The organism is Solibacillus sp. (assembly GCF_040273735.1).
Taxonomy (GTDB): domain Bacteria; phylum Bacillota; class Bacilli; order Bacillales_A; family Planococcaceae; genus Solibacillus.
Genome location: NZ_JBELZM010000013.1, coordinates 1 through 115,343 on the forward strand (window position 1 = coordinate 1; position 115,343 = coordinate 115,343).

At 39.8% G+C, this 115,343-nt stretch carries 98 protein-coding genes, 3 pseudogenes and 1 riboswitch (1 of these 102 running past the window's edge); of the genes and pseudogenes, 59 read left to right on the plus strand and 42 right to left on the minus strand.

Going from position 1 to position 115,343, the window contains the following annotated elements; genetic code table 11:
- Positions 1–202 precede the first annotated feature (202 nt).
- From tnpA to ABS917_RS13095, 7 genes are all read left to right on the plus strand, one after another.
- A complete protein-coding gene (gene tnpA, locus ABS917_RS13065; protein ID WP_350479390.1) occupies positions 203–676 on the plus strand; it encodes an IS200/IS605 family transposase in 474 nt (157 codons plus the stop codon).
- A 276-nt stretch (positions 677–952) separates the two neighbouring features.
- On the plus strand, positions 953–1,753 hold the full coding sequence (locus ABS917_RS13070) for a transporter substrate-binding domain-containing protein (protein WP_350479391.1): 801 nt from the start codon (positions 953–955) through the stop codon (positions 1,751–1,753).
- 62 nt (positions 1,754–1,815) lie between these two features.
- Positions 1,816–2,475 (plus strand): amino acid ABC transporter permease, encoded by a 660-nt coding sequence (locus ABS917_RS13075; RefSeq protein WP_350479392.1) that lies wholly within the window; start codon positions 1,816–1,818, stop codon positions 2,473–2,475.
- Between the two features lie 35 nt (positions 2,476–2,510).
- Positions 2,511–3,251, plus strand: a complete 741-nt coding sequence (locus ABS917_RS13080; protein WP_483316066.1) for an amino acid ABC transporter ATP-binding protein — start codon at positions 2,511–2,513, stop codon at positions 3,249–3,251.
- A 15-nt stretch (positions 3,252–3,266) separates the two neighbouring features.
- Complete coding sequence (locus ABS917_RS13085) at positions 3,267–3,737, plus strand: S-ribosylhomocysteine lyase (protein ID WP_350479394.1); 471 nt, start codon at positions 3,267–3,269, stop codon at positions 3,735–3,737.
- A 121-nt stretch (positions 3,738–3,858) separates the two neighbouring features.
- A complete protein-coding gene (locus tag ABS917_RS13090) occupies positions 3,859–4,356 on the plus strand; it encodes an SRPBCC family protein (RefSeq protein WP_350479395.1) in 498 nt (165 codons plus the stop codon).
- 600 nt (positions 4,357–4,956) lie between these two features.
- Complete coding sequence (locus tag ABS917_RS13095; protein ID WP_350479396.1) at positions 4,957–5,352, plus strand: VOC family protein; 396 nt, start codon at positions 4,957–4,959, stop codon at positions 5,350–5,352.
- Between the two features lie 448 nt (positions 5,353–5,800).
- Here the strand turns inward: ABS917_RS13095 and thiW are convergent, their stop codons facing one another.
- The 6 genes and pseudogenes from thiW to ABS917_RS13125 all read right to left on the minus strand — a co-directional run.
- Entirely contained in the window at positions 5,801–6,307 is a 507-nt protein-coding gene (thiW, locus tag ABS917_RS13100) for an energy coupling factor transporter S component ThiW (RefSeq protein WP_350479397.1), read from the minus strand.
- An 89-nt stretch (positions 6,308–6,396) separates the two neighbouring features.
- Positions 6,397–6,486, minus strand: a riboswitch (TPP riboswitch).
- A 109-nt stretch (positions 6,487–6,595) separates the two neighbouring features.
- Positions 6,596–7,162, minus strand: coding sequence for a cupin domain-containing protein (locus tag ABS917_RS13105; RefSeq protein ID WP_350479398.1), 567 nt, complete (start codon positions 7,160–7,162; stop codon positions 6,596–6,598).
- A gap of 78 nt (positions 7,163–7,240) precedes the next feature.
- Positions 7,241–8,041 (minus strand): nucleotidyltransferase, encoded by an 801-nt coding sequence (locus ABS917_RS13110; protein ID WP_350479399.1) that lies wholly within the window; start codon positions 8,039–8,041, stop codon positions 7,241–7,243.
- A 295-nt stretch (positions 8,042–8,336) separates the two neighbouring features.
- Positions 8,337–9,092 (minus strand): 3'-5' exonuclease, encoded by a 756-nt coding sequence (locus tag ABS917_RS13115; protein ID WP_350479400.1) that lies wholly within the window; start codon positions 9,090–9,092, stop codon positions 8,337–8,339.
- Between the two features lie 227 nt (positions 9,093–9,319).
- Positions 9,320–9,526: pseudogene (locus tag ABS917_RS13120) on the minus strand (alanine:cation symporter family protein); the annotation flags it as partial.
- Between the two features lie 58 nt (positions 9,527–9,584).
- Positions 9,585–9,701: pseudogene (locus ABS917_RS13125) on the minus strand (hypothetical protein); the annotation flags it as partial.
- 448 nt (positions 9,702–10,149) lie between these two features.
- Here ABS917_RS13125 and ABS917_RS13130 point away from each other — a divergent pair.
- The 4 genes and pseudogenes from ABS917_RS13130 (at position 10,150) to cypC (ending at position 14,282) form a co-directional block, all read left to right on the plus strand.
- Positions 10,150–10,938, plus strand: coding sequence for a 2,3-dihydro-2,3-dihydroxybenzoate dehydrogenase (locus ABS917_RS13130; RefSeq protein WP_350479401.1), 789 nt, complete (start codon positions 10,150–10,152; stop codon positions 10,936–10,938).
- Between the two features lie 46 nt (positions 10,939–10,984).
- On the plus strand, positions 10,985–12,187 hold the full coding sequence (gene dhbC, locus ABS917_RS13135; protein ID WP_350479402.1) for an isochorismate synthase DhbC: 1,203 nt from the start codon (positions 10,985–10,987) through the stop codon (positions 12,185–12,187).
- A 54-nt stretch (positions 12,188–12,241) separates the two neighbouring features.
- Positions 12,242–12,874 (plus strand): annotated as a pseudogene (locus ABS917_RS13140) (isochorismatase family protein); the annotation flags it as partial.
- Positions 12,875–13,031: 157 nt separating this feature from the next.
- Positions 13,032–14,282, plus strand: a complete 1,251-nt coding sequence (gene cypC, locus ABS917_RS13145) for a CYP152 family fatty-acid peroxygenase CypC (RefSeq protein ID WP_350479404.1) — start codon at positions 13,032–13,034, stop codon at positions 14,280–14,282.
- 52 nt (positions 14,283–14,334) lie between these two features.
- Here the strand turns inward: cypC and ABS917_RS13150 are convergent, their stop codons facing one another.
- From ABS917_RS13150 to ABS917_RS13175, 6 genes are read right to left on the minus strand one after another with little or no spacing between them, the layout of a single operon-like run.
- Positions 14,335–15,021, minus strand: coding sequence for a 4'-phosphopantetheinyl transferase family protein (locus ABS917_RS13150; protein ID WP_350479405.1), 687 nt, complete (start codon positions 15,019–15,021; stop codon positions 14,335–14,337).
- A complete protein-coding gene (locus ABS917_RS13155) occupies positions 15,018–16,385 on the minus strand; it encodes a DHA2 family efflux MFS transporter permease subunit (protein WP_350479406.1) in 1,368 nt (455 codons plus the stop codon). The genes ABS917_RS13150 and ABS917_RS13155 overlap by 4 nt, the downstream gene beginning before the upstream one ends.
- Entirely contained in the window at positions 16,382–16,588 is a 207-nt protein-coding gene (locus ABS917_RS13160) for an MbtH family protein (RefSeq protein ID WP_350479407.1), read from the minus strand. The genes ABS917_RS13155 and ABS917_RS13160 overlap by 4 nt, the downstream gene beginning before the upstream one ends.
- On the minus strand, positions 16,581–23,519 hold the full coding sequence (locus tag ABS917_RS13165) for an amino acid adenylation domain-containing protein (RefSeq protein WP_350479408.1): 6,939 nt from the start codon (positions 23,517–23,519) through the stop codon (positions 16,581–16,583). Before ABS917_RS13165 ends, ABS917_RS13160 begins: the two co-directional genes overlap by 8 nt.
- Positions 23,520–23,524: 5 nt before the next feature.
- Positions 23,525–23,779 (minus strand): phosphopantetheine-binding protein, encoded by a 255-nt coding sequence (locus ABS917_RS13170; RefSeq protein ID WP_350479409.1) that lies wholly within the window; start codon positions 23,777–23,779, stop codon positions 23,525–23,527.
- A gap of 33 nt (positions 23,780–23,812) precedes the next feature.
- Positions 23,813–25,423, minus strand: coding sequence for a (2,3-dihydroxybenzoyl)adenylate synthase (locus ABS917_RS13175; RefSeq protein ID WP_350479410.1), 1,611 nt, complete (start codon positions 25,421–25,423; stop codon positions 23,813–23,815).
- Between the two features lie 289 nt (positions 25,424–25,712).
- Between ABS917_RS13175 and ABS917_RS13180 the strand changes: the two genes are divergently transcribed.
- The 3 genes from ABS917_RS13180 (at position 25,713) to ABS917_RS13190 (ending at position 28,634) form a co-directional block, all read left to right on the plus strand.
- Positions 25,713–26,459, plus strand: coding sequence for an amidohydrolase family protein (locus ABS917_RS13180; RefSeq protein ID WP_350479411.1), 747 nt, complete (start codon positions 25,713–25,715; stop codon positions 26,457–26,459).
- Positions 26,460–26,590: 131 nt separating this feature from the next.
- Positions 26,591–28,153, plus strand: coding sequence for a BCCT family transporter (locus ABS917_RS13185; protein ID WP_350479412.1), 1,563 nt, complete (start codon positions 26,591–26,593; stop codon positions 28,151–28,153).
- A gap of 175 nt (positions 28,154–28,328) precedes the next feature.
- The gene (locus ABS917_RS13190) at positions 28,329–28,634 is read left to right on the plus strand and encodes a DUF3243 domain-containing protein (protein WP_350479413.1); all 306 of its coding nucleotides are present in this window, start codon (positions 28,329–28,331) and stop codon (positions 28,632–28,634) included.
- Between the two features lie 97 nt (positions 28,635–28,731).
- Here the strand turns inward: ABS917_RS13190 and ABS917_RS13195 are convergent, their stop codons facing one another.
- The 5 genes from ABS917_RS13195 to ABS917_RS13215 form a co-directional block, all read right to left on the minus strand.
- Positions 28,732–29,964, minus strand: coding sequence for an AAA family ATPase (locus ABS917_RS13195; protein ID WP_350479414.1), 1,233 nt, complete (start codon positions 29,962–29,964; stop codon positions 28,732–28,734).
- Positions 29,964–30,842 (minus strand): tetratricopeptide repeat protein, encoded by an 879-nt coding sequence (locus ABS917_RS13200; RefSeq protein WP_350479415.1) that lies wholly within the window; start codon positions 30,840–30,842, stop codon positions 29,964–29,966. The genes ABS917_RS13195 and ABS917_RS13200 overlap by 1 nt, the downstream gene beginning before the upstream one ends.
- A gap of 23 nt (positions 30,843–30,865) precedes the next feature.
- Entirely contained in the window at positions 30,866–31,318 is a 453-nt protein-coding gene (locus ABS917_RS13205) for a hypothetical protein (RefSeq protein ID WP_350479416.1), read from the minus strand.
- A 530-nt stretch (positions 31,319–31,848) separates the two neighbouring features.
- Complete coding sequence (locus tag ABS917_RS13210; RefSeq protein ID WP_350479417.1) at positions 31,849–33,498, minus strand: methyl-accepting chemotaxis protein; 1,650 nt, start codon at positions 33,496–33,498, stop codon at positions 31,849–31,851.
- Between the two features lie 19 nt (positions 33,499–33,517).
- Entirely contained in the window at positions 33,518–34,492 is a 975-nt protein-coding gene (locus tag ABS917_RS13215) for a BMP family lipoprotein (protein ID WP_350479418.1), read from the minus strand.
- Positions 34,493–35,095: 603 nt separating this feature from the next.
- Between ABS917_RS13215 and ABS917_RS13220 the strand changes: the two genes are divergently transcribed.
- From ABS917_RS13220 to ABS917_RS13235, 4 genes are all read left to right on the plus strand, one after another.
- Positions 35,096–36,364 carry a histidine--tRNA ligase gene (locus ABS917_RS13220; protein WP_350479419.1) on the plus strand — a complete coding sequence of 423 codons (1,269 nt, stop codon included), beginning with the start codon at positions 35,096–35,098 and terminating at the stop codon, positions 36,362–36,364.
- A 20-nt stretch (positions 36,365–36,384) separates the two neighbouring features.
- The gene (locus tag ABS917_RS13225) at positions 36,385–36,906 is read left to right on the plus strand and encodes a GNAT family N-acetyltransferase (RefSeq protein ID WP_350479420.1); all 522 of its coding nucleotides are present in this window, start codon (positions 36,385–36,387) and stop codon (positions 36,904–36,906) included.
- A 217-nt stretch (positions 36,907–37,123) separates the two neighbouring features.
- Entirely contained in the window at positions 37,124–38,827 is a 1,704-nt protein-coding gene (locus ABS917_RS13230) for a sensor domain-containing diguanylate cyclase (RefSeq protein WP_350479421.1), read from the plus strand.
- Positions 38,828–39,001: 174 nt separating this feature from the next.
- Positions 39,002–39,958, plus strand: a complete 957-nt coding sequence (locus ABS917_RS13235) for an ATP-grasp domain-containing protein (protein ID WP_350479422.1) — start codon at positions 39,002–39,004, stop codon at positions 39,956–39,958.
- A 55-nt stretch (positions 39,959–40,013) separates the two neighbouring features.
- Here ABS917_RS13235 and ABS917_RS13240 read toward each other — a convergent pair whose 3' ends face one another.
- The gene (locus ABS917_RS13240) at positions 40,014–40,541 is read right to left on the minus strand and encodes a DUF2179 domain-containing protein (RefSeq protein WP_350479423.1); all 528 of its coding nucleotides are present in this window, start codon (positions 40,539–40,541) and stop codon (positions 40,014–40,016) included.
- 454 nt (positions 40,542–40,995) lie between these two features.
- Between ABS917_RS13240 and ABS917_RS13245 the strand changes: the two genes are divergently transcribed.
- Positions 40,996–42,132, plus strand: a complete 1,137-nt coding sequence (locus ABS917_RS13245; RefSeq protein WP_350479424.1) for a SpoIIE family protein phosphatase — start codon at positions 40,996–40,998, stop codon at positions 42,130–42,132.
- Between the two features lie 147 nt (positions 42,133–42,279).
- Here the strand turns inward: ABS917_RS13245 and ABS917_RS13250 are convergent, their stop codons facing one another.
- From ABS917_RS13250 to ABS917_RS13275, 6 genes are all read right to left on the minus strand, one after another.
- Positions 42,280–43,095, minus strand: coding sequence for a CheR family methyltransferase (locus ABS917_RS13250; protein ID WP_350479425.1), 816 nt, complete (start codon positions 43,093–43,095; stop codon positions 42,280–42,282).
- Positions 43,088–45,793 carry an ATP-binding protein gene (locus tag ABS917_RS13255; RefSeq protein ID WP_350479426.1) on the minus strand — a complete coding sequence of 902 codons (2,706 nt, stop codon included), beginning with the start codon at positions 45,791–45,793 and terminating at the stop codon, positions 43,088–43,090. The genes ABS917_RS13250 and ABS917_RS13255 overlap by 8 nt, the downstream gene beginning before the upstream one ends.
- A 122-nt stretch (positions 45,794–45,915) precedes the next feature.
- Complete coding sequence (locus ABS917_RS13260; protein ID WP_350479427.1) at positions 45,916–47,088, minus strand: endonuclease Q family protein; 1,173 nt, start codon at positions 47,086–47,088, stop codon at positions 45,916–45,918.
- 141 nt (positions 47,089–47,229) lie between these two features.
- A complete protein-coding gene (locus ABS917_RS13265) occupies positions 47,230–48,603 on the minus strand; it encodes an MFS transporter (RefSeq protein WP_350479428.1) in 1,374 nt (457 codons plus the stop codon).
- A 345-nt stretch (positions 48,604–48,948) separates the two neighbouring features.
- Positions 48,949–49,404 carry a helix-turn-helix transcriptional regulator gene (locus tag ABS917_RS13270; RefSeq protein ID WP_350479429.1) on the minus strand — a complete coding sequence of 152 codons (456 nt, stop codon included), beginning with the start codon at positions 49,402–49,404 and terminating at the stop codon, positions 48,949–48,951.
- Between the two features lie 116 nt (positions 49,405–49,520).
- Positions 49,521–51,602 carry a DUF2339 domain-containing protein gene (locus tag ABS917_RS13275; protein ID WP_350479430.1) on the minus strand — a complete coding sequence of 694 codons (2,082 nt, stop codon included), beginning with the start codon at positions 51,600–51,602 and terminating at the stop codon, positions 49,521–49,523.
- A gap of 229 nt (positions 51,603–51,831) precedes the next feature.
- Between ABS917_RS13275 and ABS917_RS13280 the strand changes: the two genes are divergently transcribed.
- The 5 genes from ABS917_RS13280 (at position 51,832) to ABS917_RS13300 (ending at position 56,371) form a co-directional block, all read left to right on the plus strand.
- Positions 51,832–53,127, plus strand: coding sequence for a transglutaminase domain-containing protein (locus tag ABS917_RS13280; RefSeq protein WP_350479431.1), 1,296 nt, complete (start codon positions 51,832–51,834; stop codon positions 53,125–53,127).
- A 176-nt stretch (positions 53,128–53,303) separates the two neighbouring features.
- Complete coding sequence (locus ABS917_RS13285) at positions 53,304–53,681, plus strand: GntR family transcriptional regulator (protein WP_350479432.1); 378 nt, start codon at positions 53,304–53,306, stop codon at positions 53,679–53,681.
- Complete coding sequence (locus tag ABS917_RS13290) at positions 53,674–54,363, plus strand: ABC transporter ATP-binding protein (protein WP_350479433.1); 690 nt, start codon at positions 53,674–53,676, stop codon at positions 54,361–54,363. The genes ABS917_RS13285 and ABS917_RS13290 overlap by 8 nt, the downstream gene beginning before the upstream one ends.
- A complete protein-coding gene (locus tag ABS917_RS13295; RefSeq protein WP_350479434.1) occupies positions 54,360–55,184 on the plus strand; it encodes a hypothetical protein in 825 nt (274 codons plus the stop codon). The genes ABS917_RS13290 and ABS917_RS13295 overlap by 4 nt, the downstream gene beginning before the upstream one ends.
- 14 nt (positions 55,185–55,198) lie before the next feature.
- Positions 55,199–56,371 (plus strand): hypothetical protein, encoded by a 1,173-nt coding sequence (locus ABS917_RS13300; RefSeq protein WP_350479435.1) that lies wholly within the window; start codon positions 55,199–55,201, stop codon positions 56,369–56,371.
- A 125-nt stretch (positions 56,372–56,496) separates the two neighbouring features.
- Here the strand turns inward: ABS917_RS13300 and ABS917_RS13305 are convergent, their stop codons facing one another.
- Positions 56,497–57,384, minus strand: a complete 888-nt coding sequence (locus ABS917_RS13305) for a LysR family transcriptional regulator (RefSeq protein ID WP_350479436.1) — start codon at positions 57,382–57,384, stop codon at positions 56,497–56,499.
- A 322-nt stretch (positions 57,385–57,706) separates the two neighbouring features.
- On the opposite strand from ABS917_RS13305, the gene ABS917_RS13310 reads away from it, so the two are divergent.
- The 4 genes from ABS917_RS13310 (at position 57,707) to ABS917_RS13325 (ending at position 62,299) form a co-directional block, all read left to right on the plus strand.
- Entirely contained in the window at positions 57,707–59,026 is a 1,320-nt protein-coding gene (locus ABS917_RS13310; protein WP_350479437.1) for a GntP family permease, read from the plus strand.
- Between the two features lie 139 nt (positions 59,027–59,165).
- Complete coding sequence (locus ABS917_RS13315) at positions 59,166–59,996, plus strand: NAD(P)-dependent oxidoreductase (protein WP_350479438.1); 831 nt, start codon at positions 59,166–59,168, stop codon at positions 59,994–59,996.
- Between the two features lie 223 nt (positions 59,997–60,219).
- On the plus strand, positions 60,220–61,866 hold the full coding sequence (locus tag ABS917_RS13320; protein WP_350479439.1) for a M20/M25/M40 family metallo-hydrolase: 1,647 nt from the start codon (positions 60,220–60,222) through the stop codon (positions 61,864–61,866).
- A gap of 82 nt (positions 61,867–61,948) precedes the next feature.
- Entirely contained in the window at positions 61,949–62,299 is a 351-nt protein-coding gene (locus ABS917_RS13325; RefSeq protein ID WP_350479440.1) for a hypothetical protein, read from the plus strand.
- Positions 62,300–62,361: 62 nt separating this feature from the next.
- Here the strand turns inward: ABS917_RS13325 and ABS917_RS13330 are convergent, their stop codons facing one another.
- The 4 genes from ABS917_RS13330 to ABS917_RS13345 all read right to left on the minus strand — a co-directional run bounded on the left by ABS917_RS13330 (position 62,362) and on the right by ABS917_RS13345 (position 66,746).
- A complete protein-coding gene (locus ABS917_RS13330; RefSeq protein WP_350479441.1) occupies positions 62,362–62,892 on the minus strand; it encodes a hypothetical protein in 531 nt (176 codons plus the stop codon).
- Positions 62,893–63,218: 326 nt separating this feature from the next.
- A complete protein-coding gene (locus ABS917_RS13335; RefSeq protein ID WP_350479442.1) occupies positions 63,219–64,871 on the minus strand; it encodes an acyl-CoA dehydrogenase family protein in 1,653 nt (550 codons plus the stop codon).
- Entirely contained in the window at positions 64,852–66,366 is a 1,515-nt protein-coding gene (locus ABS917_RS13340; protein WP_350479443.1) for a class I adenylate-forming enzyme family protein, read from the minus strand. Before ABS917_RS13340 ends, ABS917_RS13335 begins: the two co-directional genes overlap by 20 nt.
- On the minus strand, positions 66,363–66,746 hold the full coding sequence (locus ABS917_RS13345; protein ID WP_350479444.1) for a MerR family transcriptional regulator: 384 nt from the start codon (positions 66,744–66,746) through the stop codon (positions 66,363–66,365). The genes ABS917_RS13340 and ABS917_RS13345 overlap by 4 nt, the downstream gene beginning before the upstream one ends.
- A gap of 248 nt (positions 66,747–66,994) precedes the next feature.
- Between ABS917_RS13345 and ABS917_RS13350 the strand changes: the two genes are divergently transcribed.
- From ABS917_RS13350 to ABS917_RS13410, 13 genes are all read left to right on the plus strand, one after another.
- Complete coding sequence (locus ABS917_RS13350) at positions 66,995–67,999, plus strand: TAXI family TRAP transporter solute-binding subunit (RefSeq protein ID WP_350479445.1); 1,005 nt, start codon at positions 66,995–66,997, stop codon at positions 67,997–67,999.
- 22 nt (positions 68,000–68,021) lie between these two features.
- Positions 68,022–70,007 (plus strand): TRAP transporter permease, encoded by a 1,986-nt coding sequence (locus ABS917_RS13355; RefSeq protein WP_350479446.1) that lies wholly within the window; start codon positions 68,022–68,024, stop codon positions 70,005–70,007.
- A 10-nt stretch (positions 70,008–70,017) separates the two neighbouring features.
- On the plus strand, positions 70,018–70,719 hold the full coding sequence (locus ABS917_RS13360; protein ID WP_350479447.1) for a FadR/GntR family transcriptional regulator: 702 nt from the start codon (positions 70,018–70,020) through the stop codon (positions 70,717–70,719).
- A 54-nt stretch (positions 70,720–70,773) separates the two neighbouring features.
- Complete coding sequence (locus tag ABS917_RS13365) at positions 70,774–72,180, plus strand: FAD-binding oxidoreductase (RefSeq protein ID WP_350479448.1); 1,407 nt, start codon at positions 70,774–70,776, stop codon at positions 72,178–72,180.
- The gene (locus ABS917_RS13370; protein ID WP_350479449.1) at positions 72,173–73,462 is read left to right on the plus strand and encodes a (Fe-S)-binding protein; all 1,290 of its coding nucleotides are present in this window, start codon (positions 72,173–72,175) and stop codon (positions 73,460–73,462) included. The genes ABS917_RS13365 and ABS917_RS13370 overlap by 8 nt, the downstream gene beginning before the upstream one ends.
- Before the next feature lie 12 nt (positions 73,463–73,474).
- A complete protein-coding gene (lhgO, locus tag ABS917_RS13375) occupies positions 73,475–74,680 on the plus strand; it encodes an L-2-hydroxyglutarate oxidase (protein WP_350479450.1) in 1,206 nt (401 codons plus the stop codon).
- Between the two features lie 207 nt (positions 74,681–74,887).
- The gene (locus ABS917_RS13380; RefSeq protein WP_350479451.1) at positions 74,888–75,949 is read left to right on the plus strand and encodes an iron-siderophore ABC transporter substrate-binding protein; all 1,062 of its coding nucleotides are present in this window, start codon (positions 74,888–74,890) and stop codon (positions 75,947–75,949) included.
- A gap of 1 nt (position 75,950) precedes the next feature.
- Entirely contained in the window at positions 75,951–76,985 is a 1,035-nt protein-coding gene (locus ABS917_RS13385; RefSeq protein ID WP_350479452.1) for a FecCD family ABC transporter permease, read from the plus strand.
- Positions 76,982–78,013 (plus strand): FecCD family ABC transporter permease, encoded by a 1,032-nt coding sequence (locus ABS917_RS13390; RefSeq protein ID WP_350479453.1) that lies wholly within the window; start codon positions 76,982–76,984, stop codon positions 78,011–78,013. The genes ABS917_RS13385 and ABS917_RS13390 overlap by 4 nt, the downstream gene beginning before the upstream one ends.
- Positions 78,013–78,828: an ABC transporter ATP-binding protein gene (locus ABS917_RS13395; protein ID WP_350479454.1), complete on the plus strand. Its 816-nt coding sequence runs from the start codon at positions 78,013–78,015 to the stop codon at positions 78,826–78,828. Before ABS917_RS13390 ends, ABS917_RS13395 begins: the two co-directional genes overlap by 1 nt.
- A gap of 81 nt (positions 78,829–78,909) precedes the next feature.
- A complete protein-coding gene (locus tag ABS917_RS13400) occupies positions 78,910–79,962 on the plus strand; it encodes an NAD(P)/FAD-dependent oxidoreductase (protein ID WP_350479455.1) in 1,053 nt (350 codons plus the stop codon).
- A 144-nt stretch (positions 79,963–80,106) separates the two neighbouring features.
- A complete protein-coding gene (locus ABS917_RS13405; protein WP_350479456.1) occupies positions 80,107–81,123 on the plus strand; it encodes a hypothetical protein in 1,017 nt (338 codons plus the stop codon).
- A 58-nt stretch (positions 81,124–81,181) separates the two neighbouring features.
- Complete coding sequence (locus ABS917_RS13410) at positions 81,182–81,682, plus strand: GNAT family N-acetyltransferase (RefSeq protein ID WP_350479457.1); 501 nt, start codon at positions 81,182–81,184, stop codon at positions 81,680–81,682.
- A 46-nt stretch (positions 81,683–81,728) separates the two neighbouring features.
- Here the strand turns inward: ABS917_RS13410 and ABS917_RS13415 are convergent, their stop codons facing one another.
- From ABS917_RS13415 to ABS917_RS13425, 3 genes are all read right to left on the minus strand, one after another.
- Positions 81,729–83,450 carry an ABC transporter permease gene (locus ABS917_RS13415; protein WP_350479458.1) on the minus strand — a complete coding sequence of 574 codons (1,722 nt, stop codon included), beginning with the start codon at positions 83,448–83,450 and terminating at the stop codon, positions 81,729–81,731.
- A gap of 15 nt (positions 83,451–83,465) precedes the next feature.
- Entirely contained in the window at positions 83,466–84,536 is a 1,071-nt protein-coding gene (locus ABS917_RS13420; protein WP_350479459.1) for an ABC transporter ATP-binding protein, read from the minus strand.
- A gap of 74 nt (positions 84,537–84,610) precedes the next feature.
- Positions 84,611–85,702, minus strand: a complete 1,092-nt coding sequence (locus ABS917_RS13425) for an extracellular solute-binding protein (protein ID WP_350479460.1) — start codon at positions 85,700–85,702, stop codon at positions 84,611–84,613.
- A 360-nt stretch (positions 85,703–86,062) separates the two neighbouring features.
- On the opposite strand from ABS917_RS13425, the gene ABS917_RS13430 reads away from it, so the two are divergent.
- Together ABS917_RS13430 and ABS917_RS13435 are read left to right on the plus strand one after the other, a co-directional pair.
- On the plus strand, positions 86,063–86,470 hold the full coding sequence (locus ABS917_RS13430; protein WP_350479461.1) for a pyridoxamine 5'-phosphate oxidase family protein: 408 nt from the start codon (positions 86,063–86,065) through the stop codon (positions 86,468–86,470).
- Between the two features lie 13 nt (positions 86,471–86,483).
- Complete coding sequence (locus ABS917_RS13435; RefSeq protein WP_350479462.1) at positions 86,484–86,888, plus strand: pyridoxamine 5'-phosphate oxidase family protein; 405 nt, start codon at positions 86,484–86,486, stop codon at positions 86,886–86,888.
- A gap of 84 nt (positions 86,889–86,972) precedes the next feature.
- On the opposite strand, the gene ABS917_RS13440 is transcribed toward ABS917_RS13435, so the two are convergent.
- Positions 86,973–87,515, minus strand: coding sequence for a hypothetical protein (locus ABS917_RS13440; RefSeq protein ID WP_350479463.1), 543 nt, complete (start codon positions 87,513–87,515; stop codon positions 86,973–86,975).
- Positions 87,516–87,776: 261 nt separating this feature from the next.
- On the opposite strand from ABS917_RS13440, the gene ABS917_RS13445 reads away from it, so the two are divergent.
- The 4 genes from ABS917_RS13445 to ABS917_RS13460 all read left to right on the plus strand — a co-directional run bounded on the left by ABS917_RS13445 (position 87,777) and on the right by ABS917_RS13460 (position 91,259).
- Positions 87,777–88,247: a Fe-S oxidoreductase gene (locus ABS917_RS13445; protein ID WP_350479464.1), complete on the plus strand. Its 471-nt coding sequence runs from the start codon at positions 87,777–87,779 to the stop codon at positions 88,245–88,247.
- 276 nt (positions 88,248–88,523) lie between these two features.
- Positions 88,524–89,852 (plus strand): hemolysin family protein, encoded by a 1,329-nt coding sequence (locus tag ABS917_RS13450; RefSeq protein WP_350479465.1) that lies wholly within the window; start codon positions 88,524–88,526, stop codon positions 89,850–89,852.
- Between the two features lie 56 nt (positions 89,853–89,908).
- Positions 89,909–90,973 (plus strand): hemolysin family protein, encoded by a 1,065-nt coding sequence (locus ABS917_RS13455; protein ID WP_350479466.1) that lies wholly within the window; start codon positions 89,909–89,911, stop codon positions 90,971–90,973.
- Positions 90,974–91,100: 127 nt separating this feature from the next.
- Positions 91,101–91,259, plus strand: a complete 159-nt coding sequence (locus tag ABS917_RS13460; RefSeq protein ID WP_350479467.1) for a hypothetical protein — start codon at positions 91,101–91,103, stop codon at positions 91,257–91,259.
- Positions 91,260–91,302: 43 nt separating this feature from the next.
- Here ABS917_RS13460 and ABS917_RS13465 read toward each other — a convergent pair whose 3' ends face one another.
- Positions 91,303–91,503, minus strand: a complete 201-nt coding sequence (locus tag ABS917_RS13465) for a hypothetical protein (RefSeq protein WP_350479468.1) — start codon at positions 91,501–91,503, stop codon at positions 91,303–91,305.
- A gap of 171 nt (positions 91,504–91,674) precedes the next feature.
- On the opposite strand from ABS917_RS13465, the gene ABS917_RS13470 reads away from it, so the two are divergent.
- Both ABS917_RS13470 and sstT read left to right on the plus strand, forming a co-directional pair.
- The gene (locus tag ABS917_RS13470) at positions 91,675–92,613 is read left to right on the plus strand and encodes a bile acid:sodium symporter family protein (RefSeq protein WP_350479469.1); all 939 of its coding nucleotides are present in this window, start codon (positions 91,675–91,677) and stop codon (positions 92,611–92,613) included.
- Between the two features lie 209 nt (positions 92,614–92,822).
- Complete coding sequence (gene sstT / locus ABS917_RS13475; protein WP_350479470.1) at positions 92,823–94,034, plus strand: serine/threonine transporter SstT; 1,212 nt, start codon at positions 92,823–92,825, stop codon at positions 94,032–94,034.
- A gap of 53 nt (positions 94,035–94,087) precedes the next feature.
- Here sstT and ABS917_RS13480 read toward each other — a convergent pair whose 3' ends face one another.
- Positions 94,088–95,014, minus strand: a complete 927-nt coding sequence (locus ABS917_RS13480) for a DUF4003 family protein (RefSeq protein WP_350479471.1) — start codon at positions 95,012–95,014, stop codon at positions 94,088–94,090.
- Positions 95,015–95,190: 176 nt separating this feature from the next.
- Here ABS917_RS13480 and ABS917_RS13485 point away from each other — a divergent pair, with 176 nt between their 5' ends.
- The 5 genes from ABS917_RS13485 (at position 95,191) to ABS917_RS13505 (ending at position 101,644) form a co-directional block, all read left to right on the plus strand.
- The gene (locus ABS917_RS13485) at positions 95,191–96,405 is read left to right on the plus strand and encodes a carboxylate--amine ligase (RefSeq protein ID WP_350479472.1); all 1,215 of its coding nucleotides are present in this window, start codon (positions 95,191–95,193) and stop codon (positions 96,403–96,405) included.
- A 105-nt stretch (positions 96,406–96,510) separates the two neighbouring features.
- On the plus strand, positions 96,511–96,948 hold the full coding sequence (locus ABS917_RS13490; RefSeq protein WP_350479473.1) for an SACOL1771 family peroxiredoxin: 438 nt from the start codon (positions 96,511–96,513) through the stop codon (positions 96,946–96,948).
- A gap of 13 nt (positions 96,949–96,961) precedes the next feature.
- Positions 96,962–98,959 carry an ABC1 kinase family protein gene (locus tag ABS917_RS13495; protein WP_350479474.1) on the plus strand — a complete coding sequence of 666 codons (1,998 nt, stop codon included), beginning with the start codon at positions 96,962–96,964 and terminating at the stop codon, positions 98,957–98,959.
- Between the two features lie 250 nt (positions 98,960–99,209).
- Positions 99,210–100,694, plus strand: a complete 1,485-nt coding sequence (gene hutH, locus ABS917_RS13500) for a histidine ammonia-lyase (protein ID WP_350479475.1) — start codon at positions 99,210–99,212, stop codon at positions 100,692–100,694.
- Positions 100,695–100,762: 68 nt separating this feature from the next.
- Positions 100,763–101,644 (plus strand): 5'-3' exonuclease, encoded by an 882-nt coding sequence (locus ABS917_RS13505; protein WP_350479476.1) that lies wholly within the window; start codon positions 100,763–100,765, stop codon positions 101,642–101,644.
- Positions 101,645–101,680: 36 nt separating this feature from the next.
- Here ABS917_RS13505 and ABS917_RS13510 read toward each other — a convergent pair whose 3' ends face one another.
- The 4 genes from ABS917_RS13510 to ABS917_RS13525 all read right to left on the minus strand — a co-directional run bounded on the left by ABS917_RS13510 (position 101,681) and on the right by ABS917_RS13525 (position 105,932).
- Positions 101,681–102,814 carry a Ger(x)C family spore germination protein gene (locus tag ABS917_RS13510; RefSeq protein WP_350479477.1) on the minus strand — a complete coding sequence of 378 codons (1,134 nt, stop codon included), beginning with the start codon at positions 102,812–102,814 and terminating at the stop codon, positions 101,681–101,683.
- Positions 102,811–104,238 carry a spore germination protein gene (locus ABS917_RS13515; RefSeq protein WP_350479478.1) on the minus strand — a complete coding sequence of 476 codons (1,428 nt, stop codon included), beginning with the start codon at positions 104,236–104,238 and terminating at the stop codon, positions 102,811–102,813. The genes ABS917_RS13510 and ABS917_RS13515 overlap by 4 nt, the downstream gene beginning before the upstream one ends.
- Positions 104,231–105,322: an endospore germination permease gene (locus ABS917_RS13520; RefSeq protein ID WP_350479479.1), complete on the minus strand. Its 1,092-nt coding sequence runs from the start codon at positions 105,320–105,322 to the stop codon at positions 104,231–104,233. Before ABS917_RS13520 ends, ABS917_RS13515 begins: the two co-directional genes overlap by 8 nt.
- 82 nt (positions 105,323–105,404) lie before the next feature.
- Positions 105,405–105,932 (minus strand): C39 family peptidase, encoded by a 528-nt coding sequence (locus ABS917_RS13525; protein WP_350479480.1) that lies wholly within the window; start codon positions 105,930–105,932, stop codon positions 105,405–105,407.
- A gap of 129 nt (positions 105,933–106,061) precedes the next feature.
- Between ABS917_RS13525 and ABS917_RS13530 the strand changes: the two genes are divergently transcribed.
- A complete protein-coding gene (locus ABS917_RS13530; RefSeq protein ID WP_350479481.1) occupies positions 106,062–106,586 on the plus strand; it encodes a sigma-70 family RNA polymerase sigma factor in 525 nt (174 codons plus the stop codon).
- Complete coding sequence (locus ABS917_RS13535) at positions 106,555–107,976, plus strand: hypothetical protein (RefSeq protein WP_350479482.1); 1,422 nt, start codon at positions 106,555–106,557, stop codon at positions 107,974–107,976. Before ABS917_RS13530 ends, ABS917_RS13535 begins: the two co-directional genes overlap by 32 nt.
- Before the next feature lie 68 nt (positions 107,977–108,044).
- Here the strand turns inward: ABS917_RS13535 and ABS917_RS13540 are convergent, their stop codons facing one another.
- The 3 genes from ABS917_RS13540 to ABS917_RS13550 all read right to left on the minus strand — a co-directional run bounded on the left by ABS917_RS13540 (position 108,045) and on the right by ABS917_RS13550 (position 110,309).
- Positions 108,045–108,656 carry an NAD(P)-dependent oxidoreductase gene (locus tag ABS917_RS13540; RefSeq protein ID WP_350479483.1) on the minus strand — a complete coding sequence of 204 codons (612 nt, stop codon included), beginning with the start codon at positions 108,654–108,656 and terminating at the stop codon, positions 108,045–108,047.
- Positions 108,657–108,658: 2 nt separating this feature from the next.
- Positions 108,659–109,852, minus strand: a complete 1,194-nt coding sequence (locus ABS917_RS13545; protein ID WP_350479484.1) for an MFS transporter — start codon at positions 109,850–109,852, stop codon at positions 108,659–108,661.
- A gap of 139 nt (positions 109,853–109,991) precedes the next feature.
- The gene (locus ABS917_RS13550; protein ID WP_008408698.1) at positions 109,992–110,309 is read right to left on the minus strand and encodes a thioredoxin family protein; all 318 of its coding nucleotides are present in this window, start codon (positions 110,307–110,309) and stop codon (positions 109,992–109,994) included.
- Positions 110,310–110,550: 241 nt separating this feature from the next.
- On the opposite strand from ABS917_RS13550, the gene ABS917_RS13555 reads away from it, so the two are divergent.
- From ABS917_RS13555 to ABS917_RS13565, 3 genes are all read left to right on the plus strand, one after another.
- On the plus strand, positions 110,551–112,935 hold the full coding sequence (locus ABS917_RS13555; RefSeq protein ID WP_350479485.1) for a 3-hydroxyacyl-CoA dehydrogenase/enoyl-CoA hydratase family protein: 2,385 nt from the start codon (positions 110,551–110,553) through the stop codon (positions 112,933–112,935).
- A gap of 123 nt (positions 112,936–113,058) precedes the next feature.
- Positions 113,059–114,231, plus strand: a complete 1,173-nt coding sequence (locus tag ABS917_RS13560; RefSeq protein ID WP_350479486.1) for an acetyl-CoA C-acetyltransferase — start codon at positions 113,059–113,061, stop codon at positions 114,229–114,231.
- Positions 114,232–114,280: 49 nt separating this feature from the next.
- Positions 114,281–115,343, plus strand: partial view of an acyl-CoA dehydrogenase family protein gene (locus ABS917_RS13565; RefSeq protein ID WP_350479487.1) — the 5' portion only. Its footprint extends 722 nt past the window's final position; the window shows 1,063 of its 1,785 coding nt (coding positions 1–1,063); the start codon lies at positions 114,281–114,283; its stop codon lies beyond the right edge, outside the window.

The following is a 115,343-nucleotide window of genomic DNA, read 5'->3' on the forward strand; positions in this document are numbered from 1 at the left end:
CGAGATGGAAGGTTCTATCGGATAATTTTTATCCAGGCACTTGTCTCCAATTTATTGGAGACAGGTGCTTTTTTATGGAAACGAAAACCCCCTGCTATGCGGGGGGTTCTAAAGAGCTTTTAGCTATGGACAAAAAAAATACTCCAGTCGTACAATAAAATCAGGTCTGGTCAACCGATTACGTACGAAAGGAGCTCCAAAAATGGATAATAAAAGTTTAGCACATACAACATGGAATTGTAAGTATCACATCGTGTTTGCGCCAAAATACAGAAGAAGAATGATCTATGGAAAAATAAAAGCGGATATTGGTAAAATATTACGTCAACTGTGTGATAGAAAAGGCGTAGAAATTATTGAAGCCACGGCTTGTCCTGATCATATACATATGTTAGTGAGTATTCCGCCGAAGCTTAGTGTATCTGCGTTTGTTGGGTACCTCAAAGGAAAAAGTAGCCTAATGATATTCGATCGACATGCAAATTTGAAATATAAATATGGAAACAGGAAATTTTGGTGTCGAGGATATTATGTAGACACAGTAGGACGAAACAGAAAAGTCATTCAGGAATATATAAAAAATCAATTACAGGAAGATCTCCTGGAGGATCAAATGACGATGAAAGAATTCATTGACCCATTCACAGGTGAAGAATTAAATCGAAGAAAAAAATAAGTACACCGCTTTAGCGGTAGTCGGAAACGTAGTGCGGTTGGCAGACCTTTCAAAGCGTCTTTAGACGTGGGCCAGTAACCCAGCGTTTCACGCGCAGAGAAAACCACCAGTTCAACTGGTGGTTTTTATTATGTATTTAACCTATTTTCCTTGTCAATATTAATTAAAAGTTTTAAATTTAATCATTGTTCAGAAAATAAAGATTGTTTTTGCTGTTACTCTGTTATAATATAAAACTTATAAAAAAACTAGGAATTAATAGTGGAGGCATTTAGAATGAAAAAATTATTATCGATCGTTACATTATCAGCGCTCGTTTTAGCAGCATGTGGTGGCGACAAATCAGAGGAAAACGCAAGCGAGGCAAAGAATAAATTAGAGGAAATCCAGGCAGACGGAAAAATTCAAATCGGTCTTGAAGGAACATTCCCTCCATTCAGCTTCCATGATGAATCAGGTGCATTAACAGGCTTTGAATATGAAATTGCCGATCAAATCGCAAAAGATCTAGGTGTTGAAGCAGAATATGTTGAAACAAAATGGGATTCATTGATCGCAGGATTGGATACAGATAAATACGATTTTGTTATTAACAACGTATCGATTACAGATGAACGTAAAGAAAAGTACGACTTCTCGATTCCATATATGAAATCAGAAGCGGTAGTTGCAGTTCATACAGATAATACAGAAATTAAAGAGCCGGCTGACATGGACGGTAAAAAGTCATCTCAAACAATTACAAGTAACTTTGCCCGCGATGCAGAAGCGCTTGGTGCAGAAGTTGTTGCAACAAATGATCTGATGAGTTCAATCGAGCTTGTTGTACAAGGCCGCGCAGATGGAACAATCCATGACCGCGTGACATTCCTGACATACTTGCAGGAACAGCCGGACACGAAGTTGAAAGTGCTGGACGGTGCAATCAATTCAACTGATATCGCATTAATTTTAAATAAAGAAAACGATGAGTTCCGTGAGAAGTTAAATGAAATTATTAAAGAACGTACAGAAGACGGTACATTCGAAGCAATTTCAGAAAAATATTTCGGCGAAAATGTTATTTCAAACAACTAATGGAAAGGTCGTTTCGACGGCCTTTTTTACTTGGATTTAACGATAGAAAGGAGTGTTAGTGGATGAGTAGAGAAATGGATATTTTACTTAACTCGATTTGGCCGATTTTAAAAGCGGGACTTCTTGTTACCATTCCGCTATCGCTCATTGCCTTTGCCATTGCCTTAGTCATCGCGGTCTTGACGGCACTGGCTAGAATCTCAAACTACAAAGTATTACGCTGGATTTTCGGTACTTACGTCTGGGTATTTCGAGGAACACCCTTATTGGTGACATTGTTTATCGTATTCTTCGGTTTGCCGAAGCTGGGGATTACCCTCGATGCATGGACAGCGGCGATTATTACATTCTCACTGAATACGGGCGCCTATGCATCCGAATCGATTCGAGCTTCGATTTTGGCCATTCCAAAAGGACAATGGGAAGCAGCAGAATCTCTCGGTATGACGTATTGGCAAATGATGCGACGAGTTATCGCACCGCAGACTGTCCGAATTTCATTGCCGTCAGTGGCCAATGATTTTATCGATTTAGTGAAAGGCACATCTTTAGTAGCGAGTATCACACTGGCGGACTTATTCATGGTCGGGCAGCAAATTACAGCAAGAACATATGAGCCGCTTATGATTTATTCACTTTGTGCGGTCATCTATTTAATCTTCATTAGTATACTGATGGTCATTCAAAGCCGCCTGGAAAAATACGCATCGAAGTATGTATAAGAGTGTCAGGTGGAGCGCCAGAGGGAGGGCTTATTATCGTACAATTTCAGCAGATGTCGAAGTTCTTTGGTGAGAACGAGGCATTAAAGAATATCAATTTAACATTTCATGAAGGCGAAACAACGGTTATTTTAGGTCCATCCGGTTCAGGGAAATCGACGCTGCTGCGCTGTATCAATCTATTGGAGCGACCTGAAAAAGGAGTTTTGACAGTCGGCAACCAGACAGTTGAACTGAACAAACCGATCTCTCAGAAGAACCTGCTTTCGATTCGCCAAAATACGGCGATGGTATTCCAAAGCTTCAATCTGTTCCCGCATATGAAAGTGCTTGAAAATGTGATGGAAGGGCCGGTTACCGTCTTAAGGAAAGACAAAGGGGCTGCAAGACAAAAGGCGCAGCAATTATTGGAGAAGGTTGGCCTGAGTCATAAAACAGATCAGTACCCATCGCAATTATCCGGAGGGCAACAGCAGCGTGTCGCCATCGCAAGAGCATTGGCAATGGAGCCGCAGTTTTTACTGTTCGATGAGCCGACGAGTGCACTGGATCCCGAGCTTGAAGGGGAAGTGCTGAAGGTGCTGAAAAATTTGGCAGAAGAAGGCAAGTCGATGATTATCGTGACGCACAACTTGAATTTTGCGCGCGAAGTGGCAGACCGGATTTTATTTCTGGAAAACGGTGAAATCGGCTATGACGGCGTAACCGAAAACTTCTTTACAGCAAACAACAACGAACGGATTCAACAATTTATAAAATCTATGCAATTTATCTGACTAGGGGGATTCAACATGACAACAGAGAAAACAAATGTAGAGAGCTTTGATTTAGACCATACGAAAGTAGTGGCGCCTTATGTACGACTTGCCGGTACGAAAACAGGCGCGAAAGGCGACGTCGTAACAAAATACGATATCCGTTTCAAACAGCCGAACAAGGCACATATGGAAATGCCGTCATTACACTCTTTAGAGCATTTAATGGCAGACCGTATCCGCAATCATAGTGGAGATGTCGTTGATTTATCGCCAATGGGCTGTCAAACAGGCTTCTACTTGGCATTACTCAACTACAATGACTATGACGGCGTATTAACGATTATTGAAAATACGTTGAAAGATGTGCTGAAGGCAGAATCCGTACCAGCATGTAATGAAGTACAATGCGGCTGGGCAGCAAGCCATAGCTTAGAAGGCGCAAAAGCATTAGCTGAAGAATTTTTAGCAGGCCGCGCTGAGTGGCATGTCGTTTTCGGAGAATAATAGATGAAGTTAGTCTTCTGTGAGGGGATTCTCGCAGAAGGCTTTTTTATTGGAGCAATTGTTTTAAAAGTTCCTGTAATTAGGTTATTAATTAACTAAAGTAACTAAAAGGAGAATTTGAATGAACAATATCTCAACGACGACATTAACGATGAAAAGAGAATTTACTGTAAAGCCTGAAAAAGTGTTTGACGCATGGCTGAATCCTTTGATGATGAAAAAGTGGTTCTTTACATTGGAAGGGACGAACAAGGTCGCACAAAATGACTCGAAAGTAGGGGGCAGCTGGGAGATTGTCGACCACCGTGGTGGAAAAGACTACCGGGCAATCGGCGAGTACAGTGAAATCGATTCACCTGAAAAAATCGTGTTCACTTTTAAGATGCCGCAATTCAGCGAACTGGAAGATACGATCACAGTGGAGCTGAAAGAGTTGGGACAAGGCAGTGAAATGACGTTCACCCAACTGATTCATGTTGAAAATGAAGAACAATGGACAGATGCTGACATCGCAAAAGCTCTCGATGACATGCGAGAAGGTACGGAACAAGGCTGGAATTTAATGTTCATGGGTCTGAAGGAATTAGTCGAGATCGGAAAAGTAAGCTATCAAGGTTAAGTAGAATTAGACACCGGGTGGGGGCATGATCATCCATTCGGTGTTTTTGATGTTCTAATAAAGTAGTGAATTGTTCTAATATATCTTTAAAAGTTCTAATAAAAGTGTGATCTTCTAATATAAGTAATAGGTGTGCTAATAAGTCCTGAACTTGTTCTAATATCGCTCTCAGAAGTTCTAATAACCTCCCCAAATGTTCTAATATGTGTTCCAACTCTTCTAATAAGATCTCACATCGTCACGAAACAACTTAAAATACAATGCTTCCACTCAAAAAAGCGTCCGCCTATCCAAGTTATTCTAATAAACCCCGTCAATGTTCTAATAACAAAGGTAACTCTTCTAATATCTCTACTAAATCTTCTAATAAAAATTAGTCACTCATGCAGAAAGTCCAAAAAGTAGTAACCCCTCCAACCTATGAATTTCAGGAATGTAACGTATTCTTTTTCACTATTTTATTTAGTAAAGGGAAAAAAACGAAAGGCTCTTCGAATTAGGAGATGCCTTTTTATAGGTAGAAAAATTCGCGAAAAAGGTTAAAATAGGCTAAATTGAAGTGGTGCAAATTTAATTTGATTTGAGAAGGGGAAGGGTACGATGAAAAGTGCAAAACCATTTTTAATGTTTCAAGGCGGCGTTGCTGAAGAAGCAATGAACTTCTATACATCAGTTATAGAGGACGCGGAAATTACGAGCATTATCCGCTATGGGGCAAATGAAGGCGGAGACGAAGGAAAAGTCATGCAAGCTACTTTTTCGATAAAAGGTCAGGAATTTATGTGCATTGACAGTAATATAAAACATGAATTTGACTTCACACCGTCATTCTCTATTTTTATTACATGTGATACGGAAGAGGAAGCCGACCATCTGTATGAAAAACTGCTTGAAGGCGGACATCCGTTAATGCCAATCGGGGATTACGGTTTCAGCAAGAAATTCGGCTGGCTAAATGACCGCTACGGCGTGTCATGGCAGATCAATTTAGCTTAATAAAAGGTGCCGGGTGTCTGGACCGATACCCGGCGCTTCATTTTCTAATAAAGGGTTGAATTGTTCTAATATATTTTAATATCTTCTAATAAAAGTGAAATTTTCTAATATAAGTGTCGGTTGTTCTAATAAGTATGCGAATTGTTCTAATATCATCCGCAGTTCTTCAAATATCTTACCTAGAAGTTCTAATAACCGCTCCAACTCTTCTAATAAAATCGATAAGCCGGTGGAAAAAATTCTCCATTATTAATTTGTTCTAATAAAGTCCTCAAAAGTTCTAATATCTGCTCCAGCTCTTCTAATAAAATCAATATATCTGTATAAAAAATCTTCTAGCAATAAGTTGTTCTAATAAAGTACGCGGAAGTTCTAATATCCCGCCCCGAAGTTCTAATAACCACCCGAACTTTTCTAAAAAAAAACCTCTGCACACGCCGCCAGCTACTCAACCGGCATTCTGATAAAGCATCCCGCCAAACGCCCTGTTTCTCACCATAATCTTCAGTAAGCCATAGCCCAAAAGCGCACCGGCAAACGAACTCATCATAAATGCCGGGACAAAACCGAACAGCGCCGCTTCCTGTCCTAAAAATAAAATCGCAATCGGGTAAGTAGCCATCGCACCAAATAGCCCTGTCCCGATTACTTCACCTACCGCTGCAAACGCCAGTTTCTTCGTTTTCGCAAACAAAAATGCAGCTAAAAGTGCGCCAATCATACTGCCCGGATAAGCAAATATACTGCCTGTCCCCATCAAGTTTCTCAATGTCGACGTAAGAAATGCCTGTAACACCGCATACCATGGACCGAGCAATACCGCCGATACGACATTGGCAAAGTGCTGAATCGGAAATATTTTCGCAAAACCTAATGGGATATACACCATACTGCTGAGAATCGTTGTAATTGCTGCGATAATCGCGGAGTATGTAAGCTTTCTCGTTTTATTCATTTCTACCATCCTTTACAATAATTTTTGCAACAAAAAAAACCACTTTCAATTAAGAAAGTGGTATCGTAGCCTATACAAAAATATAAAATAGGGGGTCGACACTACTTTCCTACGCTAGTATTACCTAGATCAGGTGCAAAGGGTACTTCTCAGCCAAACAGGCGCCCCTAGTAGTTTTACGAGCAGATTATCTGCTTCCAGTATTAGGTTAATTTCACAATAATCATAACATGGCCGTTTCATTATGCAAACGCTTTTTTGAAATTTAATCCCTTTGACCGAGAAAAATTACTGCTCATACCCGCCGCCATAATTGCCGGGCTGGACCTGTTGCCAAGGGTTTGGCGGACCGATGAAAGTATTGGGTCTGACAGGAGCAACTGCCTGCGTCCATAAAGTTTCGTTCATTCCATAAGTGTGGGCCATAATATTCGCTGGTGTCAGCTTGAGCAGGTCGGAACCTAAAATGACTTCAGGAGTCGGAGCATTGAAAATGGCAAGCAGATGCGTGTTGTTTTGCGTAGCGACTTCGTAATGCCACCACCCTTGAGGAACGTTCGCCACTTGACCGGGGCTAATCGGAAAATGCATCAGCTGTTTCGTAAACGGATTCAAAATCGAAACAACTGCACTCCCCGTAATACAGTAAACAAGTTCCGCCGCATTTTGATGGTAGTGCGGTTCTATAACATTATTGGCGCTAAGATATATATCAAGCAACGATATATTATCAAGCGTATTTAACTGGTTGACACCAAGCAGATTGATAAAATTATGCTGGTCTTTAACGAACAGCGGGTTTTTATTAACATCGAATGTAAACTGCGGTTGCGCTGAAACATGATTCGAATTCAATCGTTCACCTCTTTTATTATTGTTGCTAAAATATGCAAAAATTTATCGGTGTGTGCCTATTGGATATGAACCATCCATCTAAAAATACACATATAACGCATTGATTAATGTGAAAATTAGAATAAACAGGGTAGCACCACATACAATAATTTCTGCAAAGTGGATGAACATAACTCTTTCATAACTCAATTCGGCTTTACGAAAACCAAAGAAATCCCCATGACTGATAATATAAATAAACGTACTCACGACCATTAAGGAAGACATTAAAAACGAAATCGTTGGTAAAGAAGTAACGTAGCGCGGGTTGCCTCCTGTTTCCATATAGAGCGGAATATCCAATCCCTTGCTCAACACAAAACTGACAATGACCATGATGTAGATAATAAGCGAAATATTAAAAGGGTGTTTGCGGTAATCGATCAGATCAAGCATCATTTTTGTCTTCCCTTTATACTCCCAGTCCTTATTGTCTTCTACTCTGTCACCTTTCAGCATGTAAATAATACCGGCTAATACAAGCCCTGAAAATAAATACCATTCCAACATTGTAAAAAACAGCATCCAGCTATAAAACGGTGCGATCACAAGCGGTAGAACAACGAGTCCGCTCAACCATTTATTAACTGGCTGATTGGCAATAAGCCATTCGTTTAAAGCATGCCGTTTATCTTTTGTATGTCCTTCTTCCGGTTCCCGGTAACTGAAGAATTGATTCATTACAAAAGTGCATCCTACCAGTACCAACCCGATTCCGAAAGAAAGATAAGAAGCTCTCGGATAAATTGTGACGCTATCATAATTAAGAATAATCCAGTTCCCGCTTAAGGCAGTGATCAATATCCCGGTAAGCATCATACACGAAGATAAGTTTCTCATCCGTACACCTCCAATTGTTCTATTCTACGTCGATAAGCTGGAAATAGTTTCAAAACGAAACAGGGGGAATATAAAAGCTTCTAATAACGACCTGCATCGTTCTAATAAACAAAAAAATGTTCTAATAAAAGTGGCGATGTTCCAATAAATCAGTGAGTTGTTCTAATAAACAGCCGACATCTTCAAATAAAGGACACCGATGATCTAATCACCCGTCAACATTTTCTAATAATCGTCCCAACTATTCTAATAAAATCACAAAACAAAAAAGCGATTGCACAAATAGAACCGTTTACTACTGTGCAGTCGCTTTTTTCATAATAAGCTGCAGTATTTCATTGGCGCAAATCGCATCCGCATCGGCTGTATGGTGCTTGAGAAGCGGGATGTTATACGTTTCGGCAATGACATTTAAATTATTTCTCGGACTGTCCAAATATTTCCGAGCAAGCAGCACAGTACAAGCAGCCGGATTCGTTGGGCGAATGCCATTTCGAAAAAACTCCAGCGCGAGAAAACTGTACCAGTCAAACCCGATATGGTGACTCACAATCGGCAAATCACCTAAAAAATCTTTAAAAGCGTGAATGACAGGGGAGATCGTTTGCTCATCTTTTACGCGTTCATTAGTAATCCCGTGAATATGAGAATTCTTGATTGGTTTTTCCGGATTCACAAACCGGTGAAAAAGAGCCACCGTTTCTCCGTTGCGTATTTTTAGTGCAGCTATTTCCACGATTTTATCGCCTCTAGCAGCAGAACCTCCTGTTGTTTCGATATCGACGACGACATATTCGGGTGCAGACTCCAGCAGTTCCACCATCTCCGCAACCTTTAAACGCGGGCTGTACGTTGTAATAAATTTTCTTAAATACTGCGCGGCAAGTTTCGTATTGTAGTAATGGCCATAACGTGTGCGGGCAATATAGCCGTGCAGTTCCAGATCATCAATTGCCTCTAACGGATAGCTTGCGGCCAATGCTTCATGTTTGGCAAAGCCCACAATCGAGCATGTAATCATGATGCGGATATGCAGCCGTTCGATGTTCATAAACTTCACCTCGTAATTGGAACGTTTGTTCTATAATTGAACCATATATGAAGTAAATAATAAATAAAAAAGCTGACCATAACCGGAAGATTCAGCAATGGTCAGCCTATCAATTACTCAGAAAACGGATTCGGCACTGATTGCAGACGCTCTTGGACTTTCTTCGCAACGACCGTTTTTCCTTTTGAAGGAACGGTATTTGGTATCGAAGATCTTGCTTCGAGGTCTTCCCAGAAATCCGCGTTTTTAATGCCTAACACTAACGGGTTGAACGTTGGGTTAAGCCCCAAACGTTTTTGCGTATCGTAATCTTTCAGTGCGGTTAAAGCCGTTTTCGAAAGCAGCACGATCGTAATGACGTTTACCCAGCCGAGCAGACCTACTCCTAAATCGGTAATCGCCCAAATAAGGGTAGCCGAATTCACTGCACCGAAAATAACCTGTTACAAGCGGGGGAACATTGAACGATTCCTGAACCGTTAAAGCGATCGTGTTTGCCTGTACAGTCGGCCATAAAATCCCGATAACGATAATTAAAATCGTCGCTGAAATAATTGAAAACCATTTTAAATTCAAGCCTTTGTAAATATAAAACGGTGTTCCGCACATTAACAGAGAATAATTTAATATTCAGGAAAAACGAATCAATTCCATAATCTTTTATGCAGTAATTCCATATTCCTATCGCTCTCTTATCCAAGAATGTTTTTCAGGCAAAATATTTACACAATGATATCTTTTCTACAGGTCAGTAATGAATTGATTAGACTACATAATAGAGTAGAGGAAGTTCATATTTATTCCTTTATTTGGATTTATTTAACGTTGTTTTCCTTATAAATTATTCAAAAATGCCGAATATTACTTCTTTAAATCAGCACTAAACCGAAACTTAGGTCTTTCTATTGGAAAGTTTAAATGTCTCTTGACGTTGTAAAATGTTAGGCCTATCATTGCTAATAGAATCAATTGATAATGATTATCATTATTGATTGTTGGTTCTAATAAGAAATCAAGCTGTATTTACATAACTGTAAACGAGAAAGGAAGTGTTGAAGTGAACTTTCAGGAGTTAAGAGGGAAAGTTGCACTTGTGACAGGTGGAGCCCAAGGAATTGGCGCAAGCCTTGTCAAAAGCTTGGCTACATTAGGAGTAAAAGTTGCTGTAATCGATTATAACGAGGAAAAATTGAGAAGCCATGTGAATGGTTTAATAGAGCAGGGCCACGAGGTTTTCGCATTTCCTGCAGATGTGGGAGATAGTAACGCCATTGATGCGGTTGTCGAGAAAGTGGAAAACAAAATCGGACCAATCGAAATGCTCGTCAATGTAGCAGGTACATTGGCTACAGGACCGGTCGAATCATTCACTGACCGTGACTGGGCAAGAATCTTTTCAATTAATACGACAGGTGTGTTTTATGTTTCAAGAGCGGCAAGCCGTTATATGATTCAAAGAAAAGCAGGTTCGATTGTAACAGTCGGATCCAATGCCGCTAGTGTACCGAGAATTTTTATGGCGGCCTATGCAGCATCAAAGGCGGCAACGGTCATGTTTACAAAATGTCTCGGTTTAGAGCTTGCAGAGCATAATATACGCTGCAATATCGTTTCCCCAGGGTCGACGGATACGGATATGCAGCGTTCGATGTGGTCCGATAATCATGGCGCTGAAGTAATGATTAAAGGAATGCCTGAAACGTATAAAGTAGGGATTCCGCTGAAAAAGATTGCACAACCGGACAATATTGTCGACGCGATTCTGTTTTTCCTATCCGATCACTCGAGTCATATTACGATGAGCAATCTTATCGTGGATGGCGGCGCGACGTTGGGAGCCAACTAAGTCTGTCTTTTGAATTCAGAATAGTGAAACGAAAAGGAGCGGTAATATGATAAGCAAACAAAAAGCAGTAATCGAACATGAACTTTTAGATGATTATGAAGTTGGTGACTTTTTCATAGAAACACCAAAAAGAGCGATTTTAGGCAAAGGTGTATTCATGCACGTGCCAGCGGGTGAACCATATCAAAACCAGATGGAAGGATTGTCCGATAGGGTGGCGAGCGCGTTGAAGAAGGCCAAAGAACAAGGACATCCACGACCCGTCGTAACGGGCGCTGTGCCATTTGATTACTATAAAAAAGCATGTTTACTTGTTCCGGAATCTATCGAAATCGCGCCATCATTGCAGCTGGAGGAAAGGGCAGTGTCCGGTTCAGCATCTGTTACTGTCAATCGGCTCATATCCAATCCATCACCAGAGCACTATAAGCAAGGTGTCATGCAAGGCATTGAAAGAATAAGAAGCGGCGAACTCGATAAAATTGTGCTGTCACGTTCACTGGAAGTAAGTCTCAATGAGCCGGTCGACCTTCCGCAGCTGTTACGTAATCTTGCGTATCAAAACAAACATGGATATACATTTGCAGCACCGATTGAATACGGAAATCAAAAGGCTTCGCTCATCGGGGCTAGTCCGGAGCTGCTTGTTTCAAGACAAGGGATGTACGCTATCGCGAATCCATTGGCCGGATCAAGACCTAGAAGTGAAAATCCGGTAGAGAACCAAAGACGTGAAGAGGAACTGCTTTCGTCTCCAAAGGATTTACATGAGCATGCGGTCGTAGTGGAAGCAGTCGTCAAGGGATTGCGTCCATTACTAAAAACAATCGAAGTTCCGGAAAAACCTTCAGTCGTTTATACGGAAACGATGATGCATCTTTCGACTGTCATTAAAGGAGAGCTCCTGAAAGCGGATATCTCATCGCTGGATTTAGCCATTGCCCTGCAGCCAACACCAGCTGTTTGTGGCGCACCAACGGAAAAGGCAAGACAGGCAATCACGAAAATTGAACCGTTTGACCGAGGTTTCTTTACAGGCACAATCGGTTGGTGTGATGCTGAAGGCGACGGGGAATGGGTTGTGACGATTCGCTGCGCAGAGGCAAATGGCGATTCATTACGATTATTTGCGGGAGCAGGCGTTGTGAGCGAATCGAAGCCTGAAGAAGAATTGGCTGAGACAGCTGCAAAATTCCAGACAATGCTTCGCGCAATGGGAATCGATACAGAGCAGCTGAAGGATATTTAACGACTAATTATGAAATACAACAGGGTTCACCAACAAAGAAAAGGAGTGATTTAGATGGCTATTCCAGCGATCTCATCATATAAAATGCCGAAAGAAAGCAATCTTCCAAAAAATAAAGTAGGTTGGAAAGTCGATCCGAACAAGTCTGTCCTACTTATTCATGATATGCAGCAATATTTCATCGATTACTATGAGAAGGATTCATCATTAGTTCGTGAAATGATCGTCAATATAAAAGCAATCAGAAAACAATGCGATGAACTTGGCATTCCAGTTGTCTATACGGCGCAATCAGGCAATCAGAACCCAGTAGAACGCGCATTACTGACTGATTTTTGGGGGACAGGACTAAAAGACGATCCGAACATTACAAAAGTAATCGATGAATTGGAACCAGGCAAGGCCGATATCGTATTGAAAAAATGGCGCTACAGTGCATTTAAGAAATCGAATTTACTGGAAATGATGAACAATCAAGGTCGAGATCAGTTAATCATTTGTGGGGTTTACGCCCATATCGGTTGCCTCATGACTGCTGGAGAGGCTTTCATGTCGGACATTAAGCCGTTTTTCATTGCCGATGCAGTAGCTGATTTTACACAAGATGAGCACGAAATGGCGATCAACTATGTGGCAGGACGCTGTGGGGCAGTTTATTCTACAGCACAAATTATGGATCAGCTAAAGCGTGAGGCATCTGCAGAAGCAGAGCTTGTATAAGAATGAACAGGTGGTGAAAATTTTCGCCGCCTGTTTTTTGCGTTCAAATGGAAGCAAGTTTTTTTGAAGAATAAACAGGGAATTGGTTACCGACAATGGTTTTAGACAAAAGGAGATGAAGTAGATGACAAATTCGGTGCCAAAGGAAGAAGGAATTGACCACAGCCTGAATCTTCTGAGAGAAGGCTATTTGTATATTTTAAATAGAAGACAAAGCTTTCATTCCGATCTGTTCGAAACACGATTGCTTGGAAAAAAGGCGGTCTGTATGGGCGGAAAAGAAGCGGCCGACCTTTTTTACGACAACAGTAAGTTTAAAAGAGCTGGCGTCGCACCAAACCGTGTTGCCGAAACATTATTCGGCAAAAAGGGTGTACAGACACTGGATGGCGATGCCCATAAGCACCGGAAAAAGATGTTTATGTCCATCATGTCCCCGGACCGACTAAAAAAACTGAATGAAATTGCCGCGAAGCAGTGGGATACAGCTTTAACTAAATGGCAGCAGATGGACGACGTTGTTCTTTATGAGGAAGCGCTGGAAATTATGTGCCGTACTGCCTGTGAGTGGGCGGGGGTACCGGTGGAAGAAAAGGACATGAAAAAGCTCGCCGACGATTTAAGAGCGATGTTCGAATCGGCAACGGCAATCGGACCATCGCACTGGGCTGGCAGACATGCAAGAAACCGGGTGGAAAAGTGGATGGGGAACCTCATCGACCAAGTACGCGAGGGGAAACTGAATCCCGAAGAATACACAGCACTGTATACATTTTCATGGCATCGTGATTTGGAAGGGAATCTCCTTGATCAGGAGGTCGCTTCCGTAGAAGTAATCAATATATTAAGACCGATTGTAGCGATTGCGGTCTATATTACTTTTTCAGCATTGGCTGCCCATCATTATCCGGAAGAGCGGAAGAAACTTCAATCCGGCAACGAAAAAAATGCACAGATGTTTGTGCAGGAGGTGCGCCGTTTTTATCCATTCTTCCCTTTTGCCGCTGCGGAAGTAAAAGCAGATTTTACATGGAAGGATTATACGTTTGAAAAGGGTACATTAACTTTATTGGATTTATACGGAACGAATCATGATACGAATATTTGGGGGAATCCCGAAGTATTTCAGCCGAGCCGTTTTGAAAACTGGGATGGCAGTCCGTTCAGCTTTATTCCGCAAGGTGGCGGCGATTACTATTTAGGCCATCGCTGTGCAGGGGAATGGGTGACAATTGAGATGATGAAAGTGAGTCTAGATTTCCTAGTTAATCAAATGACATACGATGTCCCGGAACAGGATTTAAGCTACAGCAAAGTAAGCATCCCAAGCTTGCCTAAAAGCAAAGTGATGATTAATAATGTTCAGCGAGTATAAGATGAATGGATTAAGCCTGTAACCTTTTATTCGGTTACAGGTTTTTTAACTGCTAATTCGTTAAACCAATTTTCGCATATGTCCCAACATTTTTCATGAAAAACGTTTCAATTTGTGCCCACTGAACGTGCGTTACGGTCTCCAAGGAATCCTCCAAACAGACAGCTGCACTGTAATCAGATGCAAGGAGAAAAGGAATGGTACGGGCTTTTACACGTGAGGCGGGGTGATGAATCGATCCATCTTGCCGAATCGTTGCCTCCATTAAAGAATCGTGTAAACCAAACCCTTTATATTTCCCGTAACTTTCCTTAGCAGTCCAGAGGGAATAGAAAGCTTCCTGTTCAAGAAGCTTATAGAGATGATTCTCCTCTTCGCTCCACAATGCTTGAAAGAGTGAGAAATCCCTTGTTACCTGCTGCTCCACATCAATTCCAACCGGAAAATCACTAATGGCACATGCCACATAACTTCCGGAATGGGAGAGATTGAAGTGAAGGTCTTGTCCTAGTTGGTATTTACCGTTTGAATCTTTAGTAAAGCGAACTTCCGATAATTCCTTTTCGTAAGTCGTCACCAACATCATCTTCGTTAGTAAATGAGCACAAACAGTTCGCAACTGATCTTCCGTTTTCCGCATGCGTCCAACACGCTCTACCACGTCGTTTTCCAAAAAGGGAAGATAACGTTGCCAATCAGTAGGCATCTCGTTGATTTTGCAATAGGCAATGGTTGTCATGCTTTTTCTCCCTTTAGAATAGTTTCCTGTTCTTTCGCAAATAAAGAACAGCCGAGTCCTGCCAGAAGCAGAACAACCGTAGCAACGAGGGCGTACTGATAAGAGAGGATCTCTGTAAAGTAGAGACCAGACAAGGTTAATGTCGTCGCTACAAGTGCAATTCCTACTGCAGCTCCAACGCGGTTAAGCATATTGTATAGCGTTGTCGCCTTGCTCATCTGACTTTTCGCTACATGATGAAAGGCGGAAAGTTGCGAACCGATTACACTATGTCCTAAACATATCCCAACAGCAAACATCAATCCGCGTAACAACCAAGGATTTGCTGAAGGACCAAGGATGGCGATACAGCAGAAAATCATTACTGAACCGATCAAACCGAGACGTACTGTAAGCAGCATTCCGAAACGCTTGGATGTTCGAGGCAGTAATTTGGATGCTACCATCAGTCCAAGGGCCTCGGTAAACGTAATGAGTGAGCTTTCCAGAGCAGAAGCTGAGTACGCGTACTGATACATGAGCGGGAACAGATACAGCATCCCCATCAAGGCGCCCATGGAACACATCGCGACAAGACTTGATGAAAGGAAAAGCGGTTGTTCATACAGACGTACATCCAGCAGCGGCTCTTTTATTTTTCGTTCATATACATAAAAACGGCTTAATAAAAATACGCCGACAATCGCACAAAAGACGACCGTAATGGAAACACCGTCCGATGCAATAAGGCTCAGTGTGAGCATTAACAGCGGCAGCCCGATTGCAATGAGCATATAGCCCCTCGTATCAAATGGTGCTTTATAGATTTTAAATTCAGTTAAGCCAAAAAGTCCGATCAGGACGATGATCATACCAAACGGAATATTAATGAAGAACGCCCAGTTCCATGATAAATACTCCGAAAAAAGTCCGCCCACTAAGGGGCCTATCGCCGGTGCAAAGGCGATAGGCAATACTAATGAACGCGACAGATTTTGTCTTTCCGGTGGAGAAAATGTCCGAAACAGCAGTGTCATGCTGACGGGTGTAATGATTCCTCCTGCCAGTCCCTGCAGCACGCGCGCTACAATAAGGGCCTGCAAGCTTCCCGCTAATCCGCAAAGAAGAGAGGCGAGTGTAAATAGACTGACTGAGAGTACATACATTCTCTTAACGCCGTACCGATTGCTTAAATAGCCGGCAGCAGGCAATGCAACAGCGATGCTGACAAGATAGCCGATATTAATGCCGTTCGTTGCCCCCGGCGTTACACCGAATTCAACGGCAATCGTAGGAAGTAGCACATTGACAATCGTTCCGTCGATTGAAACCATGAACATCGCCACTACATAGAGGGCGATGATGACTGCTCGCTGTGCTTTCATCCTAAAACACTACGCAGACTTTTTGGTCTCATATCCAGCCAATTTTCTTCTATATAGAGTTGGCATAATGGTTTTAACGCAGAGCCATATACGACCTCCCATCCGGCAGGGACAGGGATGACTGCTGGCCATATTGAGTGCTGTTCTTCCGCATTTCGCAAAACATAATATTCACGATCATTTTGTTCAAAAGGGTTAGACATACATTTTTTTCTCCTTTACTAAGTACTTGATTAGTGTTTGGCCGATTTCATTCAATGGGATGGACTGACACATATCTTTATGGCGACAGGCAATATCAATTTGAGTAAGCTCTCCTTTGATATACGGATTCCACGAAGCAACATCAACATCCGGGATCCAATCTGGCACAAGTGTAGATTTGTAAAATAAAGCATCGCCGTCATACGTTTCGTGCTGATGATTTTTCAGTAACTGAATCGAGTTTTTATATACTTCTTTTAAGCGCAGAAAGGTCGACTCATCTAATGTTGCAATTGCGCTGCCCTCTGCTTTTAGAGCATCCGTTACATATTCCTGTGTCACTTCCTCTTCTATTTCAGGTTCATACCCGGCTAGGGCAAGAAGTGCGACAAGTGCCTCCTGTTCTTCCGTCAGCTCCACTGGCGGGGTGAATGTAAACGGGTAGGCATCCATAATGCATAGAAGCGACAGTTCTTCTCCTTGGCGTTCCAGCTGGACAGCCATTTCCTGTACGACATTTCCGCCAAGTGACCATCCGAGTAAACGATAAGGTCCTTTTGGCTGAATTTCTTTGATGGCTTCAATATAGCCGTGCGCCATTTCAGTTAAAGAACCCGGAAGTTCACAGTCTTCGGCAATCCCTTTCGCTTGAATCCCGTATAGGGCAAATTCCGGCGGCAGATTTTTTAGCAGTCCTGCATAACACCAACTTAACCCCCCTGCTGGATGGACAGCAAAAATTGGTTGCTCCCCGCTGCGTAACGGCAGTACGGTGTTCAATGCCTGCGATTCCTTCCCTTTTTGCAGAATATGTGCGAGTCCGGATACAGTAGGTGTTTCAAATAAATGCCCGATTGCCAGCTCTTTACCGAATGCCTCGCGAATGCGTCCTATCAGCTGTACGGCTAATAACGAGTGGCCGCCAAGTTCGAAAAAGCTGTCCTCGGTGCCGACCTGTGGCAGATTCAGTACTTCGCAGAAAAGTTCGCAAAGCAATGTTTCCTGCGGTGTTTTCGGCAATACAAGTTCCTGCAATGTAATGACAGGTGCAGGGAGCTGCTTCGTATCCAGTTTTCCGTTGGCGGTAAGCGGCATCTGCTTCAGGCAAGTGATGCTTAAAGGAACCATATAGGCCGGCAGCGAACGGGAAACGAATTCTTTCAGCATTTGTTCGGTTACATCCTTGCCTTGATTCGGAACATAGTAGGCAGCCAAGCGGACATCTTCTTTTCGATCTTCTCTCGCAATGACAGCTGCCTGTGAGATATGCGGATGTTTCAGAAGCACTTGTTCAATCTCGCCAAGCTCAATGCGGAATCCTCGTATTTTCACTTGGTGGTCAATGCGTCCGATATAGTCCAGTTCGCCGTTTTTCGTCCAGCGGGCCAGATCGCCTGTACGGTACATCCGGCTTCCAGGAGCTCCATACGGGTTGGCGATAAAACGTTCTGCCGTTAAGGAAGCGCGGTTTAAATAGCCTTGTGCCAAGCCTTCTCCAGAAACATACATTTCGCCGACAACACCGGGAGGAACAGGTTTTAACTGCCCATCAAGGACGAAAATATTTAAATCAGGAATCGCCGTGCCGATCAGACTATTCGCCTGTGACTGGCTCAGTTCTTCATTTAAACTTAAGTAGCTGACATGGACAGTTGTTTCAGTAATGCCGTACATATTCACAAGGGTAGGTGCATCTGACGGATGTCGGTCATACCATTCCTGTAAACGCGTCAGGTTAAGTGCCTCCCCGCCAAAGACAATGTAGCGAAGTGCCAGTTGTTCGGACAGTTCGGAATGCTCTTTATCAACGGTCATGAGCTGATAGAAGGCAGATGGTGTCTGGTTCAGCACCGTAATTTTCTTGTCTGCAAGCAATGCCAAAAAGTCGATTGGCGAGCGGCTGACATTGTACGGGATAATTACGAGCTCACCGCCGTATAACAGGGCACCCCATATTTCCCATACGGAAAAGTCAAAGGCATAGGAATGGAACAGCGACCAGCGATCTTCTTCGTTAAAATGAAACCATTCATCTGTTGCATGAAGTAAGCGGATAACATTCTGGTTCGGAATAACCACACCTTTTGGGCGGCCTGTTGAACCGGAAGTATAGATAACATAGGCCGGATTCATTGGATGATTTTTATGATCCGTATTTTCAACAGGGAATGAAGTAAGCGAAAGCTCCTCTATTACAAGCACTTCCATCACAGGCGTCGCTTCTGCAGACGGCTTCAAGTCTTCTGTAGTGATTAAACAGCTCGGGTTTGAATCGTTTAAAATATAGTCAATTCGGTCTTGCGGATAAACCGAATCAATCGGCACATAGGCAGCGCCGGCTTTTAAAACAGCTAAAATACTGACAATCATATCGGTTGAACGCGGCATTAACAGTGCGACAAATGTTTCGGAGGTAACGCCTTTTTCCAGTAAAAGATGCGCTAACTGGTTCGCTTTCCGGTTCAAGTCGGTATAAGTAAGCTCTTCGTTTTCATTGCTGACAGCAATTCGTTCGGGATGCATTTCCACAATCGCTTCGAATTGTTCGGCAATCGTTTTTTGCTTGCTTACATGGCCTTTCGGATTCCAGTCGAGCAGGATTTTTTCCTGTTCCTTTTCCAACAGCACATCCAATTCTGAAATGGCAGGATTGTTCAGCGCCTGCTGCAGGACGATTACATAGCGTTCCATAAGAGCGGCAACTGTTTCTGCTTCATATAAATCCGTTCGGTATTCCACCTGCACTTCGATGCCATTAGGCTGCTCGGCTAAATATTCCTCACGCATCTCGATATTCAAATCGAATTTTGGCTGACCAACCGTATGCAGCTGAATGTCGGCATTTTGGCCTTCCATTACAAGTGATGGCTGAGGCGTATTCTGTAAGGCAAACATAATCTGGAAAATCGGGTGCTGTGAAGGGACACGAGTCGGTTTTAATGCTTCGACAATATGGTCAAAAGGAACATATTGGTGCTCCATTGCCTCAATCGATGTTTGTTTTACGCGTTCCATTAATTTTGTGAAACGAGGGTCCCCGGAAGTATCCGTCCGTATCGCCACCGTATTGATGAACATACCGACATTTGCCAGCAGTTCTTCCTGATCACGGCCCGCCATTGGACTACCGAGAATCAGATCTTCCCCTGCACCGAGCTTTGTCATGAGGGCTAAGAATCCGCTTTGTAGCACCATGTAAAGAGTTGCCTGTTTATCTTTGGCAAGCTGCTGCAATTGTCCGTGAAGCGCGGAATCGATTGTAAACGTCAATGTTTCGCTTGTTGGTTTCGCCTGCAATTGCCGCTTTCCATCACGGACAAGCTCAATTTCATCCGGGACATGCTTCAGTTTTTCCTTCCAATAAACGAGGTTGTCGTCTGTATATACACCGTGCATTTGCTGCCAAACCGCAAAGTCATGGTATTGAATCGTTAACGGCTCTAGCTCATGGCCTTCATAGGCAAGCTGCAGATCTTCAGTGAATGTTGCAAGTGACCAGCCATCCGCACTAATATGGTGGAATACAACGACCAATGTGTTCGTATTGATGAGCGTTACACGGAAACCGGGTTCCTGTTTCAAATCAAACGCATAGCGAGTGCACGCATTAATTTGAGCCGGCACCTCTTCTAGGCTCACTTCCTCAATCAGCACTTTCGGTGTATCCTCAACGATTTTCTGATAGGGCACCCCATCCACTGCAGGATAAACCGTACGTAAAATGGCATGTTTTTCTGCCACTTTACCAATGGATTTAATCAGTTTTAATACATCTATCGGCTGATCAAATTTATAAACAAGCGGAATATTATAAGAAGCACTTGATTCCTCCAGCTGCTGGATAAACCATAAACTGCGCTGTGCATGCGATAAAGGAATTTTTCCAACTTGCTGTCTGTCGATTACAGCGAGCGTCTTTTTCTTTGCTTTGTCCACTGCTTGTGCCAGCTCTTTTACAGTAGGCAATTTGAAAATGACGGAGATCGATAAATCGATAGCAAATGTTTTCCGTAATGCCAACAGCAGCTCGGTTGCGAGCAGGGAGTGCCCTCCTAGCTGGAAGAAGTTTTCATCGATTCCCACTGAATTGAGATTCAAAATAATTTCAAAGAACGTACAAATCGTTTCTTCTGTACGCGTTGTCGGTTTCGCTTTTGCAATAATCGAAACATGGGGCTGCGGCAGCACTTTCCGGTCGACTTTTCCGTTATTCGTTAATGGGAAGGCCTCCATGAAAACAAAATGGGCAGGTAACATATAATCCGGCAAACGTTCTCCTAGCTGCTGTCTGCATTGTTCCTCCGTTTCATTGCCAACGATATAGGCAACGATTCGTTTATGACCCGGCTGATCTTCACGGATCATCACAACGGCTTGTTCAATCGAAGTGATTTCTTCAAGCGCATTTTCGATTTCGCCTAATTCAATACGGAAGCCGCGAATTTTTACTTGGTGGTCGGCCCGGCTAACATAATGAAGGCTGCCATCCTCCTGCCACACAACTAAATCTCCTGTCCGGTACATGCGTTTTCCCGCTGCAAATGGATGTGCAACAAAGCGTTCAGCCGTTAAGGATGGACGATTATGATAACAGCGCGCCAGTCCGTCACCAGCAATATACAATTCTCCAACGACACCAAACGGAACGGGCTGAAGCATGGCATCGAGCACATAAATGTCTGTCCGGTCGATTGCAGTACCTAATGAAGGCGTAACTTGTGGACGAATTTCCGTGCAAGTTGACCAGATTGTTGTTTCGGTTGGCCCATACATATTGTGAACGGTTGCTCCTGCATCCAGTAGTTCCTGCGCAAGGCTTTTTGAAAGGGCTTCACCACCGACAAGTACAGTAAGTCCGTTCAGCGCATCTTTTGCGTACTGTACAATCATCTGCCAAACAGTCGGTGTAGCCTGCATGATGGAAATGTTTTGCTGCTGAATCAGCGACTGCATCACAACCGGATCTTGTACTTGTTCTTTTGTCGCCAGATGAATAGATGCCCCGTACAGCAACGGTAAATAAAGCTCCAATGCCGAAATATCGAAAGAAATCGTTGTAATCGCCAGTAAATTGTCCTTTTCAGATAAGGTAAATTGATGCTGCATCGCTTGTAAAAAGTTAACCAAGCTTGGCATTTCAACAACGACACCTTTTGGATTTCCCGTAGATCCGGACGTATAAATCATATAAGCTGTTTGTCCAATACAAGTGGCAATCGGTTCGTAAATTTGCTTCGAAGGGTGTAACGGCACAATCGGTGTTCCTTCTGCTATAAATGAAACCTCACCATTTACGAGCACAATTTTAGGACGAGCATCCTCAATCATATAAAGTAGCCGTTCTGCCGGATAAGTAGAATCCATTGGAATGTAGGCAGCACCTACCTTGAAGCAGGCAAGCATCGCTGCGACCATTTCAATCGAACGGTCCATGCAAATTCCGACAAAGTCTTCGAGCCCAATGTCATGCGCTTTCAGCTGATGGGCAATCCGGCCGACAAGCAGATCCAGTTCTGCATAGGAAATAGATGTATCATTCATCTGGACAGCGGTCGCACCAGGCATATTTTCCATCTGTTTTTTAAATAATTCATATACAGTGGCATTTTTCAGCTCACTGACAGGTCCTTGTTTTGCCATTACCATTGCCGCTTCTTCTTGCAATGGTATTGGCAATTTGAACAGCGGTGTTTTTACTTGATCTACCAATAACTCTAGCAATTGTAGGAAACGTGCTGCATGACGTTCCACTTCTGCCTGTTCATATAGATCCGAGTTGGCTACAAGATCAAACTGCATTCCATTTGGCGTGCTATAGAAATTGAAAGAAATATCTTCAACAGGCCCTGTCACAACTTTCTTGTGCTCTACCTCGACATTTCCGAACAGATAGTTTTCATAAAAAGGCATGAAATTAATTTCCGGACCATAAAGCTGGTCATCGGATGTCAGCCGCAAATCACGGCGTAGCTGTTCTTGACGGTACAATTGATGCTGCTTCATCTCCGTCATGAAGCGTTTCACGCTCATACATAGCTGTTCAAAAGTTTCCTCAGTTGTGAACGTTGCACGCAAAGGCAAAACATTTACTCGTGTACTTGGTACTGACAGTGACTTATGACCAAAACGGTTCATCATCGGAATGCCGACAATCACATCCTCTGCCTGTGACATCCGTTTTGTGTAGGCAATAACTGCTGCAGTAACGACTTCCTGTATGTTGACGTGCAGCTGCTTACTGTATGTTTCTAATTTCGTCCATGTAGTGGCAGAAAGGGAAGAGGGGTGCAAAATAATCTGTCCCATTCGACCACTCTTTTTTCTGCTGAGCGAAATGACTTCGGTTTCTTGCATTTTGGATAACCAGTAGGCAGCGTCCGCCGTTGCCTTTTCGGAAGTTCTGTACTTCACTTCCTGCTCCACCATCTGAACATAGTCACCAAACTGCTTTGTAAATGATTCATGATGAAGCAAAGCCGAATAGCGCTCGGAAATTTGCTGGAACAGTAACCGGAAACTATACGCATCACTGACAAGATGGTGAATGCGCAAATAAAGGAAATGTTCTTCGGCAGACATCGAAAATAAAATGACGCGTACAAAGTTGTCCTTTGTTAAATCAAGCAATGTTCCGACATCTTCCAGCATATGTTGAAACGCTTCACCCGTTGAACAACTAATCTGTTGAGAGTGAAACTGAACCGAAGAAGGGATTGTCTGGAAAAGTGAGCCTTCTTCCTCCGAACATTGGATATGTAGTCCAACCGCGCTCTCAATTGTGGCATCAACTGCCTGTAACAGCAGGGCGGAGTCGATCGGAGCCTGAATATGTAAGTACTCCGCTGTATTGTATAAAGGGCTTTCCGTTAAATGGTGGGCATACCAAATCCCTGCGGCAGCTTCAGTTAAAGGGAAACGTAATTCAGCCATTCGACTCAACCTCCGTAATCTGCCATCGATTGTTTGATCAGACGATGCCACCCGTAGATTGTTGGCTCATCGGCAAGCTGTATGAATGTAAGTGCGAAGCCTTTTTTGCGGAGTTCTTCAACGATTGTCATCATCGTGATGGAATCGATTCCGACATCCAGTAGATAATCTTCATCCGCAATCGTATCAATCGGTTCTGTCACATATTGAGCAACAAGTTCGCGCAGCTGTTCCATTGTAAAATTAGTTTGAGTTGTCATATTATCAACCTTCTTTTCTTAATATTCAGTATTTTAACGTTGTAATTGCTGTTCAAGTAAAAGGCGCAAATCCTTTTTCGAAACTTTGCCTAGATGGGTCAGTGGAAATTGCTCTACAAATAAGATTTCATCCGGAATCTTATAAGTAGCCAGCCCACGCTCACGCAAGAATGACTTCAGCTGGCGTTTCGTTACATCCGCATTTCTTAGAATAATGAAGGCACAGCTTTTTTCACCCATATAGTAATCGGGCATCCCGACAATTGCCGCATCATGGACAGCAGGGTGGGCAAGCAGCATATTCTCCACTTCTTCCGCCGCAATTTTTTCCCCGCCGCGGTTAATTTGATCTTTTGCTCGGCCTTCTACGATTAAATAACCATTTTTCGTGCATCGGACAATATCACCAGTCCGGTAAAAACCATCTTTTGTGAACGCTTTTTCATTATGTTCAGGCGCTTTATAGTACCCTTGGATCGTATAAGGTCCACGAGTCAACAGATGTCCTGTCTCGCCAATCGGCAATTCCTGGTCTTCATCATCCACGATTTTCACCTCGTCATAAGGGGACATCGGGCGACCTTGCGTATGGATGACAATTTCATCAGGATCATCCAATTGTGTGTAATTGACCAGACCTTCCGCCATCCCGAATACTTGCTGCAGTTGACAATCAAATACAGGACGCACACGTTTCGCTGCTTCAGCACTGAATTTCGAGCCGCCAACAAGCATGACTTCCAAGCTCGATAAATCATCCGTATGATTCGGCCTCACATCCAGCCAATGCAGGGCAAGTGACGGAACAAGCGGCACCATTGTCACACGGTGCTTTTCAATAAGAGGGAATGCAACATCCGGACTAGGCGAAGGACTTAAAACGACTTTACCGCCAGCATAAAGGACCCCTAATATCCCCGGGGAACTCATCGGGTAATTATGAGAAACCGGTAGCACAACCAAAAATACCGTCTCTTCGGTCACCTGGCATTGTTCAACACTCAACTTAATCGTGTACATATATTCATCATGCGTTCTCGGAATCAGCTTGGAAATTCCTGTACTCCCGCCTGATAGCTGCATGAATGCTACTTCGCTCCCACTAACTTCAGGAAACTCGATAGATTGTGGACTGAATAGTGAATCAAATGATACAAACTCCTGCGCCTCGCCAAGAACGATGACATGCTCCAGCGAATGAACTGCGTGCTGAACTTCTCGCGCAAGACCGCGGTAGTCAAAGCCCCCAAAATGATCCATTACGATATAAGCCTTCGCTTCCGCAAATTCGCAGAAGTAGCGAATCTCATTGGAACGGTGAGAGGGAAGTGAAAAGACAGGCAGTGCACCAATCTTAAATAGGGCAAATACAATTTCCACATAACCCGCCACATTCGGAAGCTGTACAACGACACGATCCTCTTTCTGAATCCCAAGCAGTAAAAGACCGGCTGCCAACTGGTCCACACGCTCATTAAGCTGTGCATACGTAAGTGATCGTTTTTCATCCATAACCGCCACATTGTCAGCAAATTGACGAGCACGATCTTCCAGCATCTGGCCGAAAGTTAAACCTACCCAACAACCAGAATCCCGATAAAATTCAGCTCGATCAGCAGGCCACGGTGTAAATCCATTCAGCATGGCTGAAACCTCCTTTAATAAATCTTCAATTATCAACAAATCAATTAATGATATTGATAATCATTATCAATATGCTGTAACGGCTATGCTACGCCTTAAACGATTACTCGTCAACAATTGAAGGACAATTTAATCCAATTAGACCAATCGCTCTGGTTCTTTCGACTTTTTTTGAAAAGATTATATTAATAAGAATGGCCTTAAAGAGGGAGGCAAAAATATAAAACAGCGCACGTTAAGAGACATAAATTAACAAAAAATATATAGTAAAAACAAAGGGGGAGGAAAAATGAGAATTTTTGATGCGCATTTTCATATTATCGATTATCAGTTTCCGGTTATCGAAAGTCAGGGGTATATGCCGCCAAGCTATGACGTTGCAGCATATAGCGAGGAAACAAAAGATTTATCGATTCAAGGCGGGGCAATTGTTTCAGGGTCATTTCAAGGATTTGACCAGACATATTTACTGCATTCGCTAAAGCAGATGGGCCCGGCATTTTGCGGTGTCACCCAATTGCCGTATACGGTGTCAGACGAAGAAATTGAAGCATTGCACAAAAATGGTGTCAGGGCATTGCGTTTTAACATTAAACGCGGTGGCTCGGAAGATTTATCGAAGCTCGATTATTTTGCGAGACGTGTGCATGAACTAGTCGGCTGGCATAGCGAGTTGTATATTGATGCGAAAGAACTTCCAGAAATTACTGCAACGATCAAGAAATTACCGGCAATCTCCATCGATCATTTAGGGTTATCGGAAGAAGGGCAGCCTCATTTACTCAAGCTAGTAGATAAAGGGGTTCGTGTGAAAGCTACCGGTTTTGGCCGTGTAGAATTGAATGTACAAAAAGCACTGCGGGAGATTTACAGCATTAACCCGGATGCATTGATGTTCGGGACAGACTTGCCGTCGACCCGGGCAAAAAGACCATTTGAAGTTGCCGATATTACGCTGATTCAGCAACTTTTTGATGAGCAGGCCAGCGAAAAAATCTTATATACGAATGCGTCGCAATGGTATTTTGGAAAATAATAAAAATTAGTGGTAAATCTAACGAGTAGCGCCAAAATAATTATAGAGAGATAGTAACATTCATAGTAAGGATGTTTAAAAATAGCACAATATGGGTATTTTCCTTTCAATGTATTTAAAGAGGTGAATAAATGAAAGGGAAATATTTTTCAAATACTGTGTTTACAGTATCAGCAGTATTTATTTTACTTTGTGTTGTTTTTGGCAGTATGGCACCAGATGCCTTCAGTAATGTTGCTACATATTTATTTGGTTTGACAACCGACTATTTTGGATGGTTTTACTTACTCTCTGTTTTTATCATTATTGTATTTCTTTTAGTGATGGCTATTTCCAAGTACGGAAAAATCCGTTTAGGCGGAAAAGATGCACGACCGGAATTTAAGTTCCATACTTGGATTGCGCTATTATTTGCGGCGGGTCTTGGAATTGGGTTGGTATTCTGGGGTGTTGCCGAGCCGATGAGTCATTACTTTAATACACCATTTAACGATGTCCAGGCACAAACGACGGATGCGGCCCGTCTGGCAATGGGCTATGCTTTTTTCCACTGGGGAATTAGCCAATGGTCAGTATTTGCGATAATTGGATTAGTTATGGCCTATATGCAGTTCAACAAAAAAAGGGATTTATTAATATCAACGGCGTTAGAGCCTGTCACAGGAACAAATCGCGGCGTTAAAAATACAGTTGATATTCTGGCGGTCATTGCTACTGTAATGGGTGTTGCCACATCAATCGGCTTAGGTGTTTTGCAAACGAACGGTGGCTTAAATGCCGTCTTTAACACACCGATTTCGATTTGGGTACAGTTAGCAATTATAGGTGTAGTTTTCATTGGATATATGGCATCTTCTATAAGCGGTCTACAAAAGGGGATTCGTATATTAAGTAATGTAAACATGTACTTGGCCTTGATTTTACTAGTATTTGTTTTTGTTACAGGCCCTACAGTCTTCATATTGGAAAGCTTCGTTTTAGCAATCAGTGATTATATTACGAATTTCGTACAGTACAGCTTACGTTTGCAGCCGTATGCAGGGGGGACATGGGTGAAGGATTGGACAATCTTCTACTGGGCGTGGGCGATTGCCTGGTCACCTTTTGTCGGGTCATTCGTAGCGCGCGTATCGAGAGGACGTACAATCCGTGAATTTATTGTCGGCGTTTTAATCATTCCGCCGGTTATTTCTTGTTTCTGGATTGCAGTATTTGGCGGTTCAGCACTTTACTTTGATTTGAACAAAGGCACAACAATTGCGGAAGCAGTTGATACCGATTTGACTGTCGCCCTATTCCTTATGCTGGAGCAGCTTCCGTTAACAACAATCGCCTCGATTTTAGGGATTGTTTTAATTATAATTTTCCTTATTACATCGGGAGATACAGCGACGTTTATTATGGCTAGTATGACTGATAAAGGAACAATGAACCCTCACAATCGATTAAAGGTCATCTGGGGTGTTTTAATCGCTGCGATTGCGAGTGTACTATTGTTTTCAGGCGGGCTTGAAGCACTGCAAACAGCTTCACTCATATCAGCCCTTCCATTTACAGTCGTCATGCTCTTACTCATCGTCTCCTTCTTCAAAATGATCCGACATGAAGTCATTCCAATTACGAAGCGGGATGTCCGTCGTCATAAACGGATTATGGAGCATATTGAAAAAACTGAAAATCAAACAAAAAAATAAATGGTACTAAGTAAAAACGGGCACTGCTCACTCACAGGTGAGGCGGTGTCCGTTTTTTAGCAAACATTGTTATAAAGGATATATAGATATTTATTTTTTTAAAAAAAGTTTAATAACAAAGGAGGCGGGTAATTGTTAGGGGAACACCAAAACACAATCTAGGAGGAATTACAAAATGAGTGAAATTAATAACATTAACAAGAAACTTGAAGAATTATCTCCTGAAAAAAAAGATCAGATTTTAGAAAGCTTTTCAACGTTCAAAAGCTATTTGAACGACCAGCTTGCTAAAGGTGAACGACTAGGTTTGAGTGATGACATGTTGGCAAAAGGCGCCAAGTTTGTAGCTGATCATTTAGCTAAAAACGAAGAACCTCGAAACAGTGAAGAGAAAGTGCTACAGGAATTATGGAAAGTAGCAGATGAAAGCGAAAAGAAAGCATTAGCTAGTGTGCTAGTGAAAATGGTACAAGCAGATTAATTCTGTGAAATAGAATGCCCCTCATCATGATGTAACCGTGATGAGGGGCATTTCTTATGGTGCAGATTTCTATTTTTCTAGTTTAGTTTAGCTCATTCTAAATTTTGCGGCTATGTTGGCGCAAGTATTTTTCTACATCATTATAGAGACCGCCATGGTTTGCATATTTGACATAGTTTTTGACTGTCCGAAGCCATTCCAATGTGGAGGGCTGGACATTTTCGAGTGTTTGGAGAAAATCTTGGGTCGTTAAAGGTCGTTCAATACCGGTTGTTAAAATGTCTTCAATTATAAATTCTGAAGCAAGCTCCACCACGTTTTCAATGTCAGCCCCAGAGAAAAATTCGGTTTTGGAAGCAAGGAGCTGGGTATCGATATCCTCTGCAAATCTTCCTTTAATTTTCAGCTTAAAGATTTCTTCTCTTGCTTTAAAATCTGGCGGGGCGACAAAAATTAATCGATCAAATCGACCGGGACGTTTTAAGGCATTGTCTACATCCCATGGTGTGTTCGTTGCCGCCATGACAAGTATTTCTTCTGTACTCGAGTCTATTCCTTCCATCTCTGTCAAGAAAGTATCGATAAGGCCGCGGGTGTTGGAAGAAGATTTAGATCGGCTAAATCCGATCGTATCAACCTCATCAAAAAATAGAATACTCGGTTTCTGAGAACGCGCCTTATCAAAAATATCCCTCAAATTACGTTCACTTATCCCGATATAGGGATCCAAAATATCGGTAATCCGCACTGGGTAAAAATGGGCGTTACATTCTCCCGCAGTTGCCCGTGCAATAAATGTTTTGCCACACCCTGGTGGTCCATAAAACAGAATGCCGCCACCGATCTTTTTTCGGAACTTACTAAATAAACCCTTGTTGAAAAAAGGACTAATAATGCGTAGGTGAATGGTCTTTTTTAAATCTTCCAGGCCTGCCACATCTTCAAATTTTACATCCTCATGTGCCTGCTTTACTTTAGGAGGTATGGCATTGCCATGAATTACTTTTAACTTTGGCTGAAATGGCTTTGTTTTGTTAAGAGAAGGTGAATGACGATCAGTTTCCGCATTCATTTGGCTATCAGACGATGGTTTGGAAGGTGCTGTAATTTCTTCTTGCTTCAGATTTGAACTTATTTTTATTAATTCATTGACCATTTCGGTTTTTTCTTTTTCGTCAGTACAATAAGAAATGGCCGTGGAAAGTGAAGAAATTGCTTCATGATACCGATCGTTCTCAGCAAGTTCTATTCCAAGCCAATAATGTGCCTGTGGATCAGTAGGTCTTTGCACTACCATTTGCTGTAGCCATTTTATTTTTTCCTTTTCCATTATGTCCACCTACTTTTTTTCTGGAGGAGTTTTACGAATGGCAGAGCCAACCAAGTATAAGCAACAAAAAATAAATAGCCTGCAATCCAAATTATACTTAAAAGATTCAATCCGCTAAATTGGAGAAGAAGAAAGATACCGATACCTAGTATCCAAATCACAAATGGACCTCCTATTCGATCCATTAAACGAAGAGGAGCCAAAAAGTGATGGTTTTGAATATCTGTTTCTTCCAATATAGTCAGTAATTGTGGATCATCTGGTTTTAATAGAAAGGCTTGGCGATAATATTCTCTCGCTTCTTTTTCCTTATTCTGAAGGGTCGCATGTAAACCAAGTTGAATCAGTTTAGATAACTCGCTATCTCCGGAATTCATATAACGTTCTAACGCCTGAATTTGCTGCTGTTTTTTTTCCGTTATTGCTTCTAGGCGGAAGTAATTGCGGAGGACATGGTCATTTTCAGGATCCAATGCTAATGCTATATGAATAAGCTGTTTTGACTTATTTCTATGACCGAGCTTTTTCATTAAATACGCATAGCTCGCATGAATTTCGGCGTTATTAGGATTTAAGCGAAGTGCCTCTAGAAACGCCTCCTCTGATTTTTGGAATTTTTCCGTTTCCATATATAAATGCCCCAAAATAGATAAAACATTTTCACGAGCATAGCCTAATCTCATCGCCTCAACTAGCTGTTCTTCAGCTTCTTCATAAAAATTTAATTGATAATTGCTAAAGCCTAACATATACCAAATTCGCGCATTTTCAAGATGCTCATCTAAAATATCCTCTATAAATTTGATAACTTGTTCATAGCGGTTGATTTCATAATAATGTTCAATCATTTCAATGGACAGAGGTTGTTGTTCATTCAATCTTCACACCTACAATCAATAAGTTAAATTAATTCAGAGAGCATAATTAGCATAGTCTCGATTAGGGCGGAAATTATAACCCACAGGATTCCTTTTTTATATAAAACTTCTGTACCTCCACCAACTGCAAGATGCTCCTTAAACGGTTTTTTCATTGCCAAATAATAGATTACGTAACATATCACCCCGAATAATTTGGCGATATTGTCCATATTGGACAGACTGATGGCAATCGTTTGTTGAGCTATCGCATAAATAATAGCCATTTTTACGATAAAGAGTATGGTACTGACTGCGATTAAACCCTGGATATATTTTTTGTCCAAGCGTAGCCACTTTGCATTTTGAATTCCTAATACGGTAATCCCGATAATACCGCCGAAAAATGCAACCAAAAAAAGACCACCGATATTATAACTTTTTGTTGAGCTTGCCTCGTTTTCCAATAAGCTGGCAGAATATAAATCTCCTTGCATATTACAGCCTCCATATATTTAATTTTGTGCAACGGTCTTCTATTTTCTTGTAAGTATAAAGTAAGATTTCTAGTATTTGTATATTTTAATCGCAAAATGAGTTGTTAGTTTTAGTGTTTTCATATAAGTTGGGAAATTGGTCGTATGTGAATTTATGGTGTGAAATCCGAATCAATAGGTGAATATTCGAAAGCGATAAAGCAAACAGCATTTTAGAATCCATAGCGGTAATGCATTCAATTGCCCCTCGGTAGTACTTGCTATATCTATTTTCATTGTGCTGAATGTTTATAGTTTAAATGGATATTGAATTGTTCCACAATACAAATGGTATTCGCTGATTTTAAGGAAAAGACCGTGCAATTTTATATACCATTAAAATGAAACTTCCAAACATTGTAAGTTAACTGCGGCTAAAGGGCTGAGGTAAAGTAAGGGAGCTGGCCGATTTGCGCTTAATTTACCGAAAAAACCGAAACCCCATAACGGGATTCCGGTTTATAAAAATATTTCTATTCAGTAATAACAGATCATGTCCTGAATTTCGCCACAATACCTTGCAGCTCTTCAGCAAGATGGGCAAGGGAACCTGCTGCGGTATTCACTTCGGACATCGAGGCAAGCTGCTCCTCTGAAGCGGAGGCAACCGACACAGCATTGTCTGCCGTAGTTTCGGAAACCGCTGCCATCTGAAGTGATTGCTCTGACACAGATTCCATTTTCGAATGAATACTGTCAGACACAGCTGTAATCTGGTTTACCTGCTCTTGTACTTGACCGATAATAGCCAGAATTTCGTCAAACGTTGCCTTCGTATCATGCGAAATTGTAATACCGGCATTGACGCGATCCTTCACCTGCTGGATTGAAGAAACGGTTGTCGTCGTATCGTTTTCAATCTCTACAGCAATTCGCGAAATGTCGGATACGGACTGTTTCGTCTGTTCGGACAATTTTTTCACTTCATCAGCGACAACGGCAAAGCCTTTACCAGCTTCACCAGCACGAGCTGCTTCGATTGCGGCATTCAGCGCAAGCAGGTTCGTCTGATCGGAAATATCCTGTACTAGCTTCAGAATATTGACGATTTCAGTTGTACGGCTCGCAAGAAGTGTTAAAGAATCTGCTGTTTCTTCTACTGTTGATTGAATGAGATTCATTTGAGATACAGTGTTTTCAACATACACCGAACCTTTTTCAATTTTTTCATTTGTTGAATTAGACAGTGCAGTTGCCTGATCTGCCTGATTTGCGATTTCTTCAGCTTCTTCCAATACTTTTTGCGCAAACGCGGCAGAGGAGCTCGACATTTCCTTTTGCTTTTCCGCTGCGTCCGATACATTCTGAATGGAAGTGGAAATCAGTTCTGTGCCAAGCATTGTTTCATCGGCACTGGCCATCAGCTCTTCGGCAGATGCTGCAACCTGATCTGAACTGTCCGATACATGCGTGATGATTTCCTTCAGATTGCCAGTCATCTGGCGGAATGAAGTCTGCAGTTCGCCAACTTCATCGTCAGCCTCCTGGTCTTCAAACTGCACATTTAGATTCCCTGCTGCAATTTCTTTTGCCCCTGCTGTTAATCGACCGATGCGGCCAACGATTCTGTTTGTGAAATACAGCGCCGACACGACACTTACGATAATAAGTGCGATCGCAGAAATAATGGAAATCCATGTAATCGCATTTATTTTATTGTCAAGCTCTTGCTGCATCGCTGTATAGTTTCCGCTCACATCGCGTTTCAGTTCGATTACATCATTGACGATTCCTCGTGTACGTTGGGATTGACGTTTAATTTCCGCAACATTTGTTTCCAGTAGGGAGGCGGCAGTCGCATCCGCAATTTTTGCGAACTTTTCTTCAAACTGTGCACTAATCTGACGTTGGCGTTCTGTTGAAAAACTGCCTTTTAGACTGTTATAAACTTCTTCAGTCCGTGCTAAATCCGTTTCAATATTATATTTGTTGTTTTCGGATACATTGATCGAATAGACGCTCAATGATTTTTGCAGGCTTTGAACCGAGCTGTTTAATTCTTCAACGGCAACTAAGGAATCCACGACTTCTTCCGTAGATGCGTTCAGGCTCATAAGCTGGCTAATATTGTAGCCGATAATACAGACAGCCAGTAGCAGCGGTAACAATGCCAACATTAATATTTTCTGTTTTAATTTCACTGTTGTACGATCCTTTCTTCTACTTAATCGTCACTTGACCATCCGCAAGCTCCTGCTGCAACTGTTCAATTTGCTTTTGTTCCTGTGAAGTTAAATTCACGACACGGATTGGTGCAAGACTCACACCATTTTCTTTAATGCCAAGCAATTTATCTTTTTCCGATAGTGTCCCTGTTTCCGCAATTTCTTTAATTGCCTGATAAACAGCAGTATCAACCTGTTTTAGCATCGAAGAAACAATCGTATCTTCAGCCAGGAAAAACTGATCGCTGTCCACACCGAAAGCATGTACACCTGCTTCCTGTGCAGCTAAAATAGAGCCGACCCCTGTAAAGCCGGCAGCGGGATAAATATAATCCGCACCTTGCTCAATCATTTCGCGTGCAATCGAAGCACCTAGCTGGTCATCCCCGAAATCACCCGCATAAACGGATAACACCTCTATGTCAGGATTTACTTTTTGGGCACCTGCTTTAAACCCGGTTTCAAAACGCTCGATTACTTCATTTTCAACACCACCGATAAATCCGATCGTATTGCTTTCTGTTTTCATGGCAGCGAGTGCACCGAGTAAATAGGAACCTTCATCTTCTTTGAAAGTAATATTATGGACATTCGGCAAGTCCGACACTGCGTCGATTAATATAAATTGCTCGTCCGGATAAGCAGCAGCCACTGCCTCCATATCCTCCTGGACAGTAAATCCGATTCCGATAATCAGATCCTGTCCTTCCGCAACGAGTTCTTCCAATCCTTGCTTATATGTACCGGTAAATTCAAGTTCACGGTAATCAAACGTTATATCTAGTTCATCGCGTGCTTTCTCAAGTCCTTCAAAAGCAATATCAGAAAACGACTGATCACCAAGTCCTGCATCCGACAGCATGACACCAATTTTCACCCGTTCCTTTGTCTCTTCCTCTGACTTCTGTGAGCAGGCAGAGAGCACGACTACAACGAGAAGACTCATTAAAAACAACCATCTTCTTTTCATTCCATCAGTCCTTTACATTAAATACATTATGTAGAAGTTCGACCTCCAACATTTTCAATTTTAACGTATTCATGCCATTTAATAAATGAAATAAAAAAATTTTGCAGAAAATTAACAATTTATGGGAAGTTCTGTAGGGAGAGGGATTTTATTAGAACATCTGAGAGATATTAGAAGGAGTGAAAGTGATATTAGAAAATCTAACGGTCATATTGGAGCAACACGCCATCTTATTAAAACATCTGTCGGATATATTAGAAGATCGTAATTTTATTAGAAGAAATAAAAAAATATTAGAACTTCTCAAATATATTAGAACTTCCACGAATTATAAAAAGAAAATTCTGAAGTTAAAGTTGACACATTATGGAAGCATCCAGTATAGTGTAGTAATTAAAAAGGGGGAGAACCTTATGAAAGGCATCATATATTCTCAGCAGTTTACACAGTTACATCTTCATACTAAGTAGTCTTGCTATCTTTATTAAATTTTTAATAATGAATAGGAAGACATTTTCGCATTGAATCGTATAATAAAGCCGTTTTGGAGCTTTATCATTATACGATTTTTTTATTTCTCAAAATTAGGAGGATTCGATTCGCATGAAAAAAATGGACTATCAAAACGTAAGAGGAACACAGGACTATTTGCCAAGTCAGGAAGTTATAAGACGCAACATACGGCGCACTTTAGAAGATACGTTTATATTGTATGGATGCAAGCCATTGGAGACACCGATATTAAACTATACAAAGTTGATGGCTTCCAAATATGCAGGTGGAGCGGAAATTTTAAAGGAAATGTACACATTAACAGATCGTGGGGAACGGGATTTAGCACTACGTTATGATTTAACGATACCTTTTGCGAAAGTAATTGCGATGAATCCACAATTATCAATGCCATTTAAGCGCTATGAAATCGGTAAAGTATTCCGGGATGGACCGATTAAAGCAGGCAGGTTTAGAGAGTTTACTCAATGCGATGTGGATGTTGTCGGCATAGAATCCCAGTCCGCAGAAGCTGAACTGATGATGATGACAATCGATGCTTTTAACAAGTTGAATATTGAAATCGTGATCCAATTCAACAACCGCAAGCTGTTGGCAGGGTTACTGCAATTTTTTGAAGTCCCTCACTCAAAAATAAATAGCGTCATTCTCATACTCGATAAGATGGAAAAAATCGATCAAATCACTTTACTGAAAGAACTGGAAGAACAGAACCTTTTACCTTCCACAATTGAATTGATCCAACAATTTTTGAACGCTAATCCGACACTCGCTTATTTTGAGAAGTACCGAAAGGAAAACGCATTAATTAAGCAAGGCTATGAAGAATTAGTCGAGCTTCTCGATTATTTACAAGTTTTAAATGACGGGGAAAGTTGTGTATTTAATCCGTTTTTAGCACGGGGTCTGGAAATTTATACGGGTACGATTTATGAGCTGTTTCTAAAAGACGGTGCAATTAAATCAAGTATTGGAGGCGGAGGTAGGTACGATAATGCAATTGGGGGATTGATCGGTTCAGAGGAAAAAATCTCAACTGTAGGGATCTCATATGGTTTGGATGTTATATATACAGCGATGGAGCAAAGGGAAAATAAGGCTAATCAAGCGTTGGTGGATGTTTTTATTATTCCATTAAATACGGAAAAGGAAGCTCTGCGTTTAGCATGGCAATTACGTCAGCAAGGAAATCGTGTAGAAGTAGAATTAAGTGGGAAGAAATTGCGAAAGGCAATGGAAAAAGCAAATCGTGAAAATATCCGGAAAGTAATTATTTTAGGAGAAGATGAAATTGAGAGCGGACGATATGAAATGAAAGATATGCAAACAGGTGGAGCTGAGCAATTTGAAATACTGTGATCAGGAAAGGAAGAGACGGGTTGATTATTCGTAAAGCAAATCTAAGTGATGCACCTGGGATTGCCAAAGTCCATGTTGATAGTTGGCGAAGTACATATAAAGGGATTATTCCCCAGAGCTTTCTGGACGGGCTAAGCTATGAGCAGCGCACAATACTTTGGAAAAACAATATTTCAGATAAAAATAATACGATCTATGTTGCTGAAAATGAGGGGGAAATTATTGGTTTTGTCACAGGGGGCACACGTAATACAAATAAGGAGGCAGGGGCAAGCGATTTAACGTCAATTTATTTACTTGAAGAATGGCAAGGTAAAACCATTGGGAAAAAACTATTGAATCAAATAATGATTGCCTTTTTAGAGCAGGGCTATCAAAAAATATATGTGGATGTATTAGCAGCTAATAAAACAAGACAGTTTTATCAATATTATGGAGCTGAGTATGTCAAAACAGTTCAATTAAATATAGCTGGTAAGACTCTATATGAAGAAATTTATGTATGGAACAATGTAGAAAAAGTAGCCCAACGGTCAAAATAAGGATTTTACATTTTTTGTCTAATTTCAAATAATATTATTGAATAATCGTAATATTATGTTATTATTTTACAGTACAGTGTAGCTAAAAACCTATTAATCCCCTAATTATTAGGATAATAGAAATGAAAAATTAGGAACTAAAACATGCTACATTCCTTAGTAGTCATGTTATACTAAATGTTGTCAGACATTTCAGTTAAAAGGAAGTGGGCCCGGGATGGAATTTAATCGAAGAACGAAACAAAATGTATTATTGCTTTGGTTAGCTACTGGGCTACCCCTCATGTACGGATTATATTTTCTGTTTCCAAGTCAGCCGATCGACTGGGAAATTTTCATATACTTGTCTATTTTCGCGCTCATCACAACAGCGATTCCATTCCAATTCGGGAATACAACGATTATTCTTTCACAATGGGTGACATTGGCAGCTTTTTTACTATACGGTGTCGGGGCAGAAATGCTGATCGTCCAGTTAAGTATTTTGCCGATTATTTACCAGATGAGAAATCATAAAGATGCCTTTTACCGCATTATTTTTACTTCATGGATGTTTGCCTATACATCCTTTTTCGCTGCCGGCATTGTGCATTTAGCAGGGTTTGAAGTAGGGAATTCGAATTTAACACATTTACTGCTATATGGAACAGTATTTGTCGTGTTGCACATGTTTATCAATCATACGATTTTGTATGTACGCGACCGTTTTACAGGTGAAGATGAAAAATTTTTCAGTGAGCATTTATTATGGGATTATGGCAGCGCGACCATAACGATCCCGTTTGCCGTAACATTAGTCATCCTGATTAATAGTATAGGGGCACCGGCGATTTTCCTGCTCGGCATTCCGTTTTTTGCGATAACGTTTATTGCAAAAATGTACAATATTTCGGAACGGGTCAACCATTCGCTCAGTAAAGCAAGCGAGTTTGGTCATGAGCTGGCAGATCGATTAAGCGCACAGCAAATTATTGAACTGTTTATGCACCGGGTAAGTCAGCTCTTTGCACATGATGCAATGTATCTTGTCGACCATATTCAGGGGAAATACGTTATTTTGCGTGCGAGAGTAGATGGAAAAGACATCGAAATTCAGGCTGATTCAGACTCAATTCGGGATTCCTTTATTCATATTTGCTTCCAGACAGAAGATAAAAAAGTATTTTCCAGTGCAAAAGAGTGGGAAAAAGATGCTCCGGATTTTCTTCCATACGATATGAACAGTGTCATGATTGTTCCAATACATCGTAACCAAAAAACGGAGGGAACGCTGATTTTAGCGGCACGTAAAAAGAACGCATTTGAAAAGTACCAGATGGATATCGTTCACTTACTGTCGACGTATTTTGCCGTGTCGCTGGAAAAAGCGAAATATTTCAGTGCAGCAGTTGAGAAAAGTGAGACATGTGCATTAACAGGTCTATATAATTATCATTTTTTAGATAAACAGCTCGTGATGGAACAGGAGCGGATTGAGGCGAATCCCCATCTGCAGTTTTCATTGTTAATGATGGATATCGATTATTTTAAACGGATTAATGATACGTATGGCCATCATGCGGGCAATATTATCCTTCAAAATTTTGCCAAACTACTAGAAAACTTTGTTCCGGAAGATGCGGTTTTGGCAAGGTATGGGGGAGAGGAATTTGTCATGCTTCTACCTCATATGACGAAGGAGGAAGCAGTCCAATTAGGTGAAGAAATTCGTCAATGTGTAGAAGTAACACCATTTTTAATTGAGTCTGATTTAGCTGAAGAGGGTCAAAAAGAGCTAGTATTTATAACAGTGAGCATCGGCGTCTCGAATGTACCGGATGATACGGATGAAACGAAAGGGCTTTTACGTAACGCTGACCGTGCCCTTTATATCGGAGCCAAACAGGCCGGACGCAATAAAGTTGCAGAGTATTCACGTTAAGAGAACTCCTTAGTTAACGCTAAGGAGTTCTTTTATTATTTTTCTAAGAAATTTTATTAATAACCGGGTAACAAATCATACTAATTTCATATGAATTAATGTATGATGGAGGTATAATCTTTAAAGTTGAAAAATTCTGTGTAAAAGCTTGCAAGAATATCGGAGGAATGACACATGGCAAAAATCTACGTAATCCATGAAAATGATGATTGGACGCGTCACTTAGTTAATCGTTTAGAAGAATTAAACTTACCATATGAAACTTGGCATTTAGATGAAGGAATTATCAACTTAACAGAAGCCCCACCGGAAGGCGTATTCTATAACCGAATGAGTGCCTCATCTCATACGCGTAATCACCGTTACGCACCTGAATTGACAGGAGCAGTACTGGACTGGCTTGAATTCCACGGAAGAAAAGTATTGAACGGAAGCAACGCACTACGCTTGGAGTTAAGTAAAGTAAAACAGTATACAGCACTGGAAAAGCACGGAATTAAAACACCGAAAACAGTCGCTGCTGTTGGAAAACGGCAAATTGTTGAAGCAGCAAAAGCACTGAATATCGTACCTTTTATTACGAAGCATAATCGTGCAGGAAAAGGATTAGGTGTTCAGCTGTTCTATTCAATCGCTGCATTGGAAGAACATTTAGCAAAAACGGACTACGAAGAGCCTGTTGATGGAATTGTACTGATCCAGGAATACATCGAATCACCTGGATCGTACATCACACGTGTTGAATTTATCGGAGGCGAGTACTTCTACTCAGTACAAGTCGATACATCGGAAGGATTTGAGCTTTGTCCAGCAGACGTATGCCAAATTGGCGATCTGTTCTGTCCTGTAGGGGAAGAGCCGAAAGAGCAGCGTGCAAAATTTGAAATCGTCGAAAACAACGAAACAAAGCTGCTTGAAAACTATGCGAATTTCCTGAAAGACAGCGGAATTGATGTAGCGGGTATTGAATTTATCCGCAATGCAAAAGGTGAAGTATTTACGTATGATGTCAACACAAATACGAACTACAACCCGGATGCAGAGGCAAAAGAAGAGAAGTATGCAATGTTGCAGCTTGCGACGTTTTTAGGGCAGGAACTGGAAAAAATAACAGCTCAAAAAGTGAAATAATATAAAAAGTCCAATGAAGGGGGGCGCAGTACTGCACTTTCTTCATTGGACTTTTTTATTTATGTTTCTTATGCTGCTTCATTCGTTTTACTAAGAAACCGCCTTTAAACGATTTCGGTTCATAGGAAATAATAAACGCTGATGGCTCATGATGCTGAACAAGCATAAATAATTCCTTTTCCCGATTCCGTTTCGTTAAAATTTCATATTTATAACGCTGGCTGTCACGGCCTTCACCAACGTATGTCGTTACCGCAAACCCTTCATTTCTCATGACTTGAATCAGCTCTTCATTACGGCTTTGCGTATTGATCGTTACATAAATATAGCCGATCGCAAGCTTTTGCTCGATGCGTGTCCCGATAATGATCCCTAGACCAAAACCGACCGCATAAACGACCATTGCAAGAAAACCTTGGTCGCCGCTGAAAACAAGAGACAGACCAAACACATAGATGAGCATTTCAACGATCCCGATCATTGAAGCGAGCGTAGTAATATTTTTAACTAAAAAAATTGTACGTAGTGTAAACAAAGGAACGTAAAGCAGTTGTAATAATAGAATAAGCAAAATTTCTTTCATCAAATCGAATCCTTTTCTTTAAATAATTATGCTCATCATAATATGTACACTCTTAGAAATGCAATTGATAAGATTATACACATTATCCAATATACTATTCAGCTAGACTGATGGCGTATTTACCATTAAAGAATAAGCTATGTAAAATTTCTCAAAAAAAACATAACTTATATGTTTACCCATCCTGCATTTGTGGGAAACATATATGAGGATATTCATAGTAAATTATCGGTTATTCCATATTGCTCCTTCACGCAGAAAATGCAGCGTAGGCGTATTCGGAACAAGTCCATCAATAAATTTTATTATACATAGTAAATAACTAATAAGACTAATAGACTGAAATTATGTCATGAAAGTCTCCTCATTTCATTTACCTGTTGTTTTCTGTATAATTGTGGGGAACGGGCAATGAATTATGCTTTATCTAAAACTATAGAGAGAAGTTGATGTAATGACCATACTTGTTGTAGACGATAACCAAGTTAACCTCTTTGTTATTGAAAAAATATTGAAAAGTGATGGTTATGAGAAGTTTGTTTCCGTACAATCTGCAAAAGAGATGTTTGACTACCTAGACCCATCCAATGCTCCTAAATGCTATGATGTGAATGTTATTTTATTGGATGTCATGATGCCGGAGATGGACGGAATTGAAGCTTGTCGTATTTTAAAGCAAAATCCTCAATGGAAAGATATCCAGGTGATATTCGTGACCGCACTTGAAGATAAGTCGAAGCTGTCGGAAGCTTTGGACGTTGGTGGTATTGATTACATAACGAAACCGATTGACCGAGTGGAACTATTAGCTCGTATACGTGTCGGGAAAAGATTGAAGTCCGAACTTGATTGGCATACTAATCAGGAAAAGAACATTCAACGAGAGCTTGATTTAGCTGCACGCGTCCAACAAAGTCTATTAAGTCCGCCTTTACATGAACCGAATATTTCGATTACCGCTTCTTATTTACCTTCATCGAATTTGGCTGGGGATTTATATTATTGGGAGAAGCTAGATGAAGACCGCTATGCTGTTATGTTATTGGATATGATGGGGCATGGAGTTTCCGCATCGCTTGTTTGTATGTATATTTCATCTGTTTTGCGTGAGGCGATTAAAAAGCTGACCGACCCCAAGCGTGTCATTGCAGAATTGAATCGTTATATGAATTTACTGCAAAATGAAAAAGAAAATATACTGTATTATTTCACCGGGGTTTATTTTATTATTAATACGAAACAAAAGACTGTGGAATACGTCAATGCAGGTCATCCAAAAGGCTATGCTTTTGTTGATGGCGAAAAAACTGTACCGATTACGCCGACAAGTTATGCAGTAGGATTTGTTGAAGATATCAAAATTGAAAAAGCAACTATTTCCTATGATTCGTCGATCCAAATTGTCCTCTTTACAGACGGAGTTTTGGAAGCAATGGGGCCATGTGAGCTGGAATCTGATAAAGAGTTATGCAAAATTGCGAGTTCCCACTGGTCGACGGAGATTTCACCGATCGACTATTTAGTAAAAGGCGAACAGCAGCATAATCAGCCGGATGATATGTGTGTTTTATTATTGAGTGCCAACAGTTAAAAAGTTGAATTTAAATATAAAAACTCAATTTTTCTCTCGCAGAAAAATTGAGTTTTTTGCTGTTCAATACAAAAGAAAAAATGGCACATCCATAATAGATGTACCATTTTACAAAACTTATATATTGAATAACCGAGAAAAAAGTTACTAAAATCTTTTTTGATAGATTCGCTCCGTAGCGTTAACGGTGCGGTATTTGGAAACAAGCGGAGTAAATTGCAATGTTTCTTTATCTCCTAAGCCAAGATACCCGTTTCTTGCTAAACTATCATAAAAGAGGTGATGCACTTCATGCTGCAAATCAGGTGTAAAATAAATGAGCACATTGCGGCAAATGATAATATCAAATTCCTGAAACGATTTATCCGTTGCCAGATTATGCTGGGCGAACATGATGTTTTCGCTTAAGTAAGGTTGAAACGTGGCGAAGCTGTCATCCGTTTTATAGTAATGGGAAAAGCTATCTGTTCCACCAGCTAGAATATAATTTTTCGTATAGGCTTGCATTTTATGAAGCGGGAAGGCACCCTGCTCTGCTTTTTTCAGCACATCTTCGTTCATATCTGTCGCATACATCATCGTACGATCCAGCAGACCTTCTTCCTGCAGCAGGATTGCCATGGAATAAACTTCTTCGCCTGTTGCGCAGCCTGCATGCCATATCCGTATTTTATCAAGCTGTTTCAACTGTGGAATGATCTCTTCGCGGAATGCCCTAAAGAATGAGGGGTCCCGGAACATTTCAGTCACATTAATCGAAAAATCGTTCAGCAACACTTTTAATACTTCTTTATCATATATAATCGCTTCTGTTAATTGAGATATTGACGAAAAATTATTGAGTCGCATGCGATGCTCGATGCGTCGCAATATAGATTGTTGATTGTACTTTCGGAAATCATATCCTGATAATGTGTAAACCGCTTCTAATAATAAGCGTACCTCTAACTTCTTTCTATACATTTCGCAAACTTTCCCCACTTGTGAGCCATACCGTTAGTACGGAGAATAGTTGTTCCAAGTTTAAAGGCTTACTAATATAATCGGAAGCCCCTGCTTCAAATGCACGATCTTGGTCTTGCTTCATCGCTTTTGCTGTTAATGCAATAATCGGCAGCTCATGTAATTGTAAATCTTTGCGGATACGCTCCATTGTTTCATATCCGTCCATTTCAGGCATCATAATATCCATCAGAACGGCATCCACACGTGTCGCCGTCTGTAAAATATTCAAGCATTCTACACCGTTGGTCGCTTCTATAATGTGAACACCTTTATGTTCCAATGCCTGACGAAGCGCATAAATATTACGGTAATCATCATCAACAATCAAAATATGCTTTTCATCAAATATCGATTTAGATACACCCATCGGAAGTGCTGGAGTGGTATCTGTATAAACTGCTTCCTGTTCAGCGATGTTCGATTGTACAGCATTTCCTTCAGGTAAGCTTGGCAAGTACACTGTAAACGTACTGCCTTGACCTTCAGTACTTGATAATGTAATCCAGCCACCAAGAAGTTTAGAAACTTCACGGCAAATGGATAAACCTAAGCCTGTTCCGCCATATTTACGTACAGTGGCGCCGTCCGCTTGCTGGAATGATTCAAATACAATGCTTTGTTTATTTTTCGGAATACCGATACCGGTATCTGTCACACTAACCGCGATCCATGTGTCGCTTAGCTGTCTCATGGCAGGTGTTATACGTGCTTTATCTACCTTCACTGTTACTGAACCCTCTTCAGTAAACTTCAATGCATTGGAAAGCAGGTTATTTAAAATTTGATGGAATCTTTTTACATCGGTATGGAATATTTCAGCAAGATTATTTGCAACCTCTACAGATAATTCCAGGCCTTTTTGATTCGCTATTGGTAAGAATAAATTTTGAATATGCTGTGGAATTTCATAAACATCCATTTCTCTGAACCATAAATCCATTTTTCCGGCCTCTACTTTCGATAAGTCCAGTATGTCATTGATCAGGTTCAGTAAATCTTCACCCGAATCATGGATAACTTTTGCATATTCAAGCTCGTCATCAGATAAATGTTGTTCATGGTTTTCCGCAAGCATTTCAGACAAGATTAAAATACTGTTAAGCGGTGTACGTAATTCATGAGACATATTTGCCAGGAACTCTGATTTGTAATTTGAACTCTGACGCAGCTGTTCTGCACTTTGTCTTAGCTCAACTTGCACTTTTTCCAGTTCGTGGGTTTTTTGTTCCGCATCACGTGTACGCTCTTCTAAACGTTCATTAATTGTTGTCAGTTCTTCTGTCTGCATTTTCAGTTCTTCAGATTGCGTTTGAAGCTCTTCTGACTGAACCTGCAATTCTTCTGTCATTGCCTGTGATTCGTTCAATAGACGAATGACTTCCATACGTCCAGTAATACTGTTGATTGTTACACCAAGATGGACAACAACTTCTTTAATAAGATCACGATGTTGTTGGCTATAAGGCTTGAGTGAAGCTAATTCAAATACAGCAATAACTTCCTTACCGAAAAATACAGGAACGATAATACCGTTTGAAATCGGAATATTCCCGAGAGATGTTTCTAAGTAGTGGTAGCTGTTATCTTTGTTGTCATAGCTCAACACACGTTTTTCTTTTACACTTTGACCGATGAAACCTTGCCCAACTTCAAAGCTGTCACGTCCGACATCATCGCCCGTTTCAGCAAAAGCAGCAATTTTATTATACTTGTTGCGGTTGCGTATATCCTGAATGTAAAATGCGCCATATACCGAATTTGTACGAGTCGTCAAAGAGTTCAGCAGTACTTCACCTAATTTATCAAGTGTGTCGACACCTTGGTATGCTGTTACAACCTCGGCCAAGTTCGTTTGGTACCATTGACGGTTTTCAAGTGTATTAAGAAGTGTATTCGTCGCCAATACAAGATCCTTCACTTCATCGTTCGTTTTGGCAATAATACGTTTTCGTACTTTACCGTCCGAAGCATTCATATCCTGAATTGCTTCAGTAACTTCATTGATGGACCCTGCGATATTGCGTGAAATAATGGTAAAAATGACAATTGTGACTGTCGCAATGAATGTTAAAATTGCAAAAAGACTGTAGGTCAACGCCGTATTTTGATCGTTAAGCTCCGAAACTTTTGCTTGAATTGCCTCTGTTTCAAAAGTGCGGAAAGCGGTGAATTTTTGCTGCAAGTCACTAATTGCCACACTACTTTCAACACCGTTGAACATCGAATTTATATCTTCGCTATTATTAGTAAGGATCGCGTCCTTCAAAGGTTGTCCAAAATTGTTAATCCAATCTTCAATACCGCTATGAACTAGTTCTAGCTGTTGCTGACCGCTTGAGAAGTCATTTACAATGCCGCTTAATTCATCATAGGAAGTTTGCCATGAAGCAAGTTCTTCATTATATTTATTTAAATGCGTTTCATCGTCCGTAATCAAGTAACGATGTAAGGAGGATTCCATATTAACAACTTTGCGTTCCAGATTATTTGACATCATACGCATTTGAGAATCATATTTAATGATGCTGTTACGTTCTGTTTGTAAACTTGTTATTTGATTATTTAAGACAAGCGCCGCAACGACTAAACATACTATGAGAATAATATATCCACTCGTAATTTTGAAGCCAATGCCCAATTTACGTTTTTTATTCATTATGTTCCTACCCTGCCTTTATATTAAATTACTATCATCTTAGTATACTATATCTTAGTGTAGTGTACGAATATGATGATTTAAAAAGTGGGAAAAATTACGATTTTTTATTCAGGAATGAACTAATTCGTATCTATTTTCCCGTAAATTCCGCCACCGCCTCCTGTTATGGCAATTTGTCCTTTTCTTGATAAGTCGATAAGGACGGCAAGTTTTTCGGGGATAACCTTTTTAAGTTCTTCCAATGAAGCTTCATGCAAAATATTCATCTCTGTTCCGAACGCATCCAGCATTTTTTCGATTGTTTTAGAACCAATTCCTGGAATGAAATCAAGCGGAACTTGATGAATGTATGGAGGTCTGCTGATTTCCAGTAGGGGGTTATCCGTTAATTCTACAATTCTTTTTGCTACGCCTTTGATCAGCTGCTCTTTTCCGCAATGAGGACAGCGGGTATGACCTTCTTCTATTAGTTGTTCGCCGCAGTTGGCACATACCGTTTCGTGATACTTGCCAAGAAGGGGATTAAGTCCATAATTGGCTATAATTTGTCTGCCTTCGATTTGATGGAGCGCTTTTCTCAGCTCTTCAAAATTAGCATCCTTTAGCCGGATTTTCTGATATTCACGGGCAAGCTTTCCTAATGAATGAGCATCCGAATTTGTAACAAAGCTATATGGGGCCAACTCACTGATCCCTTTAACCATCATTGTGTCCGAGCTTAAACCAAGTTCAATTCCATCTATGAGGTCTGGAGCGAAAACTTCCGTTAAGCTGCTTTTAACACCTTTTCCAAAAAGACTTTTAAATGGGGTAAATACATGTGCTGGAATAAACAGACCACCAAGTTCACGGACTTTTTCCTGCAGTGTTCGGCCATCACATCGTGTCCGCTGTGTACTTAAATGGATGTTCTTCTGATGAAGCTGCAGCCAGCTTGAAAACTGCTTCATCTTTGTAAGTGTTGGTATATAGCAAAGGACATGGATCGGTCCATGACAATTAGCATCGTAAATCTCGATTTCCGTTCCTAAAATGAGCGTCGTCTTTTTATAACGAATTCCGCCTTCCGCTAATTCTGTTGCTTTTTGCTCTTGAAGAAGCTGTTCTACTTCTTCGATTACTTCTGGTGAATGACAATCGATAATACCGATTAAATCCAATCCTTTTCTCGAAGTAGCGGTTTCCAAAATATTTGTCAGTGTTAAGTTTTTGCTCCCTGTTATTTTGACTGCCCGTCCTTTATAAGTACGTCCAATATGTATATGTAAATCCGCATAAATTTCCTTCCACATCGTACACACATCCTTAAAAAGTTGTTTAATAAATCATACCCGAAATTAGAAGATTATTTACAAGGTGGGGAAGTTTATTTACAAGACAATGTAAAGGAAATAAAAAAGTCATTTTCCTCATGGAGAAAAATGACTTTTTTATTAATCAACTGCTTCAGATAGTATCGCTTTGGTTGAGGCAACCTTCTCCGGAGACACGTTACCTTGCAGATTTACATACGAGCGTTTATCCGAAACGAATGTTAAAGCAATTGCCGCTATTAATCCAGGAATGGCGAATGCAATGAAGTTCATTTCAATCGGTAACGCAATCGATAATAAGAACCCGCCTAAAAGGGGACCCATCATACCACCCATACGTCCAATTCCGGATGCCATCCCTAATGCAGTGGAACGGATATTAGGCGGATAATACTGTGAAACGTAAGCTTGTACAATATTTTGAGCACCAATTGTTGCAGCACCTGCAACAGCAACTAACACGTAAATGTAAAATGTATTGCCGCCAAAGCCTAGAAGTGTTAGGGCGACTGCTCCTGAGGCATACATCGGAACGAGCATTTTCTTTGATCCGTATTTATCACATAAACGGGCTATAATAATTGTGCCGACCATTGCCCCCCCTTGAAGGGTAATAAGGAAGCCTAAGCTCGAATTTAACCCATAGCCTGCTTCAATCATTAATTTCGGCAACCATGTATTTAAACCGTAAACCATTAAAAGGCAAGAGAAAAACGCCGTCCAAAACATGACCGTACTTAAACCACGCTTATCCTTAAATAATCCGACAACCGGTACTTTAGAATTGTCCACCGGAATATGTTCCAACTCTTCCGTTCCATCATAATTTAAACTTGGGTTTACTTTTCGTAAATTTTTGAATAACTCTTCTTTTTGTCCTTTTCTAGCAAGATAAACGGCTGATTCCGGCAGCTTTTTATACATCAATGGTAAAAATACCAGTGGAATTCCGGCAACCCAGAAAATCGACTCCCAGCCTAAACTAGGCATAATCAAAATCCCTAGAATAGGGGCTATCATCCCACCGACAGAATAGCCGCATAATACGATGGAAACGGCCATACTGCGCATTTTTTTAGGTGAATAATCTGTCAATAACGCGATAACATTCGGCATAATTCCACCGAGGCCTAAACCAGCTATAAAGCGGAAAATTGAAAATAACAATACGTTTGTTGTAAAGCCACATAGCAATGTAAAAAGACTAAATAATACGATCGAAATCGCGGTAACTTTTTTCCGTCCGATACGGTCTGCTAAAATCCCTAAGATGATGGCACCGAACATCATGCCGAATAAACCATAACTGCCAATTGCACCGGCTTGAACTGTAGTTAATCCCCATTCCTCAATCAGTACAGGAACAACCGTACCATAGACGACTAAATCATACCCATCAAATAAAATAATGAGAAAACACCAAGCCAATAAGCTGAAATGAAAGCGGTTAAATTTACTGTCCGCAATGACCTGTGCTACGTTTACTTTTTTCATATGCGTTCCCCCTTAAGTCTCCCAATCCCCATTGAAACGACTTATATTATTAATATAGTGAACAAAGTTCATTAATATTTATAGATAATAGTATTCTGAATTAAGATAATTTTCAATGTTTTTTTATTAAAAAAGTTTATAAAAGTTAAAAAAACAGCAAATTATATAGTTCGTACAAATTTTCTGTTAAAAATGTGCAGGAGGGAAGGTGAAGGTTGTTAATTATTAAATTTCTTTTGGGAGATTATGTGTTTGTAAAAAAAGGGGGTTTTACCGGAAATTAAAATACCTGCTGACAGGGGGAAGGTTCAATCAGCAGGATATTCGCAGTAAATTTATTTGTAATTAAATTATGGATTTTATCGCATGCCATTTTTCCATTACGACTTCTTCCTCAAATGTACTAATGATTCGATAGTTTTCGTCGTCTAAAATGCGGTAATGCTTGCTTAATAGATTTTGCTGAAGGCGGTGTTTTTTGTATTCGTCGACATTTTTCCACCAAACATACCCGCCCATCGTTTTTTCACGCGGGGTAATGATGACATTATGCGCGGTAAGTTCAATGACTTCCATCGGATCGCCGCCAATACGGTTCTGCAATGTTTCGCTATGACGGAAAAGGGCGCAGATTGCAATCGTCGTTGTCCAGTTTGCATAAGTGCGCTCTTTCTCGATTTGTACAAGCGTCTTTTTCGAAATGCCCAAAATTTCGGCCATTTTATCTTGGGTATAATTATTTTCAGTGCGGATAAGTTTCAAACTTTCCGATGTTATTTGTATGATAAAATCTCGATCCATCGAATCACCTCGTGTAATAATACACTAAATATAACATAATACCATTTCTTTTTCGACGAATTGAAATAAAAAATAGCCTGAGCAAAGTCGCCCAGACTACTTTCGCCAAAAAACTATTATTCGTCTTTTCCTTTTCCGAGTAGCTTGTTTGAAATGACAAGTCCGATTGCACCGATAATAATGAATGAAATCGAACGAATAAGAATATCGAGCTCGGATAAATCAAAGAAAATCATCTTAATAATTCCGAAGAACAGTAAGCCAATACCGACCATTTTCAAATTAGAGTAGCTTCGTTTCGCTGCAAGGAACAGCGATATGCAAGCGAAGATGAAAATGAATACAGTATTTAGAATAACCGCTGAGCTCCAATTGATAAGATCATGGAAATTCATGAAATTCGTTATACTGAAAATCCATATAATCGATATAATCATACTGGCAATCGTCAGTTGCTCTATATATTTGCTGAAAAATGTTTTGTAGTTTTTATAAATCCATCCTTGTTCCCAAGCATCTGCAACAATTGCCCAAAGGATGGCAAAATATAAAATGCGAACTATAAGGGCGACAATAACTGCCCGGTCGTCAACCCATACAGTGGAAAGTAAAACAAGACCCGCACATCCGTAAACCGTGGTAGCAAGCCAAGGTAGAAATTGGCCGACGATTTCGCGTTTGACGACTAAAACCGCGGCAAAGGCAAACGCAATCACACTATATGCCAAAAACGTTGTATAATGCTGCGGCATATACGCCCAGTCCAGTTTCCAAACATAAAGCAAGGCAACTAAATATAATAGACACGGATAAATGTCTTCCAATTTGTAAAATCTCTTTTTCTCTTCAACCGGTGCAGCTTTATACTGAAGCAGCACTTTATAAAGAACGACAAGCATCGCAATAACAAGAACAATGTTCAAATGCTGCAACGAGAAGAATGGCTCCAATTCATAAAACATGAGAACGAAAAAGGCGAGTAAAGAAAACGTAATGCCCTTAACCCATTTCATGAATAAAATCGCATGCTTCACCGCCACAACCAGTCCGCCAAACGCCACGACAATCATCAGAAGCAGTGACATTTCACTTGAAATATTTAGCTGGGTAATAATATTCAGCAGCACAATAGCCGATAACGTCCCGAACATATCGATCAACAGTCGGTCCGCACGTTTGAATACAATATATAAAGCCCCAGCTAAAATCGCAAAGAACAAAATAAGAGCGATTAGTAACGGAGTCTCTTCACGAGAAAGAATTCCGTTTATTAGTGACAATAAGATGACAGTAAAGGTAAATAGTAAACTAGCATGCAATTTACTATTACTAGAATATAACCGTAAGAAACTTACGAGAAACAGACTGAAAACAGTAATGACCGCAAATGCAAAAAAGACGAGTCTTTCATCATGGAATATCGAAACAACCGCCAGTGCTAAAACTGAAAAGGCCGTCCCGATATAAAGTGCTCTACGCTGTGTATGCTTTAAAATAACGACTTGCACAACGGCAAACAGCAGCACGACGAAAATGCCGATAATAACTCCGCTAAACTGCATGTATTCCAGTAAATACGGCAGTAATAATGACGTAAAGACAACGAGTGCCGTCAATGCTTCATTTCCTTTAACATAGCTGATGAAAACTCCGTAAACAATGTAAATTAGTGCAAAAATCAGTGCTACATATAAACTGAGCACATCATATATAATGGCCCCCGCAGCAGTTGTTAAAATCCCGACAATGAAGGCACCACCGTAAAGCGATAACGCGACAACCCGCGACCCTTTTTCCTTTTTCTCCATATAATAGGCACATGCGCCAAGACCGATCGATACTACAAAGCCGGCAATAATTTTGACGCTATCTGATAAAAAGCCGTAATCACTAACGAGTTTCAACCCCCAAAGGACACCGAGCACTAAAATGACCGTAAAAATTCGCGGTAACGCCCGAGTAAACAAATCTTCCAGTGACCGCTTTTCCTTTTCGGGAATAGGGTCTTCTCTAGGAACAGCAACCGTATTCGGTACAGATATTTTTTCTCGTACAAAAGGTTTTACTTGTTCTCTTTTAACAGGTACAACATGCTCTATTTTCACATGCTGCTTTAAATGCTGTACTTCCGTTTTTAATGAGCGTACCTCCTGTTCCAAAGCAGCAATCCGTTCCAGCATTTCTGAATCTCTTTCCACACAATCACCTCTTTCAATAAAAGTAATGATGCTCTATTAGTGTAATTTTACACTTTTGTACTGTGGAAGTAAATCGTTTTCGGAAAATTCATTTACAGTAAAGCTAATCTATAAATAAAGGGTGAGGAAAATAGTACAAGGACTATTTATGAGAATGTCATGCATATTATTTATCATTTGAAACTATAATTAAGTAATATAGAAATAAGTAAAATTAGTAGGGGGTAATATGAGTAATTTAATTATTTTTTCAATCATTTTTCTAATCGTCCTAGTAATTTTTATAAAGCTGTTTCGTTCCTTTACCGCACAATTATATATTCGGAGCAGAATACGAAAAGGGATCAGGCAGAATTTCAAACAAATTAAGTTGGCAAAAGGCAATAAGCAACAGCTATTTGACGTATATAAAAGTGTTTATAATAACGCAACATCAAAACCAAATCGATTATTTGCCTCCAGAGACCGAGATAAATTTGAACTGAAAGCAAATACGGAATTAAATCGTATGACGAGAAATCCTTTCACAAAACTGTATGCAAGCGCATTAACCTATTCAAAAGGGTTATTTACATGTCTTTTTCTTCTTGCAACAATTCTTTCAGGAGGAATTTTGAAAGAGGAAGTAAAAGCCTCTTCATTGACATTACCGACAGTTGACCAAGACATTCAATTAAAACTGAATGTTAACTTGGAAGATAAAATCGATCAGATCATGACAACTTTTATGCAAGGCGAAAATAAACTGCAAAGCTTTAATTTTCAGGATTTGGCGAATAAGAAAGTTGTTCCGGTTTATGACGTAAAAGATTTACCGAAGGCAGTGACAAATGTGGAGCAGTTAGGCCAGGCAATCGCCCATCATATGTCTCAGTTTGAACATCAGTTTACGGTGTACTATGAAGGGGATGTGTCCGATTTTGAAACGACAATAGATGAAGTATTTGCATGGCTGGAAGTAAATGAACCGTATTTATGGGCTGTCATGGGCGAGTTTTCAACACGCGCCAAATACTATGGCAATAAAGTCGAATGGCATGCGACGGTAAATTATGATTTAACAGCAGAAGAAAATGCCATTGTGCTAGGGAAAATCGACCAAATTATAAGTACAATTCCGGAGAACGCAACGGAATCGGAGAAAGTGAAATTTGTGAATGATTATTTAGTCGTTCATACAGCGTACAATGTGGACAGTAAAGCGAATCCGCATACACCGTATTCTGTTTTAATGAATGGGGAAGGTGTCTGTGAAGGATATGCATTAGCCGCCTTATTAATGTTTGAAGCGCTCGGTATCGAAGCGAAATATGTTGTCGGTAATGCAGGAGGACCACATGCCTGGAATTTAGTAAAAGTAGATGGACAATGGTATCACCTCGATATTACATGGAATGACCCGGTTCCGGATCAGGGAGATCGAGTCCATTATCAATATTTCCTCATAAGTGATGAAAAACTTTCGAATGACCATGAATGGATTAAATCGGATTATCCAAAAACATCTGTAAATGATTACCTATAAAAATTAATATTGACAAAAAAATGTATTAACCACATAATACACTTATTAGGTGTATGAAGTGCTTAATACATTTTTTTGTGCATACTGTATTAAGCAGTTAGTACAGAGTACGGTTCGATGAATTTTTTTTGCGGATAGTGTACTAAGTGAATAATACACGGAAGGAGCTGAACAAGGTGGATGTGAAATTCAATAATCGGGATCCTGTATACGTACAGGTTATCCGTCATTTTAAGGAACAGATTGCAAAAGGTTCGTTTGCGCCAGGGCATGTCATCCCATCTAGACGGGAATTGGCCAATCAGCTCAAAATCAACCCGAATACAGTGCAGCGTGCCTATAAGGAAATGGAGGAGCAGAAATTGATTTATACAGAAGGAAATATGCCGAGTTGCATTACGAAAGATGAAGCGGTATTAAAAAGTGTACGTGAAGAATTAATCAGTGAAGCGGTGCAAGTATTTATCAGTTCGATAAAATCAATCAATGCACCACTTCCTGAAATAATGGAGCTCGTACAGAAAAAGTATGAGGAGGCGGAGCAGCGTGATTGAAGTAAAAAATGTCTCTAAAAAATACAAAAGAAAGCAAGTATTGAAAGATATGAGCTTTACTGCAGAAAAAGGACAAATTACATGCCTGATCGGAATTAACGGTGCAGGAAAAACGACCATTATGAAATCAATCATGGCGCTCACTCCGATCGACCGTGGCGAAATTTTAATCGATGGCAAAAAAATCAGCAAAGATATGTACGAAAAAATTACGTATATTCCAGACCGTCTGACAATGTCGCCAAACTATACAATTGCACAAAGCTTCGATTTTATGGCTGATTTTTATAAAGTGTGGAATGAACAGCGGGCAACAGAGCTTCTCGCATTTTTTCAACTGGATCCGAGCGATAAAATTTCAAGCTTGTCAAAAGGGAACACGGCAAAAGTCAATTTACTGCTTGGCTTGGCATTGGATGTAGACTACATACTAATGGATGAGCCATTTTCCGGAATTGATATCTTTTCAAGAGAACAAATTGCGAATGTCTTTACGAGTCATTTAATCGAAAACCGCGGCGTCATTATTACAACACATGAAATTAATGATATTGAACATTTAATTGACAAGGCGGTGCTCATTGGAGACGGGCGTGTATTAAGAGAAATGAATGTAGAACAAATGCGGGAAACAGAAGGCAAATCCGTAGTAGATGTAATGCGGGAGGTGTATGTCGGGTGAATCATTATATAAAGCTCGTCAATTTTGAAGTGAAACGATTCAGCAAACTCTTTCTAGCTTTAATAATTGCGGTAGTAGCAACCCAAATTTTTGGTGCTATTATCACGTCTTTACATTATGTAAGCAATGCGGAAACAACGATGTTGCGTGACCATATGACAGTAAGCGACTATATACAAAACTATGGTCCGTATTCACTGCAGAACTTTTTATTTTCGGAATACTTCATACTATCCGTTGTATTTGCAGCAGCTTTACTTATGATTTATGTATTTTTTATTTGGTACCGTGACTGGTTAGGGAAATCATCGGTTATTTATCGTTTGCTCATGCTTCCTACAGCACGCAGAAATGTGTATTTTGCCAAATTGACTACTATTTTGCTTTTTGTTTTCGGTTTAACAGGAATGCAAATCGTATTACTGGAAGTTGTGGATCAAATTACTCAACAAATAGTACCTAACCAATTGTGGATGGATGAAAGTGTAATTTATATTTATTCTACTGAAATACTGAATTTATTGTATCCACAATCACCGTTGTTATTTGTTTTCTATTATGTAATTGGCATTACAGCTGTTGCAATAATTTTTACCTCTATTTTACTTGAACGCAGCTATCATCTTAAAGGGATTTTCCTGGCATTAATCTATAGTGTAATTTCAGTAGTCCTTGTAATGGTTCCAGTAATCATTCAAACGATTACCGATTATTTTTATATGAATGAAATTTATTTACTAGTGACTGGGTTCAGTATTTTAACAACTGCCCTTGCGATTTATTTGGCAGATTATTTATTAAAACGAAAGATTAATGTGTAGAGGAGGGGAATGACATGAAAAAATATTGGCAACTTCTTTTAATAGCCGGAATAATCGTTGTAACATTTACAGTGCACTATATACAAGTAGTGAACGCAAAAACCAAAGAGTACGATTTTACATTCGAAAAAATTTCAGGTGATGATAAATATATAGATTCATTGGTGTTCGAAACAAGTTATGAATATGGGATAGGCTACAATTCACTTCTTATTAGTAAAGATGAATCCACATTAATCGATTCTACTACCCTTAACCTTAGAGAGCCGATAATGTTTCAAAGACTTATAGATGAACATGAAAGCTTTATGCGCGGTAAAGCATTAATTGCTAATAACTTTTTTGAGGATGATACGAAGCTTATTTATGTGAAGGAACCTGAAGAAGGCTGGAAGGTAAAAGAAGGGAACACTTACAGTTATGAAATTCATGTACTGGATAAAGTGAAGGATGAGAAAACTTCATTTACTATCGAGTCACAGCTGGAAAATAGATATAACTGGGTTTTTTACAATGATATTACGGTTGTTGGTAATGAGCTTAAACTTATTACAAAGCAAGTTGATAATGACGGAAGCGAAAAACTGTATCATGTAATTATTGATATGAAAAAACAGCAGTTGCTGAGTGAAACTTTACTTGAAGAAGCAACAACGGATGAAGCGACAAGAAAAAGTATTGATTCCTATAATTCGTATTCATATTTAAGTCATGAAAAATACCATGTCTATTCTATAAATTCTTTTGATTTGAATAGTCCTGAACAAGATCTAATTTCACATCAGTTCAGGGCGTTAAATACAGAAACGAATGAAATAACAGATATTCAGATACCGGAAGGTTTAGAACAGAACCTGCAAAGTATTGAAGTGGATGATAATTATTTAGTTATCGCCTATTCAACAAAAGAGGAAATAGTCATTTACAGATATAATATCGGACAGCAGCGATGGCTTGAACCGATTACTGAACCGTATCCTGTAAAAATGTTATATCCTGAACTTAACAGTACAATAGCACTAAACGGAAAATTCTACGTCATGACAGAAGTGAATAATGATTTTGTACTCAAGATTTTTGATATTGAACAAGGTACATTACTATATGAAGGAATACTAATCAATAATAATAATGTGCAACAGAAATATTCTATTCGGATAACTGATGTTTATGAATTAAAAGAGTAACTGGAAACAATTTATTGCTCATTGAATTTGGCTACCAACAGATTTTAGAGTTTATATAATAGAAAGACGCTTAATCCTGGCATGTGCGGAAAATCTCCGGCAGGCCTCGATTAAGCGTTTTTTTGCTACAGCTCGTATGGCAGCTTCTCTTCCATAAACTTCTGGAAAGCACGAACAGCCGGGGAGGGGGTTTTCTTTTTATTTGTATGGAGACCGAGGTTCCAAGGGAGTTTCGGATTCACGATTGGAATCGACTTGATCAGCTTATGGTCGACTTTCGTTTCCATCGGCTTCGGTAAAATTGAAACACCTAAATTTTCGCTGATCATGCCGCTGATGAATTCCCACTCCGAACTTTCAAAAGCAACTTCCGGATGGAACCCGACATGCAAACATTGCTGGATAATAAGATCATGGAATAATCTTTGTTTTATCAATATAAACGTTTCATGTTCCAACTCGATTAAATCCACTTGATCCCGGTCCGCTAAAGGGTGTGTATGGTGAACGAAAAGCGAAAGTTCGTTACTTAGGAACGGTACGACATTAAATTCCTTTTCATTTGCCGGCAGCATCGCAACACCAATATCCAAGCTTCCCTCCATCACATTTTGTTTAACCGTTTTTGAATCATCCTCGAATATTTGAATTTTAATATCGGGATATAGTTCAGTAAATTCTTTAATAATTTTCGGGAAAAATAAAAATCCGATAACGGGGGGAATTCCCATTCTAATTTTCCCCTTTTTCAAATTCATCAGATCATAGAGATGAACGGATATATCATCCAATGATTCCATGATTTTTTCGCCTTCCGCCAATATAATCTCTCCGGCTTCCGTTAACTTAATTTTCTTTGCAGAGCGGTCAATCAGCTCCACATTCAATTCCTCCTCCAAACTTTTCACTACTTTACTCAGTGTTGACTGGGATAAGTGAAGAGACTTTGAAGCTTTTGTAAAACTTTTATACTTTGCGACTTCAATGAAGTAAGTAAGTTGACGAATATCCATTTAGTACGTCTCCTCTTAACTATGAATTTTATGCATACTTTCCATTCTAACTATGAATTTTACTTCAATATAAGGGCGGTTGTATACTAAATGTGTACGAGTTGTGAATATTTTTTCCACCTTGTTCGAAAATGTTAATAGCTTATTGTAATACAAACTTACAATAAATTTTCATTTTACCATTCACTTTATCTCGAATTTAACTACTAATTCGAGATTTATCTATTTACATTCCCATTAATTTTTTAAGGAGGTCATTAAGGCACATCATCTTGAAATAATTACATGCACAATCTAAAACTAGAATACGAGGTTACACATAATGGACATTTTAGGTATTATAGGAATTTTGTTAGGGATTCTAACAGTTATTCTCTTTATCGTTAAGAAGCACAACATTATTGTTGCAGCACCGATTGCTACAATTGTTCTTCTACTATTTAACGATGTGCCGATACTTGAATCGGTATTTGGTAAAGAAAATTCGTACATGACGTTCCTTGCCGGATTCGTTGCATCGAACTTCGCCATTTTCCTATTAGGATCGATTTTAGCGAAGTACATGGATGTGGGTGGTGCCACAGTATCGATTGCCAATAGAATCTTGTCAATAGTTGGTACGAAAAACCCATATAACGCGTTAGTAGCATTATTTATTATTTCTGCCATTTTAACTTACGGTGGTATTAACGTATTCGTTATTATTTTCGCCTTAGTTCCAATGGCAAGACCGATTTTCCAGCAATTAAATATTTCATGGAAATTGGTTATTATTCCGGTGTTTGGCGGTACGACAACATTCACAATGACGATGCTTCCTGGTGCACCTTCACTGCATAACATTGTTCCTTCAACAGCTTTAGGTACAACATTAACGGCAGCTCCATTAATCGGTATTGTGACTTCTGTTGCTGCAATCATTTTCATTTTAGTATTTATGAAAATTGTTCTGAACCGCAGCTTAAGTAAAAATGAAGTATTTGAAGATCGCTTTGCTGCAGTAGAATCTCCTACTGAACAAAAACGCGAACTTCCGTCATTCTTCATCAGTTTACTGCCAATCATTGTGTTACTAGGTACAATCCTAATCTTCAGTAAAGTAAACTACATTATCTTTATTGCATTAATTATCGCGATTCTTTTAAGTGCTGTATTATTCCGCAAACAAATTAAGAATCAAAGAGAATTATTAAGTGATGGTGCAAATGAATCTGTTGGTTCAACAATTACAACGGGTAGTACAATCGCATTCGGTAGTATTGCAACAGGTGTACCAGCATTCAAAGGTATCTTTTCACTAATCCAGTCAATTCCTGGACCGCCCATTCTTTCATTGATGGTAGGTACTGGTATTATCGGTGGTATTACAGCATCGGCAGTAGGAGCAATCGGTATTTCGATCGCAAACTTTGTACCCTATTATTTAGAACTAGGCTTAGATCCAGAAACAATTCACCGTGCAATTGCAATTGGTTCTGTTTCACTTTCAATCGTTCCTTATTCTGGATTCCTGCTGATTTTCAACAGAATTACTGGTTTAACAATGAAAGAATCGTTTAAAAATGGTTTCATTGCTGTCTGTGTAACACACTGGGTTGCAATGGCGATTGTCGTTATTATGGCGGTAATGGGCTTAGCTTAAGCAAAGTGAATTTTTGAAAACGCTTTATCTTCAGTCAGGGGCGTGTCCGCTGATGCGAAATTGATGAATTTAGTATGAAAAGAAGTTGAATTATATAAATCATCGTCTTTATCAAATATATTTTTTGGAGGAATTTGTAATGGCTAAAAAAATCGGATTTATCGGATTAGGAACTATGGGCTTCCCAATGGCGGCTAACTTAAAGAAAGCAGGATTCGAAATAATCGGCTTTGACGCTTGGAAAGGTGTTTACGAAAAAGCTGAAGCTGCTGGTTTCACAATGGTAGATACAGTGAAAGAAGTTGCTGAATTAGCAGATGAGGCAATCATCTCAATGGTTCGTGACTATGCACAAAACGTAGACGTTATTTTCGGTGATAACGGTATCCTTTCAGCTGAAAACACTGCTGGTAAAACGGTAATCGTTATGAGTACTCTTTCTCCGGATGCTATGAACGAATTAGGCAACCGTGTTGAAACGGAAAGCGGCTTAAAATTAATCAGTGCTGCAGTTTCCGGCGGTGCATCAGGCGCAGCTGCTGGTACATTATCAATCATGACTTCAGGTGCAGAAGAAATCGTGAAAGGTTTCACTCCATACTTCGATGCTATGGGTTCAAACACTTTCTACTACGGTTCTGAAGCAGGTAACAGCCAAGTAGCGAAATTAGTGAACAACATGATCTTAGGTATCAACATGAACGCTGTTGCAGAAGGCTTAAAATTAGGTAACCACTACGGATTACCACAAGAAGAAATTATTAAGTTATTACAAGTAAGTACTGGCGACAGCTGGGTAGCACGTAACTGGTCAGATGTATCTGAGTGGACTGCAGATACAGCATTAGCAGTATTACAAAAAGACTTAAAAGCAACTTATGAAGAAAGCATTAACAACAACTTAGAAATGCCATTTAACGCATTATCTTCACTTCAATTATTCCATTCAATGGGTAAAGAAAAGAAATAAGCTTAGATAATAGAGGTACGTTCTTTTACCGAGAGTGTTTGAACGTTAAGCCTAGCTGAATGATACCTTCAACTTTTTCTTTACACCCAACACCGATTTCAACTCTCGAAGGATAGTATAGTCTTAAACAAAAGATTGACTGAATATTCTCAATTATTTACACTGAGGAAAACGAGACGACATAGAGAGACAGCTAGAAATAGACAAAAGGAGAGGGTATGTTGTGTTTAAATGGAAGAGCAAAGAGCAGTTAAGGCAATTATTATGTGAGCTTGTACAAGTAAAAAGTGTATCTGGTTCACAGGCAGAAAAAGATTTACCTGATTCGGTAGTGAAAAAACTGTCGGAGCTGGCATATTTCAAAGAAAACCCCGGCCATTTAAATCGAACATATTTGAAAGATGGGCGCAGTTTTATTAGTGCATTGGTCAAAAAATCTCCGGATACTAAAAAAACAGTCGTATTAATTAGTCACTTTGATGTAGTGGATGTGCAGGACTTCGGAAAATGGAAACAATATGCTTTTGATCCCGAGAAGTTAACAGAACAATTTTACTCGATAAAAAATGAATTGCCTGAAGCGGTCCGGGTTGATATAGAGAGCGGCAACTGGCTATTCGGCAGAGGGACGATGGATATGAAATGCGGACTTGCCTTGCATATGTCTATTGTTGAACAAGCAACGTTCGGAGAGTACGACGGCAACATCTTGTTATTGACCGTACCGGATGAAGAAGTAAACTCTGAAGGAATGCGTGCAGCAGTACCAAAGCTTGTAGAACTTTCGAAAGAGCATGATCTTGAGTACACAACAGTTTTAAATTCAGAGCCGGTGTTCAGCAATTTTCCTGGGGATAAAAATAATTACTTCTATACGGGATCTATCGGAAAAGCGTTGCCGGGCTTTTTATGCTACGGGAAGGAAGCCCATGTCGGGGAACCTTTTGGGGGATTGAATGCAAATTATATGGCATCGGTACTTACAGCAGAAATGGAATTAAATACGGACTTTTGTGAAAAGGTGGGGGAAGAAATTACACCGCCACCTACAAATTTAATTTACCGTGACTTGAAAACGGAGTATTCCACACAAATTTCACACCGGACTGTGACACTGTTTAATTTATTTTTATTTGAAAGAAGCATGACAGATGTTGTCTCATTGCTCCAGCAAAAAGCAGTCAGAGTGGCAAATGAAATTGAACAGTCCTATATGAACAAAGCTGCGAAGTACTCGCAGCATACGGAGTTTACACCGCAGAAACTTAAAGTGAACGTTATGACATATGAAGAAATTTACGAATATGCGCTGGAAAAATACGGCGAAGAGAAAGTTGAAAAGCTATTATTAAATCATGACATCGAAAAGGATGATCGGGAACGAACGATTGACCTCGTTGATCAACTAGCTGCATTATGTAATGAACTGGCACCGATGATTGTCATTTTCTTTGCGCCGCCATTTTATCCTGCAATCAGTTCAGGCAAAAATGGACTTATCAGCAATCTTGTAAATGAGTTGAAGCAATACACGCATGAAACATATAATATGAAGTTCCACATTCAAAACTACTTTGCCGGAATATCGGATTTAAGCTATGTAGGATTAAACTATGAAAACAGTTCGATTGCGTCGCTTATAAACAACATGCCCGTCTGGGATAAAGGCTACTCGCTGCCGATCGGAGATATGAAAAAGCTGAATGTCCCGGTACTGAACATCGGTCCGGTAGGGAGAGATCCGCATAAATGGACAGAGCGGCTTGACGCGGATTTTGCGTTTGTGACATTAGTCGATCTACTGCAATTGACGATTGAAAAATTATTCGCTGCGCATTATGAGCTGAATGAACAAATAGTAAGCAAATAGTACGCTGCCCTTAACACTTTATCGTTAGATTTATGTTACAGTGGGAATACTAACCGCCATTAGAGCGGAGTTGGAGGCTTATATGACAAATACAGTAGATGAACTTTTGGAATCGCTCGTGGCAGCGACAGTTAATAATGAAGTGACATGGAGTAAAGGTACGGAAGCGCTGGAAGATGTGTTGGAAGAAGTATACGGCAACACGGAAAAGCTTTATTTCTTCTTTGATGAAGAAGAAGGTTCCAACATCGTTTTAGCAACGTATCAATATTACGAAGGCGAAGTGGAAGCCGATGAATTTTTAAAAGACGGTATAAGCCTGTTTGTTATCGACGCGGATGATTTTGAAATTTTAAATGAAGTAACGGATGAAGATGCCGATGATTCAAAGCTATTTACTGCTTTAATGGAAGCGATTGAAGAAGCTGAATAGGTTTTGAAAAAATGTAACGGGTGTGAACTGTTTTTATAATGGTTCATACCCGTTATTATCGTTTATACGAGCTCAAACACTATGCCTTCCGGATAAATACCAGTATAGGTTTCTTTCTTATTTAAATAGGCGATTTCAGCTCCGTCGATTACTTGATTGTCCGTTAGTACTTTTATAAACGATTTCAGTGCTAACTCTAAGTCAACAACGAGGCAGAATGTAATGCCGGCACCATCTCCTATTTCGGAACCATAAAGCTCGCCGTTCCCGGTCTCGTGCAAAATGTCATCTAACAAATCCTCTACGATTAAACTTTTTTCTTCCGCAGCCTCAAACTGATCCTCATGTTCATACCGGTATTGAACAGCAATTTTAATTAGTGATTCAGGATCCACATATTCATAGCCTTGATTGATTTTCTCTGACGCCAAATTATTCATGACTTTTTTAGAGCTTTGAAAAAATCCTACTGGCATTTCCTCTTCCTTACCTTGTTCGCCTAGTTTTCCTGATAATACATAAATCTGTTTATTCACCTTCCATGCTTGCCAAAAAAGCGTGCCATTGCTCGTTTTCTTCAGTAATCGAATCATTTTCCATCCTCCATATCCTATCTGAAATTCCATACCCTTTAAACTATGTAACTAGACAACAGAAAGTTTATAAATTAATCCTTTTTATTCCATCATTTCTCGCGCTTTTTTTATTGGAACAATTGTACATGATATTAGAAAAACTCGGCCTGATATTTGAAAATCGGGAGGTGATATTAGAACAAATCACCCGATATTAGAACAACTGGACAATATTTTAGAACATCTGTGAATATATTGGAAAAACCGGCCAAACCAACCAACCAACCAACCAAACAAAAAAACGCCCGGTAACCAAACCAGGCGCTACTCTTACACTTATGTTTTCAATAACCGCTATTCAATACATCAAACGCCTTCACTGCTAACGGCACTTCACCAAAAGGCTTTTGATCGAACTGTTCCTCGATATAAATTTCCGCCAGCATTTGTTCGCGTTCACCGGCTGTTTCACCATGCTTTACTGCGACAACCGCTTCATAGAGACGGGCAAGCTGCTGCATAAGCGGTTTTGCCTCAAGTGTTTGCATAGCCGGATCGAGTGTGACAAATACTGCAAAACGCTGCTCTACGACAGAGGCAAGCTGCTGCAAATACGGATGGTTCGTTTGCTGTAATTCATTAATAAGCGTAACATGCGCATTCTTTTGCACGAGGCGAATAAGCTCGTGTGCCAAAATGTTTGCTGTTCCTTCCCAAACGGTTAATACTTGGGCATCGCGAAGCAGGCGTGGGAGCACGAAATCTTCGATATAGCCATTGCCGCCATGAAGTTCAATCGCTTCATGCGTAAACTCGATCGCCCATTCTGCTGTTTCCTTTTTCACTAACGCAATTAACAGGCGGACGATCTGCTGTTCTTCCTCTGAAGCATTCCCGCTGACAACTTCATCATACCGCGACACTAAATCGAACAACGCGACAAGTGAAGCATGCCATTTTGCGTGCAATGCGCCTAATGAATGCTTCACCATTGGAAACTCGGAAACTGTTTGTCCAAAGGCGATACGCCCGTTTGTATAATGGACCGCTTCATCCAGCGCGCGTTTCATGATGCCGACTGATGCAGCGGCATTGCAAATACGAGACAAGTTGAGCGCTTCGAGCATATAGTAAATTCCTTTAGACGGATCTCCGACAACATATGCTTTTGCACCGTTAAACTCGACTTCTCCTGATGGGACTGCTTTTACACCAAGCTTATCTTTCAATCGGCGGATTGTAATGTGATTAAGCTCACCATTGTCGTCACGCCACGGTACAGCAAACAGTGTTAAGCCACGTGAACCTTGCTTGGAATTGGTCGTCTGGCGAGCCAGTACCATTGCAACTCCGCACATCCCGGCATTCGATGCAAAGTACTTCTCACCGTATAAACGCCATTCACCTCGTTCAAATCGCGCTTCCACAACGTTTGCACCGACATCTGATCCCCCTTGACGCTCCGTTAAGAACGTAGCCCCTTCGAATAATTCCGTATCGCCTGTAGCACAAATATGCGGCATAAACTTCTGCTTCAGCTCTTCAGATGCATAGTGCTCGAATAAATAAGCCGTGGCCATCGTCAATGTAACAGGACAGTAAAAGCCGGGTTCAGTTTGAGATAATAAATAGCCTTGCGCAAAGCTGTATACATAATTTCCTTTGTGACCTATTTCAGGAATGTCTTTATGCACATAGCCGACAATTCCGGTTGCGTATGTTTCGGCAACCGTTTGTTTATAGCCCTCGTTCACAATGACTTCACTTACTTCATCGCCGTATGCATTATAGCGACGTAATCTTGGTTCGCCTTCCCGGTCCGTCACTTTGGCACGGGCATCAATAGGTCCGGCACAAAGCGCACCGTATGCAGTAAGCCGTTCATCTGCATAACGGTAAAAAGAAGGCGAAAGCTTTTGCTGTAATAGCTGATGCAAAGTCTGATCAAATTCATAAAAGTTCTGGCTCTTTTCATGTTCATTGGCTAACACTTGCATTTGCTTCACCTCTTAGCTGTTGTTTTAATATTTTTCCGGAAGCATTGCGCGGAAGTGCTTCAACTTGTTCATAAATTTTCGGTATTTTAAAAGCGGCTAGTTTTCCTTCTAAATGTTCGCGAATTTCCTGCTCGGAAACAGGTACTTTCGCACAGTAAACCGCTTTTACTGTTTCACCCCATTCAGGATGCGGCACGCCGAACACCGCTACTTCAAAAATAGCTTTATGCAGCAACAGCTGATCTTCAATTTCTTTCGGATAAATATTGACGCCGCCGGAAATAATTACATCTTTTTTACGGTCAACGATGTAAATATAGCCTTCCTCATCAATGCGGGCTAAATCGCCTGAACGTACCCAGCCTTCAATGAAAATATTTTTCGTTTCTTCCGGATTTTTATAGTACTCTTTCATATTACCTTCGCCATATAAGATGATTTCGCCAATTTCTCCAGGAGCTACATCTTCATTTAATGCATTAATAACACGCAGCTCTGTTCCAAATGGTGCTCTCTTGCCGATACTACCTGCCTTGTGAGGGTGGTCGCTAGCATGTAAAATCGACCCGCTTGGACCGGCTTCCGTTAAACCGTACACACATACTAAGTTGTCCGTATTAAACTGCTGTTGAATATAAACGACTTCTTTTTCAGACAGTGGTGCGCCTCCGTACACCCACCATTTCATTGAAGATAGGTCCGCATTTGCAATACGTGGTGAGCCGGCAGTTAGAAGGTAGGCAACAGGTGCGCCGAAGAAGTGTGTAGTTTTGTATTTTTCTACTGTATCTATTAATAAGTCAGGTGTAAACGTCGGTGTAAGTACAGCTGTTGCCCCGACTAAAATGGCTGTAACTAAAAATAAATTCAATGGTGCAGAATGAGTCAACGGCATCATAATAAGCATTCGGCTTTCGGGTTTTACTTCCATTTCAATGGCAATCATATGCGATACAGCAAGTACATTGCGGTTTGTCAGTAAAACTCCTTTTGGATTGCCTGTAGTGCCGGATGTATAAAGTAAAGTCGAATCATCATCCTCCACTAAATCACAGCAAACGATCTCATTATGGGCAGACGTCTGGAATTGATCGAAGCTTTGCCATTCATGGACAGCAGGACCTGTTTTTACTTTTAGACCGTTGAACATAATCGTAGCGGCCTGTTCGAAAATCAGCTCATGGACAAAGATTGCCTTCGCGTCGCTATGATTGAGCACATACTCAATTTCGCGAGTGACAAACTTGGCGTTGATCGGTACAACGACAGCACCAACGCGCTGAAGGGCAAAGTAAAGCGCGACGAACTCTTGCATATTTGGCATGAAAATCCCGACCTTATCGCCTTTAACGATGCCGCTTGCACGGAATGAACCGGCAATTTTATTTACTTGATCATCTAATTGTTGATATGTCGTTTCCTGACCGAGACTAATGACAGCAACTTGATTCGGATACTTTCTTGCATGACGAGCTAAAAGATTAGAAATATTCATGATTGGTCCTCCAATAATAGAATTAGTTTTTCCCGAAAAACAGCTTCCGTCCTTTCGATATCTTGACGGATTTCATATAACTCTTGAATCTTCTGATCAATTTCCTTTATCTTTTGCTGACCGTATTCGATTGTCCGCTCCAGCTGTTTAATACCTGTACGATCAAGGTCAAAAAGCAAAATCATTTCCTTAATTTCTTCCATAGAAAAGCCATACTTTTTTCCGCGGATAATTAGCTTGATCTTTGCCTCCTCCCGTTTGGAATAATGACGCATTCCATTATGAGGTCGTGTCGGTTTCAAAATCCCGAGCTCTTCATAGTAGCGTAATGTTCTCGGTGTGAGTGCATATTCTTTAGCGATCATTTTAATGGATTTCACATAAGACACCCCCCATTGGCGAAAGTATACCATTTACGTTAACGTCAATTTAAAGAGAAATAAAGAATAAAATAGAGAAAATTTTTATTGAGAGAGATAATTGTGAATTGTGTTTATATGTAATTTTTCTTATATATAGGAATAAATAATTAAATTTACAATTCTGAATATTACATATTGTAAAACTATTAATGTACTTGTAAACTTGTCATACAAGCTTAAAACTTTTCATAAACGGGGGGAATGAAATGAAAAAGTCACTTTTATTATTTTTGGTAGCGCTAACATTAATCTTGTCCGGGTGCATAGAACGACGTGAATTCATTACAATTGCAACTGCATCGGCAGGGGGGACTTATTATCCAATCGGGGTTGGTTTAGGGAATCTATGGACTGAAATTTTAGTTGAAGACAATGTTAAGGGGACAGGTCAATCATCAGCAGGATCCGTAGAGAATATTCAGCTATTAAAAAATGAGGAAGCTAAAGTAGCGATTCTGCAAGGGTTGATAGGTGCGCAGGCATATGAAGGGCGTGGAGGAAACTTTGAAGGGCGACCTTATAAAGATTTACGTTCAATCTCCATGCTTTGGTCAAACGTTGAGCATTTCGTATTGATGAATAAAGAAACTGAAACAGGAACTATTTCAGATATCGATATGAAATCATTTTCAGTTGGACCGCAAGCATCGGGAACAGAGCAATCAACACTTGTTATCATGGAAGGGCTTGGCTTAACGAAAAAAGACATCACACCTGAATATTTAGGGTATGATGATACGATTTCAGCGATGCGGGACGGGCGTTTGGACGGAGGTTCATTACCGGCAGGTGTACCGGTTTCATCTATTATGGACATGGCTGCATCAGGTGTTAAAGCATCGGTTCTGGACGTAACGGATGAACAGCTTGATAGTATTAACAGCATATTTAATACATGGTTCCGTTATGTTATTCCAGCAGGTACATACACGGGAATCGATAAAGAAATTAACACAATAGCGCAGCCAAACTTTTTAGCTACAACAGCACAAATGGATGAGGATCTTGTTTATAAGTTAACGAAAGCTATCTATGAAAACTTAGACAAAGTACATCAAATTCACAATTCAGCGACTGAAATAAAATTAGAATCAGCATTAAATGGTCTTCCGACACCGCTTCATATCGGGGCATACAAATACTTTATGGAAGCTGGCTTAGACATACCAGAACATTTAGTTCCACCTGAAGCAGGAGAAGAACAACAATAAAATCCATTATGGGGGTGTAATGATGATTTTTACGAAAAAAGAAAAAGAGTTCGATGTAACAGAGACACTAGAAAATGATAAAGAGGCTGGTGGGGCGATCCGAACGTTTACCGGTAAAACAGGCGTTATTATTTCAGCATTATTGTTTGCACTGGCATTTTTCTCGATATACGTAAACAGCTTAATGAATATCCAGGAAATATATCGTAATGCCATTTTCCTGACATTTATATTAGTGCTGACATTTTTACTTTATCCGGCAACAAAAAAATCGAGTAAAACGAAGATTACAGTTATCGATTATATTTGGGCGGCATTTGGCTTTGTCGGGGGAGCTTATATCCTATTAAATTACTCAAATATTCATAATGTGAAATTTTCAGAGCCGACAGTTATTGATTATGTATTTGCATTCATAACAATAGTCGTATTACTGGAAGTTTCTCGGCGCACGATTGGACTATTTATTCCAATCTTATCGGTGATTGCTTTATTCTTTGCACTTTTTGGTCCATGGTTTCCAGGAATGTTTGGACATGCAGGTTTTAGCTTCGAACGTTTACTCTATCGTTTATATATGACAACTGAAGGTATCTTCGGGATGACCTTCTCGATTGCGACAACCTATATTGTCATATTCATTTTATTTGGTGCTTTTTTAAATGCAAGCGGAGCAACACGACTATTTAATGACTTGGCATTATCCATTGCAGGTCAACGTCGTGGGGGACCAGCACAAGTAGCTGTATTGTCTTCTGCATTAACTGGGATGTTAAGTGGATCGGCGGTAGCGAATGTTGCCACAACTGGTACATTTACAATTCCATTGATGAAGAGTATCGGTTTAAAGCCACGCTTTGCTGCAGCGGTTGAAGCTACTGCCTCTACAGGTGGTATGATTATGCCACCAATTATGGGAGCGGCTGCATTTATTATGGCTGGTTTCTTAGGAGTAGGTTATAACATCATTGTTTTAGCGGCAATTATACCAGCAATTCTTTATTACGCTTCCCTCATCATTGCTATTGATATAGAAGCGAAAAAGCAAGGATTAAAAGGGATTAGTAAAGAAAACATACCAGATGTAATAGAAGTTATTAAAGTACGTGGTGTGCTAATTTTACCGATTGTCATTGTCATTGTGACATTGATGACTGGTTTCACAGCATTATTGGCAGGTTTCTCGGGAATATTCGCTTGTATTGTAGCAAGCTGGTTAACGAAAGACAAAGAATTCCGTATTGGTATTAAATCAATTGTAAACGCATTAATTGAAGGTGCACGAGGTACAATCCAAGTAGCCGTTGCCTGTGCAACAGTAGGGATTATCATTGCAGTAATTACGATGACAGGTTTAGGTTCAACTCTGGCCTATAACATTATTCAAATCTCAGGAAATAATTTAGCAATTATTTTAATCCTCGTTATGATTACGAGTATCGTGCTAAGTATGGGCTTACCATCAACGGCTTTATATATTGTCGTAGCGGTTGCAGCTGCACCAGCCCTAATTGAAGCTGGCGTCAACCCAATTGCCGCACATTTCTTTGTATTCTGGTTCGGTGCACTTTCAAATATTACACCACCTGTAGCACTAGCCTCCTATACAGCGGCAGGTATTGCAAGAGCCGATGCGATGCAAACGTCTTGGACAGCGGTAAAACTCTGTTTACCAGGATTCCTATTACCATTCATGATTGTATATAACCCGGCACTTGTCATGCAGACAGATGCAACAGGAATAGATGCAATACTATCAATCGCTTTTGCCTTTACAACATCAATTTTAGGTGTGTTTGCATTATCGACAGCTGTATTTAATTTCTTTACAACAGGTATGAATATGATGGAACGTATGCTAATGGGGATTGCGTCAATTCTGCTTATTATTCCGGAATTAATTACAAGTGCAATCGGACTTGCTCTTATTATAATAGTATTAGCAATTCATATTCCACGTGGTAAAAAGGTGAATGCCCAAGTTAATAATTTATCTGTTGAAAGATAGGAGTTTTCATATGCAAGTAGAACGCAAAAAAGTTGCGGATCAGGTTTTAGATTTTTTAATCGAAATGATGCGTACTGGTGAATTACAAACGAATACAATATTACCTACCGAAAATGCATTAGCAACACGCTTTGGTGTAAGTAGAGCACCGATTCGAGAAGCATTGAAAGTACTTGAAGTGGCAGGTGCAATCGAAAGTAGACAAGGAGGAAGAAGTTTAGTTAAAGAAGTGTCTTTAGCTGAATTGCTTGATCCCGTTCGTTTCCAGCTTATCCATAAAAAACAAGTGCTCGATTTATTGGAATTTCGAATCATTATAGAGAGTGAAGCGGCTGCACTTGCTGCTGAACGACGAACAGAAGAAGAGCTGGTTGAGATTCAAAACTTAGTAGATCACTTCCAGCATTTAATGCAAGATAATCAAGCGATTGGACATGAAGAAGACTATCAGTTCCATCAATTCATAATGAAAGCAAGTAAAAACGATTTTATATCTGGAACAATTAGTAACTTAAGTGATCTGCATCTACGTGCTTTAAAGTTTTCATTATCCCATAATTTAGGATGGGACAAGAAACGTCAAGAAGTAGCGAAGGAGCATATGCTAATTGCTCAGGCAATCGCAAAGAAAGATTGCGAGGGTGCAAGACATGCGATGCGTGAACATTTAAACAATGCACGCCAAAAAATTCTCAACTTACCGGAAGAGTAACGTTACGATGTTCTCTATCGCGGTCGGAAATTAGCGGACAGTGGAGGGAACGAGATGAACCAAATCCTAGAGCTTTTAAATCAAAGTATACAAGATGACACACGTATACTTACTGAAAAGGCTGATTTAGTAAGTTATTCTTATGATGCTTCATTCGGTTCGTATATGCCTGAATACGTTGTACAGCCTTTATCAACAGAAGAAGTAGCCTCTGTTATAAAGCTGGCGAATACTCATAAAATTCCCGTCTATCCACGCGGACAAGGGACAAGCTTAAGCGGTGGCCCTTTGCCTGTTCGTGGTGGGATTGTGCTTGATCTCTCCCAATGGACATCGAAATTAGAAATTGATGCGGAAAATATGTTGGCAATAGTATCACCAGGGGTTACAGCACAGGCGATTAACGATGCCGCATTGCTATACGGTCTTATTTACCCTCCTGATCCGAGCAGTATGAATATCGCGACAATCGGAGGTAACCTAGCTGAAAATTCAGGTGGACCAAAAGGATTAAAATATGGTGTAACAAAAGATTACGTAATCGGCTTGGAAGTTGTCACTCCTGAAGGAGATGTCATTCGGACGGGTGGTAAAACGATGAAAAATGTAACCGGCTATGATTTAACAAAGCTTATAGTCGGCTCTGAAGGAACATTAGGAGTCATTACAGAGGCCATTTTACGTTTATATCCAAAGCCGCAAGCAACGGAAACATTAATGGCTCAGTTTGATGATATTGTCGATGCAGGACGCGCTATCTCCAATATTTTAAGCGCAGGAATTATACCAGCAAAACTTGAGATTATGGATAGAGCCTCGGTAGATGCAGTTGAAGCGTATCGCCCATCAGGATTACCAACCAATATTGATGCGTTAATTTTAATTGAATTAGATGGTCACCCAGAGGCAATTAAAGATGAAATTAAACGAGTAAATGATGTTTGTATTAAAGATAATGCCCGTGCAGTTCAAATCGCGCAAACAAAAGAAGAAGCGGCACAGCTATGGCAAGCGAGGAAACTTGTATCGCCAGCAATTGTTCGTCTTAAACCGACGAAAATTTCTGAAGATGCAACCGTCCCGCGCAGCAAAATTCCGGAGATGTTTCAACGTTTAAAGGAAATACGTGAAAAATATAATGTCGACCTTGTAGTGTTCGGTCATGCAGGTGATGGGAATTTACATCCGAACATTATTGCGGATGAACGCGATGTGGAAGAAATGCGACGTGTAGAAAAAGCTGTAGAAGAAATTTTCCGTACGGCTATAGAGCTAGGCGGTACATTATCGGGTGAACATGGAATCGGTACGTTAAAAGCACCATTTATGGAAATGGAGCTAGGGGCAGTAGGGGTAGATATGATGAAACGAATTAAACAGGCTTGGGACCCGAACGATATATTAAACCCGGGGAAAATTTTTCCGGAGCCCAATCAAAGGTTCGTGTTAACAAATGACTGAACTCGCATATCAAGAGACACTAAGCTGTGTTCAATGTGGCTATTGTCTGCCAACCTGCCCAACGTATGTAACATTCCAAAAAGAAACCCATTCACCACGTGGCCGCATAAATCTCGTTAAAATGGCTGCCGAAGGAAAAATCACTTATGACGAAATAACCGAGGCGATTGATTTATGTCTAGGTTGCCGTGCATGTGAAACTGCCTGCCCAACAAACGTACAATACGGGAAAATTTTGGAGTCGGCGGTCGAAGTGTTAACGGTTCATAAAGAACGACAAATGAAAAAACGCATGAAAACTGTGAAATCGCTATTATTCAACCAAGTTGTACCAAATAAAAATATTCAAAAAGTCCTTGGTACCGGCTTAGCTATCTATCAAAAAACAGGTCTGCAAAAAGTTATGCACAGAACAAATGCATTAAATATTTTGCCGGAAAATCTACATTCATTTGAAACGATTTTACCAACCGTCGAAGGACCGATGAAGCGAAATAAAAGAAAAATGCATTATACGGTACAAGCTCAAAAACCAGTATTTAAAGTAGGCTTTTTTGTTGGCTGTATTATGGACACAATGTTTTCATCGATTAATACACTTAGTATGAGACTATTGCAGCAAGCGGGCTGTGAAGTGACTGTTATTAAAGAACAAGGCTGCTGCGGTGCGCTTCATCAACATAGTGGTTTATCAGATAATACCCGTCAATTGGCAAAGAGAAATATCGAAGCGTTTGAGCAATATGATTTTGATTACGTAGTAAATAGCATTGGTGGTTGTGGAGCTATGTTAGGGGAATATCCGCAATTATTAGCAAGTGAAGCAGATTGGGTAAAACGTGCAATAAACTTTTCCGCAAAGTCTGTAGATATAAGCGTGATTTTAAGTCAGCTATCACTGCCATTTAAAAAAGATTTGCCATATATCGTTACTTATCAACCGTCTTGTCATATGACAAATGTACAAAAACGTGTAGATGAACCACTTCATATGATCAACAGTATTCCGGGTATTGAACTAATGCCATTGCCGGAAGCCCATATGTGTTGTGGTTCTGCAGGGATATATAACATTATTCGTTATAACCATTCCATGAAAATATTAGATGAAAAAATGAAGCATGTGAAGTTATTACAACAACGACCAAATATAATAGTTACGACTAATCCTGGCTGTCATTTACAAATGAAGTTAGGTGTAGAGCGTGAAGGGTTAACTGAAACAGTTCGGGTTGTACATCTAGTCGAGTTGTTAGCTGAAGCATGCGGAATAGAAGCGTAAGGGGGAAAATAGATGTTAGAAGTAGTGATTATAGGTGGTGGGATTGTTGGTTTATCTGTTGGACTAGCTTTAACAGAACGCTTCCCGGATAAAAAAGTAGTCATTTTAGAAAAGGAGAATTCGGTATCGAAGCATCAAACCGGCAATAATAGTGGTGTGATCCATTCCGGCATTTATTATAAACCTGGCAGCTTTAAGGCACGTTTTGCTAAGCAAGGAAGTCAATCGATGGTGGCCTTTTGTGAAGAACATGGCATTGAATACGACATTTGCGGGAAAGTAATTGTGGCAACAGAGCAACACGAACTGCCGCTATTACAAAACTTATACGAGCGCGGTATACAAAACGAGCTTGAAATTGAAATGCTGAATGCAGAGCAACTTAAAGAAATTGAGCCGCATGTAGCGGGGCTTGGTGCTATTCGTGTTCCGCAAGCCGGGATTGTGAACTACAAGCAAGTATCGGAAAAAATACGAGAGTTAATAGAAAAAAACGGTGGAGAAATTCGTTGTGGGGTAGAAGTGAAATCAATTAATGAACACGATAATGGTGTGACAATTGAAACTTCTAAAGGTACAGTCGAAGCAAAAGTGATGATTAACTGTGCAGGACTGCAAAGTGACCGCATCGCAAAAATGACAGGATATTCTGCGGATTTAAAAATTGTACCTTTCCGTGGCGAATACTATAAGCTCAAAGAAAGCAGCCGTAGTTTAGTCAATCATTTAATCTATCCTGTACCAAATCCGGACTTTCCGTTTTTAGGTGTACACTATACGCGCATGATTGGCGGAGAAGTAGAAGCAGGTCCGAATGCTGTGCTTAGCTTTAAACGGGAGGGATATAAAAAAACAGATATAAACCTTTTTGATATAGCTGAAACATTAACTTACAAAGGGTTTTGGAAGCTAGCAGGGAAAAATATGAAAGAAGGGCTGAATGAGATGGCCCGTTCATACAGCAAAGGGTTATTCGTGAAAAGTTTACAAAAGCTTATTCCGGAAATTCAAGCGGATGATTTAGAACCGGGTGGAGCGGGAGTACGGGCCCAAGCACTAAAAAGTGATGGCTCAATGGTTGATGACTTTTATTTCATCCCTGGTAAAAGCAGCATTCATGTACTAAACGCCCCTTCACCAGCAGCAACTGCATCTCTTGAAATCGGCAAGGAAATTGTCTCTAGATTTGAGAAGAAATTTGAAACTGTTTATTCATAAAAAGATAAAATACCGAAAGCTCAGATTTTAGAGAAGCTTTCGGTATTTTTTTGTAATCTGTTTAATAGCTGAAAGAAGGCCTTACTATATAAAAAAATAGTACGCAATAAGTAATAATCTCATTGACAATCATTATCAAATAGCTTTATTATTCTAATTAGCGATAATGATAATTGTTATCAATCAACTTTAAGGGGCGTTAATTAGATGAAAACGAAAAAGTTCTATTCTTTAATGGCAATGCTTTTCGTAGCAATGGGCTTACTAGTTGTTGCGGGTTGCTCAGATAAAGAAACAAGTACAGATAAGAATTCAAATGAAACAGCAGGCTCTTCGAATTCTGAAGATTCAGCTACGCAATATCCAATCGTAATCAAACATGCATTAGGAGAAACAGTAATTGAAGAAAAACCGGAGCGTGTAGCAACGGTTGCATGGGCAAACCATGATGTGGCACTTGCTCTAGGTGTAGTACCAGTAGGTTTCTCAGCAGCAAACTACGGAGTGCAGGATGAAAGCGGTATGCTTCCATGGACAGCGGAAAAATTAAAAGAGCTTGGTGAAGAAAATCCGAACATCTACCAAGATACAGATGGCATAGATTTTGAAGCGATTTCTGATTCAAATCCGGATGTTATTTTGGCAGCATATTCAGGCCTTACACAAGAAGAGTATGATACATTAAGCGAGATTGCACCGGTCGTTGCATATCCGGAAACTCCATGGGTTATTACATGGCGTGACCAAATCCTATTCAATGCTAAAGGAATGGGTATGGAAGAAGAAGGTAAACAATTAATCGCTGATACAGAAAAATTAATTCAAGATAAAGCAAACGAATTCCCTGAAATCAAAGGTAAAAAAGCGGCGTTCGGTATGTTTAACGCTACAGATTTATCGAAGTTCTATATTTATACACCAGCTGACCCGCGCGGCGAATTACTGGAAGAGCTAGGTATGGCATATCCGGAAAGCATTAAAGCGCAAGTTCAGGATGAAAGCAGCTTTTATATCGAGTTAAGTGCAGAAAATGCAGATGCTTTAAATGATGCTGAAATCCTGATTGCATATGGCGATGACAACACATTAAAAGCACTTCAGGCAGATCCGATTTTAGGCGAAGTACCTGCAATCAAAAATGGTACGGTTTTAATTATTCCTGACAACACACCACTAGCTGCTGCAGGAAATCCGAACCCGCTGTCAATTCAATATACAATCGACGAGTATGTAACTTTAATTTCGGAAGTTGCGAAAAAGTTAAAGTAATATGAAAAGTACATCCGTTTTAGAAAAGAAGCAAATTATGATGCCGCGTAATTTTATAAAAGTTTTATTGCTTTTAATTATTTTACTCGGACTATGTATACTAGCATCACTTATATTTGGCTCACGGATGATCAGCTGGACAGATCTTCTGAATGGATTATTCCATTCAGAAGCTCAGTCTCATGAAGCGAACGTCGTAAGGCAGCGTGTGGTAAGAACGATTTTTTGCTTACTATGTGGCGCAGCATTAGGTGTTTCCGGAGCGCTTATGCAATCGGTAACGCGTAATCCTATTGCAGACCCAAGTATATTAGGTGTAAATACAGGGGCATCCCTATTTGTCGTTTGCGGCATTGCCTTTTTGAATATCAGTTCAGCAAATCAGTATATTTGGCTTGCGATAGCGGGAGCTTTTATTACCGCTATTTTTGTATTTGGGATTGGTTCAATGGGGAAAGGCGGCGCGACACCATTAAAGCTCGTATTGGCAGGTGCAGCTACGAGTGCAATTTTGTCATCACTGGTCGTTGCAGTCATGATACCAAGAACGAATGTAATGGATCAGTTCAGATTTTGGCAAGTCGGAAGTGTCGGTTCCGGCAGCTGGGATACAATCACATTATTTATTCCATTTATTGTAGTAGGACTATTTATTGCCTTTATTACAGCGCCGGCATTAAATGCGATGGCATTAGGTGATGATGTTGCGACAGGGTTGGGTGTACGCACAGGTACTGTAAGAATTGTAGCGGCATTAGGTGGCGTATTATTATGTGGTGCTGCGACGGCTTTGGCAGGTCCAATCGGCTTTATTGGTTTATTAGCTACACATATCGTACGTCTCGTAGTAGGTCCTGATCTACGTTATATTATTCCGATGTCAGCATTGTCGGGGGCGATTATTTTAACCTTTTCCGATGTGATCGGAAGGCTCCTCGGCAGTCCAAGTGAGCTCGAAGTTGGAATCGTGACGGCCTTTATTGGTGCGCCGATTTTAATTTTAATTACGATGAAAGCGAAAATGCGTGCAATATGATGAATGAAACGATGAATATGATTAAGACGTCAAGATTAAAAAGAAAACGCCGGTTTATATTGATGACTTCCTTGATGGCTGTCATTTCGCTAGTACTTTGCGGTTTGATGCTTATGCTTGGCAACACGATTTATCCGGTACAGGATGTCATAAAGGTTTTACTAGGTGAACAAGTGAAGGGAGCATCCTTTGCGGTAAATACTATTCGTTTCCCGAGAATGGTAGCCGGTTTGTTTGCAGGCTTTGCATTTGGTGTCGGGGGCTATATTTTCCAGACGATGCTGCGCAACCCGCTGGCAAATCCAAATGTAATCGGAATTACAACAGGTTCAAGTGCTGCAGCTGTATTTTGTATCATTGTATTGAATGCAAGCAATACGGTTGTCTCCATCGCAGCTGTAATAGGAGGGCTTGCAACCGCTATCTTTATTTATCTGCTGGCAAAAGGCACATCCTTTTCGATTGGTCGACTTATTTTAATCGGTATCGGCATTCAGGCGATGCTGACGGCCTTTATCAACTATTTAATGCTCATCGGGGATACACATGATATTCCGGCTGCAATGAGATGGCTGAGCGGTAGTTTAAACGGTGCTAAATTAACGAACTTATACCCGCTAATACTTATCGTGTGTATTTGCACACCGATTTTAATGTATTTTGCGAAGCGTCTGGAAATGCTTGAACTTGGTGAACAGGCGGCAACATCTCTAGGCGTCAATACAAATCAAACGAGAGTCATCCTTATTATTACGTCGGTGCTCATGATTGCATTGGCGACTGCTGCAACTGGTCCAATTGCCTTCATTTCCTTTTTGGCAGGTCCCATTGCAAAAAAATTAGTAGGTGTCGGATTTTCAGGTCTTATTCCTGCAGGTTTAATCGGGGTCATTTTAGTATTGGCGGCAGATCTTATCGGACAGTTTGCTTTTGAGACACGCTATCCGGTAGGGGTCATTACAGGGATAATCGGTGCACCATACTTAATTTATTTATTAATCCGTATTAATCGGAAAGGAGATTTATGATGAAATCGACACATACATTCCAAACGGAAAATCTTGTTGCAGGCTATGACAACAAAGCGATTTTACAAGGTGTTAGTCTAGGGATTCCAAGCAATAAAATCAGCATTATTATCGGTTCGAATGGCTGTGGGAAATCGACACTTTTAAAAACGATGGCACGATTAATCAAGCCGATCTCCGGCCAAGTATTGTTGGATGATAAATCTATTAACAAAATCCCGCCGAAAGAGCTTGCACGAGTTTTAGGACTTCTTCCGCAATCACCGATCGTACCTGAAGGCATCACGGTTGCTGACTTAGTTGGCCGGGGCAGGTTTCCGCATCAGAGCTTTTTAAAGGGCTGGTCAACTGAGGATTATGATGCAGTTGCGGAAGCGATGGAAATGATGAACATTACCGAACTTGCCGACAGTCATATCGATGAGCTGTCAGGAGGGCAAAGACAACGTGTATGGATTGCAATGGCACTTGCACAGCAAACCGACATTTTGTTTTTGGACGAACCGACTACATACTTGGATATTACGTACCAAGTGGAGATTTTGGACTTATTGACGGATTTAAATCGTAAGCACGGAACGACAATTGTGATGGTACTCCATGATATTAATTTATCCGCCCGCTATGCCGACTATATTTTTGCTTTACATAAAGGTCGACTTGTTTCGGAGGGAACACCAGCACACGTAATTACGAGTGATTTGATCAAAGATATATTTAATTTAAACTGTGTTGTCACACAAGATCCTGTTTCGGATTCGCCTTCTGTTATACCAATCGGAAGACACCATTCGAAATCCGGAATGCTCGTTTAGCTGCACTTAGTCAATGGAATCCGGAGGCGATTTCGCGACAAGCGTAATTGTCCGTCAAATGAAAAGAATGGAGTGTTTCGAATGAACGAAATTTATGATGTAACGATAATTGGCGGTGGTCCTAGTGGATTATACAGTGCGTTCTATGCAGGGTTGAGAGATTTAAAAACGAAAATTATTGAATTTCAGCCGACGCTCGGCGGGAAGCTTCACGTTTATCCTGAAAAGATCATTTGGGATATCGGCGGTATGCCTCCAACACCAGCACAGCAAGTCATTGAAAATCTTATTAAACAGGGACTGACATTTAAGCCAACTGTATGTCTAAATACGAAAGTCGATTTCATCACAAAAAAAGAAGATTTATTTGTGATTGAGACAAGTTCAGGCGAAAAACACTATTCGAAAAAAGTGATCGTTGCAGTAGGCGGCGGCATTATTAGTCCGATTAAATTGCATATTGAAGGCGCGGAAAAGTATGAAGTATCGAACTTGCATTATACAATTCGAGGTATTCAAAGCTTTAAGGACAAGTCACTGCTAATTTCAGGCGGCGGCAATTCGGCGATTGACTGGGCGAAGGATCTGATCGGTATTGCCAAGCAGATTACCGTCATTTACAGAGGCGAAAAGCTATCTGCGCACGAAGCACAAATCCGACATTTGCAGGATAATGGCGTTCCGATCATTACAAATACACAGATAAAAACACTTGTAGCGAATGAGACAAAAACAAAAATAGAAGAAGTCATTTTGGAAAATGTCGTAACAAAGGAAACATCGAAAATCGTTGTAGATGATGTCCTTGTAAATCACGGCTATGACCGGGATTCTTCATTTTCTTTTGATGCGGCACTCTCTCCGGAAAAAGATAAAGACTATGACTATTATTATTTGACGGACGGTAAAGGACTCACATCGGTTGACGGTATTTATGCTGTTGGCGATATTTCCAAATATGATAATAAAGTATATTTAATTACCGGTACATTCCAGGATGCTGTCAATGCGATCAACGCCATCAAAATTAGTCTTGAACCAACAGCAGATCAGTATGCAAAAGTTTCTTCACATAATGAAGTGTTCGAAAAACGCAACCGTGAACTGATGAAAGACATGCTCGTGAATGGCTAGTAAGATGAACGCTTAAATAGAATAATTACAACGCAGAAGTTTACCTGAACTTCTGCGTTTTTTTATTGATGATGGAAGGGGAGTAATTGATTATAATGGAAGTATTAGGTAATCTATGTAATGCATTTAAGGGAGGGGATTATAATGGTTTTTCAAAGAGTAGTTGATTATAAATGGCTCTTGATTGCTTGTGTCATTTTACTGAGCAATATGGTTGTTTATCAGTTGTCGTTTGTTTCCGCACTTTCAGATGAGGAAGTAAGGGGAATGGTAATCGGTTCGCTAATTGACTGTGCAGTAGTGGCACCAGCGCTTCTCTTGCTGCAAAGGGGAAAATGGACTGTCAAAAATTTTATTGTCTTTGTTGGAGCGGGTATTTTGTTTGCTCGACTAGTCATCCCTAATGGATTGATGGAACCATTCCGTTACATAACTTTTTCTGCAATCGCTGTAGAAGCGGGATTGGTTTTTGTGGAATTGATCATTTTATTTGTTTTCATAAAATATTTACCGAGCATCATTCGGGCGGTCAAATTCGAGCAGGAACAACTTATTTTTGCATTTCCTCGAATCGTAGCAGAGAAAGTGAAAGATAACGTATTAATGAGAGTACTTTGCCAGGAGATGCTTGTTTTTTATTATGCATTTTACAGTTGGAAGAAAAAACAGCCAGACGGATTTACCGTTCACAAAAATACGATGTATGTCCCTGTGCTATTTATGATTTTTCATGCCGCATTATTTGAAGCAATCGCATTTCATTGGTTTTTCCATGACCGTATGCCGATTTTAGCTTGGGGTCATACAGTTCTCTCACTTTATGGACTCATATTCTTGCTGGCAGATTCTCGTGCATTAGTACTAAATCCAGTCCGTATCGAAAACGGATATTTATATCTTTCCAACGGCTTAATGAAACAAACAAAAATTGACCTGAAAAACATTTCGCAACTGCATATGTCCGTACAAGATGAAAAGATTCATCATTTTAAAGTATTAGGAAATACAGAGGAACTGCCTGATTTTGTTATTGAGCTGAAGGAATTGCAGACGATCCAATTAGTTGGGGGATTTGAAAAAAAGGCAAAATATATTGGGGTTTATGCAGACATGCCAGCACTATTACGAAGTGAAATAGAGTTAGCGATAATAGAGAAATAGTGTAAAAGATTAAGAAATGGGGTATAGATTATAGAACGCAATGTTATGAGGTGAAAAGATGAACATTCGAATATTAGGTTATAAAGATGCAGAACAATATAAACGGGTTAGATTACACGGGCTTTTAAATTCCCCGGCATTATTTAGCTCGTCTTTTGAACATGAGAACAACTATACGGTCCCGGAAATTGAACAACGTCTTCGCCCACAAGCAGATAAATTTACGCTTGGGGCATTTGAAGAGAACGAGCTGATTGGAATTGCTACATTTATAAGAGAAACGGGCGCAAAATTAAATCATAAAGGTCTTCTTGTCGGACTATATGTTTTGCCTGAATCGAGAGGAAAAGGTGTAGCGCGGGATATGATAGAGGAACTGTTCCGCCTATTAAGAGAAAACGACGGTCTTGAACAGTTACATTTAACTGTCGAGTCAACAAATGAACAGGCAATCTCTCTGTACGAATCACTAGGATTTAAGCAATTTGCAAAGGAACAGCGTGCACTAAAGGTTGATGGAAACTATTATGATCAAGTGTGGATGGTAAAAGAGTTATAGCTAATAAAAAAAGTAAAAGCAGTTTTTCTGCTTTTACTTTTTTTGGTTATATAGCACTTCCTGCAGAGCCTTTTGATAAGCGCTCTGAAATGATCAGGACAATAAGGATTAGAATAATCTGCAGCACACCATATGCGCACGCTGTACCGAACTTGAAGGCATACAGCTTTTGGAAAATTGCTACTGACAATGGAATCGTCGATGTATTGTAGATCAAAATCGATGCGACGAACTCTCCAATACTCTGGACAAATGCCAGCAATGTACCTGCAAGAACGCCTGATAAAGTAAGCGGGATGACAATTCTTCTGAATGTATACCACCATGTTGCCCCTAAACTACGGGAAGCCTCTTCCACAGACTGATCCAACTGCATGAGGGAAGCGGATGTTGACCTGAAGACAAGCGGCAAATGCCGGATAAAATACGCAAGCGGTAATATCCAGAATGAACCGATCAATACTTGATTGACTGTAAACACGCTTTCCGTAGAGAACGCCGCGATTAAGTTAACGGCTACAACTGTACCTGGCAATGCCCATGGAATCGTAATTAAAATATCAAGTGCTGTTTTCCCTTTGAAGCTCAGTCTAACCATCGCATAAGCAGCAGCAACACCGAATATAATATTGCCGACTGTTGCGATGAAGCCCATCTGCAGCGAGTTCCAAATTGGACGCCATGTCCGTTCATCAGTAAATAGAGCTTTGTAATGGTCGAGCGTATATTCGGTCGGCAAAATCTGAATTGTCCAGGCACCGTCTTTTGAAAATGAAATTAAGATCAGAACTAAAATCGGCAGGATCAAAATTAACGTTCCAATGAACGACAGTGCAACCGCTAAATACTTCAATGGCTTCGAGCTCACTTCCGAACGGTGAACACTTATACCTTTACTTAAATTTTGATAGTTACGTCGGTTTTGATACCAGCGCATAATAAGTAAAAAAGTGATGGACACGAACGATAAAATGGTTGACTGTGTTGCCGCCATATCCAAATTGCCGTTTGTGCGAGATAAATAAATTTGCATCGTCATTGTACGCTCAACCCCGAACATGAGTGGCGCGGTATAGGATGCCATCGACACCATGAAAACGAGAAGGGAAGATGCGATTAAAGATGGGGTAAGCATCGGCAAAATAATTTTCCGCCAAACCCGTATCCGGCTTGCCCCCAGGCTAGTTGCGGCTTCTTCCAAAGATGGGTCAAGCCCTTTAATAGCTGCAGAAGCAGTTAAATAGAAGTACGTATACATCGTAAACGTATGAACAACAATGACACCCCAAATCCCTTTTAATGAAAAAGGAACATCTTCCAATTGCAACATCTGCTGAAATAAGCGCGGGAAAATGCCACTTTCACCATATAAAAATGTAAAGGATAAAACTCCGACTAGCGGGGGCAATGCCATTGGGACAAGTACTAAAATAGAAAGCAGACGGCGACCCGGAAAATCATAGCGTTCCAGTAAAAAGGCCATCATAACCCCGACAACAGCGCAACATATGACACTAATAATCGATATATAAAAGCTATTCCAAAGTGCCTCTAAATTGGCTGTACTTTCTAAACTGAAAAACTTCTGATAGTTTGCTAGCTGATGGTCACCTGCGAAACTCTGAATAAATGTTGAGTAAAATGGATAAATAACATAGGCAAACAATATTAAAAACAGCGGGGAGATAAGAATATAGACAAAATAGCGTGATTGTGTAAGACGAGACCACCAACTCGCTTCGTATGTGTCAACGGATTTTTTGCTCATTGTGTGCCTCCTCTCTTATTCTCCTAGGAAATAAATATTTTGTTTCGGGATATGTAATTCAATCATATCGCCAGCTTGCAGTATTGCAGTACCCCGACTAATAATCATTGCTTTTAATGTTGTATCATTCCATTTAACAAAGTAATTTACGCTGAGTCCGGTAAATTCGATCAGCTCGACGATACCTGTAACGGTGTTTTCGCCAGGACCGCCTTCAAATGCTTCAGGACGGACTGATACATAAATTTCGTCCCCAGTTGATACTTGAAGACCCGGTGCCAGGTTTTCTGTCAGGCCTTGGAGTTCAAGTCCTTTCTCATTTGTAACAGTAATAATATTGTCTTCAATCAATGTTACTTTCATCGTAAGTAAGTTTGTTTCTCCAATAAAAGTAGCGACAAAGCGGTTATTTGGACGGTGATAAATTTCCTGCGGCGTACCGATTTGTTTGACGATCCCATGCTCCATTACCATAATCCGATCCGACATTGCCATTGCTTCAGTCTGATCATGAGTAACGTAAATTGTCGTCACACCCAGCTCTGACTGAATCCGTTTAATTTCAATCCGAGTTTCCTCACGAAGCTTTGCGTCCAAATTGGATAATGGCTCATCCAGCAGCAAGATGTCAGGTTCAATGACAAGCGCTCGTGCCAAAGCAACGCGCTGCTGCTGTCCTCCTGATAATTCATTAATCTTACGTGAGCCATATGGTCCTAAATGAACGAGCTCGCGTATCCGGTCAACCTTTTCTTTGATCGTTTTTTTATCATATTTCCGGATTTCCAGACCAAATGCAATATTTTCATTGACTGTCATATGCGGGAAGAGTGCATAGTTTTGAAACACCATTCCGATATTACGTTTATTGGGCTGCAATGTTGTGACATCCTGATTGTCAAAGTAAATCTTTCCTTGAGAGGGGTAGTAAAATCCGGCAATCATCCGTAAAGTTGTTGTTTTGCCACAGCCACTTGGACCTAAAAATGTAAAAAATTCACCCGATTTTATATCCAGCTCTAAATCTTTGACGCTTACGACATCACCGAATTTTTTTGAAACGTCGTTAATATGAACAGCTTTCATCCAATCCAACTCCCTTCACACCGACAAATTAGGAAAAGAAAGACCTCTTTATTCAGAGGTCAGTCATATAACTACTATTTGCCTTTTCCTTTAATATTTGTATCCCAATGTTCCATCCATTCCGCTTCTTTATCGGCCATTACTTGCCAATCGATATCCAATGCTTTTAAATCCAACTCTTTATACCAGTTCGGCATTGCATCAGCCGCAATATCCGTACGTGTTGGGATTTGGTAGTACTCTTTCGAAAGTTCTACCATTGTCTCTTGATCGAACAGGAATTCCATAAATAATTTCGCATTTTCTTCGTTTTTAGCATTGTTTACAATACCGACTGCATCGACTAGAATCGGTGCACCACTTTCCGGATAAATAAAGTCAAACGTGTAATCGGTTGTATGTTTTTTCAGTAAAATATCCTGCAAGTTCCATAACGAAATTGAACCTTCCTGGCGTGCCAGCTTTAAATACAATGCGTTAGGATCCTGTGTATATTCTTTTGTATTCGCATCAAGTTGCATCAGCCAATCATAGCCTTTTGACGGATCATCGGCACCTTGACGGAAAATCATAGAAGAATAAATTGTGCGCATCGTTCCTGAAGCAAGAACACCGCGAATTAAAATCTCATCTTTCCACTTCGGATCAAGTAATTCGTCCCAATCCTGTGGACCTTCTTCAGGTGACATCACTTCACTGTTAATCATAATGACTTCAGGCAACAGCATTTCACCGACCCAACGATTTTGTTCATCTTTATGAAGAGGGTCAATGGAATCGATAAATGAAGGATCCCACTGTAAAAGTAAATCTTCATTTGCAGCAACCATCATTGCTGACTGTGTACCACCCCACCAAAAATCTCCTTGTGGATTGGCTTTTTCACCTCGCACACGCTCTAAAATCTGCTGTGCACCCATTGTCATATATTCCACTTTGATATTCGGGTAACGCTCATTAAATTTTTCGATAACACCCTGTACCATGTTTTCGTCACGCCCCGTGTAAATTACGAGCTTGCCGGAAGCATTTTCTTCTGTCGAACCTTCTTTCGTGCCGCTATCGCCTTGAGTTGAATCATTTGCCGTCTCCTCGGAGTCGCCACACGCAACTAAAACTAATAAAAGAGTTGTGAGAATAAGAGAAAGCCAAGTAAATCTTTTCATCCAATGTCCTCCTTACATATAGTTTTTCTTTTTCAAGCAGAATAAAGGATATCTATTCCAATTTCATTTTATCTACAAATTTTTTAATATTCAAACAAATATCCCTAAAACTTTTAATTTTTTACAGTTTACTTAATAGAAAAAGACAAATTTTTATGTAGGAATTACTGTAACGGGGAAAGATGAGAGAATTATAGGCCAGGTTAAATATGAGGAAAATTGTTTTATTTAAATTTATTAAGGGAATTATAAAAGCATCAGCACAACAGCGGTTTTTCCCATTGTTTTGGAATTACATACAGTTGGACGTGCTTCTCATCTCACGATTGATGGAACTTAAATTACCGGAGGAGTGAAAATATGAGTAAAAGTAATAAAGAAATTGCTTTGCAAATTTTAAATGAAAACAGTATTGGCGTTATGGCCACAAATAATAACGGTGTGCCGAATTCGCGCTATATGACATTTCACTATGTAGAATCAAAACTTTATACCGTTGCACTGGAAGATTCGGATGTAGTGCGCGAAATTACTGAGTATGGCGGCACCCATATTTTATTAGGCTATGAAAGCGATGGCTTACTTGAAACATTTTTGGAAATTGAAGGCAATGCAGCGACAACATTGAACGATGTTGTGAAGCAGCAGCTGCTTGAAAAATATCCGGAGCATGCGGACGGAAACTTTGTGCTAATTCAAGTTACGCCGACACGAATGAGAATTATGAATAAAAACGGAAAAAACCAGGAAGAGATTCAACTTTACTAAGGGAGGCAGTATAATGGATACATTAAAAGAAAAAGTACTTTCAATTATTAAAGACCATAAAATCGGGACAATGGCTACATTAAACGGACGTCACCCTTATGTTCGTTACATGACATTTACAAATGAAGACTTCACGCTCTATGCGACAACAACTGAAGACTCTCAAAAAGTGTACGATTTAAATGAAAATCCTTACACTCATATTTTACTGGGCTATACAAAAGAAGATCTTCATGCCCCGTATTTAGAAATTACTGCAAAACTTAGCGAAGTAAAAGATGATACATTGAAGTTGAAAATCACAAACTTCTTTAAAGATGTTTTTACTTCTGAAGACGGGGATATGGTGACACTACAATTTGATCCAATCACAATCAAATTAATGAATGATGGTGAACCCCAGGAACTGAAGCTTTAAGATAGTTGATTTTGCGGCAACAATAAGTAAAAGCTCTTATGGCACAGTATTGAAAACTGCGCCATAAGAGCTTTTGTATTTAGGTTAGAAACATTGGAAAGTCAGAATTGAATTTCGATTAACTGAACTGTATACCCAACCGAAACGACCCCATCTAAATCCTAATATGATATTACTCGTCACAAATGTCGGGAAGAACCAGAAACTATTTCCGTTTCGTTGCCATATAAACGTATTACGGTAAATACAACGTCTTATACCACTGGAACCTTGCTGTGACTGGCTAGCGGATAGTTGTTGCATTTGCGGAGTAAAAGTAGGGGGCGGTCCCATTGGCATTGGAGTATTGCCGCCAGGGCCTCCTCCAGGACCACCACCTGGGCCACCTCCGGGACTTCCAGGGAAGCCGCCGGGGCCACCACCTGGAAAACCACCGGGACCACCACCCGGGAAGCCGCCAGGGCCACCACCTGGGAAACCTCCAGGACCTCCTCCGGGGAATCCAGGTCCAGGGAAACTACCTGGAAAACCTCCCGGGCCTGGTCCTGGTGGTGCTGGGAAAAACTGTTGTTGAAACGGTTGTCCTTCAGGGCTCTCATCAAAGCGTTCAAACGGATTTTGATACAACAAGCATACCTTCTTTCTTAAGTATTCTTTGTAATGTATGTAAATGCGGGTAAACGCCAATAGGAATTCGCCTATAATAGACGAAATACCATAGTGGTTCTTATTTTCACCCAAAATGCGATTTAATTTAAGATGTTTTATTCGATAATGAATGAGGGGAATTGTTAACAAACAATTACTTAAAGAAAGATAGATGATTTGAAAAATGTGTGCAACTGGACTAAAATCACTATGAAGAAGAGAAAGAGAAGGGAATTTATAATGAAAAAATATTTGTTTGCAATCTTCCTATTGTTATTGGCAGGTTGTAGTAATGAAGAAAATCCAAAAGTTAAATTTACTGAGAAACAGGCAGTACCATTTGAAATTATTAAGTATGATGAAAAAATTGCACCGATTTATGAGTCGCTCGTTCCCCATATAGCCTATGCAAATACTCAAGGACAATTTGAATCACTGCAAGCTCGCTTTGATGTAGATAATTTTACGCTTGATATGGATAAGTATATGGCAGTATTTATTGTCACTTACTCTGGTAGCTGTGGTACTTCAGTCGATAATGTATACAAACATGGTAATAACTTGGCCGTTCAATTGATCGACAATGTCGGACAAGTATGTGATGAAGAAGGCGTTCCGCATACATTCGTTCTCCAAGTGAAGAAAGACGAATATGAAAAAGTTCAATTATATAATGGCGAAATTATAAAATCTTCAGTCGATGTAGAATAAATTTTCTTAAAAGTTTTCAGCTTGATTATTCAAAGTTGAAAGCTTTTTTTGTAATTTTTTATTTTTTGGGCACAATTAATTGTGATTTGAAAATAAAAACTATATAATCTTCTTAAACTATAACGTGATGGTTTTGAAGAGCAAATTCTCTTAAAGGAATTAGTAACTTCACCATTTTTGTTAGCATGTACAATAAGATAGTTGGGTACATAAGAGAAAGACCAAATTATTATTAAATCATTTTTGGAGGTGAATCCCTCACGCTGAGGGAAGTAATTGGACGTAAACACCATATTAAACATCATTTTATTAATTATCTTTTTAGGTTTAACCGCATTTTTCGTTGCAGCAGAATTCGCTGTCGTAAAAATTCGTAAATCCCGTATTGATCAATTGATTTCGGAAGGTAATAAAAAAGCAGTCATTGCAAAAAAAGTAGCAGGGGACCTTGATTATTATTTATCTGCCTGTCAGCTTGGTATTACAATTACAGCAATCGGTTTGGGTGCGTTTACAAAGCCGTACGTAAAAGAACTGCTGTATCCTGTATTTGACTGGTTAAATGTTTCAGATGTAGTATCTTCGGCTGCTTCCTATGTAATTGCACTTGCCATTGTAAGTTATTTGCACGTAGTAATTGGCGAAATGGCGCCAAAAACATTAGCGATTCAGTTTTCCGAGAAAGTAACATTAATGCTTGCAGGACCTCTTTATTGGTTCGGTAAAATTATGTATCCGTTTATCCAGGCATTAAATGGAACGTCTCGTTTACTATTACGCGCAATCGGTGTTAAATCAGCAAGTGAAGAGCAGGCCTATTCGGAAGAAGAGCTGAAAATTATTATGGCTCAAAGTTTCCAGGGCGGGCAGATAGACCAACAAGAACTGAAATATTTAGAAAATGTATTTGCTTTTGATGAACGTGTTGCAAAAGATATTATGGTGCCGCGAACAGACTTAGTTACAATCGACAAAGATATGAGCGCCGAAGAGATTATTCAAATTTTAGATGAACATAACTATACACGTTATCCGATTGTTGAAAATAATGATAAAGACCGCATTATTGGTGTCGTCAATGCGAACAAGCTTCTTAGCCATATCGTTTCAAATCGTACGGTACAGCTCGAGCAGTTTTTAACGAAAGTACCATTCGTTTTAGGTGTGACGAGTATCCAGGATGCATTGTTAAAAATGCAAAAGGCGAAAGTGCATATGACGGTTATTATCGATGAATATGGCGGTACAGCCGGTGTACTAACGATGGAAGACGTTTTGGAAGAGCTGGTTGGAGAGATTCGGGACGAATTTGACGAGGATGAAGTAGATGAAATCCGTAAGTCAGGAGAAAACGAATATACGATTAATGGCCGTGTACTGCTCGATGAACTGGAAGATCGTTTCGGGTTTGAGTTTGAGGATAGTGATGAGATTGATACAATCGGCGGCTGGATTCAGCATACGAATATTGATTCGATCAAAAACGGAGAAGAGCTTCAGATCGGTGATGAAATAAAATTTGACGACCATATTTGGGTCATTTCAGATATGGACAATTATCAAATTAAAGAAGTTGTATTAAGACAATATAAACTTCAGCAGTAAATGAACGATACTTTATATGTCTTGGAGGTGAATCCCTCATATTTCGGGGGAATTAATTGGACAGTATTATAATTATAAATTTAATTTTAATCGCGGTTTTTATTTTGTTAACAGCCTTTTTCGTTGGGGCAGAATTCTCTATTTTAAAAGTGCGTATGTCACGAATCGATCAGCTTATCGCAGAGGGCAATAAAAAAGCAGTTACTGCAAAAAAGGTAACACAGGATTTGGATTATTATTTGTCGGCCTGTCAGCTAGGGATTACGATTACAGCGTTAATTCTTGGTGCACTCGGTGAACCGACCGTAGAAAAAATGCTTGAGCCTGTTTTTGACTATTTCAGCATTCCGGCGGCGGTTGCAACAGCCCTTTCTTATGTAATTGCGTTATCGATTGTTACTTTTTTACACGTAGTACTTGGCGAGTTGATGCCAAAAACATTAGCCATCCAATATGCTGAAAAAATGACACTATTATTAGCACCGCCACTTTATTGGTTCGGGAAAATTACAGGACCGATTATCTCCGTATTAAATGGTTCTGCTCGCGGGCTGCTAAAAATCTTTGGTGTCAAACCGGCTGGTCACGATACCGTTTACTCGGAAGAAGAGCTTAAACTTATTGTGACGCAAAGTTATGAAGGTGGAGAAATCAACCAGACGGAGCTTGCCTATTTAGAAAATATTTTCGCTTTTGATACGCGAAAGTTACGGGAAGTAATGATTCCGCGCAGTGAAATGATTACAATCGAAAAAACATATACATTACATCAAATCCTTGCTGTTATTGATGAATACGAATTTACACGTTATCCGGTCATTGATCGTACTAAAAATACAGCAGCCTTCATCGGTTTCATTAACTCAAAGGAAATGCTGACAGATATTGCTGCAGGCCGTACGAATCATTTCAGTACGTATATTCGTGAGATTCCTCGCTATAAGGAAACGGTAGCGATAAAAGATGTGTTCTTAAAAATGCAGCAATCCCGTAACCATATGGCGATTGTAACCGATGAAAAAGGTGTCACAATCGGTCTTGTTACGATGGAAGATATCCTGTCCGAAATCGTGGGAGAAATTGAAGATGAAGATGATGGGGAAATTGTTCCGTCATTATAAGAAAAGGTCGTAAATGATGGTCGTATCGTCCATTATTTACGGCTTTTTTGCAGTATTACCGAAAGTTGAGTAAATAGATTATAAGGACATTTGTCGTTATAATTGAAGTAATAGGGAGCTGAAAAAAATGCAATGTGGAGCAAAATGCTTTTTAGTGGAAATTGAGCATAATGGCGAAAAAAAACAAGTTCAAGTGAAAGCAAGATCGTCAGTACGTGCCAGAAAAACAGTACGCATTCAATATGAAGAAGGCGTTAATATCCTGTCCGTAAAGGAAGAAAAATAAAAATGAGCAACCAATAATAAGGTTGCTCATTTTTTCATTTGGTTTACTTATTCTGCTTTTCCAGCTTTATTTGTTTAACTAAATGTATAATTAACATAATGATTCCGACTGTACAGAATAGAAGACTGACGATAAATAATACTAGCCATGATGTGATACTCCAATTAGTTGTGAAAAAGATGGAACTGATTAATAAAAGCATCCCGACAAATAAGACAAGATAGCCTTTTTTAGATAATGACACTGTAAAACCTCCTTAAATACATATCATAAAAATAACATAATATTAGCTGACTTATCTATTTAAATGGTTCCATTACCTACTATAAGGCCAACTTCCATTCTCGTCCGGTCGGATTCCGCTTATGATACAATTTCGTTAAGGAATATTAATTCAAGAAAAGAGGCGCAGTACATGGTTCAATCACTCAATCAATTTATTCAAAGGTGGATGCCAGTATTAACACCGCTCAGTTTAGTCATCGGTGTTCTGCTCGAAAAAATCGGGACACATTTCCTTTTTCTAGTCCCTTTATTATTTGCGGTAATGACTTTCATCAGCAGTTTGAATCTGAATTTTCGCGATATAAAAGTGTTTAAACAATACCCTAAAACAATTTTATTTATGATCGCTTTTCTACATATACTTATGCCTTTATGGGCGTTCTTTTTGGCAGAGCTAATATTCGATGACCGCCTATTAACAGTCGGTTTTCTCATCTCCGTTGCCGTGCCAACAGGGGTCACGAGCGTCATTTGGGTGACGATCAGTAAAGGAAACCTGCCTTTATCACTCGCCCTCATATTGATTGACACATTGCTTGCTCCGATACTTATGCCGTTAATTTTGCATTTAGTTGTCGGGGAGTCTATATCTCTAAATACGTCAGCCCTTATTTTTGATCTCATGTGGATGATTGTTCTACCTTCGATATTGGGTATCCTTGTCAATGAATGGACGAAAGGAAAGTTGTTCGAACAATATGGAAAACCAATGTCTTTAATTTCGAAAATCTGTTTGTTCGCAATTATTATGATTAATAGTAGTGCGATTGCACCCTATGTAAAAACGATAGACTTAGAGCTCGCGAAAGTGATTGCTGTTGTTCTGTTTTTAGCAGTTTCCGGTTATGTATTTTCGCTTTTACTAGGCCGTCTATTTTGGAAATCAGAGGCCGATCAGGCGACATTTGTCTTTAATGGGGGAATGCGGAATATTGCTGTAGGAGTCGTTATCGCTACCACATATTTTCCGTCAAAAGTAGCGATGCCGGTCGTTTTCGGGATGTTATTCCAGCAAGTATTAGCTTCAATATTTTATAAAATAATCCGAAAAAATTCGGAAATAGAGTAAAGACGCTCACTAAAAGTGTACTGTGGAAAAATACAGTTGTGTTATTTAGTCGCACATTGTATTATTGGTCTATAGTAAATTATTAAATTTTGAAGAGTTATATAAAAATGTAGCTTCAGCCGGAGAAATATTGTAGTGCAATGATCCATTCACTTACTCGTCTCAAACATCCAGAAGCAATGTAACATCTTAGAATAGCGGGGGAAATTATGAAAAGATTGTTCGAAAAATGGAACAGCATTAACTTAGTAAACCGTATTATTGTTGGTATAATTATTGGCGTTATTTTAGCGCTAACGATTCCTGATGCAGTAAGTGGAATTACCATTCTAGGGACTCTATTCGTTTCAGCTTTAAAAGCAGTTGCACCGGTTTTAGTGTTCGTGCTTGTTATTAATGCGATTGCTTCACATGTTGGCGGCAAAGCAACAAATATGAAGATGATTCTTGCTTTATACGGGGTAGCGACATTAGCAGCGGGATTTGTGGCAGTCATTGCAAGCTTTATTTTCCCGACAGTATTAACATTAAAAACAGAAGCACAGGATGTAACACCGCCTAGTGGGATACTAGAAGTGTTTGAAACATTATTATTCAATATTGTGACAAATCCGGTAAGTGCCATTATGGAAGCAAATTATCTTGGCATTTTAGCCTGGGCAGTTGTTTTAGGGATTGCTTTAAAAGCAGCGAACGATTCAACAAAAGGGGTTATAGCGAATTTTTCTGATGCGATTACGAAAATTGTGCAATGGATCATTAGCTTAGCACCATTCGGTATTTTAGGAATAGTATTTGAAGCGATTTCTACGACAGGCCTTTCAGCATTAGGGGAATATGCTCGTCTAATTCTGATTTTAGTAGGGACAATGTTCTTCGTGGCACTCGTTGTGAATCCGCTGATTGTATATGCGGTAGCAAGAAGAAATCCGTATCCGCTTATTTTTACATCTATTAAAGAGAGTGGAATTACTGCCTTTTTCACACGTAGTTCAGCAGCCAATATTCCAGTCAATATGGCCTTGGCAGAAAAGCTGAAATTAGATAAAGATACATATGCTGTATCGATACCTTTAGGTGCAACAATCAATATGGGCGGGGCTGCGATTACAATTTCTGTATTGACGATGGCAACTGCTCATACATTAGGCATCGAAGTGGATTTTATGACTGCGGTTATCTTAATGGTACTGGCTGCACTGTCTGCTGCTGGTGCATCAGGTGTTGCAGGCGGTTCGCTGTTATTGATTCCGTTAGCGTGTAGCTTATTCGGGATTTCAGATGATATTGCCATGCAAGTCGTGGCAATTGGTTTCATCATCGGTGTTATCCAGGATTCTTGTGAAACAGCATTGAATTCTTCGACAGATATCGTATTTACAGCAGCAGCTGAATATGCGAAAGAACGTAAACAAAACTAATAAAAACTGTGCTGAACGGAATCGATTCCGGTTCAGCACAGTTTTTTTATCGTTCAATCAGCACCGCCAGCAGTAATGTCGCTATCGTAACTTCCCGTATTTGAATGCTCAGCAGCAGAGAAAATAATCGTTGAGAAATCTACATCATATGAGGGTAAATCACCGATTGCTTCAGTAGATGTGTAAATTTGAGTGGCTACAAGCAGCGAGTTAAATTGCCTACGATCTAACTTTAAAAAGCGGCAAATTTCTTCATGCATATCATGGAGTGCCGGGAACTGGTGAACTTCAAATTTGGCGAGCGAGAGCAGGGCAATTGTATTGTAATGGTGCGGCTTAAGCTTTTTTTCTGTCTTTCTAATGTAAGTTGTCAGCTCTTTCAACCGGGCAAAGGTTTCGCTATGAAAGTCCCCTGTTCCGATAGTTAAAATGACTGCTGTATTTGTCGTGGCCTTTGTTCGTTCATAGCCGACTGAAACAAGTGCCTGATAATACTTTTCCACACTATTTGCCAGTACTTTTGTGTCTTCCGCCCGTCCGGCAAGCATCGCACTAGTGGAAAGTTTTAATGGCGCATATTTTACGCTTTGTTTGTTCATTAAATCTTTCATTAACAGATTGATTCGCTCAATATGATTTTCCGATTTTAAATAGGCAGCCGTAATATAGCTGTCATCATGACGGGTAAACTGCTTTGTCAGTAATTTGTGTAGATTTAAAGCCTCACCGATTTTACCAGGTTCCTTTGCATAATGAACAAAGTATGTATTAATAATTTGAGTATTAACTCGAGCAAAGTTATACCATTTTGTATTATTTTTGATCTGCTGACGGACTTTTTCATAATCTTCATAGTTGAATACAATATTGCGGACAGTCAGCTTCAATGCAAGGTCAATATAAAAATATTTTGCATCTGCTCCAAAATATAAAACGATTTTATCAATGTTTGTAAAAAATAATTGTAAATGAGCATTCATCCCGATCACCTCTTACTTAATACGTACGTTTTAAACGAGTAGAAGTTTCATTAAAATATTCGGGAAATAATAAAAACCGTTTACAAAATACAGCATAAATCGATAGAGTATTGTATGATAAATAAGTGATAAATCAAATAAGAAGTCCGTTGAACAGATTGAGAGGTAGTATAGTAATGACTCGACAACCATTTTTACCGATTATTGTCGGTACAGATATTAATGCATATAACATGGCGATTTCTTTCCATGAAGAATATAAAATCCATCCGATTCTAGTTGGAAAAGGTGTTTTGCCTTTTACGAACTTAAGCAATATTCCACGTGCGATTGAGTATGACAAAAAACTAGGTGAGCCGGATCAGTTTGCCAAAATATTGATTAGCGTAGCGAAGAAATATGAAAAAGAAGCGGAAAAGCTGATTTTAATCGGCACAAACGATTTATACGTCCGTTTAATTATTGAAAACCGCGCGATCTTAAGAGATTATTTCGTATTCAACTATATCGATGAGAATTTAATGAATGACTTGCAGATTAAATCCAATTTCTATAAGCTGTGCGAACAACATGGAATCGATATTCCGACGACTGTCTTTTATGATTGCAAAACAGATGGTGCATTTGAAACCGAGATGATGTATCCGGTTATTATTAAACCGAGTAACGGGATTGAATACAGCCGACATCCATTTGAAGGCCAGGCAAAAGTTTTCAAAGTGGAAAACAAAGAAGAAGTTCAAAAAGTAATCGATATGATTAAAAATAGCGGCTACCAGGAAGAGATCATCATTCAGGATTATATTCCCGGTGATGATACAGCAATGTGGGATTCAGTTGTCTATGTAAATTCAAAAGGGGAAACACAGCTTGTATCGTTTGCACAAGTAGTTCTCCAGGAACATACGAAAACGGCAATCGGCAACTACACAGCGCTTATTTCCCGTTATAACGAAGAAGTGATGACAAAACTGCGCGGCTTTTTGGAAGCGGTCGGCTATCGCGGCTACGGTAACTTTGATTTGAAATACGATGAACGTGACGGGAAATTTAAAGTGTTTGAAGTAAATATTCGTCAAGGCCGTTCAAGTTACTATATTAACGCTATGGGTCATAATTTGGCGCGCAACTTTGTGGAAGATCTGATTTATGATATTCCAAAACCATGTGCTTATTTAAAAGGAGATGTCCTGTTTTCAGTCGTGCCGAAAATCGTATTGAAAAAATTCGTATACGATGAAACGGTGAAAAAGGATATTCGACGTCTGATCAATGAAAAGAAACTTGTAAATCCTTTGTTCTATAAACAGGACAAGCATTTCAAACGCAAAATCTACATGTTTATCCGTCAGGTCAACTACTATAAAAAATATAAACAAAACGTATGGTAAACATCAGCCGATTAACAGGAGTTTTCTGTTAGTCGGCTGTTTTCATTATCTGAAAATCTTATACCAAAATGTTATAGTTAAAGAAAATTGAAAAGAGTGATATTTATGACGGTACATACTTTTACGTTAACGATTGACTGGCCAGGGGGACGAAATGCGGTTGGGGACTTGAAAACCGAACGATTGCAGACACAAATTTCGATTCCGCCTGAAATGGATGGACCTGGTATTGGAACAAATCCGGATGAAATGCTGCTCGGTGCCGCGGCAACCTGTTATTTAATTACACTGGCGGCAATGCTTGAACGAAGTCAAATTGATGCAAAGCTTAATTTGAAGTCAGAAGGGCTTGTTGATGTAACAAACGGTGTTTTTACATACAAAGCGATCCACCATTATGTCGACATTGACCTGCAGAACAAAGAAGATGAACGTGCCCGTCGTATAGCGGAGCGCTATGCATATAAGGCAGAGGAAACTTGTATGATTAGTAAAGCGTTAAAAGGGAATGTAGAAGTGCATACACATTTAACTTTGACTTAAAGGGGCGATTTGAATGGATTTCATTTCAACGATAATTCAACTGCTCATTGCATCCGTGCTTATATTCTTTATTAGCGGCCGTTTAATCGGCTCACAAATAAGTCTGATGAAAAGAATATTATCCGTGTTAATTAGTGTTTCCTTAACGACCTTTGTTTTTTGGTATTCATATTTGCGCGGGTCGGACTATTATGACCAAGGAATTGTTTCAAATGTCGTCAACATTACAACAATAATCTGGCTCGGTAGTATGCTTCTGATTTCGATGCTACTTTATCTGTTTTTTGAGCTGTTTGATTCGATAGAATTGAATGAAAACGGCACACCTGTCGGCAGGCGTTCTTATTTTAAAACACTTATTACGTATTGGAAGCGTCAAAAACGTTTACGTGAAGTAGTGGGAATTGCTGTAACAAACGGAGTCACACGAACGATGAAATATGCCCGTGCCCGCGAAGATGAACGTGAACTGGCAAAAGCATTACGGGATACACTTGAGCAGTGCGGCGGGGTATTTATAAAATTTGGACAAGTACTGTCAACACGTAAAGAGCTCTTGTCTCCGATTTTCATTGATGAACTGGAAAAGCTTCAGCAACATGTAAAACCCCTTTCCGAACAGCAAGTTGACCAAATAATTGCCGAAAACTTTAATGCAGGCACGAATCAAATCTTTTCCTATATAAGTAAAACGCCGTTAGCAGCCGCTTCGATCGGCCAAGTACATAAAGCGGTGCTAAAGGAAACAGACGAACCTGTCGTTGTGAAGTTTTTACGACCTGACGTGAAAAATATAATGCAGGATGATTTATCAATTTTAATGGAGTTTGCCAGATGGATTACCAGCAAATCGCAGTGGGCCGAAAACTTGGGCTTTTACGATTTGGCGAAAGGCTTCAGCATGGCGTTGAAGGAAGAAATCGATTTTAATATCGAGGCCCGCAATATGGAGCAGGTTGCCAAAATTGTAGAACGTGGCAGCATCGATGTAAAAGTGCCGAAAGTATATCGGGAGTGCAGTAATTCCAATGTTGTGGTGATGGAATATGTAAAAGGAAAGTCCGTTACTGTAGCAAATGAACTATTTACAGATTTGGGCATTGACCGTCATCAGTTTGCGCAAACATTATTGTATTCGTTTTTAGAGCAAACACTTGTTTCGGGGATTTTCCATGCCGATCCACATCCGGGGAATATTTATATTGAGGAAACCACCGGACGTGTCGCAATCCTCGATTATGGGGCTGTCGGCCGTTTAGCTGAGTTGCAGCAGGAAGGGTTAAAGTATTTCCTTGTCGGAATTCACCAAAACGATGCAGCGCTTGTTGTTGATGGGATTGCTCAGCTTGTAGAAAATGCCGAGCAGATCAATCGGCACGAAATGGAGCAGGCGATTAGCCAGATTCTGCTGAAAATCAACTATGTGTCGACTATCCCGACAGATGAGCTAATGTACTCCATATTCTCTGTTGTGCGTGAGTTTGGACTTCATTTCTATCCATCCGTCAACGTTGCATTACGTGCCATTGTAACATTGGACGGTACATTGTCCATTATTTGCCCAGGATTTAGGATTTTCAGTGAAGTAAAAGACTTTTCCAATGATTATTTGAAATCTAGCTTCTTGAAACCGTTCAAACATCCGGTAGAGACGAAAGACTTAATCGAAGAAGAACTGGCACTGATGTTGCCGAATTTACGGAAAATACCGCGCCGCCTAGATCAGTTGTTCAGAAAAGTGGAGAGCGGGAAAATCATTTTGCATCACGATATTTTTTCTGATAAAGCGAACTCCATGTTTATAACACAGCTGTTTTCACGGTTTGTTCTGCTGATGGTCGGAATTACATTTGGAATTATATCGGTTGCATTGCTAGCAATCTCGCAATTTATTCATAATGCTTATGCAATTTATTTAAATACGGCTGCTTATTTAGGTTTATTTTTATGTGCGATTTTGCTCGTGCGATTATCGATTCAAGCAATCCGAGATATGAAGCGTACAAAGTAGAGGTCCTATTACGGGATCTCTATTTTTTATTTCTCTTCGCTTTATCACTTTACTATAATAAAATACTAAATCACTAGAAGGTTAATGTATTAGCAGGTGAACAATTTTTTAGAAATAAAACGCACAAAGCCTTTAAAACAGGTATTTTCAACTTAACTATGATTTTAAGGATGAAATATTAGTGGCAATTGACTGCTATTTAAACAATAATAAATTTGAGAGATAAGAATATTTAAAAGGGGTGCGGTAAATGATTCAGTTAAACGGACAAAAATTATCGATCGAACAATTGCGAAGCATTTTATATAATGGGGAAAAAATTGAGATAGCGGAAGAAGCGAAGGTACGTGTTGTTAAAAGTCGTGACGCAGTGGAGAGAATCGTTCAGCAGGATAAAACCGTATACGGGATTAACACAGGGTTTGGAAAATTCAGCGATGTGAAAATTGCAGAGCACGAAGTAAGCAAACTTCAAGTTAATTTAATTCGTTCCCATGCATGCGGTTTGGGGGAGCCTTTTTCGGAACACGTTGCAAAAGCGATGATGGTGCTTAGATTAAATGCATTATTAAAAGGGCTATCGGGTATTCGACTGGAAGTGCTGGAACGCTTGTTATGGATGATTAATGAAGAGGTCATTCCAGTTATTCCACAGCAAGGTTCACTCGGGGCATCCGGAGATTTAGCGCCACTTTCTCATTTAGTATTGGCGGTTATTGGAGAAGGCGATGTATTTGTGAATGGTGTCATGCGCCCGTCACATGAAGTATTCGAACGTCGGGGGCTGCCGAAAATCGAGCTGCAGGCGAAAGAAGGTCTTGCTTTAATCAATGGAACCCAGGCGATGACTGCACAGGGCGTAGTCAATTATTTGGAAGCGGAGAAACTGGCTTATGCGAGTGAATGGATTGCAGCGATGACGATGGAAAGTTTATACGGGATTATCGATGCCTTTCATCCAGCTGTCCATGAAGCGCGCGGCATGCAAGAACAAATGGCTGTCGCAGAGCGTATGCGTGATTGGTTAAAGGACAGCAAGCTCATTACACATCAAGGGGAAAAGCGTGTGCAGGATCCGTATTCGCTTCGCTGCATCCCGCAAATCCACGGGGCAAGCTGGCAAGTATTGAATTATGTCAAAGAAAAGCTCGAAATCGAAATGAATGCGGCAACAGATAACCCGCTCATTTTTGATGACGGCGGTTTAGTTATTTCAGGAGGAAACTTCCATGGGCAGCCGATTGCGTTTGCGATGGACTTTCTGAAAATCGGTATGGCGGAGTTGGCAAATGTATCAGAGCGCCGGATTGAACGATTAGTAAACCCGCAGTTAAATGAAGGACTGCCTGCGTTTTTAAGTGCAAATCCAGGACTTGAATCAGGCGCGATGATATTGCAGTATAGCGCAGCAAGTTTAGTATCGGAAAATAAAACATTGGCACATCCTGCTTCGGTTGACTCCATTCCATCTTCTGCGAACCAGGAAGACCATGTATCGATGGGTACGACAGGATCCCGCCATGCGCGAATGATTATTGCAAATGTAAGAAATGTACTGGCGATCGAGGCATTTTGTGCTGCACAGGCAGTGGAATACAGGGGTGTAGAGAACATGTCGCCCAAACTTTATGAGAAGTGGAAAGACATTCGCAACTTAGCACCTGCGATGAAGGAGGATCGTATTTTCAGCAAAGACGTGAATCGTATTATCGACTACTTGAAACCGAACGGGTAAGTATTTACAGCTACATTCTACCGGTGCTTTTGTTATAATAAGTGTTTAGTAGAAAGAGGAGATTTATTATGACAACAAAACCACATTTATTAATAGTTGATGGAATGGCGCTATTGTTTCGTTCATTTTTTGCATCAGCCGCAATGAATCAATTTATACGTTTAGATGACGGGACACCATCAAACGGTGTTCAAGGCTTTGCCCGTCATGTATTGACAGCACAAAATCTGATGCAGCCGACACATTTGGCGGTATGCTGGGATATGGGGGCAGTTACTTTCCGCAATGACCTATATGATGGCTATAAAGCAAATCGACCTGCACCACCGGAAGAGATGCTGCCGCAATTTGATATGGCTAAAAGAGTATCGGAAATGATCGGGTGGCAAAACTTTGGTACACAAGGTCTTGAGGCGGATGATTTAATCGGCTCAATGATTAAAAAATGGAAAGACGATGCCCAAATTACTGTCATTAGCGGAGATAAAGATTTACTGCAATTACTTAACCCTTCGACAAAAATCGCATTTACGAAAAAAGGCTATACAGAGTACGATGTGTATACAGAAAGCCGGTTTGTAGAGGAATATGGCATTGCACCAAAACAATTCGCGGAAGTGAAAGCGTTTATGGGGGACACGAGTGATGGTTACCCTGGGGTTAAGGGAATCGGACCAAAAACTGCGTTACAGCTAATTCAAAATCATGGTTCCATCGATGGCGTTTTAGAAGCATTGCCAACATTAAAACCGGGTCAGCGTATTAAAATTAGTGAGAACGAAGCGATGTTACGCTTATCGCATCAATTGGCTACAATCCATTGTGAAGTACCGATTGATATTGAACTGAATCAATTAGCATTATCTCCCTATGCTCCGGAGCTGTTTGATCATATTGAACAGCAAGGCTATCGACTTATTGCAAAGCATGCACGTTCTATTTATAAATAAATGTAAAAAGGTTGCGCAAATCTGCGCAACCTCTTTTTAATGGGAAATGATACGTTCCCCTTTGACTCTTACAAGCTCCACATCCACATTCCGAATAGTAGACTCGTCAAGAGGAATTTTTCCATCTTGCTCATATTTTTTCCATGTTTTCAAATCTTTTCGGTACAATACCTCAGATAACCGGTATATATCGGCATCAAATTTCAATGAAGCTTTATAGGTTTGCTCGATTTCTTTTTTTACTTGCTCCTTAATCTTATTTTCTAATAAATCCATTTTATTTTCATTAAGCATTTCATTTGTTTGTACAACCAATTGAACTTGTAAATCAAATTGCACATTACTTTCGGAAACAATTGGTGTAATTTTAGAACGTACTTCGTCAACGGTTGTCGTTGTATATAATTCTTCAAATTCTTCCGTTTTAACGGTAATATCTGAGCGGTCTGTTTCATTTTCCAGCCATTGAACACCTTTTAAATCGTCGCCTAATAAGTTCCCTTTTAAACCGGAGTTCTTACCGAGAATGCTTATGCCTTTAAATGAATAGACTGGATCCGGTCCATCTTCCTTTGACCAGTTTTCGCTAATTTCGATAAATGGTATTTTCGTTTCATGACTAGGTTCATTCAAATGAATCATAAGTTCCCGTAATTGTATAGGACGGACCCGGGATGACTGATTAAATGAACTGAGCGGGTCGGACACCTTTGAAAGGGTAATGGATTTATTGATAATGGGTGTGATGAGCAAAGCTTCCTTAAGTGGTGAATCTGTAATATAAGCCCAAGTTGTATACCTCCATTCCCTGTATCGGATAAGGGAATTGATAACAGGTTCCACTTTTCCTTCCTCTGCGATATTTTCCGAAAAGAGAACATAGTTTAAATGCCCTAAAAAGAAGCGCTCATCCATCGTTTGATATAAATTAAAAAACGCTTCATCAAATGTCTTTCCTTTGGCAATCCCAACTTCAGCCTGCGTAGCTTCCGGGTTCGGCTGTTCGCTTTTGGCAATATTAGTGAAAGCAACAACTTGACTATAAATTTCATATTGACCTTCTTTATAATCGATTCCTAGGCCAAGTAAATAATACATACGTTCAGGCTGATTTGTATCCCAGCACCCAGCAACTAAAAGTAACAACGGAAATAAAAGCAATTTTTTCATTTTGTTTTTTCCTTTGTTTTATCTTTAACATTTAATACTTCCGGTCGTTTAGTGTCCGAAGTTGCTGGTGGACGGAAAAGGGACATTTTTATATTATCCCAGCTCAAATTGACTGCTATATTTAAATAAGGAACACCAAATACACGAATATTGGCGATATAAACAAGGCAAATATAGATCGATAAGAAGAAACCGAAAAGTCCTAAAATCGATGTAATAATAATAAATACAATTCGCAGCATGCTGATCGTCGTAACAAAGGACTGATTGACAAGTGTAAAGGTAGCAATTGTTGAAATGGCTATGACAACAATCATTGCGGGACTTGTAATCCCAGCTCGAATGGCTGCATCACCTATAATTAATCCTCCTACAACACTGATCGTTCCACCTAAAATACTCGGTAAGCGTAATCCCGCTTCACGAAATAACTCAAACATAAAAAGCATTCCAAGCATTTCTATAGCTGCAGGCAGTGGGGAACCTGTATTGGCTTGTACAACTGTTGCAAGTAATTGAATTGGCAGCTGCTCTTGATGGAATGTTGTTAACGCAAGCCAAAAAGCCGGTAGTAAAAGCGCTATTAATATGCAGAATAAACGTAACAATCTTTCTAACGAGCTGAATATGGATGGAAAATCATTATCCTCTCCGGACTTTAATAATGCTAGAATATTGGTAGGCGTGATAATTGCGTATGCAATTCCGTCTACTAATATGATAAAGCGTCCGGTAACGAGTGACTGCATCGCAAAATCAGGACGACCTGTAGAATCATTTAAAGGAATTAAATATGAAATTTTGTTCATCCGTTCCATTATTAATTCACCACTTAAAATAACATCTGTATCGATTTCAGAAAGTTGTTTTTTTAATTGTTTCAAGATAGATAAGTCTGCAATGTCGTTAAAATATAAAATAGCTAACTTTGTTTTTGAACGTGTTCCTAACGTTATCTTTTCAACACTTAATGAATTCGTAGGCAGACGTTTACGGATAAGAGCAACATTTACACCTAAATCTTCAATGAAGTTATCACGTGGACCTTTAATAGTTACTTCTAAGTTTGATTCCTCAGGGCTTCGATTAGGCTTGTTTTCAATATTGCTGCATAACAGTATATTTAAATTCTCGATATAAATAAGAACAAATCCGCTAAATACATTCGTAACAGCTTCTTGCAAATCTTCAATTCTCAGTAGCTGGGGAAGATGCAGTTTCTGCATTAAAACTGTCTCATCAAATTGTTCCTTTTGTTGGCATGCCATTCTTAATCGGGGTACGACTACTTCATTGAATAAATGATTATCTGTCATCGCTTCACAGGTGATGAGCATCACGTTGCTTGCAGGAAATTCAAATGTTTGAAAGCGAATATCAGCACAATTGTCAAATTGCTTTTTTAAGGTAGCGTATTCAATCATTATATTCCAACTTTCGCTTTGATTTTCGATTTACTAATATTAAGAGAATAAATGAAAGTACGAAAAAGAATAACGTAGTACTTATTAGAAAATATTGCCCCTTCCATTTGCTAAATATACTGTCATCGATTAAATAAAGAGGCAGCGAGCAAAAAACAAAGAGCGGAAAAATATATTCCCAAACTTTCTTCTTTTGACCAGTGAGCCCTAATAGCTCGATAGTTATGAATAATATAAAACCAACACGGACAAATGCACCTGTAAGCCACTGGTAAATAGAAAAGAAATCGATATGGTTTATAAAACTTCCGATTGAGGCAATTCGCCATTCTTCAAATGCGGGATAGCGCTGTTTAGCAGCTTCAGTTGGTCCAAATTCAGCAATTGCTCCCAATAAGGGACCTAGTGTTAATCCAAATAGTAAAAAGAGCATGATTAATAAATGCCAAAATTTAAGCTTTGTTTTAAAGTGCTGGTGAATAAATACGAGCAAATAAAGCTCAATAAAGCCGGAAGCAGGGTATACCATAGATGTGAAAATAGGTGTAAATCCATGCTCGAAAAATGGCTGCAGCAATGCATAATCTTTCACTTGAATATTAACAAAAGCAATAAAGAAACCTAGAACTACGACAACAAACAATACGACAACATTTACCATCGTGATTGTCAGTATCGAAGATGTTGCCAGTAAAAGGCATACAACTGTAAAAAAGAAAAACAAAAGCAATGGAGGCGTTTGCAGCAAAAAGGTTGTTGAAACCCATTGTAGTGTTTCATGCATTGTAATAACGGCCATGAGAAGCAAGTAAAAAGCGATAATAAAAATAAGCACTTTACCCAGCTTTGGGTAATTGTTTAGTAAATACTTACGAATTGATTCATCTTTAAGTTTTTTTAATGTGATAAAAGGAAGAACTAACCAGGGAATCATCAAAAATATTGAAAAAATAACAGAAAACCAAGCATCACGCCCTGCTCCCTGTAGTAAGGATGGAATAATCGTGACATGGTTTTTTAACCCGATGAATGTCATTGTTAAAAAAATAATATGTAAAAGACTAATAGAGCCAACTGATTTCATAATGTATCCTCGCAGTTTTTTTTACAGTAATAGCCAATTGACTAAGCATTTATTCAGAAAAAGGAAAACAGTAGCATAAATGCTACTGCTGTTCCTTCTCGATTTTCACAAAGCTTAATATTTTTCGGTTGTCATCATATTTAAATGTTCGGATTTGACTGTCACGATTGCGGCCTCCGTTATCATGAATGGTTAAGTATAGTTCATCGTCTTTTATTTCATAACCAATTAACGGTACCCAGTGGTATTTATAGAGAGGGGTATAACTTTTCAAAAATTGCCCGGTAAAATACACATCAAACTTCATCGCTACCGGATTACCTAAGCGTAATTGCTCAATCGCCTGAGTTAATGTACATTCTTCTATACACCAGTCATCTCCGAGTAGTCGACGCAAGTTTCTGATCATCCGCCATTTAAAAAGTCCGATTTTTGTACCACCTAAAAATTTATAAAGTTCATTTACATCTTTCGTGCGGATTATTTCATCTTCGCATAAGTAATTCAAAATAACATGTGCAGTCGTTGGGCCGCATGCCGAGTTTTGATATTCAGGCCGGATGTCCGAACTATATTGTGACCTGCCATTTACATTTAATAATACTCGCATACTCAAAACCTCCAAAGTGTTATAAAGTAGTTTAATACCCATAATTCAAAAAAATAATCATTAAAAGTGAAACTAAAAATAAAACAGCTCCGTCTAACGGTTAGCAATTAAAACAAAGGGGGGAAGAAAATGGAGCTTGAAGTGTTTATAAGAACACATGGCGAAGAATTGCTTCGACTTTCCTATACATATGTGAAAAATAAAGAAATGGCAGAAGATATAGTACAGGACGTGCTGTTAAAAGCTTATGAGCAGCGTGGGCAATTTCGAGGCGATGCGAGTTACCGAACGTATTTATATCGAATGACGATTAATCGTAGTTATGATTATTTACGCAGCTGGAGCTACAAAAATACCATTTTAACAAATAAAATTCAGGAAATTTTTAAAGGCACCAAATCCGCAGAACAGCATGTGCTTGAACGAAGCGAAAATCAATTACTGGGAAATATGGTTCTTGAGCTACCGATTAAATACCGTGAAATCATAATTCTCTATTATTATAAGGAACTGAAAATCGATGATATCGCACATTTGCTATCGATTTCGGACAATACCGTGAAAACCAGGCTTAGGCGTGGACGTGAGAAGTTAAGAGAACAACTAAAAGGTGGTGAATGGCATGACGAATTCTCAAGTGAAGCAAGCAATTGATGAAACAATTGGCAGAGAACCGCTCATGGATGAAGCATTTGTACAAAAAGTTCTGCAAAAAAAGCAACGTAAAAAACCGCTCCCATTTTTGCAGCCGGCCATAGTTGTTCTGTTAATGCTTGTGGTTGGTGCCGTGCTGTATTTTACTCCGAACCAAACTATACAGGCTGTTGAAATCGAATCTGCATACTTAGAGGAGAATCATCAACAGTTAGTTGCTGATTTTTACGAAGCGATTATTCAGGAAGATAAAAAAGCATTAGCAAAGATATCTCCGGTTAACAGTGAACAGGCTTACAAACGTTATTCTATATTTGAATTCGATAATCCTGTTGAAGTGATTAAAACAATTGATACTGAAAAATCAATCACCCTTTTCCTGAAGCTTCAAGCGAATGATATTGACTATTTAGATGAGCTTGTCATTGATAAAGAATCTGAAATCATCGAATTGGATGTTATGCAATCGATGGTTCTTTACACTGAAAATATCGAATTGCCAAAAGAGTTTTTGCTGGAATATAAAGAAGCACCATATGCTCCGGTTTTAGAAAATATGGAATTGAATTTAGATGGAGCAGAAGTTAAACAGGTAAATGATCATATATTGTATCAAATCCCAACGGAAGAGGGAACTTGGCGAGTATTTGAAACACCGGAAGGAAAACGCCTAGACTTAAATGTTGCAAGTGATCAACCGACAGTGATAATTACCGGTACTAATGATCAGTTTTATATTATCGATAGTAAAACAAATGAAGTAACGTATATTTATCGAAATAAAGAAGGGGAATACCAAATTGTAATAGGGCAGCTTGAAGGTACAAACGTAATGACATTCGACGATGATTTTCATGACGAACCTTTACTGTTTATGAGTGGTAGCACGCCGAAAGCCATTACAACTGAACAAGGGCATCTCATATATGCAGATATATTTGAGCATTCAGAACTCACAAACCCACAGGTATTTTATCATGCAGAAAGAATAGGTACCCACTTATTAGTTGAGTATGTTGAAGACTCGAAACAGACTTCTACTTATTACCAATTCACTGCGAAAGACGTTTTACTAGATTACCGTAGGATTGGTATGCTTGAAGCGAAACCGGAACATTTTACTGATATGTCAATTGCCAATCGATATAATGACCAGCTCATATATATTTTTAATGATAATACAATCCATTATCGAGGCACTTCGCTTTCTGGGGAGTTAATCGAAGAAACCTATACAAACATTCAAATAGAAACGAAGGACAATCAATATTTCATTACGGGTGATAATGGCTTGAGCTGGACATTAACCCGAACTGCACCGCGCATATTGAAAGATGAAAAAGGGATCGAATATACCGTACCTGTTAATTTTGATGATTATCCAGAATAGAAAATTATAAACAATGAAAAAAACAAAAACTACCTCAAGCTTTTGGGGTAGTTTTCGTCTGTTTAAATCTAGCTGCATAGACCAACTGATTTGTTTTCGTATTGGGCATCATCCAAAGCTTTTACCATGAAATGTGCCACGCTAGCTCTTGGAATCGAGCTTGAACCTTTTGGAACTGTATCGACTGCTTCTTTATAATCGGCTTTTAACGGTTCATCTTTTAAGCCCATTGGACGTGCGATTGTGTACGTAATGTCTTTTGTTTTGTAATAGTTAAGCGCTGCACGGTGATCGGCTAATGGATTAGCAAGCATTTTCATCATCAATTTGCCCATGACACCTGGAATTTCTCCGTCTACTCCAGCTGAAGCACAGTAAACTAAACGTTTTACGCCGGCTTTCTCCATACCGTCAGCAATGTTTTTACCCATCATTTCAAGTTCATTGGATTTTTTTACACCTGTACTTGACCCTAAACATGAAATAACTGCATCATGTCCGGTAATTGCATCAGCTACTTGGTCAGCGTTAAATGCATCGCCTTGAATAATCTTTACATCTTTAGTTTTCAATTTTTCAGGTGTACGTACAAATGCGGTAACAGTATGACCAGCCATAACAACCAATTCAACAAAATGCTGCCCGACGCCGCCAGTCGCCCCGAATACAATAATTTTCACAACTAATGGCCTCCTTTTAATGCAGCTTTTTGAATTTTAATACCTTTCCACATAAAAGTAAGAATGATTGTGAAAATTAATATGATTAAACCTGCGATAAACGGGTATAGGATATCGATGTCATATAATGCGCCTGCAAGGAGCGGGCCCATAATATTGCCGATGCTCATATAGGCATTGTTCATACCCATTGCAAATCCTTGTTCATTACCGGCCATTTTTGAAATTAAGGTCGTTAATACAGGACGCAAAATTGATGTCGCAAGGAATATTAATAACGAAATTGCAAAGAACATCGTATAGCTTCCTGCGATAATCGACAGGAAGAAGCCGGAAGCGGTAACGACTAAAAATAATTTTAATACGTTTACTTCCCCGATCGTTTTTACTAGGCGGTCAACTACAAATAATTGCATAATTACACCGACTAATCCTGTTGATGTTACCATGAAGGCAATTTCCTGTGGTGTTGCGCCAAATTTATCATCTACATAAAGTCCAAGAACGGTTTCGTAAGACATTAAACCGAAACTCATGATCAGTGTAATAATCAGTGGAATAAAGAATGGCTTTTTAACAGATAAAAGAATATCCTTTACCATTGATGAATTTTCGTCTTGTGGAATTTCGACTTTCACTTCCTGGCTCTCCGCCAATGTAAAGTATGAAACGATAAACGCAAGAAGTCCGACTACTGCCGAAACAAGAAGCGGTGTTTTAAGTCCGAAATCCGCTAAAAAACCTCCGATACCTGGTCCGATTACAATACCGAGTGACATCGAGGCTGAAATAAAACTATTACCTTTTGCACGTTGATCCATTGTAGTTATATCTGCTACATATGCAAAAATCGCAGGGATCAGGAACGCACAGCCGATTCCGCCGATAGCACGTGATAAGTAAAGCAGCCAAATGGAATCAGCAAAGTAGAAAATAAACATCGAAATAGCTAGCGTAAGCAGTCCGATATTAATGAGCGGGCGACGACCATACTTATCCGTCCATTTCCCCCCGATAGGCGATACTAAAAATTGTGCGAATGCAAAAATCGCAATGATTAAACCTGCAGCTGTTCCGCCTTGCCCAATTTCTTTCAAATAGGCAGGGATAATTGGAATGATAATCCCGAAACTCCCAACAGCAATAAACATGTTAAGCATAAGTAAAGCGAGTTTTTTTCGTTGATCTGAAGTCATAAATTTTCCTTTCTTACAATAAAATTTCCCGTAATCCATTGTAATTAAAAAACCCCATTATGACTAGCGCTTTAACTTATTAATATAAGCAAAATAAATCCAAAAGCTGTAAACTTTTGGATTTATTCGTAAATACATATTATGCTTGTGCGTTTAAGAATTCTTCTACTTGTGCAGGTGATTTTGCATTAGCGCTATGTAAGTGTGCTAATTTTTCACCGTTTTTGAAGATTAGTAATGATGGAATCCCCATTACTTGATATTTCTCCGCTAAATCCGGAAAGTTATCACGGTTGATTGAATACCAGTCATATTGATTGTACTCTTCAATAATTGGATCGATAAACATATCCATACGTGTGCAGTCCGGGCACCAGCCCGCGAAGAATTTTACGATTACTGGTTTTTCCTTGCTTGTTAGTTCTGTGAATTGTTCAATTGTTGTAATTTCTTGCATATTAATCACGCTCCTTACGCCCATTGTACACGATTAGGACAGCTTACGAAAAGTAATTTAGCTTAATATATGTACCTTCTAGCAATAAAAATATAAGAATAATAAATTTATTTAAAATTGCGAGAAAATTATTGCTTAAATTGCCAAAATAATCTACACTAAGGACAGAAAAGCTGTTTGAAGTTTTTTTTTGATTTCAAAATGAATGACTGTTCATTCAAGGGAGAAGGGGGAAGTGCTCGTGTCTTACAAAATTGAAAAAGTAGCGGTTTTAGGTTCAGGGGTAATGGGTTCAGGGATTGCAGCACATTTGGCGAATATCGGGATTCCTACATTGTTATTGGACATCGCTCCGGGCGAACTAACAAAGGAAGAAGAAGCTAAGGGGTTAACACTTGATTCAAAACCTGTGAAAAACCGTTTTGCAGTTTCCGCAATGCAGAAATTACTAAAGCAAAAACCAGCACCACTTTCATCGAAAAAAAATCTAGCATTAATTACACCAGGTAACTTTGACGATGATTTAGAAAAGCTGAAAGATGTTGACTGGATTATTGAAGTAATTGTAGAAAGATTAGAAATTAAAAAAGGCTTATTTGAAAAGATTGATGCTGTACGTAAACCAGGCACAATCGTTTCATCAAATACATCAGGGGTTAGCATTAACGCAATGGCGGAAGGGCGTTCAGAAGATTTCCAGGCGCATTTCCTTGGGACACATTTTTTCAACCCGCCACGCTATTTAAAATTACTGGAAATCATTCCGGCTAATACGACAAAACCGGAAGTTGTAAGCTTTATGCAAACATTCGGTGAGGATGTGTTAGGTAAAGGTGTTGTTATTGCAAAGGACACACCGAACTTTATCGCAAACCGAATCGGAACATATGGCCTAATCGTGACAATGAACGAAATGATTGCACGTAACTATACAGTAGGTGAAGTAGATTCAGTAACAGGCCCACTAATCGGCCGTCCGAAATCTGCGACATTCCGCACATTGGATGTTGTTGGTCTTGATACTTTTGCACATGTTGCAACAAATGTATATGACCAGACAACCGGTGAAGAACAGGCAGTCTTTGAAGAATCTCCTATTTTAAAGAAAATGATCTCAAATGGTTGGATCGGCGCAAAATCGGGCCAAGGATTCTTCAAAAAAGTCGGGAAAGAAATTCTGCAATTGAATCTATCAACATTTGAATATGAGCCGACTAAAAAACTTGCAGCACCATCATTGGAAATGGCAAAACAAGCGAAAGGTCCAGGAGGTAAATTAAAAGTTTTAATTTATGCAAATGACCGAGTTGGGGAACTGTTATGGAATTCATTTGCACCGACGTTAATTTACTCGGGAAAATTAGTAGGTGAAATTGCTGATGACATCGTTGCAATAGACAATGCGATGAAATGGGGCTTCGGATGGTCTCAAGGTCCATTTGAAATGTGGGATGCAATCGGCGTAGAAAAGTCAGTAGCTAAAATGAAAGAAGAAGGCCGAGAAATTCCTGAATTCGTTACTGGATTATTAGAGAAAGGCCTGAAAACATTCTATTCAGAAATCGATGGCGATCTAGCTTACTACAACGGTTCAGAATATGTAAAAGTGCCGGTGAACGAAAAAGCGATCGACTTAAAACGTTACAAGAAAAAGCACGGTGTGATCAAATCGAATTCAGGTGCAAGCCTAATCGATTTAGGTGACGGAATCGCATTACTTGAATTCCACTCAAAATCAAATGCAATCGGTTTAGACATTGTTCAAATGATCAACTATGCGATTGATGAAGTTGAGAAAAACTTTAAAGGTCTCGTAATCGGGAACCAAGGTAAAAACTTCTGTGTCGGTGCCAACCTTGCAATGATTTTAATGGAAGCACAAGATGATAACATTTTCGAGCTGGACTTTGTTATAAAGTCATTCCAGCAGGCGATGCGCCGTATTAAATATTCAACAAAACCGGTTGTTGCGGCACCATTCCAAATGGCGTTAGGCGGCGGAGCGGAAGTTTGTTTACCGGCTGCACATATTCAAGCATCAGCTGAAACATATATGGGTCTTGTAGAAGTAGGTGTCGGTTTAATCCCAGGAGGCGGCGGTAACTTAGGTCTTTACCAAAAGTTCATTAAAGGCTTGCCAAATGGCGTGGATGTTGACTACCAGCAAATTGCGAACAAAGTATTCGAAACAATTGCAATGGCAAAAGTTTCGACTTCTGGTGAAGAAGCACGTGAAAATAACTTCCTCGACTTTGCGGATGGTATTTCAGTAAATCCGGATCACTTAATCTATGATGCAAAACAAGCAGCACTTGCACTTGCAGAAGCTGGCTATACAGCACCAGTGAAAAAGCCGGTGAAAGTAGTAGGCGCACCAGGTTATGCAACATTGCTATTAGGTGCACAAGGAATGTTCGATTCAGGCTATATTACAGAGCATGACTTGAAAATCGCGAAGAAACTTGCGTATGTAATCGCAGGCGGAAAAGTACCATACGGAACAGAAGTTTCAGAAGAGTACTTATTAAACCTGGAAAAACAAGCATTCCTAGAATTGGTTGCAGATCAGAAATCACAAATGCGTATGCAGCACATGCTCGTAAAAGGAAAGCCATTACGCAACTAATAGAAGTCCGTGCCGCGAGAAACCGACAGACTTTATGTTAGAACGTTGTATTAGTTGAAATATTTTGCCGGCAACTAGCTTACGAGTTTACTTGCTGGCTTATCACAAGGGGGAAACATCATTATGCGTGAAGCCGTTATCGTTGCAGGAGCACGAACACCAATCGGACGTGCGAAAAAAGGGTCACTTGCGAACACTCGTCCAGATGATTTTGGTGCAGTAGTAGTAAAAGAAGCATTAAAACGTGCGGGCTATGAAGGTCCGGTTGATGATTTAATTATGGGATGTGCAATGCCAGAAGCGGAACAAGGGATGAATGTTGCCCGCTTAGTCGGGGCATTGGCAGGGTTACCGGATGAAACACCTGCATTAACAGTTAACCGTTTCTGTTCATCAGGGCTACAAACAATTGCCTATGCAGCAGAGCGTATTATGCTTGGCCATGCAAAAGCAATCGTTGCTGGTGGTACAGAATCGATGAGTATGATTCCGATGACTGGTAATACAGTTCGTCTAAACCCAAAAATTGCTGAAGATGCACCACAATACTATATCGGTATGGGTCACACAGCTGAAGAAGTAGCGAATCGTTACAATGTAACACGAGAAGAACAGGATGCTTTTGCAGTACGTTCACACGAATTAGCAGAAAAAGCGATTAAAGAAGGTAAATTCAAAGATGAAATCGTTCCGGTTGAAGTAACGGAATATTATGTCGATGAAAACAACCAGTTAAAAGAAAAAGTTACAATCTTTGATACAGATGAAGGGGTTCGTCCAGGTACATCGGTAGAAACGTTGGCAAAATTACGTCCAGCATTCAATGTAAAAGGTTCTGTAACAGCTGGAAATGCTTCTCAAACTTCCGACGGTGCAGCAGCAGTACTTGTAATGGACCGTGAAGAAGCGGAGAAACAAGGAATGCAGCCACTGGCAAAATTCCTAGGATTTGCTGTCGGCGGAGTTCCACCGGAAGTAATGGGTATCGGTCCAATCGTAGCAGTACCTAAAGCACTTGAAATTGCAGGAATTACTCAAGATCAGGTAGACCTGTGGGAAATTAACGAAGCATTTGCATCACAATCAATTCAAGTAGTTCGTGAGCTAGGCATTGATATGGGGAAGGTGAATGTTAACGGAGGGGCAATCGCATTAGGTCATCCACTAGGTGCAACAGGTGCGATTCTTACAGTGAAGCTCATCAATGAATTAAAACGCCGCGGCGGTAAATACGGTGTTGTAACAATGTGTATCGGCGGCGGAATGGGCGCAGCAGGGATATTTGAAGTTCTTTAATTGTCTGGGGAAATAATAAATCACAAAGGAAACTAGGGAGGAATTTATAATGGCACAAACAACAAACAGCATTATTAAAGGTGGCGGCTTTTTAATCGAGGACGTGGATATTAACCGAGTAATTACACCGGAAGATTTCACAGATGAACAAAAGATGATTGCTCAAACTACACAGGAATACGTAACGAACGAAGTATTACCGGTAGTTGAAAACTTAGAGCACCATGAGTTCGATCATTCTGTACGTCTATTGAAAACAGCAGGTGATTTAGGTTTACTAGCAGCTGACGTACCTGAAGAATACGAGGGCCTAGGGTTAGACAAAATTTCTTCTGCATTAATCGCAGAAAAAATGTCACCGGCTGGCGGTTTCTCAATCACTCACGGTGCCCATGTAGGAATCGGTTCATTACCAATCGTATTATTCGGTAATCATGAGCAAAAAACGAAGTACCTACCGAAGTTAGCTTCAGGTGCATTAATCGCAGCATATGCATTAACAGAGCCAGGTTCGGGTTCGGATGCATTAGGCGCTAAAACAACAGCTAAGTTAAATGAAGCAGGCACACATTACGTATTAAATGGTGAGAAACAATGGATTACAAATGCAGGCTTTGCTGATGTATTCGTTGTATACGCAAAAATTGATGGCGATAAATTTACTGCATTCATCGTTGAACGTTCATTCCCGGGTGTTTCAGTAGGTCCGGAAGAGAAGAAAATGGGGATTAAATCATCTTCAACACGTACGTTAATTTTAGAAGATGCAGAAGTGCCTGTAGAAAACTTGCTAGGTGAAGTAGGTCGTGGTCATATTATCGCGTTCAACATTTTAAATATCGGACGTTATAAATTAGGAGTAGGTACTGTAGGTGCATCAAAACGTGCATTTGAATTAGCAGTTGCCTATACGAATCAACGCCAGCAATTCAAAACAAAATTATCGGATTTTAACTTAACGAAAGAAAAGATCGCATCAATGGCTTCTCACATTTATGCATCTGAATCTTTAAATTATCGTACAGTTGGTTACTTCGAAGATCGTTTAAGCCAGTTATCTGACGAAGAGCAAAAAGACGGCAAATCAATCGCAGCAGCAATCGCTGAATATG

What these genes read in the sequence shown, in the direction of transcription:
- ABS917_RS13270 (WP_350479429.1), bottom strand. Translation starts at nt 49,404, where the DNA reads ATGGATCGAGATTTTATCATACAAATAACATCGGAAAGTTTGAAACTT.
- ABS917_RS13090 (WP_350479395.1), top strand. Translation starts at nt 3,859, where the DNA reads ATGAACAATATCTCAACGACGACATTAACGATGAAAAGAGAATTTACT.
- ABS917_RS13430 (WP_350479461.1), top strand. Translation starts at nt 86,063, where the DNA reads ATGAGTAAAAGTAATAAAGAAATTGCTTTGCAAATTTTAAATGAAAAC.
- ABS917_RS13390 (WP_350479453.1), top strand. Translation starts at nt 76,982, where the DNA reads ATGATGAATGAAACGATGAATATGATTAAGACGTCAAGATTAAAAAGA.
- thiW (WP_350479397.1), bottom strand. Translation starts at nt 6,307, where the DNA reads ATGAATAAAACGAGAAAGCTTACATACTCCGCGATTATCGCAGCAATT.
- ABS917_RS13110 (WP_350479399.1), bottom strand. Translation starts at nt 8,041, where the DNA reads ATGAGAAACTTATCTTCGTGTATGATGCTTACCGGGATATTGATCACT.
- ABS917_RS13340 (WP_350479443.1), bottom strand. Translation starts at nt 66,366, where the DNA reads ATGAATATTTCTAATCTTTTAGCTCGTCATGCAAGAAAGTATCCGAAT.
- ABS917_RS13470 (WP_350479469.1), top strand. Translation starts at nt 91,675, where the DNA reads ATGGTTCAATCACTCAATCAATTTATTCAAAGGTGGATGCCAGTATTA.
- ABS917_RS13180 (WP_350479411.1), top strand. Translation starts at nt 25,713, where the DNA reads ATGAGAATTTTTGATGCGCATTTTCATATTATCGATTATCAGTTTCCG.
- ABS917_RS13360 (WP_350479447.1), top strand. Translation starts at nt 70,018, where the DNA reads ATGCAAGTAGAACGCAAAAAAGTTGCGGATCAGGTTTTAGATTTTTTA.
- ABS917_RS13425 (WP_350479460.1), bottom strand. Translation starts at nt 85,702, where the DNA reads ATGAAAAGATTTACTTGGCTTTCTCTTATTCTCACAACTCTTTTATTA.
- ABS917_RS13075 (WP_350479392.1), top strand. Translation starts at nt 1,816, where the DNA reads ATGAGTAGAGAAATGGATATTTTACTTAACTCGATTTGGCCGATTTTA.
- ABS917_RS13365 (WP_350479448.1), top strand. Translation starts at nt 70,774, where the DNA reads ATGAACCAAATCCTAGAGCTTTTAAATCAAAGTATACAAGATGACACA.
- tnpA (WP_350479390.1), top strand. Translation starts at nt 203, where the DNA reads ATGGATAATAAAAGTTTAGCACATACAACATGGAATTGTAAGTATCAC.
- ABS917_RS13155 (WP_350479406.1), bottom strand. Translation starts at nt 16,385, where the DNA reads ATGAAAGCACAGCGAGCAGTCATCATCGCCCTCTATGTAGTGGCGATG.
- ABS917_RS13485 (WP_350479472.1), top strand. Translation starts at nt 95,191, where the DNA reads ATGACTCGACAACCATTTTTACCGATTATTGTCGGTACAGATATTAAT.
- ABS917_RS13305 (WP_350479436.1), bottom strand. Translation starts at nt 57,384, where the DNA reads ATGGATATTCGTCAACTTACTTACTTCATTGAAGTCGCAAAGTATAAA.
- ABS917_RS13560 (WP_350479486.1), top strand. Translation starts at nt 113,059, where the DNA reads ATGCGTGAAGCCGTTATCGTTGCAGGAGCACGAACACCAATCGGACGT.
- ABS917_RS13165 (WP_350479408.1), bottom strand. Translation starts at nt 23,519, where the DNA reads ATGGCTGAATTACGTTTCCCTTTAACTGAAGCTGCCGCAGGGATTTGG.
- ABS917_RS13300 (WP_350479435.1), top strand. Translation starts at nt 55,199, where the DNA reads ATGAAAAAATATTGGCAACTTCTTTTAATAGCCGGAATAATCGTTGTA.
- ABS917_RS13460 (WP_350479467.1), top strand. Translation starts at nt 91,101, where the DNA reads ATGCAATGTGGAGCAAAATGCTTTTTAGTGGAAATTGAGCATAATGGC.
- lhgO (WP_350479450.1), top strand. Translation starts at nt 73,475, where the DNA reads ATGTTAGAAGTAGTGATTATAGGTGGTGGGATTGTTGGTTTATCTGTT.
- ABS917_RS13235 (WP_350479422.1), top strand. Translation starts at nt 39,002, where the DNA reads ATGGCAAAAATCTACGTAATCCATGAAAATGATGATTGGACGCGTCAC.
- ABS917_RS13115 (WP_350479400.1), bottom strand. Translation starts at nt 9,092, where the DNA reads ATGAACATCGAACGGCTGCATATCCGCATCATGATTACATGCTCGATT.
- ABS917_RS13150 (WP_350479405.1), bottom strand. Translation starts at nt 15,021, where the DNA reads ATGACAACCATTGCCTATTGCAAAATCAACGAGATGCCTACTGATTGG.
- ABS917_RS13260 (WP_350479427.1), bottom strand. Translation starts at nt 47,088, where the DNA reads ATGTGGAAGGAAATTTATGCGGATTTACATATACATATTGGACGTACT.
- ABS917_RS13175 (WP_350479410.1), bottom strand. Translation starts at nt 25,423, where the DNA reads ATGCTGAATGGATTTACACCGTGGCCTGCTGATCGAGCTGAATTTTAT.
- ABS917_RS13405 (WP_350479456.1), top strand. Translation starts at nt 80,107, where the DNA reads ATGGTTTTTCAAAGAGTAGTTGATTATAAATGGCTCTTGATTGCTTGT.
- ABS917_RS13215 (WP_350479418.1), bottom strand. Translation starts at nt 34,492, where the DNA reads ATGAAAAGAAGATGGTTGTTTTTAATGAGTCTTCTCGTTGTAGTCGTG.
- dhbC (WP_350479402.1), top strand. Translation starts at nt 10,985, where the DNA reads ATGATAAGCAAACAAAAAGCAGTAATCGAACATGAACTTTTAGATGAT.
- ABS917_RS13355 (WP_350479446.1), top strand. Translation starts at nt 68,022, where the DNA reads ATGATTTTTACGAAAAAAGAAAAAGAGTTCGATGTAACAGAGACACTA.
- ABS917_RS13310 (WP_350479437.1), top strand. Translation starts at nt 57,707, where the DNA reads ATGGACATTTTAGGTATTATAGGAATTTTGTTAGGGATTCTAACAGTT.
- ABS917_RS13315 (WP_350479438.1), top strand. Translation starts at nt 59,166, where the DNA reads ATGGCTAAAAAAATCGGATTTATCGGATTAGGAACTATGGGCTTCCCA.
- ABS917_RS13160 (WP_350479407.1), bottom strand. Translation starts at nt 16,588, where the DNA reads ATGTCTAACCCTTTTGAACAAAATGATCGTGAATATTATGTTTTGCGA.
- ABS917_RS13190 (WP_350479413.1), top strand. Translation starts at nt 28,329, where the DNA reads ATGAGTGAAATTAATAACATTAACAAGAAACTTGAAGAATTATCTCCT.
- ABS917_RS13220 (WP_350479419.1), top strand. Translation starts at nt 35,096, where the DNA reads ATGAAAAAAATGGACTATCAAAACGTAAGAGGAACACAGGACTATTTG.
- ABS917_RS13205 (WP_350479416.1), bottom strand. Translation starts at nt 31,318, where the DNA reads ATGCAAGGAGATTTATATTCTGCCAGCTTATTGGAAAACGAGGCAAGC.
- ABS917_RS13535 (WP_350479482.1), top strand. Translation starts at nt 106,555, where the DNA reads ATGACGAATTCTCAAGTGAAGCAAGCAATTGATGAAACAATTGGCAGA.
- ABS917_RS13335 (WP_350479442.1), bottom strand. Translation starts at nt 64,871, where the DNA reads ATGCAAGTGTTAGCCAATGAACATGAAAAGAGCCAGAACTTTTATGAA.
- ABS917_RS13255 (WP_350479426.1), bottom strand. Translation starts at nt 45,793, where the DNA reads ATGAATAAAAAACGTAAATTGGGCATTGGCTTCAAAATTACGAGTGGA.
- ABS917_RS13495 (WP_350479474.1), top strand. Translation starts at nt 96,962, where the DNA reads ATGGATTTCATTTCAACGATAATTCAACTGCTCATTGCATCCGTGCTT.
- ABS917_RS13240 (WP_350479423.1), bottom strand. Translation starts at nt 40,541, where the DNA reads ATGAAAGAAATTTTGCTTATTCTATTATTACAACTGCTTTACGTTCCT.
- ABS917_RS13250 (WP_350479425.1), bottom strand. Translation starts at nt 43,095, where the DNA reads ATGTATAGAAAGAAGTTAGAGGTACGCTTATTATTAGAAGCGGTTTAC.
- ABS917_RS13330 (WP_350479441.1), bottom strand. Translation starts at nt 62,892, where the DNA reads ATGATTCGATTACTGAAGAAAACGAGCAATGGCACGCTTTTTTGGCAA.
- ABS917_RS13525 (WP_350479480.1), bottom strand. Translation starts at nt 105,932, where the DNA reads ATGCGAGTATTATTAAATGTAAATGGCAGGTCACAATATAGTTCGGAC.
- ABS917_RS13380 (WP_350479451.1), top strand. Translation starts at nt 74,888, where the DNA reads ATGAAAACGAAAAAGTTCTATTCTTTAATGGCAATGCTTTTCGTAGCA.
- ABS917_RS13550 (WP_008408698.1), bottom strand. Translation starts at nt 110,309, where the DNA reads ATGCAAGAAATTACAACAATTGAACAATTCACAGAACTAACAAGCAAG.
- ABS917_RS13385 (WP_350479452.1), top strand. Translation starts at nt 75,951, where the DNA reads ATGAAAAGTACATCCGTTTTAGAAAAGAAGCAAATTATGATGCCGCGT.
- ABS917_RS13325 (WP_350479440.1), top strand. Translation starts at nt 61,949, where the DNA reads ATGACAAATACAGTAGATGAACTTTTGGAATCGCTCGTGGCAGCGACA.
- ABS917_RS13505 (WP_350479476.1), top strand. Translation starts at nt 100,763, where the DNA reads ATGACAACAAAACCACATTTATTAATAGTTGATGGAATGGCGCTATTG.
- ABS917_RS13085 (WP_350479394.1), top strand. Translation starts at nt 3,267, where the DNA reads ATGACAACAGAGAAAACAAATGTAGAGAGCTTTGATTTAGACCATACG.
- ABS917_RS13445 (WP_350479464.1), top strand. Translation starts at nt 87,777, where the DNA reads ATGAAAAAATATTTGTTTGCAATCTTCCTATTGTTATTGGCAGGTTGT.
- hutH (WP_350479475.1), top strand. Translation starts at nt 99,210, where the DNA reads ATGATTCAGTTAAACGGACAAAAATTATCGATCGAACAATTGCGAAGC.
- ABS917_RS13490 (WP_350479473.1), top strand. Translation starts at nt 96,511, where the DNA reads ATGACGGTACATACTTTTACGTTAACGATTGACTGGCCAGGGGGACGA.
- ABS917_RS13510 (WP_350479477.1), bottom strand. Translation starts at nt 102,814, where the DNA reads ATGAAAAAATTGCTTTTATTTCCGTTGTTACTTTTAGTTGCTGGGTGC.
- ABS917_RS13265 (WP_350479428.1), bottom strand. Translation starts at nt 48,603, where the DNA reads ATGAAAAAAGTAAACGTAGCACAGGTCATTGCGGACAGTAAATTTAAC.
- ABS917_RS13545 (WP_350479484.1), bottom strand. Translation starts at nt 109,852, where the DNA reads ATGACTTCAGATCAACGAAAAAAACTCGCTTTACTTATGCTTAACATG.
- ABS917_RS13395 (WP_350479454.1), top strand. Translation starts at nt 78,013, where the DNA reads ATGAAATCGACACATACATTCCAAACGGAAAATCTTGTTGCAGGCTAT.
- cypC (WP_350479404.1), top strand. Translation starts at nt 13,032, where the DNA reads ATGACAAATTCGGTGCCAAAGGAAGAAGGAATTGACCACAGCCTGAAT.
- ABS917_RS13400 (WP_350479455.1), top strand. Translation starts at nt 78,910, where the DNA reads ATGAACGAAATTTATGATGTAACGATAATTGGCGGTGGTCCTAGTGGA.
- ABS917_RS13515 (WP_350479478.1), bottom strand. Translation starts at nt 104,238, where the DNA reads ATGATTGAATACGCTACCTTAAAAAAGCAATTTGACAATTGTGCTGAT.
- sstT (WP_350479470.1), top strand. Translation starts at nt 92,823, where the DNA reads ATGAAAAGATTGTTCGAAAAATGGAACAGCATTAACTTAGTAAACCGT.
- ABS917_RS13280 (WP_350479431.1), top strand. Translation starts at nt 51,832, where the DNA reads ATGAGTAATTTAATTATTTTTTCAATCATTTTTCTAATCGTCCTAGTA.
- ABS917_RS13520 (WP_350479479.1), bottom strand. Translation starts at nt 105,322, where the DNA reads ATGAAATCAGTTGGCTCTATTAGTCTTTTACATATTATTTTTTTAACA.
- ABS917_RS13095 (WP_350479396.1), top strand. Translation starts at nt 4,957, where the DNA reads ATGAAAAGTGCAAAACCATTTTTAATGTTTCAAGGCGGCGTTGCTGAA.
- ABS917_RS13230 (WP_350479421.1), top strand. Translation starts at nt 37,124, where the DNA reads ATGGAATTTAATCGAAGAACGAAACAAAATGTATTATTGCTTTGGTTA.
- ABS917_RS13070 (WP_350479391.1), top strand. Translation starts at nt 953, where the DNA reads ATGAAAAAATTATTATCGATCGTTACATTATCAGCGCTCGTTTTAGCA.
- ABS917_RS13370 (WP_350479449.1), top strand. Translation starts at nt 72,173, where the DNA reads ATGACTGAACTCGCATATCAAGAGACACTAAGCTGTGTTCAATGTGGC.
- ABS917_RS13195 (WP_350479414.1), bottom strand. Translation starts at nt 29,964, where the DNA reads ATGGAAAAGGAAAAAATAAAATGGCTACAGCAAATGGTAGTGCAAAGA.
- ABS917_RS13420 (WP_350479459.1), bottom strand. Translation starts at nt 84,536, where the DNA reads ATGAAAGCTGTTCATATTAACGACGTTTCAAAAAAATTCGGTGATGTC.
- ABS917_RS13185 (WP_350479412.1), top strand. Translation starts at nt 26,591, where the DNA reads ATGAAAGGGAAATATTTTTCAAATACTGTGTTTACAGTATCAGCAGTA.
- ABS917_RS13350 (WP_350479445.1), top strand. Translation starts at nt 66,995, where the DNA reads ATGAAAAAGTCACTTTTATTATTTTTGGTAGCGCTAACATTAATCTTG.
- ABS917_RS13245 (WP_350479424.1), top strand. Translation starts at nt 40,996, where the DNA reads ATGACCATACTTGTTGTAGACGATAACCAAGTTAACCTCTTTGTTATT.
- ABS917_RS13480 (WP_350479471.1), bottom strand. Translation starts at nt 95,014, where the DNA reads ATGAATGCTCATTTACAATTATTTTTTACAAACATTGATAAAATCGTT.
- ABS917_RS13415 (WP_350479458.1), bottom strand. Translation starts at nt 83,450, where the DNA reads ATGAGCAAAAAATCCGTTGACACATACGAAGCGAGTTGGTGGTCTCGT.
- ABS917_RS13170 (WP_350479409.1), bottom strand. Translation starts at nt 23,779, where the DNA reads ATGACAACTCAAACTAATTTTACAATGGAACAGCTGCGCGAACTTGTT.
- ABS917_RS13410 (WP_350479457.1), top strand. Translation starts at nt 81,182, where the DNA reads ATGAACATTCGAATATTAGGTTATAAAGATGCAGAACAATATAAACGG.
- ABS917_RS13530 (WP_350479481.1), top strand. Translation starts at nt 106,062, where the DNA reads ATGGAGCTTGAAGTGTTTATAAGAACACATGGCGAAGAATTGCTTCGA.
- ABS917_RS13435 (WP_350479462.1), top strand. Translation starts at nt 86,484, where the DNA reads ATGGATACATTAAAAGAAAAAGTACTTTCAATTATTAAAGACCATAAA.